Source organism: Flavobacterium sp. FG139, assembly GCF_057809695.1.
The window spans coordinates 57,672-173,014 of sequence record NZ_JBMDKL010000005.1 but is presented as its reverse complement, the minus strand read 5'-3'; the positions used below and the strand labels follow the sequence as shown (position 1 = coordinate 173,014).

Annotated in this window: 116 protein-coding genes (2 of these 116 cut by a window edge); 18 read left to right on the top strand and 98 right to left on the bottom strand. The window is 33.9% G+C overall.

Annotation, left to right across the window (positions count from 1 at the left end; translation table 11 throughout):
* Nucleotides 1-319: the final stretch of a bifunctional methionine sulfoxide reductase B/A protein gene (locus ACODSI_RS06240; RefSeq protein WP_488915976.1), read on the top strand. Its footprint begins 788 nt before the window's first position; the window shows 319 of its 1,107 coding nt (coding positions 789-1,107); its start codon lies beyond the left edge, outside the window; it ends in the stop codon at nt 317-319.
* Between the two features lie 40 nt (nt 320-359).
* Here ACODSI_RS06240 and ACODSI_RS06235 read toward each other — a convergent pair whose 3' ends face one another.
* A complete protein-coding gene (locus ACODSI_RS06235; RefSeq protein WP_488915975.1) occupies nt 360-1,919 on the bottom strand; it encodes an NAD(P)/FAD-dependent oxidoreductase in 1,560 nt (519 codons plus the stop codon).
* Nucleotides 1,920-2,017: 98 nt separating this feature from the next.
* Entirely contained in the window at nt 2,018-3,520 is a 1,503-nt protein-coding gene (locus tag ACODSI_RS06230; protein WP_488915974.1) for a T9SS type A sorting domain-containing protein, read from the bottom strand.
* A gap of 90 nt (nt 3,521-3,610) precedes the next feature.
* On the opposite strand from ACODSI_RS06230, the gene ACODSI_RS06225 reads away from it, so the two are divergent.
* A complete protein-coding gene (locus tag ACODSI_RS06225; RefSeq protein WP_488915973.1) occupies nt 3,611-3,847 on the top strand; it encodes a hypothetical protein in 237 nt (78 codons plus the stop codon).
* A 52-nt stretch (nt 3,848-3,899) separates the two neighbouring features.
* Here the strand turns inward: ACODSI_RS06225 and recQ are convergent, their stop codons facing one another.
* Nucleotides 3,900-6,095, bottom strand: a complete 2,196-nt coding sequence (gene recQ / locus ACODSI_RS06220; protein WP_488915972.1) for a DNA helicase RecQ — start codon at nt 6,093-6,095, stop codon at nt 3,900-3,902.
* A gap of 97 nt (nt 6,096-6,192) precedes the next feature.
* Between recQ and ACODSI_RS06215 the strand changes: the two genes are divergently transcribed.
* The 5 genes from ACODSI_RS06215 to ACODSI_RS06195 all read left to right on the top strand — a co-directional run bounded on the left by ACODSI_RS06215 (nt 6,193) and on the right by ACODSI_RS06195 (nt 9,359).
* Nucleotides 6,193-7,158 (top strand): KpsF/GutQ family sugar-phosphate isomerase, encoded by a 966-nt coding sequence (locus tag ACODSI_RS06215; protein ID WP_488915971.1) that lies wholly within the window; start codon nt 6,193-6,195, stop codon nt 7,156-7,158.
* Nucleotides 7,158-7,982 (top strand): twin-arginine translocase subunit TatC, encoded by an 825-nt coding sequence (gene tatC, locus ACODSI_RS06210; protein ID WP_488915970.1) that lies wholly within the window; start codon nt 7,158-7,160, stop codon nt 7,980-7,982. Before ACODSI_RS06215 ends, tatC begins: the two co-directional genes overlap by 1 nt.
* Nucleotides 7,966-8,316: a carboxymuconolactone decarboxylase family protein gene (locus tag ACODSI_RS06205; RefSeq protein ID WP_488915969.1), complete on the top strand. Its 351-nt coding sequence runs from the start codon at nt 7,966-7,968 to the stop codon at nt 8,314-8,316. The genes tatC and ACODSI_RS06205 overlap by 17 nt, the downstream gene beginning before the upstream one ends.
* An 82-nt stretch (nt 8,317-8,398) precedes the next feature.
* Nucleotides 8,399-9,139, top strand: a complete 741-nt coding sequence (lptB, locus tag ACODSI_RS06200; protein WP_488915968.1) for an LPS export ABC transporter ATP-binding protein — start codon at nt 8,399-8,401, stop codon at nt 9,137-9,139.
* Between the two features lie 4 nt (nt 9,140-9,143).
* Nucleotides 9,144-9,359, top strand: coding sequence for a DUF5808 domain-containing protein (locus ACODSI_RS06195; RefSeq protein WP_488915967.1), 216 nt, complete (start codon nt 9,144-9,146; stop codon nt 9,357-9,359).
* A 5-nt stretch (nt 9,360-9,364) separates the two neighbouring features.
* On the opposite strand, the gene ACODSI_RS06190 is transcribed toward ACODSI_RS06195, so the two are convergent.
* Both ACODSI_RS06190 and ACODSI_RS06185 read right to left on the bottom strand, forming a co-directional pair.
* Entirely contained in the window at nt 9,365-10,210 is an 846-nt protein-coding gene (locus ACODSI_RS06190; RefSeq protein ID WP_488915966.1) for a GH25 family lysozyme, read from the bottom strand.
* Between the two features lie 22 nt (nt 10,211-10,232).
* Complete coding sequence (locus tag ACODSI_RS06185) at nt 10,233-10,943, bottom strand: CDP-alcohol phosphatidyltransferase family protein (RefSeq protein ID WP_488915965.1); 711 nt, start codon at nt 10,941-10,943, stop codon at nt 10,233-10,235.
* 121 nt (nt 10,944-11,064) lie between these two features.
* Here ACODSI_RS06185 and ACODSI_RS06180 point away from each other — a divergent pair, with 121 nt between their 5' ends.
* Nucleotides 11,065-12,132, top strand: coding sequence for a putative type IX sorting system protein PorV2 (locus tag ACODSI_RS06180; RefSeq protein ID WP_488915964.1), 1,068 nt, complete (start codon nt 11,065-11,067; stop codon nt 12,130-12,132).
* Nucleotides 12,133-12,139: 7 nt separating this feature from the next.
* Nucleotides 12,140-13,246, top strand: coding sequence for a lipoprotein N-acyltransferase Lnb domain-containing protein (locus tag ACODSI_RS06175; protein ID WP_488915963.1), 1,107 nt, complete (start codon nt 12,140-12,142; stop codon nt 13,244-13,246).
* Nucleotide 13,247: 1 nt separating this feature from the next.
* On the opposite strand, the gene ACODSI_RS06170 is transcribed toward ACODSI_RS06175, so the two are convergent.
* From ACODSI_RS06170 to ACODSI_RS06065, 22 genes are all read right to left on the bottom strand, one after another.
* Nucleotides 13,248-14,642, bottom strand: coding sequence for a sugar transferase (locus ACODSI_RS06170; protein WP_488915962.1), 1,395 nt, complete (start codon nt 14,640-14,642; stop codon nt 13,248-13,250).
* Nucleotides 14,643-14,699: 57 nt separating this feature from the next.
* The gene (locus ACODSI_RS06165) at nt 14,700-15,716 is read right to left on the bottom strand and encodes a glycosyltransferase family 4 protein (protein ID WP_488915961.1); all 1,017 of its coding nucleotides are present in this window, start codon (nt 15,714-15,716) and stop codon (nt 14,700-14,702) included.
* On the bottom strand, nt 15,673-17,031 hold the full coding sequence (locus tag ACODSI_RS06160; protein ID WP_488915960.1) for an O-antigen ligase family protein: 1,359 nt from the start codon (nt 17,029-17,031) through the stop codon (nt 15,673-15,675). Before ACODSI_RS06160 ends, ACODSI_RS06165 begins: the two co-directional genes overlap by 44 nt.
* Entirely contained in the window at nt 17,021-18,127 is a 1,107-nt protein-coding gene (locus ACODSI_RS06155; RefSeq protein ID WP_488915959.1) for a glycosyltransferase, read from the bottom strand. The genes ACODSI_RS06160 and ACODSI_RS06155 overlap by 11 nt, the downstream gene beginning before the upstream one ends.
* Nucleotides 18,124-19,242 carry a glycosyltransferase gene (locus ACODSI_RS06150; RefSeq protein ID WP_488915958.1) on the bottom strand — a complete coding sequence of 373 codons (1,119 nt, stop codon included), beginning with the start codon at nt 19,240-19,242 and terminating at the stop codon, nt 18,124-18,126. Before ACODSI_RS06150 ends, ACODSI_RS06155 begins: the two co-directional genes overlap by 4 nt.
* Nucleotide 19,243: 1 nt before the next feature.
* Nucleotides 19,244-20,401 (bottom strand): glycosyltransferase family 4 protein, encoded by a 1,158-nt coding sequence (locus ACODSI_RS06145; protein WP_488915957.1) that lies wholly within the window; start codon nt 20,399-20,401, stop codon nt 19,244-19,246.
* Nucleotides 20,386-21,792, bottom strand: a complete 1,407-nt coding sequence (locus ACODSI_RS06140; RefSeq protein ID WP_488915956.1) for a hypothetical protein — start codon at nt 21,790-21,792, stop codon at nt 20,386-20,388. Before ACODSI_RS06140 ends, ACODSI_RS06145 begins: the two co-directional genes overlap by 16 nt.
* A gap of 15 nt (nt 21,793-21,807) precedes the next feature.
* Nucleotides 21,808-22,548 (bottom strand): class I SAM-dependent methyltransferase, encoded by a 741-nt coding sequence (locus ACODSI_RS06135; RefSeq protein WP_488915955.1) that lies wholly within the window; start codon nt 22,546-22,548, stop codon nt 21,808-21,810.
* A 6-nt stretch (nt 22,549-22,554) separates the two neighbouring features.
* Complete coding sequence (locus tag ACODSI_RS06130) at nt 22,555-23,601, bottom strand: lipid II:glycine glycyltransferase FemX (protein WP_488915954.1); 1,047 nt, start codon at nt 23,599-23,601, stop codon at nt 22,555-22,557.
* Nucleotides 23,598-25,196, bottom strand: a complete 1,599-nt coding sequence (locus tag ACODSI_RS06125; protein WP_488915953.1) for a hypothetical protein — start codon at nt 25,194-25,196, stop codon at nt 23,598-23,600. Before ACODSI_RS06125 ends, ACODSI_RS06130 begins: the two co-directional genes overlap by 4 nt.
* A 3-nt stretch (nt 25,197-25,199) precedes the next feature.
* Nucleotides 25,200-26,324 carry a UDP-N-acetylglucosamine 2-epimerase gene (gene neuC / locus ACODSI_RS06120; RefSeq protein WP_488915952.1) on the bottom strand — a complete coding sequence of 375 codons (1,125 nt, stop codon included), beginning with the start codon at nt 26,322-26,324 and terminating at the stop codon, nt 25,200-25,202.
* Nucleotides 26,317-27,357: an N-acetylneuraminate synthase gene (neuB, locus tag ACODSI_RS06115; RefSeq protein WP_488915951.1), complete on the bottom strand. Its 1,041-nt coding sequence runs from the start codon at nt 27,355-27,357 to the stop codon at nt 26,317-26,319. Before neuB ends, neuC begins: the two co-directional genes overlap by 8 nt.
* A gap of 6 nt (nt 27,358-27,363) precedes the next feature.
* Nucleotides 27,364-28,023, bottom strand: a complete 660-nt coding sequence (locus ACODSI_RS06110) for an acylneuraminate cytidylyltransferase family protein (protein ID WP_488915950.1) — start codon at nt 28,021-28,023, stop codon at nt 27,364-27,366.
* A 10-nt stretch (nt 28,024-28,033) separates the two neighbouring features.
* Nucleotides 28,034-29,164: a glycosyltransferase family 4 protein gene (locus tag ACODSI_RS06105; protein WP_488915949.1), complete on the bottom strand. Its 1,131-nt coding sequence runs from the start codon at nt 29,162-29,164 to the stop codon at nt 28,034-28,036.
* A gap of 11 nt (nt 29,165-29,175) precedes the next feature.
* Nucleotides 29,176-30,207 (bottom strand): glycosyltransferase family protein, encoded by a 1,032-nt coding sequence (locus ACODSI_RS06100; RefSeq protein ID WP_488915948.1) that lies wholly within the window; start codon nt 30,205-30,207, stop codon nt 29,176-29,178.
* Nucleotides 30,191-31,129, bottom strand: a complete 939-nt coding sequence (locus ACODSI_RS06095) for an NAD-dependent epimerase/dehydratase family protein (RefSeq protein ID WP_488915947.1) — start codon at nt 31,127-31,129, stop codon at nt 30,191-30,193. The genes ACODSI_RS06100 and ACODSI_RS06095 overlap by 17 nt, the downstream gene beginning before the upstream one ends.
* Before the next feature lie 19 nt (nt 31,130-31,148).
* A complete protein-coding gene (locus ACODSI_RS06090; RefSeq protein WP_488915946.1) occupies nt 31,149-32,024 on the bottom strand; it encodes a glycosyltransferase family 2 protein in 876 nt (291 codons plus the stop codon).
* Nucleotides 32,014-32,934: a glycosyltransferase family 2 protein gene (locus ACODSI_RS06085; RefSeq protein ID WP_488915945.1), complete on the bottom strand. Its 921-nt coding sequence runs from the start codon at nt 32,932-32,934 to the stop codon at nt 32,014-32,016. Before ACODSI_RS06085 ends, ACODSI_RS06090 begins: the two co-directional genes overlap by 11 nt.
* 69 nt (nt 32,935-33,003) lie before the next feature.
* Nucleotides 33,004-33,858, bottom strand: a complete 855-nt coding sequence (locus ACODSI_RS06080; RefSeq protein ID WP_488915944.1) for an FkbM family methyltransferase — start codon at nt 33,856-33,858, stop codon at nt 33,004-33,006.
* Nucleotides 33,851-34,942, bottom strand: a complete 1,092-nt coding sequence (locus tag ACODSI_RS06075) for a glycosyltransferase family 4 protein (protein WP_488915943.1) — start codon at nt 34,940-34,942, stop codon at nt 33,851-33,853. Before ACODSI_RS06075 ends, ACODSI_RS06080 begins: the two co-directional genes overlap by 8 nt.
* Before the next feature lie 11 nt (nt 34,943-34,953).
* Nucleotides 34,954-36,225, bottom strand: coding sequence for an ABC transporter ATP-binding protein (locus ACODSI_RS06070; RefSeq protein ID WP_488915942.1), 1,272 nt, complete (start codon nt 36,223-36,225; stop codon nt 34,954-34,956).
* Nucleotides 36,225-37,094: an ABC transporter permease gene (locus tag ACODSI_RS06065; protein ID WP_488915941.1), complete on the bottom strand. Its 870-nt coding sequence runs from the start codon at nt 37,092-37,094 to the stop codon at nt 36,225-36,227. The genes ACODSI_RS06070 and ACODSI_RS06065 overlap by 1 nt, the downstream gene beginning before the upstream one ends.
* Before the next feature lie 145 nt (nt 37,095-37,239).
* On the opposite strand from ACODSI_RS06065, the gene ACODSI_RS06060 reads away from it, so the two are divergent.
* Complete coding sequence (locus ACODSI_RS06060) at nt 37,240-37,977, top strand: tyrosine-protein phosphatase (protein WP_488915940.1); 738 nt, start codon at nt 37,240-37,242, stop codon at nt 37,975-37,977.
* A 2-nt stretch (nt 37,978-37,979) separates the two neighbouring features.
* On the opposite strand, the gene ACODSI_RS06055 is transcribed toward ACODSI_RS06060, so the two are convergent.
* The 27 genes from ACODSI_RS06055 to recR all read right to left on the bottom strand — a co-directional run bounded on the left by ACODSI_RS06055 (nt 37,980) and on the right by recR (nt 69,730).
* On the bottom strand, nt 37,980-40,370 hold the full coding sequence (locus tag ACODSI_RS06055; RefSeq protein ID WP_488915939.1) for a GumC family protein: 2,391 nt from the start codon (nt 40,368-40,370) through the stop codon (nt 37,980-37,982).
* A 2-nt stretch (nt 40,371-40,372) separates the two neighbouring features.
* Entirely contained in the window at nt 40,373-41,140 is a 768-nt protein-coding gene (locus ACODSI_RS06050) for a polysaccharide biosynthesis/export family protein (protein WP_488915938.1), read from the bottom strand.
* 73 nt (nt 41,141-41,213) lie between these two features.
* Nucleotides 41,214-43,154: a polysaccharide biosynthesis protein gene (locus tag ACODSI_RS06045; RefSeq protein WP_488915937.1), complete on the bottom strand. Its 1,941-nt coding sequence runs from the start codon at nt 43,152-43,154 to the stop codon at nt 41,214-41,216.
* A gap of 86 nt (nt 43,155-43,240) precedes the next feature.
* The gene (locus ACODSI_RS06040) at nt 43,241-44,371 is read right to left on the bottom strand and encodes a DegT/DnrJ/EryC1/StrS family aminotransferase (RefSeq protein ID WP_488915936.1); all 1,131 of its coding nucleotides are present in this window, start codon (nt 44,369-44,371) and stop codon (nt 43,241-43,243) included.
* On the bottom strand, nt 44,371-44,982 hold the full coding sequence (locus ACODSI_RS06035; protein WP_488915935.1) for an acetyltransferase: 612 nt from the start codon (nt 44,980-44,982) through the stop codon (nt 44,371-44,373). The genes ACODSI_RS06040 and ACODSI_RS06035 overlap by 1 nt, the downstream gene beginning before the upstream one ends.
* Entirely contained in the window at nt 44,972-45,574 is a 603-nt protein-coding gene (locus tag ACODSI_RS06030; protein WP_488915934.1) for a sugar transferase, read from the bottom strand. The genes ACODSI_RS06035 and ACODSI_RS06030 overlap by 11 nt, the downstream gene beginning before the upstream one ends.
* Nucleotides 45,575-45,645: 71 nt before the next feature.
* The gene (locus ACODSI_RS06025; RefSeq protein WP_488915933.1) at nt 45,646-46,788 is read right to left on the bottom strand and encodes a glycosyltransferase family 4 protein; all 1,143 of its coding nucleotides are present in this window, start codon (nt 46,786-46,788) and stop codon (nt 45,646-45,648) included.
* 11 nt (nt 46,789-46,799) lie between these two features.
* A complete protein-coding gene (locus ACODSI_RS06020; RefSeq protein ID WP_488915932.1) occupies nt 46,800-47,795 on the bottom strand; it encodes a glycosyltransferase family 2 protein in 996 nt (331 codons plus the stop codon).
* Nucleotides 47,773-48,750, bottom strand: coding sequence for a DUF6625 family protein (locus ACODSI_RS06015; protein ID WP_488915931.1), 978 nt, complete (start codon nt 48,748-48,750; stop codon nt 47,773-47,775). Before ACODSI_RS06015 ends, ACODSI_RS06020 begins: the two co-directional genes overlap by 23 nt.
* Nucleotides 48,751-49,677, bottom strand: coding sequence for a glycosyltransferase family 2 protein (locus ACODSI_RS06010; protein ID WP_488915930.1), 927 nt, complete (start codon nt 49,675-49,677; stop codon nt 48,751-48,753).
* 2 nt (nt 49,678-49,679) lie between these two features.
* Complete coding sequence (locus ACODSI_RS06005) at nt 49,680-50,783, bottom strand: EpsG family protein (RefSeq protein WP_488915929.1); 1,104 nt, start codon at nt 50,781-50,783, stop codon at nt 49,680-49,682.
* A 27-nt stretch (nt 50,784-50,810) separates the two neighbouring features.
* Nucleotides 50,811-52,022 (bottom strand): glycosyltransferase, encoded by a 1,212-nt coding sequence (locus ACODSI_RS06000; protein ID WP_488915928.1) that lies wholly within the window; start codon nt 52,020-52,022, stop codon nt 50,811-50,813.
* On the bottom strand, nt 52,019-53,113 hold the full coding sequence (locus tag ACODSI_RS05995) for a glycosyltransferase family 4 protein (protein ID WP_488915927.1): 1,095 nt from the start codon (nt 53,111-53,113) through the stop codon (nt 52,019-52,021). The genes ACODSI_RS06000 and ACODSI_RS05995 overlap by 4 nt, the downstream gene beginning before the upstream one ends.
* A gap of 2 nt (nt 53,114-53,115) precedes the next feature.
* A complete protein-coding gene (locus ACODSI_RS05990; RefSeq protein WP_488915926.1) occupies nt 53,116-54,654 on the bottom strand; it encodes a lipopolysaccharide biosynthesis protein in 1,539 nt (512 codons plus the stop codon).
* Between the two features lie 53 nt (nt 54,655-54,707).
* On the bottom strand, nt 54,708-55,877 hold the full coding sequence (locus ACODSI_RS05985) for a glycoside hydrolase family 88 protein (protein WP_488915925.1): 1,170 nt from the start codon (nt 55,875-55,877) through the stop codon (nt 54,708-54,710).
* A complete protein-coding gene (locus ACODSI_RS05980) occupies nt 55,867-56,298 on the bottom strand; it encodes an acyltransferase (protein WP_488916007.1) in 432 nt (143 codons plus the stop codon). The genes ACODSI_RS05985 and ACODSI_RS05980 overlap by 11 nt, the downstream gene beginning before the upstream one ends.
* A gap of 122 nt (nt 56,299-56,420) precedes the next feature.
* Nucleotides 56,421-57,620, bottom strand: a complete 1,200-nt coding sequence (locus tag ACODSI_RS05975; RefSeq protein WP_488915924.1) for a glycosyltransferase — start codon at nt 57,618-57,620, stop codon at nt 56,421-56,423.
* The gene (locus ACODSI_RS05970) at nt 57,613-58,800 is read right to left on the bottom strand and encodes a glycosyltransferase (RefSeq protein WP_488915923.1); all 1,188 of its coding nucleotides are present in this window, start codon (nt 58,798-58,800) and stop codon (nt 57,613-57,615) included. Before ACODSI_RS05970 ends, ACODSI_RS05975 begins: the two co-directional genes overlap by 8 nt.
* Nucleotides 58,801-58,802: 2 nt before the next feature.
* On the bottom strand, nt 58,803-59,957 hold the full coding sequence (locus ACODSI_RS05965) for a polysaccharide pyruvyl transferase family protein (RefSeq protein WP_488915922.1): 1,155 nt from the start codon (nt 59,955-59,957) through the stop codon (nt 58,803-58,805).
* 17 nt (nt 59,958-59,974) lie between these two features.
* A complete protein-coding gene (locus ACODSI_RS05960; RefSeq protein ID WP_488915921.1) occupies nt 59,975-61,012 on the bottom strand; it encodes a glycosyltransferase in 1,038 nt (345 codons plus the stop codon).
* Between the two features lie 21 nt (nt 61,013-61,033).
* On the bottom strand, nt 61,034-62,080 hold the full coding sequence (gene rfbB, locus ACODSI_RS05955; protein WP_488915920.1) for a dTDP-glucose 4,6-dehydratase: 1,047 nt from the start codon (nt 62,078-62,080) through the stop codon (nt 61,034-61,036).
* 24 nt (nt 62,081-62,104) lie between these two features.
* Nucleotides 62,105-63,382 (bottom strand): nucleotide sugar dehydrogenase, encoded by a 1,278-nt coding sequence (locus ACODSI_RS05950; protein WP_488915919.1) that lies wholly within the window; start codon nt 63,380-63,382, stop codon nt 62,105-62,107.
* 24 nt (nt 63,383-63,406) lie between these two features.
* On the bottom strand, nt 63,407-64,798 hold the full coding sequence (locus ACODSI_RS05945) for a UDP-glucose 6-dehydrogenase (protein ID WP_488915918.1): 1,392 nt from the start codon (nt 64,796-64,798) through the stop codon (nt 63,407-63,409).
* Between the two features lie 5 nt (nt 64,799-64,803).
* Nucleotides 64,804-65,772, bottom strand: a complete 969-nt coding sequence (locus tag ACODSI_RS05940) for an SDR family oxidoreductase (protein ID WP_488915917.1) — start codon at nt 65,770-65,772, stop codon at nt 64,804-64,806.
* A complete protein-coding gene (locus tag ACODSI_RS05935; RefSeq protein ID WP_488915916.1) occupies nt 65,772-68,243 on the bottom strand; it encodes a GumC family protein in 2,472 nt (823 codons plus the stop codon). The genes ACODSI_RS05940 and ACODSI_RS05935 overlap by 1 nt, the downstream gene beginning before the upstream one ends.
* An 11-nt stretch (nt 68,244-68,254) precedes the next feature.
* Nucleotides 68,255-69,037, bottom strand: a complete 783-nt coding sequence (locus tag ACODSI_RS05930; RefSeq protein WP_488915915.1) for a polysaccharide biosynthesis/export family protein — start codon at nt 69,035-69,037, stop codon at nt 68,255-68,257.
* A 72-nt stretch (nt 69,038-69,109) separates the two neighbouring features.
* Nucleotides 69,110-69,730 (bottom strand): recombination mediator RecR, encoded by a 621-nt coding sequence (gene recR / locus ACODSI_RS05925; protein WP_488915914.1) that lies wholly within the window; start codon nt 69,728-69,730, stop codon nt 69,110-69,112.
* 136 nt (nt 69,731-69,866) lie between these two features.
* On the opposite strand from recR, the gene ACODSI_RS05920 reads away from it, so the two are divergent.
* Nucleotides 69,867-71,363, top strand: a complete 1,497-nt coding sequence (locus ACODSI_RS05920) for a sodium:solute symporter (RefSeq protein WP_488915913.1) — start codon at nt 69,867-69,869, stop codon at nt 71,361-71,363.
* Here the strand turns inward: ACODSI_RS05920 and ACODSI_RS05915 are convergent.
* Complete coding sequence (locus ACODSI_RS05915) at nt 71,360-71,725, bottom strand: CoA-binding protein (protein WP_488915912.1); 366 nt, start codon at nt 71,723-71,725, stop codon at nt 71,360-71,362. The two genes, ACODSI_RS05920 and ACODSI_RS05915, sit on opposite strands and share 4 nt — an antisense overlap.
* A gap of 102 nt (nt 71,726-71,827) precedes the next feature.
* Between ACODSI_RS05915 and ACODSI_RS05910 the strand changes: the two genes are divergently transcribed.
* A complete protein-coding gene (locus ACODSI_RS05910; RefSeq protein WP_488916006.1) occupies nt 71,828-72,460 on the top strand; it encodes a MarC family NAAT transporter in 633 nt (210 codons plus the stop codon).
* Between the two features lie 56 nt (nt 72,461-72,516).
* Here the strand turns inward: ACODSI_RS05910 and ctlX are convergent, their stop codons facing one another.
* The 5 genes from ctlX to ACODSI_RS05885 all read right to left on the bottom strand — a co-directional run bounded on the left by ctlX (nt 72,517) and on the right by ACODSI_RS05885 (nt 80,701).
* Complete coding sequence (gene ctlX / locus ACODSI_RS05905) at nt 72,517-73,455, bottom strand: citrulline utilization hydrolase CtlX (protein ID WP_488915911.1); 939 nt, start codon at nt 73,453-73,455, stop codon at nt 72,517-72,519.
* Between the two features lie 113 nt (nt 73,456-73,568).
* Nucleotides 73,569-74,483: a dimethylarginine dimethylaminohydrolase family protein gene (locus ACODSI_RS05900; RefSeq protein WP_488915910.1), complete on the bottom strand. Its 915-nt coding sequence runs from the start codon at nt 74,481-74,483 to the stop codon at nt 73,569-73,571.
* A 76-nt stretch (nt 74,484-74,559) separates the two neighbouring features.
* Nucleotides 74,560-76,530 carry a T9SS type A sorting domain-containing protein gene (locus ACODSI_RS05895; RefSeq protein WP_488915909.1) on the bottom strand — a complete coding sequence of 657 codons (1,971 nt, stop codon included), beginning with the start codon at nt 76,528-76,530 and terminating at the stop codon, nt 74,560-74,562.
* A gap of 2 nt (nt 76,531-76,532) precedes the next feature.
* A complete protein-coding gene (locus tag ACODSI_RS05890; protein ID WP_488915908.1) occupies nt 76,533-79,067 on the bottom strand; it encodes a hypothetical protein in 2,535 nt (844 codons plus the stop codon).
* A gap of 350 nt (nt 79,068-79,417) precedes the next feature.
* Nucleotides 79,418-80,701 carry a citrate synthase gene (locus tag ACODSI_RS05885; RefSeq protein ID WP_488915907.1) on the bottom strand — a complete coding sequence of 428 codons (1,284 nt, stop codon included), beginning with the start codon at nt 80,699-80,701 and terminating at the stop codon, nt 79,418-79,420.
* Nucleotides 80,702-81,051: 350 nt separating this feature from the next.
* On the opposite strand from ACODSI_RS05885, the gene ACODSI_RS05880 reads away from it, so the two are divergent.
* The gene (locus ACODSI_RS05880) at nt 81,052-83,241 is read left to right on the top strand and encodes an ATP-binding response regulator (RefSeq protein ID WP_488915906.1); all 2,190 of its coding nucleotides are present in this window, start codon (nt 81,052-81,054) and stop codon (nt 83,239-83,241) included.
* A 74-nt stretch (nt 83,242-83,315) separates the two neighbouring features.
* On the opposite strand, the gene ACODSI_RS05875 is transcribed toward ACODSI_RS05880, so the two are convergent.
* The 4 genes from ACODSI_RS05875 to eno form a co-directional block, all read right to left on the bottom strand.
* Complete coding sequence (locus ACODSI_RS05875; protein ID WP_488915905.1) at nt 83,316-85,274, bottom strand: T9SS type A sorting domain-containing protein; 1,959 nt, start codon at nt 85,272-85,274, stop codon at nt 83,316-83,318.
* A 34-nt stretch (nt 85,275-85,308) separates the two neighbouring features.
* On the bottom strand, nt 85,309-86,076 hold the full coding sequence (locus ACODSI_RS05870; protein WP_488915904.1) for a LytR/AlgR family response regulator transcription factor: 768 nt from the start codon (nt 86,074-86,076) through the stop codon (nt 85,309-85,311).
* 21 nt (nt 86,077-86,097) lie between these two features.
* Nucleotides 86,098-88,065 carry a tetratricopeptide repeat-containing sensor histidine kinase gene (locus tag ACODSI_RS05865; RefSeq protein ID WP_488915903.1) on the bottom strand — a complete coding sequence of 656 codons (1,968 nt, stop codon included), beginning with the start codon at nt 88,063-88,065 and terminating at the stop codon, nt 86,098-86,100.
* Between the two features lie 155 nt (nt 88,066-88,220).
* Complete coding sequence (gene eno, locus ACODSI_RS05860; RefSeq protein WP_488915902.1) at nt 88,221-89,513, bottom strand: phosphopyruvate hydratase; 1,293 nt, start codon at nt 89,511-89,513, stop codon at nt 88,221-88,223.
* A 320-nt stretch (nt 89,514-89,833) separates the two neighbouring features.
* Here eno and ACODSI_RS05855 point away from each other — a divergent pair, with 320 nt between their 5' ends.
* Nucleotides 89,834-90,928, top strand: a complete 1,095-nt coding sequence (locus ACODSI_RS05855; RefSeq protein ID WP_488915901.1) for a hypothetical protein — start codon at nt 89,834-89,836, stop codon at nt 90,926-90,928.
* 128 nt (nt 90,929-91,056) lie between these two features.
* The gene (locus ACODSI_RS05850; RefSeq protein WP_488915900.1) at nt 91,057-92,136 is read left to right on the top strand and encodes a hypothetical protein; all 1,080 of its coding nucleotides are present in this window, start codon (nt 91,057-91,059) and stop codon (nt 92,134-92,136) included.
* Between the two features lie 31 nt (nt 92,137-92,167).
* Here the strand turns inward: ACODSI_RS05850 and carA are convergent, their stop codons facing one another.
* From carA to rpsL, 33 genes are all read right to left on the bottom strand, one after another.
* Nucleotides 92,168-93,286, bottom strand: coding sequence for a glutamine-hydrolyzing carbamoyl-phosphate synthase small subunit (carA, locus tag ACODSI_RS05845; protein WP_488915899.1), 1,119 nt, complete (start codon nt 93,284-93,286; stop codon nt 92,168-92,170).
* Between the two features lie 263 nt (nt 93,287-93,549).
* Nucleotides 93,550-94,065, bottom strand: a complete 516-nt coding sequence (rplQ, locus tag ACODSI_RS05840; RefSeq protein ID WP_488915898.1) for a 50S ribosomal protein L17 — start codon at nt 94,063-94,065, stop codon at nt 93,550-93,552.
* Nucleotides 94,066-94,095: 30 nt separating this feature from the next.
* Complete coding sequence (locus ACODSI_RS05835; protein ID WP_298395765.1) at nt 94,096-95,088, bottom strand: DNA-directed RNA polymerase subunit alpha; 993 nt, start codon at nt 95,086-95,088, stop codon at nt 94,096-94,098.
* A gap of 21 nt (nt 95,089-95,109) precedes the next feature.
* Nucleotides 95,110-95,715: a 30S ribosomal protein S4 gene (rpsD, locus tag ACODSI_RS05830; protein ID WP_298395763.1), complete on the bottom strand. Its 606-nt coding sequence runs from the start codon at nt 95,713-95,715 to the stop codon at nt 95,110-95,112.
* Nucleotides 95,716-95,835: 120 nt separating this feature from the next.
* Entirely contained in the window at nt 95,836-96,219 is a 384-nt protein-coding gene (rpsK, locus tag ACODSI_RS05825; protein ID WP_274782172.1) for a 30S ribosomal protein S11, read from the bottom strand.
* Nucleotides 96,220-96,227: 8 nt separating this feature from the next.
* Nucleotides 96,228-96,602 (bottom strand): 30S ribosomal protein S13, encoded by a 375-nt coding sequence (gene rpsM, locus ACODSI_RS05820; RefSeq protein ID WP_488915897.1) that lies wholly within the window; start codon nt 96,600-96,602, stop codon nt 96,228-96,230.
* A gap of 2 nt (nt 96,603-96,604) precedes the next feature.
* The gene (gene ykgO, locus ACODSI_RS05815) at nt 96,605-96,721 is read right to left on the bottom strand and encodes a type B 50S ribosomal protein L36 (RefSeq protein WP_081932050.1); all 117 of its coding nucleotides are present in this window, start codon (nt 96,719-96,721) and stop codon (nt 96,605-96,607) included.
* 11 nt (nt 96,722-96,732) lie between these two features.
* Entirely contained in the window at nt 96,733-96,948 is a 216-nt protein-coding gene (gene infA / locus ACODSI_RS05810; protein WP_007136545.1) for a translation initiation factor IF-1, read from the bottom strand.
* A gap of 5 nt (nt 96,949-96,953) precedes the next feature.
* On the bottom strand, nt 96,954-98,297 hold the full coding sequence (gene secY, locus ACODSI_RS05805; protein WP_488915896.1) for a preprotein translocase subunit SecY: 1,344 nt from the start codon (nt 98,295-98,297) through the stop codon (nt 96,954-96,956).
* Nucleotides 98,298-98,309: 12 nt separating this feature from the next.
* Nucleotides 98,310-98,762, bottom strand: coding sequence for a 50S ribosomal protein L15 (gene rplO / locus ACODSI_RS05800; protein ID WP_488915895.1), 453 nt, complete (start codon nt 98,760-98,762; stop codon nt 98,310-98,312).
* Between the two features lie 11 nt (nt 98,763-98,773).
* Nucleotides 98,774-98,956 carry a 50S ribosomal protein L30 gene (rpmD, locus tag ACODSI_RS05795; protein WP_481791766.1) on the bottom strand — a complete coding sequence of 61 codons (183 nt, stop codon included), beginning with the start codon at nt 98,954-98,956 and terminating at the stop codon, nt 98,774-98,776.
* A 12-nt stretch (nt 98,957-98,968) separates the two neighbouring features.
* The gene (rpsE, locus tag ACODSI_RS05790) at nt 98,969-99,493 is read right to left on the bottom strand and encodes a 30S ribosomal protein S5 (RefSeq protein WP_089046918.1); all 525 of its coding nucleotides are present in this window, start codon (nt 99,491-99,493) and stop codon (nt 98,969-98,971) included.
* 3 nt (nt 99,494-99,496) lie between these two features.
* Nucleotides 99,497-99,850, bottom strand: a complete 354-nt coding sequence (gene rplR / locus ACODSI_RS05785) for a 50S ribosomal protein L18 (RefSeq protein WP_488915894.1) — start codon at nt 99,848-99,850, stop codon at nt 99,497-99,499.
* Nucleotides 99,851-99,861: 11 nt separating this feature from the next.
* Nucleotides 99,862-100,404 (bottom strand): 50S ribosomal protein L6, encoded by a 543-nt coding sequence (gene rplF / locus ACODSI_RS05780; RefSeq protein WP_488915893.1) that lies wholly within the window; start codon nt 100,402-100,404, stop codon nt 99,862-99,864.
* A gap of 17 nt (nt 100,405-100,421) precedes the next feature.
* Complete coding sequence (rpsH, locus tag ACODSI_RS05775; protein WP_488915892.1) at nt 100,422-100,820, bottom strand: 30S ribosomal protein S8; 399 nt, start codon at nt 100,818-100,820, stop codon at nt 100,422-100,424.
* Nucleotides 100,821-100,960: 140 nt separating this feature from the next.
* Nucleotides 100,961-101,230 (bottom strand): 30S ribosomal protein S14, encoded by a 270-nt coding sequence (rpsN, locus tag ACODSI_RS05770; protein WP_014085011.1) that lies wholly within the window; start codon nt 101,228-101,230, stop codon nt 100,961-100,963.
* A gap of 3 nt (nt 101,231-101,233) precedes the next feature.
* Nucleotides 101,234-101,785, bottom strand: a complete 552-nt coding sequence (rplE, locus tag ACODSI_RS05765) for a 50S ribosomal protein L5 (protein WP_488915891.1) — start codon at nt 101,783-101,785, stop codon at nt 101,234-101,236.
* 2 nt (nt 101,786-101,787) lie between these two features.
* Nucleotides 101,788-102,102, bottom strand: coding sequence for a 50S ribosomal protein L24 (rplX, locus tag ACODSI_RS05760; RefSeq protein ID WP_488915890.1), 315 nt, complete (start codon nt 102,100-102,102; stop codon nt 101,788-101,790).
* An 11-nt stretch (nt 102,103-102,113) separates the two neighbouring features.
* Complete coding sequence (gene rplN / locus ACODSI_RS05755) at nt 102,114-102,482, bottom strand: 50S ribosomal protein L14 (RefSeq protein ID WP_007803649.1); 369 nt, start codon at nt 102,480-102,482, stop codon at nt 102,114-102,116.
* 2 nt (nt 102,483-102,484) lie between these two features.
* Complete coding sequence (rpsQ, locus tag ACODSI_RS05750) at nt 102,485-102,745, bottom strand: 30S ribosomal protein S17 (RefSeq protein ID WP_035125656.1); 261 nt, start codon at nt 102,743-102,745, stop codon at nt 102,485-102,487.
* 11 nt (nt 102,746-102,756) lie between these two features.
* The gene (gene rpmC, locus ACODSI_RS05745; RefSeq protein ID WP_488915889.1) at nt 102,757-102,945 is read right to left on the bottom strand and encodes a 50S ribosomal protein L29; all 189 of its coding nucleotides are present in this window, start codon (nt 102,943-102,945) and stop codon (nt 102,757-102,759) included.
* A 12-nt stretch (nt 102,946-102,957) separates the two neighbouring features.
* On the bottom strand, nt 102,958-103,383 hold the full coding sequence (rplP, locus tag ACODSI_RS05740) for a 50S ribosomal protein L16 (RefSeq protein WP_488915888.1): 426 nt from the start codon (nt 103,381-103,383) through the stop codon (nt 102,958-102,960).
* 19 nt (nt 103,384-103,402) lie between these two features.
* Nucleotides 103,403-104,158, bottom strand: coding sequence for a 30S ribosomal protein S3 (gene rpsC, locus ACODSI_RS05735; protein WP_298119771.1), 756 nt, complete (start codon nt 104,156-104,158; stop codon nt 103,403-103,405).
* Nucleotides 104,159-104,163: 5 nt separating this feature from the next.
* On the bottom strand, nt 104,164-104,574 hold the full coding sequence (gene rplV / locus ACODSI_RS05730; protein ID WP_488915887.1) for a 50S ribosomal protein L22: 411 nt from the start codon (nt 104,572-104,574) through the stop codon (nt 104,164-104,166).
* A 6-nt stretch (nt 104,575-104,580) separates the two neighbouring features.
* Nucleotides 104,581-104,859: a 30S ribosomal protein S19 gene (rpsS, locus tag ACODSI_RS05725; protein WP_007136562.1), complete on the bottom strand. Its 279-nt coding sequence runs from the start codon at nt 104,857-104,859 to the stop codon at nt 104,581-104,583.
* Nucleotides 104,860-104,869: 10 nt separating this feature from the next.
* The gene (gene rplB / locus ACODSI_RS05720) at nt 104,870-105,694 is read right to left on the bottom strand and encodes a 50S ribosomal protein L2 (RefSeq protein WP_488915886.1); all 825 of its coding nucleotides are present in this window, start codon (nt 105,692-105,694) and stop codon (nt 104,870-104,872) included.
* A gap of 9 nt (nt 105,695-105,703) precedes the next feature.
* Nucleotides 105,704-105,994 carry a 50S ribosomal protein L23 gene (gene rplW / locus ACODSI_RS05715; protein WP_290835169.1) on the bottom strand — a complete coding sequence of 97 codons (291 nt, stop codon included), beginning with the start codon at nt 105,992-105,994 and terminating at the stop codon, nt 105,704-105,706.
* A gap of 6 nt (nt 105,995-106,000) precedes the next feature.
* Complete coding sequence (gene rplD / locus ACODSI_RS05710; protein ID WP_488916005.1) at nt 106,001-106,630, bottom strand: 50S ribosomal protein L4; 630 nt, start codon at nt 106,628-106,630, stop codon at nt 106,001-106,003.
* Nucleotides 106,630-107,247: a 50S ribosomal protein L3 gene (gene rplC, locus ACODSI_RS05705; RefSeq protein ID WP_488915885.1), complete on the bottom strand. Its 618-nt coding sequence runs from the start codon at nt 107,245-107,247 to the stop codon at nt 106,630-106,632. The genes rplD and rplC overlap by 1 nt, the downstream gene beginning before the upstream one ends.
* 142 nt (nt 107,248-107,389) lie before the next feature.
* Nucleotides 107,390-107,695, bottom strand: coding sequence for a 30S ribosomal protein S10 (gene rpsJ, locus ACODSI_RS05700; RefSeq protein ID WP_274782155.1), 306 nt, complete (start codon nt 107,693-107,695; stop codon nt 107,390-107,392).
* Between the two features lie 11 nt (nt 107,696-107,706).
* Nucleotides 107,707-109,863: an elongation factor G gene (fusA, locus tag ACODSI_RS05695; RefSeq protein ID WP_488915884.1), complete on the bottom strand. Its 2,157-nt coding sequence runs from the start codon at nt 109,861-109,863 to the stop codon at nt 107,707-107,709.
* A gap of 11 nt (nt 109,864-109,874) precedes the next feature.
* The gene (rpsG, locus tag ACODSI_RS05690) at nt 109,875-110,351 is read right to left on the bottom strand and encodes a 30S ribosomal protein S7 (protein ID WP_344816880.1); all 477 of its coding nucleotides are present in this window, start codon (nt 110,349-110,351) and stop codon (nt 109,875-109,877) included.
* A 25-nt stretch (nt 110,352-110,376) separates the two neighbouring features.
* Nucleotides 110,377-110,760: a 30S ribosomal protein S12 gene (rpsL, locus tag ACODSI_RS05685; protein WP_007136570.1), complete on the bottom strand. Its 384-nt coding sequence runs from the start codon at nt 110,758-110,760 to the stop codon at nt 110,377-110,379.
* Nucleotides 110,761-111,061: 301 nt separating this feature from the next.
* Between rpsL and ACODSI_RS05680 the strand changes: the two genes are divergently transcribed.
* On the top strand, nt 111,062-112,726 hold the full coding sequence (locus tag ACODSI_RS05680; protein ID WP_488915883.1) for a BamA/TamA family outer membrane protein: 1,665 nt from the start codon (nt 111,062-111,064) through the stop codon (nt 112,724-112,726).
* Between the two features lie 100 nt (nt 112,727-112,826).
* A complete protein-coding gene (rlmB, locus tag ACODSI_RS05675; RefSeq protein WP_488915882.1) occupies nt 112,827-113,561 on the top strand; it encodes a 23S rRNA (guanosine(2251)-2'-O)-methyltransferase RlmB in 735 nt (244 codons plus the stop codon).
* 143 nt (nt 113,562-113,704) lie between these two features.
* Here rlmB and ACODSI_RS05670 read toward each other — a convergent pair whose 3' ends face one another.
* Nucleotides 113,705-114,499, bottom strand: coding sequence for a rhomboid family intramembrane serine protease (locus ACODSI_RS05670; RefSeq protein ID WP_488915881.1), 795 nt, complete (start codon nt 114,497-114,499; stop codon nt 113,705-113,707).
* Between the two features lie 212 nt (nt 114,500-114,711).
* On the opposite strand from ACODSI_RS05670, the gene ACODSI_RS05665 reads away from it, so the two are divergent.
* Nucleotides 114,712-115,343 carry the start of a replication-associated recombination protein A gene (locus ACODSI_RS05665; RefSeq protein ID WP_488915880.1) on the top strand. Its footprint extends 646 nt past the window's final position, so the window shows 632 of its 1,278 coding nt (coding positions 1-632); its start codon is at nt 114,712-114,714; the stop codon falls past the right edge of the window.

Sequence of the window (115,343 nt, the reverse complement as noted above, 5' to 3'; positions counted from 1 at the left end):
ATTTTTTACCGTTCACGATCCAACTACTTTAAACCGTCAAGGTGCTGACGTAGGAACTCAATACCGTTCGGTAATTTTTTATAAAAATGATGAGCAGAAAAAAGCCGCTGAAAGTATTATAAATGAATTGAATTCTAAAAACGTGTATAGTAACAAAATTGTAACCACTTTGGAACCATTCAAAGCATTTTACCCAGCAGAAGATTACCATCAAAATTACTACAACAACAATAAAGACAAACCGTATTGCCAAATGGTAATTCAGCCGAAAATAGAAAAATTTGAAAAAGTATTTAAAGACAGATTGAAAAAGAACTAATTATCAATTCAAGAACCGCTTATGAAAATGAGCGGTTTTTTTATTTTAAAACTTCGGCTATTTTCAACGCGCATTTTTCGCCATCAATGGCAGCAGAAATAATGCCGCCTGCATAACCTGCACCTTCGCCACACGGATACAAACCTTTAATTTGAACATGTTCTAAGGTGTCATTATCTCTCGGAATTCGAACTGGTGATGACGTCCTACTTTCTGGCGCGTGAAGAATGGCTTCGTTGGTCAAATAACCTCGCATGGTTTTTCCAAATTCATTAAATCCTTCTCTCATAATTTGGGACAAAAATCCAGGAAAAACCTGACTCATTTCAACTGAAGTCGTTCCTGGCACATAAGACGTTTTTGGAATATCTACTGATATTTTATTTTGAGTAAAATCTACCATGCGTTGGGCAGGAACTTTTTGAGTCTGTCCGGCCAATTGCCATGCTTTTTGTTCAATAGATTTTTGAAATTCCATTCCGGCCAGTGCACCAAACTTAGAAAAAGGCTTGAAGTCTTCTAATTTTAATTCAACTACAATTCCCGAATTAGCGGTACCTTGATCGCGTTTAGAAGGCGACCAACCGTTGGTAACTACTTCTCCCGGACTCGTGGCACAAGGCGCTATTACACCACCCGGACACATACAAAACGAATACATACCTCGACCGTTAACTTGTTTAACAATAGAATAAGGTGCAGGCGGCAAATAATCGCCTCTAAAATCGCACGAATATTGAATTGTGTCAATTAATTCTTGAGGATGTTCTGCGCGAACTCCCAAGGCAAAAGGTTTGGCTTCGATAAAAATTTTCTTTCTATCCAACAATTCAAAAATATCGCGAGCCGAATGACCGGTGGCAAGGATGACTTTATTAGCCGAAATGACCGTGCCATTTTGAAGGGTAACACCTTGCATTTCGTTGTTTTTAATACTAAAATCAATGACACGAGTATCAAACAAAACCTGTCCACCACATTCGATAATCTTTTCTCGAATATCTTGAATAATTTGTGGTAATTTATTGGTCCCAATATGTGGATGTGCCTCCACCAAAATTTCTGGTGAAGCGCCAAATCCAACCAACAATTGAAGAATTCTGTCTACATCGCCACGTTTTTTAGAACGCGTATATAATTTTCCATCCGAATAGGTTCCGGCTCCACCTTCTCCAAAACAATAATTAGAATCTTCGTTTACAATATGATCAACATTGATAGCTTTCAAGTCACGACGACGACCACGAACGTCTTTACCTCTTTCGATTACAATAGGTTTTAATCCCAACTCTATGAGTTGTAATGCTGCAAAAAGTCCGGCCGGACCAGCACCAACCACAATTACTTCTTGTGAATTACTAACATTTTGATATTCGGGAAGTTTGATTTCTTGGGCAACAAATGGTTCTCCTTTAAAAAAAACCGTTCCTTTAATATTGAACTTGATGGCCTTTTGACGCGCATCTATCGAACGTTTTACCACCACAACCTTTTGAATTTCTTTTACAGAAACATGAAATAACTTAGCTACGTGTTCGTTTAATAACGATTCGTTGTGAGCTACTTCTGGTGATACTTGTGTTTGAATTTCGCGAGGCATACAAAAATTTTTGGCAAACTTAAAATAATTTTAGCAAAGTCTAATCACAAAAAAAGGTTTAGCACAAACTAAACCTTTTTAAGTGACTTGATAAAATATTATTTTTTAACAAACTTGTAATTTTGAATTTCTTCGTTTACTTGAAGTTTTACAAAATAAATACCCGATTGCAATTCCGAAACAGAAATACTTTCAATAGTATTTGTGGTTTTTACTTCTTTTACTAAAGCACCGCTTATCGAATAAATAGCAGCATTTGTAATAGTACTGTTGGTTGGATTATCAATATGTATCACATCCGAAGTTGGATTTGGGAATAGTGATATCGTCTTTTGAAGTGAATTCACTGAAGTACTCAATGCAACTGTAACGTCTAAATAATCTGGAATCCCATTGGCGTTGGTATCGTCATCGGATGGATTTCCATTATTATTATAATCTTCCTTAAAGGTTAAAACTCCATCGCCATCATCGTCATTATCTAAGTAATTTGGCAATCCATCGTTATCACTGTCTACAATAGAATTGGCATTTTTAGCAAATACATATTCTATATTTGTTAAAATCATATCACCATCATCATCGTTATCTAGATAATTAGGAATACCATCAATATCAGTATCATCATTTGCTAAGTTGGTATCTGCATTTACATCTTCTAAATCAGTGGCAACAGTATCATTATCGTAATCATTAGTACAATCTACTGCAGTTAAAACAATGCTTTTTACAGCACCATTTCCAACGGCATAAATAGTTTGTGGATTTGTATTGTTAAAATAGGTTAATGGTAATGGATTAGATTGCGTTTGAGCATCTGTAAGTGTAGCATAAAATGAGATTCCAGAAGGATTCGTAGCAGATAAATCATTTTGAACTACTTGCAAATTAAAAGATTCGAAACCATCATTATTGGGATCACATTTTACATAAGCATAATTGGTGTAATACCCTGGTCTGGAGAAACGCCAACCTTCGTGAAAAGCAGTCCATGAACCCGTGTTTCTAGAAGGAGCCGCGATACCTTGAGCACCTGAAAGATCAATTAATCCTGTTACTGTTTTACTAGAACCTGAAGGACAATTTTGCTTATCAATCAATTGAACGTCAATAATACTTTGTGATTCATAAAGTACCATTTGGAATGAACTTTTGTAGGTATTACAGGCGAATAATGAATTATTATTAAAATAGACGATAAACTTTCTGTAAGGAGCTGTTCCATAAGTAGCATAAGTGATTGTTCCTTGTGCATTCGAATTGTTAAGATCTTGGAAAGCACCAAAAATTGAATTCTTAACCGGAAATGCCGCATTAGGAATGGCTTGGCTAAAGGCAAAAGGCGAAACACCATTAGCCAAATTCGTTCTAAAATCAATATAACCATTGGTACTAATAAGAATTTGGTTATAGGTTACCCCATAAAAATCGAAATTGAATGGTAGTGTTATAACATCCGAATAGTGGTCATCTAGAGTTCCTTGTACCGCTACAGAACCTGTATACTGTGTAAAAGGAATTGAAGAAACAGTATAGTTTGTTTGAGCAATGCTGTTGGTTAAAACGACAAAAAATAATAAAATTGAGTATTTTTTTAGCATAATTAATTGGTTTTTAGTTTGTTTAGATTCCAAAAATAGAAAAATATTTTTAACAACTTTGAACTTAGATTAATTATTTTTGCAAGAAAAATGTCAAGAAAAATAAAATTGATTTGGGATTTTCGAGGACCAGCCGCAGCAAAAACAGCCGAGCATCATGAAATACACTTGAAAGAATATATTGCTATTGAAAAATTACCCATAAACATTACTGGATTCGAAGTGATAAATGAAATGTATGCTATTGCCTTTATGGTGGTTACCGATGAAAATATGATTTCGGTTCGTGACGCATTAAAACCGCATCGAGGTGAATTATTTGAATAAAAAAAGGCAGATTTCATAGTGAATTCTGCCTTTTTATTAGTATTCTTTATATTTAGTTCGCAACCTCGCTTATGAATTTAATTCGCATTAATCGCAATTCTTCAATGTCATAATCGCCATCAAATTCTTTTAAAGCGTCTTCGATTTTATCGGTTTCAGAATCCATGAAATACTCGTGAATTTCCTCTTGCTGCTCTTCATCGAGCAAATCGTCAATCCAATATTTAATGTTTAATTTGGTTCCCGAATAAACAATTTGTTCCATTTCTTTCAACAGATCATCCATTTTCATCCCTTTGGCAGACGCAATATCATCTAATGAAAGCTTGCGATCAATATTTTGAATGATGTATAATTTATTAGCCGAATTGGCACCGGTGGATTTTACCACCAAATCATCAGGTCGAATGATGTCATTATCATCCACATATCTACTAATTAATTCGATAAAATCTTTACCATATTTTTTAGCTTTTCCTTCTCCTACTCCATGAATATTGATTAATTCATCCATAGAAATTGGATATTTCAATGCCATATCTTCGAGCGATGGATCTTGAAAAACGACAAATGGTGGCACACCCAATTTTTTGGCCACTTTTTTACGTAAATCACGCAACATCGTCATTAAAGCTTCATCGGCAGTACCGGTAGATTTTGAAGCAGTAACAATTGCATCATCTTCTGCTTCGTTGTATTCGTGATCTTCAGACATCATAAATGAAACTGGGTGTTCAATATAGTCATGCCCTTTATCCGAAACTTTTAAAATTCCGTAGGTTTCAATATCTTTTGATAACAATCCGTCAACTAAAACTTGGCGAATTAAAGCCATCCAATAGCGTTCTTCTTGATCTTTCCCACAACCAAAGAAACTTTGAGTATCGGTTCTGTGTGCTTTGATGGTTGCATTTACACGCCCAATAAGCGTAAATACAATTTCTTTTGATTTGTATAAATACTTGGTATCGCGAACAACTTCCAAGAGTTTTTTTACATTTTCTTTGGCTTCTACTTTTACTTTTGGATTACGAACATTATCGTCCATATCGGCACCTTCACCGGTCTCGCTATCAAATTCTTCTCCAAAATAATGTAATAAAAATTTACGCCGCGACATCGAAGTTTCGGCATAAGCCACCACTTCTTGCAGTAATGCAAAACCAATTTCTTGTTCGGCAACGGGTTTACCCGACATGAATTTTTCTAATTTTTCAACATCTTTATACGAATAATAAGCCAAACAATGTCCTTCACCTCCATCACGACCGGCACGACCCGTTTCTTGATAATAACTTTCTAATGATTTTGGAATATCATGGTGAATTACAAAACGAACATCGGGTTTGTCAATTCCCATTCCAAAAGCAATAGTTGCCACCACTACATCTACATCTTCCATCAAAAACATATCTTGATGTTTGGCACGTGTTTTAGCATCCAAACCTGCATGATAAGGCACTGCGCTAATTCCGTTGACTTGTAGCACTTGAGCAATTTCTTCAACTTTTTTACGGCTTAAACAATATATGATACCCGATTTTCCTTTATGTTGTTTGATAAAACGAATGATGTCCGCTTCTATATTTTTGGTTTTGGTACGTACTTCGTAGAACAAATTTGGACGGTTGAACGATGCTTTAAATGTAGTAGCATCCGACATGTCTAGGTTTTTAAGAATATCTTCTTGCACTTTTGGCGTTGCTGTTGCTGTTAAACCAATTACAGGAACATCGCCCAATTGTTTAATAATAGTTCTTAAATTTCTGTATTCTGGTCTAAAATCATGACCCCATTCTGAGATACAATGCGCTTCGTCTATAGCAACGAAAGATATTGGCACACTTTGAAGAAACTCCACATACTCTTCTTTGGTTAACGATTCGGGAGCTACATATAAAAGTTTGGTAATTCCAGATACAATATCTTTTTTTACCTGATTAATTTCTGTTTTGGTTAATGAAGAATTTAATACGTGAGCAATGCCATTTTCAGAAGATAAACTTCTAATGGCATCTACTTGGTTTTTCATTAATGCTATTAAAGGTGAAACTACAATAGCAGTTCCCTCTTGAATTAATGCTGGCAATTGGTAACATAACGACTTTCCTCCACCAGTTGGCATGATAACAAATGTATTATCCTTAGCAACAATGCTTTTAATCACTTGTTCTTGCAAACCTTTAAATTGGTTAAAACCAAAATATTTCTTTAATTCCTTATGGATATCAATTTCGTTTGAATTCATTCTTACTTAATAGTATTTTTACATAAATTTGCAACCATAAATATACAACTTTCTTTTATTCATACAAATTTAATAACAAATCTATAACAAATCTATTTTGACAGCTAAAGAAAACATTATTGAATCGGCCAAAAAGACCCTGCTTTCCGAAAGTCAGTCTATAGCAAAACTAACTGATTATATAGACAATAGCTTTGCAGAGGTTGTTGAATTAATTTATAGTTCTAAAGGACGTTTGGTGGTGACAGGAATAGGAAAAAGCGCTATTATTGCTCAAAAAATTGTAGCGACACTCAATTCAACTGGAACTCCATCAATGTTTTTACATGCTTCAGAAGCCATTCATGGTGATTTAGGTATGGTTCAAGATGGCGATACTGTAATTTGCATTTCCAAAAGCGGCAATAGTCCCGAAATAAAAGTATTGGTTCCGTTATTAAAAAGATTTGGAAACAAATTAATCGCTATTACTGGCAACACCACTTCTTATTTAGGAAAAGAAGCGCATTACACTTTAAACACGTTTGTTGAAAGTGAAGCTTGTCCCAATAATTTAGCACCAACCAATAGCACTACTGCACAATTGGTTATGGGCGATGCGCTAGCAGTTTGTTTGATGGAATTAAGAAATTTTGGTCCCGAAGATTTTGCTAAATACCATCCTGGAGGTGCTTTAGGTAAAAAATTACTGCTTCGTGTAAGTGACATGCTGGATCCTAATCGCAAACCAATTGTTCGACCTGAATCGAGCATCAAAAATGTGATTGTAACCATATCCGAACAGCGCCTTGGTGTAACTGCTGTGGTTGAAGACAATAAAGTTGTCGGAATTATTACTGACGGTGATATTAGAAGAATGCTGAATAAAACAGAAACTATTTCGGGTTTGACCGCACAAGATATTATGACGGTAAATCCAAAAATGATTAAATCCTCTGATATGGTTGTCGACGCTTTGAATATTATGGAAGATTTTTCGATAACCCAATTAGTTGTTGTTGACAATAATGAATATAAAGGAGTAATCCATTTACATGACATTTTAAAAGAAGGAATAGTATAATGGCAAAGAAAGAAATGAAGGAAATGTCCTTTATGGATCATCTTGAAGATTTAAGATGGCTAATGGTTAAAAGTACGGCGGCAATTCTAGTTTTAGCATGCGCTTGTTATTTTATAGACGATTTTATTTTTGATACGGTCATTTTCGGACCAAAAGACCCAACCTTTATTACCTATCGATTTTTTTGCGAGGTAACCCATTTTTTTGGTGTTGATGATACGTATGCTTGTGCTACAAAATTCCAGTTTATCATTCAAAACACTGAAGTTGGCGGACAATTTTCGATGTACATTTGGACCTTGGTCACCGTAGGATTTATTCTTAGTTTCCCTTATATTTTGTGGCAAGTATGGAAGTTTATTAGTCCGGCGCTTTATGAAAACGAACGCAAACACGCTGGTTCGTTCATCATCGTATCTTCCATCTTATTTTTTATTGGAGTTCTTTTTGGATACTATGTAGTACTTCCATTATCTATAAACTTCTTTGGAACATTCAATGTCAGTACTACGGTTATCAATCAATTCACGGTCGATTCGTATATAAGCATGGTTAAAACTTCTTTGGTAGGAAGCGGATTAGTGTTTGAAATGCCAATCATCATTTATTTTTTAGCTAAATTAGGATTGGTAACTCCCGAGTTTTTAAAGAAATATCGAAAAATAGCCATCGTAATAAACTTAACCGTAGCCGCTATTGTAACACCTCCAGACATTCCTAGTCAGGTGATTGTTGCAATTCCGTTATTGGTGTTATATGAAGTAAGTATTTACATTGCTGCAGTGGTAGCCAAAAAAAGAAAAAAAGATGAGCAATCCAGTTAAAGAATTCAATGAATACCGTTCTAAAATGAACGAAAAATTATTAGCCGATAATAATAAAATTGTCAAACGCATTTTCAATCTAGATACCAATGCTTATGCAGAAGGTGCTTTAGATGTAAAAACAAAAGAGCTTCTAGGATTGGTTGCTTCAACGGTTTTACGATGCGACGATTGCATCAAATACCATTTGGAAACATCCCATAAAGAAGGCATCACGAAAGAAGAAATGATGGAAGCTATGGGAATTGCTACATTGGTTGGTGGAACAATCGTGATTCCTCATCTAAGAAGAGCTTACGAGTTTTGGGAAGCCTTAGAAGAAGAAACTAAATAATTGTTAAATGGTGGATTGGGTTATTTGTTTATTCGTTAATTTGTTTAAAAATCTAACTTTCTAAAAATCTGATACTCAAGAGATGAAATTAAGAGCCGAAAATTTAATTAAAACCTACAAAGGAAGAAGTGTTGTAAAAGGGATTTCCGTTGAAGTAAATCAAGGTGAAATTGTGGGACTTTTAGGTCCGAATGGCGCCGGAAAAACCACTTCGTTCTACATGATTGTGGGTTTGGTTAAACCAAATTCAGGAAATATCTATTTAGACGATATGAATATTACTGAATTTCCAATGTACAAACGTGCTCAAAACGGCATTGGCTATTTGGCACAAGAAGCTTCTGTGTTCAGAAAATTGAGTATTGAAGATAATATCTTGAGTGTGTTACAACTTACAAAACATACTAAAGAAGAGCAAATTGCCAAAATGGAAAGCTTAATTGCCGAATTTAGTTTAGAACACATTCGCACTAACAGAGGTGACTTGCTTTCGGGTGGTGAACGTCGTAGAACAGAAATAGCTCGATGCTTGGCCACCGACCCCAAATTTATTCTATTGGACGAACCTTTTGCAGGAGTTGACCCAGTTGCTGTAGAAGACATTCAACGTATTGTAGCACAATTGAAAAACAAAAATATCGGGATTTTAATCACCGACCACAACGTACAAGAAACGTTAGCCATTACTGACAAAACCTACTTAATGTTTGAAGGTGGTATCCTAAAAGCAGGAATTCCTGAAGAATTGGCTGCCGATGAAATGGTACGTAAAGTATACTTAGGACAAAACTTCGAACTTCGTAAAAAGAAATTAGAATTTTAATTATATGGAACCTTCTCAAGAAACGCAAAACCAATGGAGTAACGACCCTAATAATTGGAAATGGGGTGTTTTTTATTTTAATCGAGATGATAACCGAATTTTTCCTCCCAAGAGAATTCCTTGGATGGGCTGGACCATAAATTTTGCCAAACCAAAATCAATTCTAGCTTTTGTATTGATGTTGTCGTTTTTCGGATTTATTCTTTATATGATAGACTGAAAAAACTAATGCGAAAGGGTTAAATAGCGCAACATCTTTGGCGTTCCATTATAAATATTAAGATCAACACGCTCGTCAATTCCTTCTATTCTAGCTTTTTCGGTAAACTGCCAAAACAGCCAATCGTCTTTGATATTTTCTACAAAAAAATTGTAATTGGCCACCCAAAACGTATATTCAGGAAAATCTTCTTTTAAAAAATCGGTATAATATTTTTCGCCAGTGTAGATAATTGGTCGTACTTTATAATGTTCATCGATGCGTTTCAACCATCGCTTCAAGCCTACTTTTAAACTATCTATAGATTGGTTTTCGGGCAATTTTTCAATATCCAAAACTGGTGGTAAATCACCTTTATACAACTTGACCGTTCTGATGAAATTCTCTGCTTGTTCGAGTGAATTTTCATTCGGACGGTAATAATGATAGGCACCACGAATAAAATGTTGCTTTTTAGCTCCATACCAATTTTCATCAAAACGGCTGTCTTGTTTATCATTTCCTGCTGTCGCTCTAATCAAAACAAACTGCAACGGAAATTTGTGCTCCACCGAATCAATAGCATCCCAATTAACTTCACCTTGAAATTGAGACACATCAAATCCAAAAGTCAAGTCTTTGTGGGCCTTTAATATCTGAAATATTCGAGCTTGCGATACTTTATCTTCTTTTAAAATTTTATCCGATTTAAAACTAAAGTAATACAATAGTGCGTTTCGATAATGATAGATGCCAAAAATAAAAGCCACAACTAGAAACGATGTAACAACCCACTTTGTTGAAAAAAAAGAGTTCTTTTTCTTAGTGTTTTTTTTACGAACAGTTGGTTTTCTAGTAGCTCTTTTAGCCATAAAAAGTAGTTTTAGTTACTTCTTATAACTGCTTTTTAGCCGACATATTATTGAAAACCGATAATAAAACATACGTAAGTATGATTAACGGAATGGAAAGGTAGTGCAACGTCACAATCATGACAATTGCTGCTGCTAAAAATCCAATTTGAAGTTTGTATTTTTGGAAACTAAAGTTTTTAATTTTTAAAGAAAATAACGAAATTTCAGCATTCATTACATAAGCACTCAATAAAGTGATGGCTAATAAAACCCAGGTGATGCTCAACAATTCGCTTAAAGTTAAAAAATGACATTCGGTAATTACGAGTGGCAAACTCATAATAAACAAAGTATTTGCCGGAGTTGGCAACCCAATAAACGAATCCGATTGGCGTGTATCAATATTGAAGTTAGCCAAGCGATAACATGCCCCAAGCGTAATGATAAACCCTAAATAAGGCAAGTATTCACAGCCACCAGTATTGTTTTGCAACATCATTTTAAACATCACAAAACCAGGAGCAACACCGCTTGTTACCATATCGGCAAGTGAATCCAATTGCACACCTAACGGCCCAGAAACACCAAACTTTCTAGCAAAAAACCCATCAAAAAAATCAAAGAAGATTCCCAAACACACGAAATAAAAAGCCAAATCAAATTTAGAATCGGCTATAAAAACTATAGCAATACAACCGCAAAATAAATTTAGAAGCGTCAGGAAATTAGGAATGTGTTTTTTGATGTTCATGCTTTTACTTTTTGAAAGTACAAATGTAGTACAATAAGTTTATACATAACTACGTTTGTAAATAGAGATTTTAATTGAATAAGCTCAATAAAAATTTCTATTTTTGAAAAAATAATTTGCTTTGAAGAAACTTCTGTGTCTCACCTTATTGTTAGGTTGTATTTTATCTTATAGTCAAGCGGTTAGAAAATATTCTAATGAGTTCATGAATATAGGTGTAGATGCAGCCGCACTCGGTATGTCTAACGCTGTGGTGGCTCATACCAATGACGTAAACGCAGGATACTGGAATCCAGCCGGATTAATCGGCCTTGAAGACGGTCAGGTGGCCGTGATGCATGCCAGTTACTTTGCCAATATTGCTCAATATGACTATGCTGCTTATGCCAAGCCTATTGACAATGAAAGCGCTTGGGGAATTTCATTAATTCGCTTTGGCGTCGATGATATTTTGAACACAACTCAACTTATTGATGCCAGTGGAACCATTGATTACAATAGAATTAGTAAGTTTTCAACTGCCGACTATGGGTTGACTTTGTCATATGCCCGAAAATTACAATTACCTGGTTTTCAATACGGAATCAATGCCAAAGTGATTCGACGTGTTATTGGAGATTTTGCTAATTCATGGGGATTTGGTTTTGATGTTGGATTTCAATTTGAAAGAGACGATTGGCATTTTGGGTTGATACTTCGTGATATTACCACAACTTACAATGTTTGGAGCATCAACGAAGAGGAATACAACAAAATAAAAGGTGCGGTGGCTGGACAAAATCAAGAATTACCAGAAAGTACAGAGATTACCTTACCGAAAGCACAATTTGGAATGTCAAAAAAATTTGAATTTCATAACGAAACTAGCCTTTTAGCTTCTGGGAATTTAAACATGCAGTTCACGAAAACCAACGATTTAATAGCGACCTCAGCAGTTAGTATTGATCCAGCAATTGGATTTGAATATGGCTACACCGATTTGGTTTTCTTGAGAGCAGGAGTTGGAAATTTTCAAAATGTAACTCAAATTGACAATTCCAAAAAAATAGGCTTTCAACCCAATATTGGTCTAGGTTTTAAATATAAAGGCATTCAAATAGATTATGCTTTAACCGATTTGGGCGATCAAAGTGCTGCTTTGTATTCAAATATTTTCTCGGTAAAAGTCGATTTGAGCATCTTCAGATAACGTTATTATGATAAAAAAAATACTTGTTGTTTTATTTTTGATATTCCACTTTGTAGTTTTTTCACAGAGCGCACCATTATCAGAAAACGCTTCGGTAAGCATCTTCACCTGTGGAAGAGGAAACGAGTTGTATACCACATTTGGTCATACCGCCATTAGAATTAAAGATTCCATCAACAATCTTGATGTGGTTTACAACTATGGCGCCTTCGATTTTAGAACCGGTAATTTTTATTTAAAATTCGTAAAAGGTGATTTGCAGTATTTCATGAATGCGAGTTCCTATGATGATTTCATTTTTGAATACCAAAGTGAAAACAGAGAAGTTATAGAACAAACCTTAAACTTGCCTTTAACTAAAAAACAAGAACTTTTTGATGACCTAAACGCAGCTTTATATTCGGATGCTCGTTATTATACTTACAAATTTATTGATCGAAATTGTACCACTATGGTGGTTGAAAAAATCAATAAGACACTAGGCTCCGAACTTATTAAAAAGATAGACGATCAATCAATTTCTTATCGTGCCTTACTGTATCCTTTCTTTGAAAATCACTTTTACTACAAACTGGGAATCAACATCATTTTTGGAGCAAAAACAGATCATGATGCCGTAAAATTATTTCTTCCTGTTGAATTAATGCACAGTCTAGATAAAGCAAAATGGGACGGAAAGCCATTGGTAACCAAAACGGAAACTATTGTAAAAGGAGCCGAACTAGATTCGAGTTTCTCTTTTGTGAATAGTATTTACTTCATAATTTTAGTGTTGTTATTGATAACTTTAACGAATAAAAGACCAGTATTCTTGACTTATCTATTTGTAACTGGAATATTAGGATTATTTCTTTCGTTAGTGGGATTTTATTCGTTACACAAAGAAGTTTTGTGGAATTACAACGCATTAGTATTCAATCCATTGTTCTTGATTTTACCATTTTTAAAAGGCAATTGGTATAGAAAAACACTACTAATTGGAATGGCTTTCACAGGCATTTATTTGATTGCAATGCTCACAAAACCTCACCTGTTATTGATGTTACCGTTTATAGTAGTGAGCTCTTATATGCAAGTAAAATTACTTTTGAAGGATAAAAAAGCGACTTCCTAAATTATTGTCCTCTGTAGAACAAAACCGTACTGAACGTTTTGATGATGATATTAATATCCAAGAAGATACTACGGTGCTTGATGTAATACAAATCGTACTGCAATTTTACTAAGCTGTCATCAATTGAATCGCCATAAGCATAATTCACTTGCGCCCAGCCAGTAAGTCCGGGTTTAATAACATGACGCGTTTCATAAAACGGCATCACTTCGGCAATTTCATTTACAAAAACAGGACGTTCGGGTCTCGGCCCAATAATGGCCATATCTCCATTTAAAATATTAATAAATTGAGGAAATTCATCCAACCTGGTTTTTCTTAAAAACTTACCAAATGGTGTAATTCTGGCATCATTAGCAGTAGTAAAAACGGCACCATTTGCTTCGGCATTTTTTACCATTGTGCGGTATTTGTATATTTTAAAAACCTTACCGTTTTTACCAACTCGCTCTTGAGTGTAAAATAACGGACCTCGATTTCCTATGAGATTTCCAATAAAAATAAGTGGGAAAAATAGCAATCCAAACGACAATCCTATTAATGAAAATAAAATTTCGGCTATTCGAGTCGCTAAAAGATACAAATGGTTTTGATTGCTTCTACTGAATGGGAAATAGCGATAAAAATCTCTTGAAACATATTGAACAGGAATACGTTGCGTAATAGCTTCATATACCTGAGTATATTCTCTGATGATGAAGCCATTTTCTAAAAGATGAATCAATTGATTGTACAATGCAACGGTAATTCCTTCGGTTTTTTGAGAAGCAATTACAATTTCTGAAATAGAATTTTTTCTAACAAAATTCTCCAAATCAGTAGGTTTTATATTCTTTATGTAACCATATTTTATTTTCGAACTATCTTCTCCATCAGAATTGACAAAGCCTATTATTTTATAATGAGGGTCAGCATACTCTAAATCGGAAACCAACTCTTTTAATTGCTCTTTATCACACACCAAAATAGCATTTTTAACAAATCGATGTGAGGCTAAAAACTTGACATAAAAAATACGCCATAACAGAAGCGACAAAAATATTGCTACGAAGAAAATAATAATTTGAAGCCTATTGGAAGGAAGAACTGGGGTATAAATTGGTGTTAAAAGATAAATCAAAACCGTTGTTGAAGTGGTAAGAATGATGCTTTTAATAATTTGAAACTGATTACTCGCCACCTGTAAATTATACATTTCAAACACGGAACCAAAAATATGGATATAAATAGCTAGAACTATGGTCCAATAATAATTGGTTGTTGAAAAAGTAAAATACTTAAAGTCGAATATAGAACTAATGATGTACAATGAAAGTAGTACAAAGATTACATCAAAAATCTTCAGAAGAACTTTTCGCTCTGAAACTTCAAAATGTATTTTCTTGTTACTGTTCATTAATAATGGTATTATTTTAGCGATGCAAGTTACTAAAATATAGCACAAATTAACAGACTATTTTAATATTTCAAGCCATTTTTGTTTGACATGTTCCCAGTCAAAAGATTCCGCTTTTTTTCTAGCATTTAAGACTAGCGTATCTCTAAGGTCACTATTTTCAAATAATTCTTTTACAGCGCAATACATTCCTTCTGAATTATTATCTGAAATTAACAGTGCCTCTTGTTTGTCTTTAATTAAAAAAGGGATTCCTCCAACATTGGTTGATACAATTGGCAATCCCAAAGCCATAGCCTCTATAACACTTACAGGTGTATTATCAAAGTGTGTCGTGTTGATAAATACATTGTATTCTTTAGATAATTCAATCCAATCTTCTTTAGAAAGTTTGCCCGTAAAAACCACATTAACCTGTAACTTCTGTGCTAATTGTTGGCATTCTTGAAGTAAATTTTCTTTATCAGGTCCGACCATGCAAAGCTGTACATTTGGAAAAGCAGCTTTCAATTTGGAAGCTACTTCTATGGCCATCTTTGGATTGTAGAGCTTAGCCAAAGAGCGTACCCATAACAATTTGGGTTCTGTATATGCTCTTTCTAAAAATTGATAATTATTAATTTCAATTGTATTTGGAATAAAAAGTACATTATCATAGCCTTTCGTTGCAAAAGCAGACTGTAAATATTGGGATGGTGCTACATTTGTAAAGGCATTTTTAAAAACCAATTGAGATAAAAATTTACTATTTTCTAATCTATTGGGTAAATTTCCGCCGTGTAAAATTGGAATGTATTTTTTATGAAACAGCCTGCAAATTTGGCTAATAATCAAAGCATAATTAAAACTAAAAGTACTGTAAGTATCGATAATCACATAATCTACTTTTGGTAAATTAATTAACGTTACTACAATCATATCCAAAAGTCGAATGATTTGATTTTTTTTATCCGAAGCATACGTAACCTGATACCCTTCTGTAGTTAATGAAAGTCCGAGAGTTTCAATAACGGTAGTCGTATTTCCGTGTTTAGACAGCTTGTTTCCTATGTAGAGAACCTTCTTCGTCATCATCAAATCTAACTTTTAACATTGAAAGAGCGTAAACAAATGAGGGTGATGCCGTACGCATAGCGGCATGATTAATGGTCAAAAACCAAAAGGTTACAAAACAAAACAAATAGATATTTTGCTTATTTCCTAAAAAATAAATTATTGGGGTAAAAAACAAGATCATAAGTCCTAAAATTCCCAAGGCCCCATGTTCTGCTAACATTCGTGTTATTTCATCGTGAGAGGCTGTTAAAAACCCGTTTTTTTCAGAACGAATTTCTGTACCTTTACCTACTCCAACCCCAAAAAAAGGATTTTCTAAAAACATCGTTATTTCATCCTCTGCCAATTCACCTCTACCAGAAAATTTATCTTGTTTTTCAACACCTTGAGCATTTTTACCAGCATATCTTTTATTAATAAGACCATCAGTTTGTATAGACGTATATATCCATGTAATTGACATTACTATCGTAAGAATTATAATTAAATAATTCAATTTTACTTTTCCTTTATACATCGAATTGTAATACATAAAGAAGATAAAAATCCCTATCATACCAAAACCGGTCATCATTCCTCCTCTAGAAAAAGTAAGAAATCCTCTATAACTTATATAAAATGCCAACAGCAAATTGGTAAAAAAGATGATTTTAGTCCTAGAATACAATATAGCTCTTGTAAAGAAAATGAACATTCCTAATCCAAAAATTGTAGCAACTTGATTAGGACCAAACCCACCAGACAACATTTCGTTAGAACTGGTACCAGTAAGTACGTCTTTAATATTAGGAGCAAATAAATTCACAAAAGCTGCTGTTGAAATAATGGGCAACCCTAAAAAGAGTAGTATATTTCCAATTTCACCAATAGTAACCCTTTTCCCAAATGTATAAATTGTGGCAATCCCTAAGCAAATCGGTCCAGATAAATTAAAGGCAATTTTTTTTCTAAAATCTACACTATAATCTATGTTTTCATTGGCTATAATAATCCCAGGAATGAGTATTATAAGAAAAATCCAATACGGAATGGCGCTTTTAGAAAATCCAGAATATATGACTCCAATAAATAAGAAAAAAACAACACAATATTTAGCAAATTCATGGCTGGGATTTCCATACGTCATCCTCAGAAAAACTTCACTTCCAACAATGTAGGCACAAATACTAAGCACTTCATTTTTTTTATTTTGTGATTTTATAACCAAAATAACACCTACCAACAACATGGCATATCCATAAATCTGAGAAACAATGGGCACATAAAAAACCAATACTCCTAACAGAATATGAATAATAACAAGAGCTAAATAATTTTTATCTTTATTCTGCATCTATAGAACTAATTTTTATGTTTTTGATTTCTTTAATCCATGAAACATATTTATCTAAAACAACATCTTCCGAATAATTATCCTGAATGACTTTGTGAATTGCCTTGCCAAATTTTTCTCTTAACACGTTGTCAGAAAGTAATTTACTTAAATTTAAGCTAAATTCGTCAACATTTTTAACACCTGATATGAATCCGCATTTGTTATGTTCCACAATAAACGGAATTTGTCCCACATTGGTGGAAACTACAGGTTTTTTATTAATACCATATTCTAACAAAGCAACTGGCAATCCTTCTGAATTGGATGTAAAAACCCCAAACTCACATTGGTTAATTATATTTTTCACATCTTGTTTTGAACCATAAATATACACAACATCCTCTAAATTACTTGATACAATTTCTTTTTTAAGACTCATGGAATAAGTATCATTCGCATCATTCCCAACCAAATGAAAAGTCCAACCCGGAAAATCTTTATGAATTTTTTTTACCACTTCTAGTAATAAAAAGTGATTTTTTTGATGTCTTAAATTAGCCAAATACAACACCCTTTTTCCGCCTTCACCCTTTAAAATAGTATCTTTTTTATATTCGTCTTCTACCACTACATAATTCTGAAGGTAAATCACATTTTTGCAAAATAACTTCCTTTTAGACCATTCTTCTAACTGAGTATTAACCGAAATTACACCTTTAAAAAAAAAGGAAAAAAACTGTAAATAAAGTGCGCCTTCTCTTTTCGGTATGATGCCTATTCCGTTATGATCGTGCCACAGAATTTTAATCTTAGGATACAAAATCTTCACCATACAAGCAATAAAAAAAGAGCTTGAGTGTGCTTGAACTGTTCGGACATCATTTTTTTTACAATACTTTTTCAATCGTAAAATAGCCTGAAAATCAAATCGGTGTTTTCGTTCTAAAAAGAGATAATTCACCTCTTTTTTTATCTCCGATTTTAAATTTCCTTCTTTTCGAGTGACTACCAATCCTGAAAATTCCATACGAGATGAAAGTGAATTTGCAAAACTCACTGCCATTTTCTCGGCTCCGCCAATATCAAGTGAATCAATTATCTGAATTATTCTCATGGATGCACTATTGTTTGTATTTCGCTTTCAAATTTATCGATTGTAAACATTCGAGACCATTGAATTGCCTTATTAATTTTGTCATTATATGCCTCTTGATTTAATATAACAGCTTCTATTAGTTTTAAATCTTCAGTACTTTCTTCTGTTAATAAAATACCACGCGCACCAAAATCAAGCATGTTAGGCACACATGAAACCTTGGTAGCAATAGGTAAACAGCCCCAAAACATGGCTTCAGCAACTACTTTGGGCCAACCTTCGCTTTTGGAAGGCAATATCATAAAATGGGAGTCTTTATAAATTTCCATCATAGCGCCTCTGTCGGCATTTCCTTTTAAAAAGACATAACCATCCAGGTGCTTCTCTGTAATATATTGTTCAAGTTGTTGTTTTTCATTACCAGAACCATATAATGAAAGCATCACATCATACCCTTTATTCTTTAACATCTCGACCAACTGAATTGCATAAAGTGGTTGCTTACCTTTGGATAATGTGCCTACAAAGGTAAATCTTATTTTGTCATTTAAATCTTTAGAATTAACTTCTTTAATTTCGGAGTTAAAATAGGTCGCCGTAAAAAATGATTTGATGTTTTTGGTCTGATTTTTCCAATCACCATATACTAAAACCTTAATATTGTGTGTCAAAAACGTATTGCTTAAAATACGCTTCTGAATTCTGTAACTTAAAGGTTGTTTGGAATTCGCATCCCAATTTCCGGCATACTTGGCGCTTTTCTTTTTCCAAGGAAATAAAATTTGTACAAAGCTTCCCAAAAGTCCCATATTCCCGGGACAACGCAAATGAATATGATTGGTAAAAAGTATCACCCAAAAGAGCTTTACTAAAATATAAGGCATCACAAAAACAGCTTTTAGCATTTCTTTTCCGTTAATAAACGAAAACTCGGGAACACGAACAAAATTGATGTTTGGATGATGGTATTTTTGATAAATGGAATCCATTTCCACTGCTTTCAACGGTGCTATAATAGTTACTTTATCGACATATTTTAGCCAAATGTTCATCTCATTAACATACGGTGAATAGCCATAATAATCTCCATCTTTTTGGGTATGGACAACATGAGTTACAATTAAAAAATTCACTTTATGCATGAGAACTGATTATGTTTTTAAAAAACGCTATATTCTTTTTTAAAATCACTGTGGCCCCATATTTACCTACAACAAAAGCTCTAGCGTTGGAAGCTATTACTTTGGATTTTTCATCATTAGAAAACACCCAAATTATTTTTTCGGCAATATCTTTTGGATGCAAAGGATCACACAGTAAACCCGTTTCATATTCTTGTATGGCTTCTGGTCCGGGACCTCTATTGGTAAAAATAACTACCTTTCGCATGGCCATGGCTTCTGGAGCTACCAATCCTTGCGTTTCCATATGGGATGGAAATACACAAACATGTGCTTTAGAGTATTTCTCTGGAACCTCTTCATAATTGACCTGACCGTGAAAATGAATGTCTTTTATGACGTTGCTATCCATTTCATGCATCACTTCGGTTTTGAGTAAGTCGGTATAAGACCTGCCATCGGGAAAAAACCATTCTCTTCCATACAATTCTAAGGTAGCATTCGGAAATTGTTCTTTTACCAAAGGAAAAGCTTGAACCAATTGCCGAACACCTTTTTTCTCACAAACACTACCCATAAACACGATACTACATGGGTCTATTGGATTGATTCGTGGTGCAAAAAAATCGGTATCTATTAAGTTGCTAATATAGGCAACTGGCTTGTTATGATAACTTAGAAATTTTTCGGTATGTGATTTTACATAATTGGAAATCGCAATAAAACCATCAGCATTTTTAAACGATAGTTTTTCTTGAAATCCTTTCCACCAGTTGATTTTACGATTTTCTGACTCTGCGAAAAAGTGATGACCACCGTGCAGTCGAATTATGTATTTTATTCCTTTAATTTTATCTAAAAAAGCCAAACCAAGTTCGCTGGTTTCTACAATATCAATAGGCGCTTCTTTATGAATTTCGGCTATTTTTTTGCTAATGGCTTTTACCCCATAATACCAACCTAAATGTTTTACATTTTTATAGGCCAATCGATAAATTTTAACACCTTGATCTTCTTGATAATCATACTCATAATCATAACTCAACCCTACAATAGTTACTTTCACACCATGGGCAACCAATTTTGGAGCAAGTGTTTTTAAAAAACTACCAATTCCGCCATGAGCAAAACCTGCTTTGGGGTATTCGTGTGTGATTATACAAATGTGCATCGTTTGATTTCTTTGGCTAGGTTAGCACTATTTTCTTGCAAAGGATAATTCACTATGCGTTGCATCCATTGCAATCGGTCACTTCCAATACTATCGGGATTGCTTAATGCCGCTTGAATTTTAGGAACAAAATCCAATGTTGAATCAATCCATCCTACAGCATTCAAATCACTCATACTTCTAAAATGCTGGAATTGATAGACTTCATTTACCTTAAAAACAGAATTGGAAACGGGATCATAATTCAAATACAAACACGGTTTATTGTATACGGCAAAATCATGTGCCATAGTACTACCTAAATTAATAACGACATCACTGTGCAAAACGGTATTGGCTAATAATTCATAATCATCGTAACTCGGATAAATATACACAAACGAAGTATCGCCACTTTGAATGCGCCAATCGGGTTCTATTGAAATAATTAAGTCTTGATATTTTTGCAATACGGCATCAAATCGGTTGGTTTTGTCTACTGGACATTTTCTAAAAAGAATTTGAGGACGTTCGGTTTTCTCTATTTTCATCAATGCTTCACACAAATCTTCAAAATAATTTTGCTCATAAGGTGAAGACGTATCATTAGACGAAAAACAAATCGTTTTTTTGTTCAAATCCAAACCGAATTTTTCAAAAAAATCAGCCTTAGTTTTTAAAAATGGTGCTTTAAAATAAAACTCAAATTGCGGTGTTCCGGTAACAAAAACTTGATTAGAATTGATTTCGGTATACAGTAAATTTAATTCGGCTTTCATTAAATCAGACCAAACGAAATAATGGTCATATTTAGAAACCAATCGTGCTTTCGGAATGTTGTCCCATGAGAAAATTACGGTTCCTGTTTTAATGGAAAGTTTCTTTGCAACACTAATAATAGGAGCACAAATCACTGCTCTTTGATGCAAATTTAAAATATAATCGGGTTTGATTTTGAGTAAATCCTTTTCTATTACTTTTGAAACTGAATTGTTCAAAGCGGTGTTGTCATACACTTTTTCGAACTTTAAAATCAATGCGTACGATTTGGACAAAAAGTAACCGAAAAACTCCGATATTCTTAATAACGTTAATCGTTTAAATCCTTTTTGATTTCTATTCCAAAAAAGCATAATCGTATCGTTGTTAAGCTTCGTCTTATTTTGTAACAATCGGGCATACACGATACTTTCTTTGAGTATACGTCCGAAAAAATTTTCTTTAAATTCTGGGATTTTTACAATATCTGATACAATCGTGCCTTTAACTTTCTTAATTTCATCTATGGCTGCCTCTGGAATTTGGTGGTACAACACCACTTCAAATCCGTTTTTTATCAGCTCTTCCACAAAGTCAGAATAAATATAATTTCTAACGGCTACGCCATCTGGTACCAGTAAGACTATTTTCATATCTCGTAAAATGTATTATTTCTGAGCAATAAAAATTAAATTATTATACCCTTTTGATCGATCGTATTTGATGTTTTGCAAAGCGTAGTATTCTTCTAAAGAATAAATTTCAATATTCTTGAAACCAGCCGTTTCAATATCGTGTTGCAACTCTTTTTTCTTGTAATAATAAGCCTTTAACTTAAATCCGTGAAACCCTGTACTTCTAATTCCTGCCGAATCGCCATAATAAAATGATAACAAATTTCTTAGTTTAAAAAAAGTGCTCTTTAAAAACGTACCTTCTTGGTTGTGAACGGTTCCAATAACAACACCGTTTGGTTTTAGTATTTGTTTGGTATTTTTGAAAATCGTAATTCGATCGTTTCGGTCAATTACGTAGGTCAGCATACTGTTGAGAATAGTAACCAACTCAAATGCATCTGAAACTTTATTGTATTCTTTGGCGTCGATTGTTAGCGTTTCTGTGATGGAATCAAGATTCCAAATTTTTAAATTCTCATTACACTTCGCAATCATGTTTTCGGCAATGTCGCTCGCAACCATTTGGGTCGGATTAAAATATTCGGCAATCGATTCAATCTCTCTTCCAGTGCCACAACCAAAAATTTTAATGTTTTGAATTGTGCCAAACTTTTGACACATCGCTTTTGCTTTTTGAAACATAAAAAACTCAAAATCAGATGATTTCTTCTTTTTATCTTGCGAAACGACTACCGTATTTTTTTCCCAAAAATCTTTATTATTGAGTTCCATTTGGATTTATTTTTTAAAAAACGACAATACTTTAGCTATCGTTTTTTTGTAAGGCTTAATATATTTTTCAAAGTAAAGAAAAAAAGAAAACAAAAAGGAATTAATTACTTTATAATGTTTAGAATTTTCAAATAAAACCTGTCTAGTGTTGAAACTATTTTTAAATTCTTGAACACCTTGTGATCCTCCCAACGAAATATTATAACCTACACATTGTTCGTCAATCGACAACTTTATGGCTTCCCATTGCAAAAAATGCCCAACCAACAAATCGGGTTTTTCTTTTTTAGTGCCTCCAAAAAGATAATTGTAATATTTCCCAGATTTAACCATAAAAATAGCACCTTTCATTTCGCCATCTTTGTAAGCAGCAATGAACTTTGCATAGTTTTTTTCGGTTAACTTCAGAATTGATTCTTGAACATCTTTCCAATCTCGAATGGCATAATTTCGATCAGCAGCATTGGCAACACACAAATCGTAAGCTGTTTTAATCTCATTTTTATCCGATAAATAAGTAACTGTAAGTCCTTTCCTGACGGAACTTCTAATATCCCTGCGCACCGACGATTTAAAATCTAAAAGCAGTACTTCGGCATCGGTATATTGTTTCAAGTCAATCCAATTCAGTCCGTTTAGAGAAAAAACATATTTGAATAATTGTCCTGATTTGTAATCTTGCAACGCAGAAAAATCAGCTCCTTTATTTAAAAAAGGAAGGTTAATTTGGCAATAACAAGCTTTAATTTCTGCCGCTCTTTGGACTACTTTAGCAATTAATACCTCTAAAATAGAAACGTCATCATGAGTAGCAATGGGGCCGTATGGAATGATGTAAAACCTAAAAAAAGCCATTCGAGCCACCACCGCATTGAAGCCACCTACAATGACATCGTCTTTTACAAAAAGGCATAATTCGTAGTCAAATCCGTAAGACGCATACGATTTCACCCAATCGGACAATAAAATGTAAGAACCTTGCTCTGATTGTTGCAGGTACTCATCCCATTTATCCAACCAAATTGGCTCTTTAGTAAAAAAAGGTTGTATCATGATACGTTCCTTGACGGAATATTGAAATTATTTTTTATAAAAATAGTACCTTTTTCATCAATATCAAAAATGGTGTTTTGGTAATTTTTATAAACCTCCAATAATTGGGATAACGTTGGATTCCAAATGGTTTTTTGTTGAATTTTCTCAGCCAAATAATTGAAGTTTTGAACTACTTTTTCATTTAAAGAACCATCGCCATTTATCAATTTTCCGGCATAATGTTTCATGTTGACCGAGAAATAGGTATGGGCAATAAACAAACCTGATTCGTCGATTAAACTATCAACATTTTGTTTCGATAATGCGGTGATGAAATCTACCATTTCCACTGTTTGAAATACATAAAATTCTTTTTCATGTATCTTGTGTTTGAAGAAAATCGGACTGTATTTTGCTACTTTATAGGTCGTTTTTTTAGCTTTTCCCCAAGTAAACAACACTTTTAATGAAACCAACACAATTGGAGTAAGATTCTTTATTAATTTAAAAATAGCGGTTACTTTTTTCTTCTGAAGTAATGCCTTCGTGTAGGTCAACGTGTCGATGTAATTCCGAACTCGATACTCATCGTTATCATAATGAAAAATGATATTTTTAACCAATAAAACCATTCGCTTTAAAAAGGATTTTCCCTTAATAGACAAAGCATATTGAGATAAGTTGAATTGTTCTGGATTCAACTGATTGATGATACCTGTTGTGGCATTTCCAGCATCAATATAATTCCAAAGCACGACTATATTTTTATCAGAAAGCGTCTTTTCGTAGTGTTCTTTCGAAATATTATTTTTCTCAAATAAGCTAAAATTATACGGCTGAAATCCGTGATCAATCCAAACTGGAATGTCATCATAAGGCGGCGTAAAATTTTTAAATTCTTGAAACGCTTCTTGGTCGGTTCTTATAGACTGCGTTAGGGAATGATAACACAATTCATGCCCATCATTACGCCATTGGTCTAGTACTGCTTTTTCGTTTTGATACGAAGCATTATCGTCTCGTTTGGAAAAATGATTTAGAAAAAAACCTTTGGTCGTTTTAATACCATTACCTTTAAAAAAGTCTCTTTGAATTTTTAAATTTTCTGCCGTATCATAATCGCAGTGATCGGTAAAACAAGCTACTGCCGAAAACGGAATAGGCGAACGACTCAATTCAACGGCGTTGTTTTTAGAAATCAGCAATGCTAAATCTTCTTGAAAACGCAACTCACTTTCTGCAGAAAGAATTCGTTTGGTATTGATTTCCGTGCGGTATTCTGTAATGGGTGCCGCAAATTCGGGATTAAAGCGCCACCACAAAACCGATGGATTTTCTGGATGCACTTCCCAAATTCCGACATGGGTATTTGCCTGAATGAAAAGTCCGTTTTGCAACTGCACTATTTTGGGAGAAAAATCATTCGCCATTCGATCTTTAGAAACATCCACCCATTGATAATCGTGATTTCTAAAGAAAATGATAGGTTGCGAGAATTCGATTTTTAGGTCAAAAGAATGACTATCTTGAATGACTACATCATTGAAAGTAAATTTGTTTCCAATTGATTCAACATCAATAAAACAAAGAGAATTAGCAGTGACTTTCGACATAAATTACAAATCTCTAAATTGTTTCTGATGGTTTATCGTCCAAAATAAATCCTGGCTGATATTCTCTAAAAATAAAGCCGCGCTATTTCCATTTCCAAAATCGGAGTCTACTTTCTGAATTTGATGGGAATCGATCATTTTTAAAGCGTCCATAATGGCTTCAAAGCTATAATCGACATTCAGAATATCTGCATGAATTGCACGGTTTTGTTGGCGTGTGCCGATATTGATGATCGGAATTCCGTAATACGGTGCTTCGCGAATTCCGGCACTACTGTTTCCAATGATAAATTGCGAGTTTTTAAGAAGCGTCAAAAAGTACTCAAATCGCAGCGACGGAAATACTCTAAAACGCGGATTGTCTTTTAATTTTGCATAGTGATCAATGATGTATTGGCTTCCCAAATCGTTATTTGGATAAATCACTACATAATTATGTGTGTCGTTTAAAAGGGCTTTCACAAAATCATCGGCATAGCGTTCCATTTCATTCACTTCGGTCGTTACCGGATGAAACATCACTACAGCATAATTTTCAAAAGGAATTTGGTAATAGTCTTTTACGATTTCCAAATTAGGTAAATCATCCGAAAACATAATATCAATATCAGGTGAACCAATCGTGTAAATAGACGTGTTCATTTCACCCATTTGAATGAGGCGTTTGGCTGCATCGTCATTGGAAACAAAATGTATGTGACTCAACTTACTCACACTATGACGAATCAGTTCGTCTACGGTTCCCGACAATTCGCCACCTTCAATATGGGCTACTAACGTATTATTTAATGAACCAACAATAGCACCAGCCAAGGTTTCTACTCGATCGCCGTGTACCACAATTAAATCGGGTTGCACGTCTTTGCAATAGCTTGACAATCCTTCAATGGTTTTGGCAAGCGTTAAATCCATCGTAGTTTCGTGCGTGTGATTTTCAAAAGTATATACATTTTTAAAATTACACCGTTGAATTTCAATCAACGTATATCCGTATTCTTTTTGCAAATGCATACCCGTAACAAAAACATAGACTTCAAATTCTGGGTTTTCTTCCAAAATAGAAATCAGTGATTTTATTTTACCAAAATCGGCACGCGTACCGGTAAGAAATAGGATTTTTTTATTCAAAATCTGTAAAATCTAATTGTTCATCATTTTCGATATCACGAGTGGCTACTTTTCCTAGCAAGTCGTTGAAATGTTCGGCTAAAATCTTTCCTGTTCCTGGGCGTTTTACCCAAATATTTTCTTTAGTTAACGCTTCGCCTTTTTTAATAGCAGCAATTGAACAAACCGTAGCAAAAGCAAAGTCGATAGTAACTTGCTCTTCTTTGGCAGGCTCTTTTTGTCCGCCACGCATTTGCCAAATTTCATTGCTGGAAGTAATCAATTCGGCGCAAGCATTTTCGTCCATACTGCACACAATATCTGGACCGGTGCGTTGCATGTGGTCGGTAAAATGACGCTCTAAAATACTCGCACCCAAAGCCACAGCGCCCAAACAAGCATTGTTGTTTAGTGTATGATCGGACAATCCAAAAACCTTATCAGGAAACGCTTCATGCAATTGTGTCATCGCACCAAAACGCACCAAATGAATCGGCGTTGGATATAAATTAGTGGTATGTAATAATGCCACTGGAATGTTGTGTTTATCAAATATCGCTACGGCTTTTTGAACACTTTCAATAGTATTCATACCCGTACTTAAAATGACTGGTTTTCCAAACGAACAAATGTGTTCTAATAATGGATAATTGTTGCATTCTCCTGAGCCAATTTTGTAAGCAGGAATATCAAACTTACGTAAACGTTCAGCAGCGGCACGAGAAAATGGTGTAGAAATAAAAATCATGCCTTTACTTTCGACATAATTTTTCAGTTCCAATTCTTCATTTTCATCTAAAGCGCAACGCTCCATAATTTCATAAATTGAAACCTCGGCATTGCCTGGAATTACTTTTTTGGCGGCACCACTCATTTCATCGGCTACAATGTGGGTTTGATGTTTGACCACTTCAACTCCGGCACGATGCGCAGCATCGACCATTTCTTTGGCCACTTGAAGCGAGCCTTCGTGATTGATACCGATTTCGGCAATAACTAGTGGCGGAAAATCAGGTCCAATTTTTCTTCCTGCGATTTCTATATAGGGATTCATTTGAATTTATTTTTGGTTTAACAAATACGTGGCGTAATCAAAATCTTCTTGGGTGTCGATATCGACCTGAGCAAAAATATGATTTACTATAAAAGGAATGGCATTAGTGGACACAATGGTTCCTTCCAAAATAGTGTGCGCTTTACTGATATACAACAATCCGTTTTCAAAATAAAGTGGTTCCAAATCCTGACTGCGTTGTCCGATTTCATAATTGAATGGAACGAAAGTATTGTGTACAATTTTACCCAATTTTTGATGGTTTCTGGTCACTGTGAACAAACTATCAGCATTTGTGTTTTGAAACGTATCAAAGCATTCTTTCAAAAGAGATGATGGTCGCAACGGATTGGTGGGTTGCAATAAAACTACATTCTCAACTTCAGCACCAAGGCTTTTTACAGCATGTTGTAAGGTGGTAAGGGTTGGTTCTAAATCGCCCGAAATAGAAGCTGGTCGGTCAATTACTTGAGCGCCATTCGCTAAAGCTACTTCTTTTATTGCTTCATCATCAGTTGAAACATAAATTTCATCAATAATGTTGGCATTAGCTTGTGCAAATCGAATGCTGTGCACCAAAAGAGGAATGCCTCCGAGATTCAGAATATTTTTGCCTGGCAATCGTTTAGAACCGCCTCTTGCTGGTATAATCGCTATTGTAGACATACATTATACTTTAGTTATCGAACGATTCTTTGGCTTCTGTTAGTACAACATTCATTTTTTTAGACCAATGATCTAAGTCGTAAAGTTGGTCAAAATTGGTATTGTAATACGGATTTTGATAGCCATTTGCCTTATATTCCGAAATTGAAGTTTCAATAGCATCAATCCATTCGGAAACAAAATTAGGATTTTCAACTAATTTTCCGAGTTTTCCAAATTCCAACACTTCAGGAACACCACCTTGATGGGAAGCAATGCAGTAACATCCACATTTTAGAGCTTCGGCTAATACGATTCCGAAACCTTCTTTCCATAATGTTGGAAACAAATAAAAATCGGAAATTTGGTAATATTTAGACAACTCGTGATTAGGCACTCTACCTATTACGGTAACGCCATCTTGCTGTATTTGTTTATTAATTCCAACAATCAATAATTGAGCTTCATCGGCATGATTTTCATAGATTTTTTTCCAAACTTGGAGTATCAAATCCAAGCCTTTCTTGGGTCGATCTTGCGAACACCATATAAAAATGAGCTTTTTAGTCACACCCATTTCTTTTTTTTGTTGTTCTTTGGTGGATGCATCCAATTTCAAAAACTGTTTCGAGTTGGTGGCATTATTTAATACCGAAGCCTTACACACAAAATCATCGTAGTGATTCAAATAGGCTTTATAAGACAATTTGGTTAGAAATAGCATTTCATTGATGGAACCAAAAAATTTCTTTTCATAAGGATTGGCAATAATCGGTGCAAATCCTTGGTAATAATATTGAATATAGAAATTTTTAATGTGATGTTTTGTAGATAAATGATGGTTAAGAGGCAATACAATTCCGCTATTATCAACAATTTGAATAATGTATTTTTGATTGGGTTGGATAATTTTATCCAAAGCTGAAAAATAATTTTGCAACCGATGTTCCCACTTTAATTTTGATTTTACTTTGGTAAGAAAAGTGGTTGGTTTTACAAACGAATAGGAAACATCTTCAAACAAAGGTACATCGGGCTTCGGACACACCAAATAATCGATTTGATGATTACCCGTTTGCAGGTAATAATTATACATGGTTGTCCAACTACCAATTTTAGAGTACGGCATTGGCGTTGTTAGAAGTAATATTGTTTTAACCATTCTTTATTTGTTTAATAATCGGCTGTCGAATTCAACCCTAAATGTAAAAAATATCTTTTTTTAATGGCTTTTTTAGAAAGTAATTGCAGTATTATTTTACCAAAAAACTGATACCTTTTGCCTAATGGTTTTGCCGTACTGATGCGTTTTGCATCGAGAGCGCCATCGGTTTGAGGCAACTTCAATCTTTTAAATTCTTCATACATCCAATCTTCTTTGGTATTTCCCATGTGGTAAGCATAATTATCTTTAGTAGCCAATCTCAGGAATCCCATTGCTTCATTAGGGATATCGATAAACTTCCCTTCTACCCCATTTTGGATTTTAATAAAAGCAGGTTCATTGGTGCCTTTATCAAAAACTTCGCGACGCAGGGTAGCCACAAAATGACCACATCCCATTACGGCTTGCGTTTTTGTCTGTTTATTTTCAATAATCAAATGCTTTTCAAGGTGAATCGGATCGTATAGATTTTTATCGTTGCCTAAACTTCGATCAAAATTGATAAGTGCCTCTCTATCCAAAACCTCTTGAAAAGAAAGTTTGGCTTTAAAAACAGCATACGCCCAATTGTTGGAGGTATAGCTTTTATACGCTTTACTTCCTGGCACTGGGCTCACCATTCCGGCTTCTGGAAATCCTAACATTACTTTCTCTACGGCTTCTTGCCAGCCATTTTTAAAAAAAACATCGGCATCGGTAATGGTAATTAAAGGCTCTAAATTTCCTTTGGAGGCGGCTAAAATAGCGTTGATTTTTCCGAGATTTTCTTTAGAATGGAATACCTGATCAATGACATTCGATTCGTTGTATTTTTGATCAATATAATTTTTAACGTCGGAATGACAATTGTTGTTGTAAATCGTAATTCTTGTTTTCGAATGAACCGTTAGCAATAAGGATTCCAGGCACAATTTAAAAACATCGAAAGCGTCTTTGAAATAACCTTCAAAATTGGGAATGTAGACCGGAATCACAATTCTGTGATAATTTTCTACGATAATGGCCTTACTGGTTTTCTCAGGATTACTTCCTATTCTCATAAAAATCGACTAATTTATTGATCCCATCTTCAAGAGAAATCAATTCTCTTTTTAGTATTTTTTTCATTTTAGAAGTGTCGGGACATCTTCTAGTCATGTCGCCTTCTTCTAATGCTGGAAGGTGGATAATTGGCGATTTAGAATTGGTAATTTCTATAATTTTATTTGCCAAATCTAAAATGGTCATTTCTTTATCGCTACCTACATTGAGCACGTCGTTCACACATTCATCGCTTTCCATCGCTTTAATGCACGTTTCAATATTGTCTTCAACATAGCAGAACGAGCGTGTTTGCAATCCGTCACCATACAAGGTAATTGGCTCATTGTGCAAGGCCGCTTTTAAAAATCGAGGGACTACAAAATCTTCACTTTGATTGGGCCCGTAGGTATTGAAGAATCGGAAAATGGTATATTCCAATCCGTATTCTTGGTAATAGGATTTGAAGAACGCTTCCCCAACATTTTTCACAATAGCATAAGGCAATCGTGAATTTAATGGCGTTGTATTTTCGTTTTGTGGTATTTCAAAAGGTTCTCCATACACTTCGGAAGAACTGGAATAGAATACACGTTTTACTCCAGAATTTTTAGATAACGAAAGGATATTTTTAATACCTTCTATATCATTAAGTACCATAATTGGGTTCTCAAGCGTGCGTTTTACACCTACAACAGCAGCATAGTGGAACACATAATCAAAATTATACCTTCCAAAAATAGGCACAATATCATTGTATTCGTTAGCATCAGCCTTAATGAATTTAACATTCTCTTTTTGGGGCACTTTAGACAAACTTCCCGTAGAAAGATTATCCACAATAACAATAAAATTATCGTTGTTTTCAGACAGTTTGCTCGCTAAAGCACTGGCAACATTTCCTGCGCCACCGGTTATAAGTATGTTGGTTTTGTTATTCATTATTATATTTTGAGATGTATTAATTCTTTAAGTTGTTTAAATTTTTGACATAATAAAATGGATTCAATAACAATTTCCATTTGCTAACCCTAATAATGTTATTTGCATTATTTGAATTCAGCCTGCCAATTCCGACTTGAGCCAGTTTTAATGCAATTTTATACAAAGTAAATGGATTTTTTATTCCCATCTTTAAAAAATTGGAATATATTTTAGATTCTATGCCATTATACTTCTCCAATTTTTTGGACAACCTATTAGGATCATCATCTTCTCGATATAAGGCTAGTGGTTCTGAAACGTAAAAGAGTTTATGTTTAAAAAACATACGTTGATAAAAATCAACATCTTCGCCTACTAAAATAGACTCGTCAAATAGAATAGCGTCAAAAACTTTTCTTCTAAATAAAGGTGTTGGTGATTTTATCACCCAAATACCCAAGGCATTCCAAAAAACATTCCCTGATCGATGATGTGCTTTTGATTCGTTAGCTCCTATTATTTCTCCAGTTGGCACATCCTTTCCATCTATAATCAAAGCCGAAGAATGCACACAATCGACATCAACTTTATCTTCTAATATCGCTATTTGCATTGCTATTTTATGAGGTAAGAATAAATCGTCGTCGTCTAAAAATGCTATAAAATCGCCTTTAGCAACCGAAACCCCAAAATTTCTTGACGACGAAAGTCCGCCATTAGGTTTAAAATGATACTTACATTGCGGGTATTTTGAACAAATCTTTTCAGCATAATTACTCTTAGAGCCGTCATCAACCACAATAATTTCGATGTTTTTATAGGTTTGATTTACTACCGATTGTATAGCCGAATCCAGATAAGTTTCTCTATTATAAGTAGTAATAACAACACTAACTAAGGTATTATTTTCCATTGAAAAGCTTTTTGATTACCAAAGGAATTAATTTTTGAAAATACAGCTTTTTTAATTCTTTATTATTTTCAAACACCTTTACATTGAATACTTCTTCTTTATTTTTCCAAAGATAATTATTAAAATAATAGGTTATAAAATTGGAGTATTTATCGGGGAAATTATAGTATTTTAAGTAAAAAACCAATTCTTTATAGGTCCCAATTAATTGTTTTCCAGATGAGATTTTAGTGGTAGTAGAATCTTCATGTCGTCTAAAATAATTTCGTTTTTTATTTAAAAAGGCAAATGATGCATTTTGGAGTAAAAAAGTCCAAAGAAATAAATCAGAACATTGCCTGTGAATAAATACTTCGTGTGGAATTTCACCCTTAGGTTTTCTAAAAACAACCGAACTTCCATTGGTTATGTAGGTATTAAAAGGCATTTTATCTACAAAGACCGATCCTTCAAATACTTTATATTCACCCTCTTTTACGGCTAAATCTTTGGTTCGCCTGTCGGAATTTAAGAGGAATTGTTTATTAACATCTACATAATTACTAGCACAAAACACCAAAGCACAATTTTTATGTTGTTCTAGAACTGCAATTTGTTCTTCAAGAAAATTTACATCTGAGTAATCATCGGTTTCAGCAATCCAAACATACTCCGAATCGGCTAAAGCAATTCCTTTTTCCCATGAAAAATAACCACTTTTAGAATTTACTTCATTAACAATAAAATATTTAATCTTAGTTTTATTTTGATTTACAAAATCGGTTAAAATTTCCAAACTACCATCTGTAGACCTATCATCAATAATGATTAATTCCCAATCTTTAAAGGTTTGATTAACAATAGAATTCAATCGGTCCGATAAAAAGGCTCCATGGTTGTAGGAAGGAAGTATGATGGAAACTTTTGGCATTATTTTTTATTTTAACGACTTTGAAATTTAAGTGTACTATTATAACAAAAGTAACTGCTTATTTATGATTTAAATAACAGAATTATGTTTCGCATGCGTGTCATACCAACCTGGTATAGGCTGTTTAGTGAAGATTTTCAATACTTTAAAAGCAATCTTACGCAGAAATTTATTGGTTATTTTACCATTGTCACCAAACAGTTTATAGCCCATAAAAATCCATTTATAGTGCTGGATTGCGGTAGTATAATTGACCCAATTTTTAGGTAAATCTTTACCAAACAATCCGGTTGCTCCTGCTTTGAATTCGTAATTTATATATCGACCTTCTTCCGTGTTAATCGGTTCTTTTTGATTTCCAATATTTTGTTGATTGACAATTTTAAAAGTATCAAATCCATTTTTAGTGAATAATCCAAACTCTTCTTCTAATTCTTTAAAGGAAACTTTTTCAGATTCTATGGAAATGTAGCTTGGTTTTTGTTGAAAATGAAGTAAAGATTTTAAACAAACCCGGTCCATTCCTTCAATATCAATTTTTAAATAGTATGGAATTCCGTATTTCTCCAAACATTCCTTAAAATTAACTTTTCGAACTTCAACAATTTCATTTTCGGTGCCTTTTTTCTCATTTCGTTTTGCCCAATTACTGTCGATGGTACCCCAAACACTCATGTTTATATTTCTGTAGAAAAGAATATTGGGATTGGTACTATCCGAATCAAATTCAGGATCAATTATGGCACCTTCGACAATAATTAGTTTTTCCTCTTTAATTTCATTGGCAAATTTGTTTTCACAAAACTTTACTAATTCGGGATTGGCTTCAAAGGCAACTACATGAAATCCTTTTTTTAAATAGAAATCCGTATCTTCACCTTTATGCATCCCGACATCAAACACCACTTTTATATCTTTATTCATGCTTATTTAGTATTTTGTTCCAACAATCGACTATTGTTTTTTCTTCCATTTCCATGCTGTATTCTTTAAGAATAAATTGTGAAGCTTTCCTTCCTTTTTCAATAAAAGGCTTGTTATCACTTTCATATTCTTTAATTACTTTTTCAAGTGTTTTTGCAAAGGCTAATACATCTCTATCTTCAACAGGATAACAAAAATCTTCTTTGAAAAATTCTTTTCCGCCTTTACCAGAATACCCAACTACAATACAACCGCATGCCATAGCTTCTGCAGGAGGCATTCCGAAACCTTCATTGATACTAAAGCTTAAAAACAAAGCACATTCTCTAAGATTATGAGCCACTTGTTGTTCGTTCATATTGTGAATTTCAACCAATTCCCAATGTTCTAATACGCCTCTAAATTTTAAGATATTAATTACTTGAACTAAGTCAACTCTTAACCTTCTGGGCATGAAAGCTATTTTCTTTTTTTTACTTTCTGTTGGGTAAAAATTCTTAGAATCTATACCATATCGTACTCGTTCCACCTTCATTTGTGGAAACACATAACTGATATACTGCTTAGCATCTTCAGAATTTACAATTGTGGCAATTAACTCTTTATTTAAATAAGGAGTAGTACTATTTTCTAGATTTAAATCGTGATGAAAAAAGGTTTGATAAGCACCTTGGTTGTAAATTATTTTTTTATTTCCTTTTAAAAGTTCTGCAATATTTGGCCCGTATACTTCTGGGAAAACAAAAATATCAGAGTTTTGTATTTGAATATCTGCACTTGTATCAATTCTAAAAGATTTAATTTTTTTTGCAATTTTTTTTAAACTGAATTTTAAAAACTGTACTAAATTATGCGGTTTCTGATCTACTTTAATTAATTTTTCCAAATCATTCAAAATAGTATAATGGTATGCAACCTTAGTATTATTAGAAAACCAAGTGCATTTAAAACCACACATTTTATGTAAAATATAAGCATTAAACCCGTTATTATTTAACACATCAACTTGCCTGTAGAGTTGTTTAATTCCGCCTGTTGGAGTGTTAATATCGGGAGTAATAAAGAAAATTCTATCTTGCTTCATAGAGACACATCTTATTTATTGTAAAAATTCACATCAAAATCGATGTATAATTTACTTTCTTCTACTGGTACATTTCTACCAGTATTATAATAATCGCCATCCATAACTTCAAAATATATAGCATTTTGAAGCCAATCGGCTCTTCTGCGATCTACATAAATATCGGTACTGATGTAATAACCTCCTTGATTCAGTATTAATTTATCAATTTTAAAAATTACTTTATTAAAATTTTGAATTACTGGTTTCTCATAAATTGAGTCACTCAACCATATCAATCGCTGCCCAAGGTTATCATCGATTTTTAAATCAAATCTAAATTTTGATGTATCAATTTGATCCGGATTATCAATATCAAATTCGATGTGAAAAGGTTGCCCAAGTTGCGGTTCTAAAGATTTATTTTCTCCGTAAATAGTAGCATTTACAATTTTAACTTTACCCGTTCCGCTTCGTTGTTGGTAGTCTTTCAAAGACTTAATGTTAGCACTATTTTTGAGGTATTCTTGAATGGATTTATCAGAAGCGCCTTGAAAAGCAATTTGTCCATTGTCTAATACAATACCTTTATTGCACAAATTTTGAACAGCCGCCATGTTGTGACTTACAAACAACACTGTTCTACCTTCACCTTTAGAAATATCACCCATTTTACCCAAACATTTCTTTTGGAATTCGGCATCTCCAACCGCTAAAACCTCGTCAACAATAAGAATCTCACTTTCTAAATGAGCCGCAACTGCAAAAGCCAAGCGCACATACATGCCCGAAGAATATCTCTTTACTGGAGTATCAATATAACGTTCAACTCCTGAAAAATCGATTATTTCATCGAGTTTTCTTGTAATTTCTTTTTTGCGCATTCCAAGAATAGCTCCATTGAGGTAAATATTTTCCCTCCCTGAAAGTTCGGGATGAAAGCCAGTACCTACTTCTAGTAAACTAGCAATTCTTCCTTTCACTTTAATTTCTCCGGTTGTAGGACTTGTAACTCGAGAAAGTAATTTTAACAATGTACTTTTTCCGGCACCATTTTTTCCAATTACACCCACAGCATCACCTTGATTGATTTCAAAATTGATGTCTTTTAAAGACCAAACTATATTGCTAGCGCCTTTTTTACTTCGATCATTAGTTTCACCTATTTTTAAAAAAGGATCTTCTTTTCTTAAAATTTTTGTTTGCCAAAAACGATCAATATCTTTAGATAAAGTTCCAGAACCAATTTGTCCAATTTGGTAGGCTTTTGATAGATTTTCAACTTTTATAATTGGCTTACTCATTAGATGGTATCTACGAAGTTTTTCTCCGTTTTATTAAAAATTAACACTCCTAAAAACAAAAACACAAAAGTCATAAGTATTGAATAACTAATACTTTCTAATGAGAATTCGCCTTTACCCAAAAAAGCATATCTAAAGGCCTCAATAATTCCGGTCATTGGATTGAGATTTACCCATTTACTATATCCCTTCTCTTCGGCATAACTTAATGGATAGATAACGGTTGTAGCATACATTAGTAGTTGTACGCCAAAAGAAACTAAAAAAGTCAAATCTTTATATTTGGTAGTAATCGCAGTAATAATTAGTCCTAATCCTAACCCTAACAAAGCCATAAGAATCACTAAAATTGGAAAAAATAGAATGGCAGGTGTGATATGAAAACTCGCCCCATCTTTTGGAAACAAATAAAAATATAACATCATAAAAAAGAACAAAATCAATTGAACTCCAAACCTAACCAAGTTACTCACCACTATACTTAGGGGCATAATTAATCTTGGAAAATAGACTTTACCAAAAATACTTGCATTATCTTTAAAAACGGTACTGGTTTTAACCAAGCAATCAGAGAAGTAATTCCAAGAAGTAATTCCGGCCAAATAAAACAAGGGTTTGGGTAATCCATCAGCACTTATTCCAGCTAAATTTCCAAAAACAAACGTAAAAACAATGGTGGTAAATATGGGTTGTATAAAAAACCAAAGAGGCCCAAGTATGGTTTGTTTATAAAAACTCACGAAGTCTCTTTTTACAAACATGTATAACAAGTCTCTATAACGCCAAAGGTCTTTAAAATTAACATCAAAAAGAGACGAATGCCCTTTTATGACTAAATCCCAATCGTTTGATTCTTCGGTAGATTTCATTTAATTGTATCGAAAAGTTTATGTTAAATAGGCTTTGAAGTAAGCCGATTTTAAAAAAAACAAATATAGTAATTTAACATAATTCTATTTCGTTAAACTTTGTTTTAATTTATATTTGTTACCTTGTGTAAAAAATAAACCTATTTTGCTTTTCTTTACTAAAAATAAGACCTCTTTAAGAGATATTATACCTTCGGGATATGTTGACATACATTCGCATTTACTTCCAAAAATTGATGATGGAAGCAAGTCGATTGAAGACACTTTAGAACTAATTACTGTGTTAAAAGAATTTGGATTTCACGAATTCATTACCACTCCGCATGTAATGCATCACGTTTGGGAAAATTCAAGAACAATTATAGAAGAAAACCATCAAAACACTACTGCTCAATTACTATCAAACGGTATTAATAATTCATTCCAAGTCGCTGCAGAATATATGTTGGATGATAATTTTAATAAACTATTTCAAAACGAAAAACTTTTAACTTTAAAAGAAAATTATGTTTTAATTGAAATGTCTTATTTAAATCCGCCTTTACAACTTTTTGACATATTATTTGATTTACAGGTAGCAGGATATCAGCCTATTTTAGCCCATCCTGAACGTTATAATTTTTACCATCATTCCCTTGAAGATTATAAAAAATTGAAACGTGCTGGTTGTTTATTTCAGTTAAATTTATTGTCCTGTGCGGGATATTATGGCGTCAATGTTTCTAAAACAGCCGATTATTTATTGAAAAATAATTTTATCGATTATGTAGGATCCGATGTGCATCACACTAAACATGTAGAGTTCTTTAATAAAAAAATTGTCTTGAAAAACCTCGATGCTTTAAAAGAGGTAATTCAAAACAATTTGTTTTTTAAATTGTAGTATTATTTATTTTTCAGAAAAATAGCTTTTAGTTTATCTATTAGCGATTGTTTCTTTTCTTCCACTCCATAACCATAACCGTAGCCATAACCGTAACCATATCCGTAACCATATCCGTAAGAAGACTGTTTTATTTCAGTATCGTTTAACAAAATGGACATATTAGGCAGTTTATTATCTTTGTATAATGTTTCTGCAAATTTCAACATTCTTTTATCTAAGTAATTAGCTCTCATGACATATACAAATGAATCGGCATTTTTAGCAATTAAGAACGTATCAGTCACAACACTAACTGGAGCTGTATCGACAACTATGTAATCAAATTGTGATTTCAACTCTTCAAACATCAGAGTCAGTTTGTGATTCATAAGTAACTCAACTGGATTTGGTGGAATTACTCCCGATGGCAAGGCATAGAAATTAGTAAAATCTTTAACTTTAACAATGTAATCTAAGATACTATCGTTAGGTTTAGCTAAGTAATTTGTAAGACCTTTAGAAGGCAAGTCGATGTATTGATCTAATTTTGGATTTCTAATATCCAGCCCAATAACTAAGACTTTCTTACCCGACAATGCTATTGTTGTAGCCAGATTGATCGCACAAAACGTTTTTCCTTCTTTAGGAATAGACGATGTTATAAATATTGTTTTACATTTATTTTCTGGCACATTCGCCAACATAAATTCTAGATTAGTTCGGATCATTCTAATCGCTTCCGCAGAACTCGATCGACTATTCGATTTAATAATTTCTTCATTTGAGGTCGATTTTGGCAAATCACCTAAGAAAGGAATAGATACATTTCCTTCAATATCTTGTCTGTATTTTATTTTGGTATCAAACAACTGAATTAAATAAATACACAAAATTGGAATTAACATTCCTAATACAAAAGCACCTAAATAAAATACATTTCTATTGGGAGAAATAGGCCCTGTTACATAAGCATAATCAATAATCTTTGCTTTTGGTGATGTCACTGCTAGCGAGATTGCCGTTTCTTCTCTTTTTTGCAATAGATATAAAAACAAGGATTGCTTAATTCCTTTTTGCCTATCAATACCATTATAAATTCTTTCGTGGGTAGGAACACGTCCTACTTTACCATCAAAAATTCGTTTTTGGTTTAATAGTTCTTGTTTGTTAATATTCAAATCGGCCGCTCTACTTTTCAAACTTTCAATAATATTAGTTTTCAAAGCCGTGAGCCTCACATCTATATTTTCAACTCTAGGATTTTTGTCTTTAGCACTGTTGGTGATTTTTTTTCTTTCCAGAATTAATGCATTATACATTTGTATGTACTCACCAGACGTCTCCGTAGAATTAATAATGTCAGTTGGAATCAATTCAAATTGTTTAACACGCTCAACTTCATTAAGCATGAATTGACCCACCTTTAACTGGGTTTCAATTGCAATTAACGATTTATCATAATCTTCAGCTTTGCTCAAATTAATTTCAGCATCACCTTGTAAATCTGTTAATCGATTTTGTTTTTTATAATTTTCAGCTTCCGATTCAACGTCATCCAACTCTTTAGAAATAATTTCTAACCTTTGATCGATAAAATCTTTGGTGTTATTGGCGACCAAATTTCTATCGGTTATCGCATCTTCGTTGTATTGTTTCACTAATACATTAAGAAAGTCAACACCTCTTTCTGAAATTTCATCATTTATAGACAAACTGATAACATTTGTTTTTTCTTGCGATGTGGCTACCAGTTTAGAAGAAAAACTTAAAGCTCTACTTTCTAATTTATATTTTATAAAATGAATATCGATTTCATCCAATTTCTTCACTTCCTTGTTAAGAAAAACAGAAAAAAGGCCTAGCGAAGATTTTATTTTTTGACCAAATCGATATTTCAACTTGCTGCTTTTAGCATCATTTGAAAGGTAAAAATAGTTTCTATCAATTACACTTATTACAAATGAAGTATCTTTTTGATAATAATTCTCATCCTTATTGAAGAAGAGCACTTTAACTGGCGATGTCTTGTACATTTCTCTAAATACAACTCTTCCTTCGCTAAAATAAGCAGTTTCCAAATCCAATTCTTTAACTACATTTTGAGCTAAAGTTCTCGATTTTAAAACAGCTATTTCATTTTCAACGTTACTTTTCCCTGAAAATATATTTAGGTCGCTAAAGGCTGAAAGTTCACTTGTTCCTCCTTTTTTCTCATCTTTAATTAATATAGAAGAAGCAACTCCATATTGAGGAATGTAATACCTTAAATAAAGATGTACTAATGAAAGGGAAGCAATTACAAGAATCAAAAATAATTTCCAATATCTTAGATAATTAAAGACTTGCTCTTTAATATTAAACTCGTTATGAGCATGATTTGACTCTCCAACTGGTAGTGGCGTATTCTGCATATTTATTTTAATATTAATACAATAGTCAATCCAAGACCAAGTAATGAAACAATTGAAGCGAAATTAGTACCAAACGTTGCCGACCCTACTTTTGCGTTACTAGGTTCTACATATACAACATCATTTTGATCTAAATAATAGAACGGAGAATTGACAAAATCTGCTTTGGTAATATCAATTCGGTTGTAGGTTTTTATTCCTTGATAATCTCTAACTATCAAAATATTCTCTCTTTTTCCAAATATCGTCAAATCTCCTGCTTTCGCCAAAGCATCAACCAGAGTAATTCTTTGACTGTCAGATGTGATTGTTCCTGGCTTTACAACTTCTCCTAAAACCGAAACTTTAAAATTAACAATGCGAATGTTAATTACTGGATCTTTAATGTAAAGTGCCAACTTTTTCTTTAAAACTTCTTTAAGATTGATTATTGAATATCCGGCAACAGTTATTGTTCCTATTACTGGAAACTCAATATTTCCGTTATTATCTACAAGATACGTTTGTTTTTGAATCAAAAAATTACTGGCAGTAGTGTTGTTGTCTTTTTTTTCGTCTACACCAAGAGTTTCTAGATTAAATGGTGCTGATGCTTCTGGTTCAAAAGAAGAAACATTGATATACAGCATATCATCATTCTGAATTATTGGCTCATAGTTATTGGAAGTATTATTAAAATTTTGATTGCCTTGAAAATATACAATTTTCTTTTTTGAAACACAAGACGTAACCAAGATTAGTAATAATAAGTAGACAAAATACTTTTTCATTTATTTTTTAATTTTTACAAATATATTAAAGACTTTTAAATAAAGCTTTATTTCGAGGCAGTATTAGTTTAGGTTAGTTAACATCTAGCGTTTGAAAAATTGAATTTAAGCTTTTAAATTCTGGCACTATGGCTTTCATTTTTGATACTAATTTTTCTAAATCACCCGAAGAAGCTATTACAATAAGCTCTTCTACACTTTGATTTACTACAATAAATTCATCACAAACTTCAACTGCAATCATAATTTTTTCATGATGAGTTGCCAAATTTTTAGCTGAATCATTTAAAAGTTCTTCGTATAATTTTTCACCAGGACGTAGTCCTACAATTTTTATTTTTATTTCCTTTTCAGGAATGAAACCTGCCAATCGAATCATCTTTTTGGCCAAATCAATAATTTTGACTGGTTTTCCCATATCAAAAATAAAAATTTCTCCTCCATCTCCCATCGAACAAGCTTCTAAAACCAGCTGACAAGCTTCAGGTATGGTCATAAAATACCGAATAATTTCTGGATGAGTTATCGTTATGGGTCCGCCTTCCAATATCTGTTTGGTAAACAAGGGCACAACCGAACCATTAGAACCTAATACATTTCCGAAACGAGTAGTTATGAATTTGGTGTACCGCTCAGAGTTGTTTTTTTTATGTTTAAAATGTTTTGACTGAACATACATTTCAGCAATTCGTTTACTGGCACCCATAATACTACTAGGGTTGACAGCCTTATCGGTAGACACCATAACAAATCGCTCCACATGGTATTTATTTGATAAATCAGCAACATTTTTTGTCCCCAAAACATTGGTAAAAATGGCTTGAGCTGGATTTTCTTCCATCATCGGAACGTGCTTATATGCAGCGGCATGATAGACTACGTCGGGCCTATAAGTATTAAAAATTGTATCTAAATTCTCATAATTTCGAACATCGGCAATAACATTGATTACTGCGACAGAGAGATTCATCCCATTGATTTCAAGGGATAATGAATTAAGAGGTGTCTCTGCTTGATCTAAAATAATAATCTTACTTGGATTAAAATGCAATACTTGTCTGACAATTTCACTTCCTATAGAACCTGCTGCTCCAGTAACTAAAATAGATTTTCCATTTAGTTTTGCAGAAATAGACTCGGTATTCAATACGATAGGTTTACGTTCCAACAAGTCTAAAATATCAAAACTCTTGATGTTTTTAGTGATTTCTTTTTGGTCATCCCAATCGGAAACAACAGGCAGTGTATACACTTTAAAACCATACTCTATACACTCATCTACCAATACTGATCGCTCTTCTTTGGTCAAACTTTTATCGGCAATGATTAATGCTTCAACTTTTTTGGAACGCATTAAAACGGGTATGCTTTTTTTGATTTGGAAAATAGGTAGATTCAAAATCCTTTTGGTCGAATTCTGATTGAATTTATCAATAAAACCAACCAATTTAAACCTGCCCAATTCCTCTGCATTTAAAGCGTTAGCTACTGCCGAAGCATTGGCATCTGTTCCATAGATTATAGCTGTAGTCTTTTTCGTAGTATTGGCATTTTTAAACAACAGTTCAAATATTTGTTTTACTATTATTCTATAAAAAAACAAAAAACTAAACGATAAAACAGCACTAATAAAGGCTCCAGTAGTTAAATAAACTTTGGGTTTGTCTAATAATATTACAAAAAAGTTTAAAATTAACAATACAGCAAACGTAGAGAATTGTGAAAAGAACAATTTCAGCGCGTCTATGTAAGAAGAATGTCTAATAATACCTGAATACGTTCGATAAATCCAGAAAAAAAAGACATTTACAAAGACTTCAAATGTGATAGCAAAAGGAATATGTTCTTTTGGAATGTAATTCAATCGAAGTCCTTGAAATAAAAAATACGTCAAAATACCCGAGAATAAAACAACTGACAAATCAATTAGTAGTATAATCCATCGGGGCAAATAACTTAAATTTCTAAAACTAAATTCAGTATTTACATCTGAAAAAGTTTTAATTAAATCCAAAAACAAATTATTTCGAGTAGGTTGATTCAAAGCGTATTTATTTTCAATGGAGTAAAAATAACTAAAAAAAAGTTCTTAAAAAAAACTTAAAATTCTTTTAAGCTAATTTTTATTCTTTCTTTGTCTTCATGTGACAAGTTAGATCCTGAAGGCAAACACAAACCAACATCAAATAAATGTGCTGCTATGCTTCCTCCATAATAAGGAGCCGATTGAAATATGGGTTGTAAATGCATTGGTTTCCACAACGGACGACTTTCTATGGTATTTTTTTCGAGCAACAACCTCATGTCTTCTCGAGATTTACCTTGTTTGTCACTATCAATAGTAATAGCCGTCAACCAATGATTGGAATAAAAATTAGTATCAGGTTCTGAAAAAACAGAAATCGCATCATTAGAAGAAAAAAGGGCTACATAAAATTCGTGCATAGCTCTTCTTTTTTCAATATGATCGTCTAAAACCTCCATTTGTCCTCTACCTATTCCGGCACAGATATTACTCATTCTATAATTATATCCTATTTCACTGTGCTGGTAATGTGGTGCAGCATCACGAGCTTGAGTGGCTAAAAAAACAGCTTTTTCTTGAAGCTCTTTGGTTTTCGTAACAATAGCTCCACCTCCAGAAGTCGTGATAATTTTATTTCCATTGAACGACAATATCCCAATATCGCCAAAGGTGCCGCATTTTTGGTTTTTGTAAGAACTTCCCAAGGCTTCGGCACTATCTTCTAAAATGGGAATCTCATATCGATCAGCTATACTTCGAATTTCATCTACTTTAAAAGGCATACCATATAAGTGTACCGCGATTATCGCTTTTGGCCTTTTACCTTTAGAAATTCTGTCTTTTATTGCTTCTTCAAGGGCATTCGGACAAATATTCCAAGTTTGGGATTCGCTATCAACAAAAACCGGAGTTGCTCCTAAATATACAATGGGATTCGCAGAAGCAGAAAAAGTCATGCTCTGACAAATCACCTCATCACCAGCTTGAACGCCTAATAAAATTAGACCTAAATGAATCGCTGCCGTTCCCGAACTCAAAGCTCCAACAAAAACATTCTGGTTGAGATATTGTTCCAAATCGTTTTCAAAACCAGTAACATTGGGTCCTAACGGCGCTACCCAATTGGCATCAAAAGCTCCTTTAATATAATGTTGTTCGTTTCCTCCCATATGTGGAGAAGAAAGCCAAATTTTAGACATGTTCATTATTGTTTGTATTTTATTATTTTACCTGGATTACCAACTACTACTGCAAAATCTGGAACATCTTTAATAATAACTGCTCCAGCACCAATAGTAGCCCATTTTCCAATAGTTATTCCTTGAATTACAGTAGCTCCAATACCGATATGAGTTCCTTCACCTACCTTCACATTACCGGCTAACGAAGCTCCTGGAGATATATGTGCAAAATCATCAATAACACAATCGTGATCAATGATGGCTCCTGTATTAACAATAGCATGCTTTCCTATGCTAACTTCTGGATTTAAAACAGCACCTGCCATGATTACGGTGCCTTCACCAACAACAACACTTTTAGAAAGTATCGCTGTGGGATGAATTGCTGTAGGGTAATTCACTTTTATTTGACTCGATATAGTTTGTCGAACCCGATTGTTACCTATTGAAATGATCATGTTCTGAATCGTACTGAGATCAAATTCGGAAGAGAAAACAACTGGTATTCCAAGAACATGCTCAAATTTAGGATGATCATCAATAATTGCGGTGATATTTACCGAACTGGCAAGCAAAATATCAACAATCACTTTTCCATGACCGCTAGCCCCATAAAGTAATATGTTATTTTCCATCAAACGGTTCTATAGTTGCTGCATTTTCTGCATTAATTCCATCACTTTTTAAGACCTTGAATATTGTTTTAATTAGAATTTTTACATCCAATAAAAACGAAACATGATCGACATACCAAACATCATATTCAAATTTTTTATCCCATGAAATGGCATTTCTTCCATTAACCTGTGCCCATCCTGTAATACCCGGTTTCACATCGTGTCTTCGCATCTGAAATGCATTATACAAATGTAAATAATGGGTTAATAAAGGCCTCGGCCCTATCAAACTCATGTCGCCTTTTAAAACATTAAACAACTGTGGAATCTCATCTAATGAAGTTTTACGAACAAAACTTCCAACTCGTGTGAGTCGTTCGGCATCAGACAACAAGATTCCAGAAGCATCTTTTTTGTCGTTCATGGTTTTAAATTTGACAATCTTAAAAACCTTACCTTTTTTGCCTGGACGAGGTTGAACAAAAAAAGGCTTTCCTTCATTTGCAATACCTAAAAACAAGGTTACTAACAAGAAAATCGGAGATAAAATTATCAAACCGAGTAGCGCAAAAAGGAAGTCAAAAGTTGGTTTCAGTACAGAAGTATACATTAAAAACATTTTTGTAAAAATAGTTATTTTTTTGAATACGAACTACAAATACTTAGAATTACATTATGATTTTACAAGGCTTTTTCATACTCATCCACCAGTGCTTCCCAAACAATCTTTTGCTCGTATAATGCTACTATCTGTGGTCTTGAATTGACTTTTAGAGCGTGGTAAAAATTGGCATCATTATATACTAATTGCATCGCATTGAGTATGGCAACACTATCTTTTACTGGAATAATGATTCCGTTTTTAGCGTCCTGAATTATTTCGTTACAACCATTAATGTCCGAAACTATGCTAGGTAAATTCATCGCTCCAGCTTGCAAAACTACATTGGGAAATCCTTCGCGATAACTCGGAAAAACGAGACAATTAGAAACTGCCAAATAAGGTCGAATGTCGTTTTGAAAACCAACTGAAACTATAGACCCATTGGATTCTATAGCTTGTACTGTTGACTCTTTCAATGGATCTAAATCAGATTCAAACGGGCCTACCAACAGCAACTTAACGGCTTTATTATTGTGAGACAACACCTCAAAAGCTTCAATCAATTCGTTGATGCCTTTATCTTTTACCAATCTTCCCACAAATACAAACACAAAATCGGTTTCCAAAAAGTCGAGCTCTTTCCTTAAAGTTTCTTTTTCAATTTCTGAAACGGAGTTGGGATGAAAATAATCCACATCTATTCCGTTAACATTTCCGTTAGCAATGATGTGCAAAGGTTTTTTTGTAATTTTATAATGGATCAAATCATTCTTCACCCCATTTCCCTCAGGATAAATCGTTGTGGCAAAGAAGCACACTAATTTATCCATGGCTATTAAAACACGCTGTAACATTCCTGTTTTACTCGGAAAAATCAAACCTGTAAAAGTATGTATACGCACGGGAACCCCAGCAAAATAGGCTGCCGTCATCGATAGCAATCCTGCTTTTGGTGTTATAGAATGTACGATATAAGGTTTTTCTCTTCGGAATAAAAAATACAATTTTAATAAGGAAACCATATCTTTTATTGGCGAAATACTTCGACTCATTGACACAGCTACGGTTTTGACACCTTCGCGCTTGGCCACCGTTTCTAAATGTGCATCTTGACCCGATACCGCAATTACCTCAAATTTTTGATTCAAATAAGCCAGTTGCCCTTTGAGTAAAATATCTAAGGACATAGCAACAGTAGCGGTACGTATAAGCTTTTTCAAATCTAATATTTTTAAACCAATCGTTCTTTGATATAGTATAACTCCGATATTATTTTGGAAACTAAATGTACTCCAAAAACCTGACAAAAGATGCGTAACACTCTCAATTTTTTGGTTCGAACAAATTGTGTTACTTCAAAATTTGCCTTCATTCGTGAAGCCAAATGAGCTCTTTCGTTTTTCGAAATTTTGGCAAATAACACTAGCGATGTAAAATAATAATAGCCTAAATTGTGTAATAAAAAACGATCTAATGCATTTGTTTTTGACAATTTTGGATACCAATCCTCGATAATTGACATAATGCTGGTAACTCCTTTCACACCAGCGGTTCCGGTAACAGAGTTAGTTTGATTTTTTCTGTAGACATAGAATACCTCATTAACGGCATCGATTGTCGTACAATTTTTAAACACCTTAGTCACCCAGTCGATGTCTTCTGCAATAATTTGAGTCCTAAAAGAAAGATTATTTTGTTTGACAACAGAAGTTTTTACTGTAAAAATCCATGCCGAACCAGGAAATAAAGTCGCATTGATCAAATAATCAATCGTAGCTAAATAATCAAATTTAGAGATTAATTCTAAATTGTAATTCCCTCTAGAAATGGTATACGAATTGGTGGTAACATTATAATTTTTTCCACTGTACAAAACAACATCAGCGGCATTTTGTACTATTTTAGAATGTAATTCCGATAATAAATTTTGGCTTTCAATAAAATCATCGCTGTCTACAAAAATGAGGTATTCGCCAGTTGCGTTTTGGATTCCTTCATTTCTAGCACTCGAAGCACCGCCATTTTCTTTGTCAATAACAATGATGCGTGAGTCATTTTTTTTAAAATCAGTACAAATTTTCAAAGAAGTATCGGTCGAACCATCGTTAATCAACAACAATTCAAAATCTGAAAAAGACTGATTCAAAATTGATTGTACGCACTGACTCAAATACCCTTCAACATTATAAACTGGTATTATGATGCTAAATATTTTTTTTGGAACCATAAAAATAGTCTTTGAATTGGAGTTTGTATTTAAAGCTATTCCACTTGACTTTAAAGTATTGCTTATTGAAGCCACTGCTTTTGTAATGACGGTTAAAGTTAGCTATTGTTATAGGTTCGTTTAGTTCGGTAAAACTATCGTACGAAATCAAAATTCGATTCGGAAACGTGAGATTAAAATGTTCATTCATTTTTCTTTTTTGAAGATGGATGTACAAAAACTCTTTTTTCACAAGCATCCCATTATCAATATGATATCGGTACAAACTACCTTCTTCCCATACAAAAAGTTGCTTTTTTATAGGTTCTAAAGAATAACTGTTGGTTAAAGGGTTATAGGTTGTGAGCCGCATATTGGTGTGATACGAATCAACATCAGCCACTAGATTATCCAGAAAAATTGGAATGTTATTCTCTTGATATAATGAATTAATACTTTTAGTAAACTTTTCATCAAAGGCAAAACCAATGGGATGAGAAAACACTTTTTTATACCGCTCTTCACCAGCAATAGGCAACAGAAATCGTTGATTATTTTGAGTGGTGTTTTTATAAAACGTTAGATGTCCAAAACAAAAAATCTTGTCGAACGTACTTAAGGCATTGAAATCTATCAACGCATTAAAATTTCCCCATAAAATATCAGGATCACAATGTCCCCAATAGTCATAATCTTTCAAATATTCTTGTAAAACATAGCCAAAAGCAGGTCTAAAATCACACAGTTTAAAAGGCGAATCTAAGGCTATTTTAAAATCAAATTTGGATTGAAACAGTTGTTGTATTTCTTCAAAAGATATGGATACAACAGTAACATTACTCGGAAAATTGTAATTGGTTTTATCGTCGGTAAACAAAAGCCACTGCATTGTTGGATTGGCCTTTATGGTATGCAAGTGCAAGTTAAAATAATTGGGAAACTTTCCAAAATAAGGCAAAATAAGAACTGTTTTCATCTATTTTTTCGATTTCAAAAGTTGTTTATTTTTATACTGTGTCAAAAAATACAAACAAATACCAAAGGGCATGGCAACAGTCACCAGCAGTTTGTTTGGATTATTTTTCCAAAAATTAAATTGCTTCAAAATCAAACAAGAATTCACATAATGAATGGCCTGCGTAAATCTAATTTTAAAACTAGGCGCCATGTTCATCATCAACAAGCGTAAATGTTGAAATCCTTTTGGATTTTTAACATATTGTGAGAACATTGTTGCACTGGAGCCATCGGCTAAATATTCTACAATACAAACCGGTTCGTTCAAGATTAAAATAAAATAATCGCGTTCTATGAAATGCTGTTTGTAATACAAGGAGTAATATTTTTCGCCTTCAAAAACAGGTATTTTGGGGTATTGATTTAAAACTTTAGTAACGGCTATAAACTTTTTATCGCCTTTAATTTGCACCGACTTCTCATTGTTTTCACCATAAAAAATCACCTTACTGCCCCATCCTTTAAAAGATTTTAAATCGTCTGGAAATTTTTCACCAATAATGCTTCCTTGTTTATCAATATCTAAAGCATAAATTCCACCACAATTTTCTGTTTTGTTTTTAGACCAAAAATCAAGAATTTTCTCTATTCCGTCATCGGTCATCATATCATCCGAATCAATACACACGCTCAATTCTGTTTTTAGATGATCGTAGGCGGTATTGTGTGCCGTATGCATGCCGCCATTTTCCTTATAAACATAGGTGATTTCAACTTTATTTTCGGCAATCCAACTTTGAACTAAAACGTCGGTTTGGTCGGAGGAACCATCATCAATGATCAACCAACAAAAATCGGTATTGGTTTGACGCACCAAACTTTGATACAAATCACCCAAGCAAAAAGCTCTATTAAAAGTTGGCGTAAAAACGGTAATGGTTTTCATATTTATTTGGCTAACAGTACATTCATGAAAAAAGTAAACGCAAAATACACAAACAAAATTTTACCTATTACTTTGTGTTGCTCTGCAAATAGTTTGTTCCTTAACAAAGGATATATTATAATCACTCCTAACATAAACCAAGAAAGATAGGCTATTCTGTTAGAGAAATTGGATCGAATTACCAAAACCCAAATAGCATTGGCAGCCGTATACATACAAAACAATTGCGTGTAAAAAACATCTTCAAATTTCTTTTTTACAATATAATACCATCCAGCTATTATTCCGGAAGCACTGTACAACAGAAAATCCCATCTAAAACCTACTCTAACACCTTCCAATTGATCCAAATATTTTTGATCTCCAGATAAATATCCGATGGCTCTTTGTTGGTCAATTAATCCGATAGAAAGAAAGAAATTTTGAAAATAATTTCCTAAAACTAAAGACAGCGGAATACAAATAATCCAAACAAAAAGGTATTTTTTATAGTCTTTATAAAAAAATGTGAGTCCATAAGCAATACTTGGTATGAGTAAGGATTTATGAATGGAAATTGCCAGTAAAAACCAAAGTAAAACGCTTATTTTTCTCTTTTTAGAAACTCCTAATAAAAAAATAGAACTTGCAATTCCGTTACGAATTCCATTAACGCCATACGTGTAAAAAGAAAATGAAATGACTAAAATGAAAAAGCTATAAAACCAATAATCTTTAAAAACAGAGCGAGAAAAATAATATAACGGCAGCACATAAAGTAACACACAAATAAAGAAAAACAATGACGCTGAGTAATAGTGAGACGATATTTGCATGAATTTCTCAAACAAAAAGTCTTTGTTTTGAATTAAAGGTGACCCATCTCTGTAATGATTGTAATCAATGGCATAATTAGCCATATCGCCAAATGCAAAACTTATTGGTCGTAATCCAAGGAAAAAAATCAAAAAAATTAAGATAATAAAACCTAGATTTTTTTTAGCCGCTAAATTACCCGAATCTTCTAATGCTACACTGTATGATTTACTCAATACAACAAGCATAAAACAAAGTAATACTATGTTAAAAAAGAGGCTGTAGTATAAAGTAGGTACTAGTGTATTCAAGGGGTTTTTCTATTTTATTAATCAAAACTAATGAATTTCAATCAAATATTTGGATGAAATTCTTTTTAAATCAAATTTATCTAGAAGTATATTTTTGGCAGAAATTAATCGGTTTTGGTATTGGGCATCCTTCATTACAGCATGCAATGCAGAAGCAAATATAGACTCTTCATCGGTAAAATCATCATTTTCAGGAAATAACAAACTTCCTTTAAAAAAATTAGGCGTAATGATACCGCTTTCTGTTTCGATATAATTTTGTACTTCTTTTTTTTCATTGACGCTCATCAATTCAACTATGCCGCCAGTACAATTAGAGGAAACTATTGGCGTTTCGGTAGCAATGGCTTCTACAATTACGTTGGGAGTGCCCTCATAGTAAGATGATAATGCTAAAACAGAAGCTTTTTTTAAATACTTATACGGATTTGATTTTCTTCCTAAAAAAGTAACATTTTTTGTAATCTGCAATTTTGCTATCAATGCATCCAAATAATCAGTCATGTGCTGATCGCCATCTCCAATACATACTAACTGGATGGAATTTTCTTCATTTTGTAACAAACTAAACGCTTTTATCAAATGCCAAGGTGCTTTTTGAAGCGATAAACGTCCGAGAAACAAGACTACTTTTTTAGAGAACAATGCCTCTTCAAAAGGAGAATCTAAGGGTTCTTGGGCCAGTAATTCTATTTGTTTGATGTTGTGCGGATTGTAAATCACTTGTAGATTTTTCGGGAACTTATAATTACACTTTTCTAACAAATCTTTTTGAATCGCTTCACTGATACAAACTACTTTATCAAAATAGCGGTACGACGTTTGAAAGGCTTTTTTAAAAACCGAATTCAAGAATGACTTTGAAGTAAACTCAACACTTTTAAGTGCATGAATACTCGCTATTTTAAATTCTTTGGTAAACGTTAAGGAACTGAAAACATTAGCCATATCACCAAAAGCTATAGAATGTGTAATCTGATTTTGCTTGATAATTTTTCGAAGAATAAATGGAATTTTGATATAAAACCAAAATCGTTTCAAGAAAGACATTTCATTAAAATCGATGGTTGAAAGTGCTATTTCGTCAGCTCCGAAATGAATAATATCCGATTGCAGTTGGATTATTTTAACGGCTTTAACTTCATAACCATCTTCTCTATATTGATTATAAAAATTAAGAGCCAAACGCTCCATTCCGCCCACACTTCCGTAAGGCATAATTAAAAGAATCTTTCTCATTGCTGCAGCTCTTTAAAAAGTTTATCCCACTGTGGCATTACATATTCTGGTAAAAATCGCTTGACATTTTCTTTGGCTTTCGCTCCCATTTCCATTCGCAACTTTTGATTTTCTATGAGTTGCAGTACTTTTTCTGCAAATAATTGAGCATTTCCATTTTCAACTAAAAAACCATCTTCATTGTTTTTAATTATTTCACTAGGACCGCAAGGACAATCAAACGAAACACAAGGGACACCGCAGGCCATCGCCTCAATTAGAACCATTCCAAAACCTTCAAATCTTGAAGAAAAAGCAAAAATATCCGAGGCTAAAAATTGTTCTTTTATATTCTTTACCGGTTTATAAAAATGAACCGATTTTTCAATATTCAATTGTTTGGCTTGCTCCATCAAGTTTCCAGAAACTTCAAATTCACCATAAATAATCAATTCCCAATCGGAGTGTTTATCATGCACTATTTTCCAGGAATTGAGCAAGCGATCGTATCCTTTCTGAACGCCTTGCTTGCCTACTGCTATTACCTTTTTATTTTGTAAATTGGATGATTCCTCTGGATAAAACGATAGCGGATTTGGAATGATGGTTATATTCTTTAGATTCCATTCGGCAATATTATCTTGCGTAAGCACTACAAAACGATCAAAACTTTTGGCCAAATAATTCATGCATAAAAATTTAACCGCAGTGCTAGTTTTTTTAACAAAAGAAGGATTAATTCCCAATTCTATTATTTTAGAAACATGACGCTCATAAATAATGGGTGTTTTTCCAGAAAGTAATTTGGGTACAAAAAAGCCTTTTAATCCATCATCACAAACAGAAATCACATCCGGTTTGACTTGTTTGACTACTGTTTTTATTCCAGAAACATACTGCTTAATATAGTTCAATGGATTTCCAAACACGGCAATAGAATGCAATGTAATTTTAGAACTAAATTCATAAAATAATGGTACATTTTTATGATTGAGTACTACAATATGAACCTCATACCCCAATACCTCAGCAAGATAACTGGCTTTAATAGCCAAGACCCGTTCTAGTCCGCCGGCACCGTTAATGGCATTAGTGATGTAGAGTAATTTCATAATTATTTGGTACGTTTAGAAATAACAGAAAAAACAACCGATTGCAGATAGCGCAATTCATCTGTAGATTTAAAAAACAAAAATATACACAGGTTTGGAACGATAAGGCACAAGATAATTTTAATTCCGAAATTTATAGACAATTCAAAAGATAAATAGCTCGTTAAAAAGCTAATAATTAAAAAAGCGACAGCCAATACAACTATATAGAGTAGGTATTTTTTCAAATATTCAATTGGATTTTTCTTTAATCCTAATTTAAAAACAATATAAGGATCATACCAGGCATTAGTGACTAAACGAGCCATTGCCGTTGCAATAAGAATTCCTAACAGCCCGAGTTCTTTTCCTAAAACAAAAGAAAAAACAAGATTGATGATTGCCGTGAGGATCACTAGATACTGACCTTGTTTAAAAAATCCAAAAGTAGATTTATACGTCCAAACTGCGCTTTGCATTCCGTACATGTAAAAATTAAATGTTAAAGCCAGAACAATTGGAAAGGACAAAATAAATTTAGTCCCAATCCAAATGGTAATAAAGTCATTCATAAGCACCATAATGCCAACTGAAAAGAATCCGTAAACCCAAAAATTTGCAAAATTAATGGCGTTAAATACCGAAGTTCTTTTTTCAATATCTTCGGTTACATTAACATTGGCAATACTTCCCGTAAGCCCAGCAAAAACCTGAACGATAAGTCCAGAAGCTAATCCGATGAGCAAATTATAATTAGACAATAACCCTACCATAGCAAGACCCGAAAAATAATTCAAAATTAAGTTATCCGTACTATTTACCAATAAACCTCCTACTTTAACCAAAGCCGTAGATTTTACATTAGAATAAATACTTTTCTTAATGGTCTCGTCTACTTTCTCATTCTTATATTTCTTTAAAAAAGGATAATGTTTATTAATAAGCATAGAAACAACCAAGTTTCCAGAAAGTTGAAAGAAAGACTGTACGATTAGGTATAAAATAAAATTTTTGAAAACAATTAACAATACGATTTGAACTATATTCTGAATTATAAAAACCAAGGTATTGTATTTGGAAACAATATAACTTCTTTGATCGGCATGAAACAAAGAAAGCTTGTAATAGAAAAAATAACTCGAAACCGTATTGAAAAGAAATAATAGATAAATCACATTCAAGTCTCTGGCAACGGCAACGGATGGATTTTGAACAATATCGTGTAAAAAAAACAAAAGTAACAAACCAATACCAGCAACTATTGCTGCAATGGTATGGTAGATTTTACTAAAAAAGTTAAGCAACCCAGCAATTTTTTTTTCATCTTTATCTGCCAATGGCTTGTATAAAGCGTAAAGTATGGCACTTGTAATTCCTAATTCCGTTAGTGACAGTAAGGTGAGAATATTGGTAAAAAGTCCGTTGACCCCAAGATATTCTACCGATAAATATTTAATAAAAACCGTTCTTGTAACAAAACCTAAAACCATTTGAATCACTTGTGCCAAAAGCCCAAATGAAATGTTTTTAATAGAATTTGTCAAACGAGAATCAATATTCATTTTTAATATTTACTGATGATAAACTGGAAAAAAATTATTGTGTGTATAATAGTTTACTGATGGTAAAGCGTTCTCAACACAAAACCTTGAGTGAAAGGCAAACGATCAAAATCACGTGCATAAATTCCGATGGCCTTGGTATCTCCTTGAGAAAAATCGACTACACCATCTCTTCTTGTGACACTTTGCAAATAATCTAATGCTTTTTCAGACGCTTTTTCAGAAATAATTTGAATTTCATTAATTGACGTAGCCTTTGAAAAAAACCAAGCCAAAGTAGCTGTTGCGGAAGAATCTTGCCTGGCTAATTTGTCTAAAATTAACCAGTTATAGCTGCCATTTTCGTTTTGAAAGGAAGCCGCCATTTTTGCAAATTGAACCACACTTTCTGAAAGTTCTTTTTTAAGTTGATGTGTTTCTGGAAGTGCCGACCACGAATCAATCAACCCGATAGCATACCATCCTAAACCTCTTCCCCAACCAAACAAACCTACTGGAATTTTATTTTTTACGTTGTACGTGTGACAAGGTATACTATTTTGAGAAAGCATTCCATAATCATCGTAGGTTTTAATTTGTTTAACGGCCAATTCGACTGCCTCTGGTTGATTAAAATGCAATCCGTAATGGACTAGAAATGGGCAAATAAATCCGATAGTATCTACAAAACGGTAATCGGTATTGTATTTTTTATAAGCAACAGTTCCGTCTTCGCCTTTTAAATTTAAAACCAAGTTATATATTGCTTCAAACGCAGGTTTATACTTATTGTGATCTAGCCAAGGTATGGAAAAAATAGCATATGCTAATATGACACCGTCAATTTCGGTAGGTGCATTTTTCCAGTTTCCGTCGGCTTTTATTTTAGCGTCGAGAAAAGCAGAAATTATAACTTTAGTTGACTCCTTCTTTTCTGTTTTATACTGCTCTATTAAGCCTAATAAAAGTGAAGCTTGTTGCCAATGCTGTATGGCATTTCGACTGTAATTGCCTCGAAGAATATCAATGATTATTAATCGTGAATTATCGGTAAGTTTTATGGTAGGTGTTTTTAACAACCAATGCGAAGTAATGGCACTTATCTTCTTTTTCCAATCTTCTCTATTAGAATACCTTCCTATATGAATACGACTTTGCCAAGTATAAAATTGCGGAAAGAAATCTATTAAAACAACGATCAAAACAATCAGTACAACAAGTATTAAAGTAATTTTACACCACATATCCCATATGATTTTCAAGTTCTTCAGACATTTGCTGTTTCATTTCAGCTGATATTCCGTTTTGAATTAGCCATGTTTTATCATACAACTTAGCCGATTTCATTTGTTCTCTATGTTTGTCCATCAATTGATCTGTGTTCATAATAAATTTGGCAGGATTTCCACCTACAACTGTATTTTCGGCAACCGATTTGGTAACCACACTTCCAGCTGCAACAATAGCGTTTTTACCTACGGTAACTCCTGGCATTATTATAGCTCGGGCTCCAATAAAACAATTATCTTCTAGTTTAACTTTACCAATTTTGGTGTAATCTATGTATCGTTTAGTACTGGCGTCATGCGCTAAAAGATACACTTGAGGCGCTAAAGTAACATTATTTCCTATTTCTATAAGCCAACAATGGGAATGATCCACCATTAATCCGGGATTAATATCACATCCTTTTCCAATTTTCATTCCTACTTTTATGTAATCTTCTAACCAGTATTCTTCCAGTAAATACTTTCGAAATCGTGCCCTTAAAAAGTTTAGTATTTTCATCAGTAACAATTATTCAGGAGTTTGTAAAAACTTTCTATTTCTTTTTCTGTACCAAAATCATGAGCCGCTAAATTTTGAGAAAATCGATTTCTAAGATTTTCATCTGAAATTAATTTCTCTAAACTCTCGGCAATGGCCTCGGGATTCATCTGGCTTATGAGTCCGTTTTCAGTATCTGTAATGTGTGTTTTAGCAATATTAAAATCAGTGAGAACCATTGGTTTGTTCAATATTTTAGCTTCATGAACTACAATTCCGAACCCTTCAAATCGTGCTGTATGTAGAAAAATATCGGCTTTCTTTAGATACGGATAATGGTTGGCTTTTATGCCTAGAAAAAACACCTTATCCGTTAGGTTATATTCGGCAATTTTAGCTACCAACTGCTGTTTATCTTCACCATCACCTAATATAACCCAATTAAAATTGATTTTTTTATCGGCTAAAATTTTAATCGCATCCAATGCCAAATCATAACCTTTTTGATAGGTTAATCTTCCAATAGAGATAATGGAAAATCCATTTGGAAAATCTGAAATAGTTTCCTCGGCCATTTTAGCAATAGTATCCGATGCTATGATGCTTTTTACCACAACAAATTTAGATTCAAATTGCGGAAAATTTCTAACCATTACTTCTCTACTTTCATTAGAATCTTGAGCAATAAAATTCAATTTTGAAAAATAATAATTATCAATAGATTTGTTCATGCCCAGTTTATTGTAATCGTTCATTACAAACCCTATTTTGACTTTTGCGGTTACTTTATCGACACAAAAATAATTTGGCGTTTTTTCTAGAAAACCAATGGCAGCATCATATTTTTTGTCTAAAGGCTTCAAAGATGAACCTAAATACTTCCACATTTTTTGCTCTGCTACCGATTTATTTTTTTCTGTTTTTAAAACCAATCCAGCACAAAGTCTATTGAATATTAGTTTAAACCGACCTTTACGCAAATTTTGAATAATGGCTTTTTTCAACGACATGTCAAAATAGTGATAGCCTTCAGGTTCTGGTAGAATAGTAACTTCTTTAGGAACCTGATTTAAAAAAAGTCCTTCCTGTTTAAACAACAATAAATCAACATTATACTTAGTATAATCGAAGGAAGAAAGCAATGATGTTAGCGCTTTTTCAGCACCTCCACAATGAAGATTATTCATTACAAATAATAACTCTTTCTTTGGATTATTCATTAATCAGTTGATATAATTGTTGTATTTCGGCTTCTGTTCCGAAATTTTGTGAGGATAAATTTAACACTAATTTTTCCTGAATAGCATGGTCTGAAAGTAATTTTTTTATTTCTTCCGCTAAAGATGCAGCATCTGTTTTGGAAATGATTCCGGTTTCTAAATGCGAAATTTGATCTTTAGCACTTGAAAAGTTGGTAATAACAATAGGTTTTCTTAAAATCTTAGCTTCTTCTATTGCCATTGATTTTCCTTCATAGCGTGAAGGTTGAACATACATTTTAGCCGCTAAAAGGTAGGGATATGGATTTTTCTTAACGCCCAAAAGCTGAAAATAACGTTCCATTTTTTGCTCTTTAATCTTCTTTTCTAATGATGCTCTTTCTGGTCCATCACCAATTACCATCCAAGTGAAATCTATTCCCATATCGCGCAATAAACAACTGGCATCTAACGCAATATCACACCCTTTTTCGGGACTCAATCGTGCTATAGTTACAATACTGTTTGGACCAACTTCAGTATGATCAAAATCTTCTAAAGCCAATTTATGAATGAGTTGAGACGATACAATATTGTATATTAATTTAAATTTTGATTCCAGTTTTGGGAAACTTTTTTTCAAATCATCGACACATTCTGGAGATACGGCAATGACTGCTTGCAAACTATTGAAATAGTTTTCGTCAAAATTTGGATCCATTCCCGATTTGGAATAAGTAGTATGAATCCAACCTATTTTATGTTTGGCTTGTATTTTATCTACTGTAAAATAAATAGAAGATTTTTCTAAAAACCCAATAGCAGCATCGTATTTTTTGGGTATAACCGCTATTGCATCACTAAGATATTGCCATGCTTTTTGTTCGGCAACAGCCACATTTTTAATTCTTTTGTTGGTTACAAAAAACATAATTCTATTGTAAAGCAAACCCAACTTCAATTGCATCAAAAAAGTAAAACAAGAGGACAGTAATCCTTGTGCAAATATTTTGTAATTAGCATTAAGATCAACGAGTACAACTTCTTTCGGAATTAAGGATAAAAAAACACCTGCTTTTTTAAACAAAACCAAATCAACATTGTATTCTTTATAATCTATAGTATTCAGCAAGTTGACCAAACTTTTTTCGGCACCACCAGCCCCAAGAGAAGGAATTACAAATACTATATTTTTTTTCATCATTATAATTGGAACAAATATTCAACGGCTTTATGAGACATTTTTCTAATTTCAGGAATTTTAGCGGTCAATAATTCTTTAATTTCTTTTTCTTCCGATTTCATTTCCTCAAATTTTGCAATAAGCTTACTGCTATCTGAAATTTCGCTTAAATTTAATACTAATTTTTCCTCTCCAAAGATGTCTTTAGCAATTCCTTTTGACTTCACACTATATCCCAAAACCATAGTAGGCACTAGTGTAGAATAGGCCGCAATTGTAGCATGAGTTCGAGCTCCTATAAAAAATCGCATTCGAGCAATATAGCCTTTATATTGAATGGCATTAAGGTTGTTTGGTAACAATAAAACACGTCCAGTAGCTTCAAATTCGTTGTAAAACTCTTGTAAACATTCGTAATCATCATTTCCAGGCTCGATAACATGAGGCGTAAAAGCCACTGTCATGTTGGTTGTATTTAAAATGTGTCGCACCAAATCTAAAGCTGCTTTTTGAGAATCTGGATTTTTCTTCCAAACTAACGGGCTAAAATTAAACCCGATGGTATTGCCTTCTTGCCACCCTGCTGGCAGTGCAAGTTCTTCTTTATCCATTGTAAAAGCGCCGTCAGCACAAAGTTTTACGTTTACAACTCCATTTTTCTTTAAGAGTTCATAAGTTAAACTTTCTCTAGCTAAAATTAAATCAAAAAGTTTTAGATCTTCAATTTTGGCTGGCGACAAATCTTCTTGACCAATTGAGGCGCCCCAAAGCACTAATTTTTTTCCTGCTTTTTTAACACATCGATCTATTTCATAAATCCCGGGTTGTTCACCATAACAATAATTATCGCCACCTATAGAAAGAATGACATCGTAATTTGGAATTTTATCAATGACGTCTCTGTGAATTTTTCTAAAAGCAAAATTTTCGTCTTTAAACAATTTTACTTTCAAAACAGAAATAAACCAATCTATAGAAAATCTTTTAATAGAATGATACTTATCCAAATGAATAGCATCCAAAAGCGGGATTATTGAATCTGAATTGGGATTCCATGAGGCCAACTCAACAAGAGTCGCTGGGTTTTCTTTTTTTATTAGAGCAACGCCTGAACGAACAATGGCTTCGCATCCTCTATTTAAACTTCCTCCATGAAAAAACATTAATATTTTCATATTTGATTTCTTGTTTATTATTTATTGTTTTTATTTCTGTAATTGCTGTATGAGGTAGCCAATACAATTCTTATCATTGACTTACTTTTTATAGATTTTAAAATAAATCGTTCGTATACAGTTGCACCATTATTTAAATCTGCCCAATAATACGAAATTGCTTTTTGAACTTCGGTATTGTGAATCATTTTCTTTACATAAGCATACCTTTTTCCAAAACTAATAGTTGAATTGGATTTAAAATAAATATGAAGCAATGCTATTATGGCATCCATGAATCGAACCGCTTTTAGTTTATTGATAACTTCAGTATCTAGCATCAAATTAAAGCTTTTTTTGTAATCTAAAGAATACAATGCTAGAGCATTCTTAAAATAATCTTTTGATACAATATCACGAGAAGCACTTCCCTGAACTTCCCGATAATAATAACCCGAATAATCTATAAAGATGACTTTTTCAGCTTTTGTAAATGCATTTAAAACAAACATAGCGTCTTCGGCATGCGTGACTCCATCAGGAAAACCTATTGAGTTTGACACGATAAGGTTTCTTTTAAATATTTTGGTACAACAAGAATTTAAATCGTCTTTTTGAATAATAAAAGAGCAAATTTCATTCTGAATGTATTCTTTATCAAATACATTTTCGGCAGGAAAACAGGATTTTGATTGACTCCAAACACCCTCTTGTTCCACATTAAAATTTGAAGATACAATATCGGCATTTGAGGTAATGGCAGTCTCATATAATTTTTGAAACATATCCTTAGCCACATAATCATCGGCATCAACAAATCCTATGTAATTTCCAGTTGCACTATTCAATCCTGCATTGCGAGCGGCGCTTACTCCTTGATTGAGCTGATTTACAACTTTTATTCGACTGTCCTTTTTTTGATAAAGCTCCAAGACTTTCAATGACTCATCTGTTGAGCCATCATTAACAAAAATATATTCGGTAGAAATTAAGGTTTGCTGTACTAAGGATTCTATACACTTTTCAACATATTTTTCTGCATTATAGACTGGAATAACTACTGATACAGCTAACATACCTTACTTTTTTATAAAAATTTAATTGTATTGCTTATCATAATATTTTTGATAGGCTCCAGAAGTAACATTTTTGAGCCACTCTTCATTGGACAAATACCAATCGATAGTGCGTTCTAAACCTTGTTCAAAAGTTACCGATGGCTTCCATCCTAGTTCTTTATTGATTTTAGAAGCATCTATAGCATAACGTAAATCGTGTCCAGGGCGGTCTTTTACATAGGTAATTAATTTTTCTGATTCTCCTGGAGCTCTACCCAATTTACTATCCATTTGTTGGCATAATAACTTCACTAAATCAATGTTTTGCCATTCATTAAATCCGCCAATATTATAGGTTTCATGATTGTTACCTTCATGAAAAACCAAATCTATAGCTACAGCATGATCTTCAACAAACAACCAATCACGGGTATATTTGCCGTCTCCATAAACCGGTAAGGGTTTGTTATTGATGATATTATTGATAAAAAGTGGAATTAATTTTTCAGGAAAATGATTTGGCCCATAATTGTTAGAACAATTGGTAATCACATAAGGCAAACCATACGTTTCACCATAAGAACGCACAAAGTGATCGGAACTTGCTTTAGATGCAGAATAAGGAGAATTAGGATCGTAGGCTGTAGTTTCTGTAAACAAACCTGTGGCGCCTAAACTGCCATAAACCTCATCAGTAGAAATGTGATAAAAACGTTTGCCTTCAAAATTACCAGCCCAAATGGTTTTAGCGGCATTCAACAAGTTCATGGTACCAATAACATTGGTCTTTACAAAACTTAAGGGATCCGTAATTGAACGATCAACATGCGACTCGGCTGCCAAATGCAACACGCCATCAAATTGGTGTTTTTGAAACAAATCATTGATAAAATCGGCATCAACAATATCACCTTTTACAAAAGTATAATTAGATGCATTTTCAATATCGGCAATATTTTCTAAATTTCCGGCATAGGTTAAGGCATCCAAATTATAAATATGATAGTCTGGATAGTTTTTTACAAAACGTCGAACCACGTGTGAACCAATAAAACCTGCACCTCCTGTAATTACTATTTTTTTCATATGTCTGCTGAATTAATTTCAGTATTATAATTTACCGTCAATAGCTCCTTTTAAAACTCCTTTAACATCATATATTATGGATGCTGGATTTCTAAATTGTTCTAAATCCAAACTCAAAAATTCGCGGTGTGCCACACCCAAAACAATAGCATCAAAAGTATCTGTTGGAGCGACATTTGTAGTTGTCAATCCATATTCATGAGCCACTTCATCTGGATTTGCCCATGGATCATAAATAGAAACGGTAATACCATAATCGTTCAATGCTGCAATAACATCAACAATTTTGGTATTTCTAACATCAGGACAATTCTCTTTAAACGTTATTCCTAACATTAATAATTTAGAATGATTTACAGGAATACGTTTTTTAATCATCAACTTCACAATTCTTGAAGCCACATATTCTCCCATGCTGTCATTCAATCGACGACCTGCTAAAATAATTTCGGGATGATAGCCCGATTCTTGTGCTTTTTGAGCCAAATAATACGGATCAACGCCAATGCAGTGACCGCCTACTAAACCCGGTTTAAAATTTAAAAAGTTCCATTTAGTTCCAGCAGCTTCCAAAACAGCATGCGTATCAATTTCTAAAATATTAAAAATTTTAGCCAGCTCATTAACAAAGGCAATATTGATATCACGTTGAGAATTTTCAATCACTTTGGCTGCTTCTGCTACTTTTATACAAGGTGCTAAATGCGTTCCTGCAGTGATAACCGACTTATAAAGTTCATTTACTTTTATTCCAATTTCGGGTGTTGAACCCGCTGTAATTTTAAGAATTTTATCTACCGTATGCTCTTTATCGCCGGGATTAATTCGTTCTGGAGAATAACCCGCAAAAAAATCCACGTTAAAAGTCAAACCACTAACTCGTTCTAGAACAGGTACGCATTCTTCTTCTGTCAATCCCGGATATACCGTAGATTCATAAATAACGATATCTCCTTTTTTTAGAACTTTACCCACCGTTTCACTCGATTTATAAAGTGGTGTTAAATCGGGTCTATTATTTTTATCAACTGGTGTTGGAACGGTTACAATATAGTAATTACATCCTTCTATAGATGAAAGATCGTTGGAGCAAAAAAGTCCAACGCTTTTCAAAGGTTCGTTTACCAACACTTTCTGGAGTGTTTCTTGATCTACTTCTAGGGTATCATCAATACCTTTATTGAGTGCATCAACTCTTTTTTGATTGATATCAAAACCTACGACTGGGTATTTAGTAGCAAAAAGTCTTGCTAACGGCAATCCAACGTATCCTAATCCTATTATTCCTATCTTTATATTCATTACTGGCATTTGTAGTATAAAAAATTATGACCCAATAGTTTGATAATGGAATCCAATCGCTTTCATTTTTTCTCCATCTAGTAAATTACGACCGTCAAAAACAAAAGCAGGTTTTAACATGGCATCGTATATTTTTTTCCAATCATACTCTTTAAATTCATCCCATTCGGTAAGAACTGCTATTGCATGAGCATTATGGCACGCTTCATAAGGATCGCTATACGATGTGATATGGTTTTTATTTTCGTGATCCAATCGGGTTTCTAAATAATTCAAATCTGTAATAACCTGATTATAGTGTACTTTTGGATCGTACACCGCAATATTTGCTTGCTCGTTTAACAAATCGTCTGCTACATAAATTGCTGCAGATTCTCTAGTATCGTTGGTGTCTTTCTTAAAAGCCCATCCTAAAAATGCAATTTTCTTGTCGGCAATAGTGTTGTACAACGTGCTTACAATTTTTCTAGAAAACCTTCTTTTTTGATGGTCATTCATAATAATCACCTGTTCCCAATAATCGGCTACCTCATGCAATCCAAATGATTTGGAAATGTAAACCAAATTTAAAATATCCTTTTGAAAACAAGAACCTCCAAATCCAACAGAAGCCTTCAAAAACTTAGAACCAATTCGGCTATCCATTCCGATTGCTTTTGCAACTTCATTCACATTAGCACCCGTTTTTTCACACAATTCGGAAACGGCATTGATGGAAGATACACGTTGTGCTAAAAAAGCATTTGCAATAAGTTTAGACAATTCTGAAGACCACACATTAGTGGTAAGAATGCGGTCGTTAGGCACCCAATTGGCATAAATATCAACAAGAGCTTGAATGGCTTTTTGACCTTCTGGAGTGGTATCACCTCCTATTAAAACTCTATCTGGGCTTAATAAATCTTCAACGGCAGTACCTTCGGCTAGAAATTCGGGATTGGATAAAATTTGAAATTGAACACCATTTCCTGTATTTTCAAGAATGTTTTTGATAGCTTGTGCTGTTCTCACAGGCAGTGTCGATTTTTCAACCACAATTTTATCTGTAGTTGAAACTCTAGCAATTTGTCGGGCACAAAGTTCTATGTATTTTAAATCGGCTGCCATACCCTTACCAGATCCGTATGTTTTGGTTGGCGTATTCACCGAAATAAAAATAAGTTGTGCTTCATCAATAGCTTTATCGACTTCGGTAGAAAAAAATAAATTTCTACCTCTTGCTTCGGCAACAATCGCGCCTAAACCGGGTTCATATACCGGAATATTATCAACATTAGCATCGTTCCATTTTGCAATACGGTCTTCATTTAAGTCAACTACCGTTACTTTTATATGGGGGCATTTTTGAGCGATAACCGTCATGGTTGGGCCACCCACATATCCTGCTCCGATACAGCAAATATTTGTAATCTTCATTTGTTCTATTTTAAATTGCTCCAATACCAATTAACAGCTTCTTTTAAGCCTTCTTTAAATGGAAAATTTGGATTATAATTCAGTAATCGTTTTGCTTTTTCTATACTGGCCAATGATTGTGGAATATCTCCTGATCGGGTTGGACCGTGAATTACTTCAACATCAGCTATAGAGGCATCGTATTCTGACAAGTATTTTTTAAGGAGTGTAACCATTTCATTCAGGGTTACCCTGTCACTAAATGCTGTATTATAGACGGTATTGACTGCCTCGTTATTATTTGTTGTCATTGCCAATTCGTTCATTTGAATGACATCATCAATATAGGTAAAATCTCTTGAATAAAGACCATCTCCATTTATTACTGGACTTTCCTTCTTCATTAACTGCAACACAAATTTTGGAATAACAGCCGCATAAGCGCCGTTAGGGTCTTGCTTTCTTCCATATACGTTGAAATACCGCAACCCAATAGTTTCTATACCATACGTTTTACTGAAAATATCGGCATACAATTCGTTAACATACTTCGTTACTGCATAAGGAGAAAGTGGTTTACCAATTACCTCTTCGACTTTGGGAAGCACTTCTGAATCACCATAAGTTGATGAACTTGCTGCAAAAATGAATCTTTTAACACCATTATCGCGCGATGCAACTAACATATTCAAAAATCCAGAAACATTAACCTCATTGGTCGCAACAGGATCTACTATCGATCGAGGAACAGAACCCAAAGCTGCTTGATGCAATACATAATTGGCGTTTTGAACAGCATCTCGACAGGTTTCTAAATTTCTAATATCACCTTCAATTAAAGTAAAATTAGGATTAGAAAGCATCTGTTCAATATTGTGTCGATGACCCGTAGAAAAATTATCTAGGCAAACCACCTGATTTCCTTTGGATAAAAAGTACTCACATAAGTTTGATCCAATAAATCCAGCTCCACCTGTGATTACTATTTTTGCCATCAATTTATTCTTTTAGATTTTTTCTTGGTCCACGATTTAAACGTTTTGATGAAAAAGTTTTTCGATTCGTCTTCTTCATGATACCCATTTGAATAGGCTCCGTAACCATACCCATAACCGTAGCCATAACCTGCTCCATATTTTGCTTTATTCTCAAAACCATTTAATATGATACTCACATTAACGAGTTCTTCTCTTTTTACACGATTGTTCAACAAATTGACCATTTCTTTTTTGGTAAAATTTTGACGCATAACATAAAGTGTAACATCTGCAAAAGTGGATAATTCTACCGCATCTGTAACCAATCCAACTGGAGGTGTATCTAGAATTATGTATTCATATTTTGCTTTCAATTCATCCATAAATTCTCTCATGGTTTCGCCCATAATTAATTCTGATGGATTAGGTGGAATTGGTCCAGAACTGATAACATCTAGATATGGAATGCTTGTTTTCTGAGTAACTCCATCAAGATTTTTATCTCCAATTAAGTAGTTCACCACACCCACCTCGTTTTTGAGATTGAAATCATCAAAAATCTTAGGTTTTCTTAAATCCAATCCTACTACTACCGTCTTTTTTTCGCTCAAGGCAAAAACTGTAGCAATATTAATACAACAAAATGTTTTACCTTCACCACTGACAGATGAAGTGAGCATCAAGGTTTTTGATCCTGATAACTTTTGCTTTTTATATAAAAACTGCAACGACGATCGAATAGCTCTGAACGATTCTGCAAGTGCTGACTTTGGTTTTTCAAAAACAGACAAATTAGAATCTGTTTGCTTAACCCCAACTACTCCAATTAGCGGAAGTGATGTTAGAGATGAAATATCGTCTGTGTTTTGAATAGAAGTATTGATAAAGAAGATTAAAAATACAATAAACAACGGCACTAATAACCCCACAAAGATGGCAATTACATAGTTAACGCCAGTTCGTGGTCCTATTAAACCACCTCCAATATCTTTGGCCGGATCAATAAATTGTATGTCTGATAGATTAGCTGCTTTTACAATTTGAGCTTCGCTTCTTTTTTGCAAATAGGTTTGATAAATATCGTTACTCAAATCATACTTTCGCATAATTTTCACGTACTCTTGTTTATCTTGAGGCAACTCTCTTAGTTTTGTTTCAGCCTGATTAATTTTGTTTGTTATCTGAGTGTAATCAAATTGAATAGAAGATTTGGCAGCTCTGATATTTTCAAGAAGTACATTTTTTACGGATGATATTTCATTATCAATATTATCGAGCATTAACTTACTTTTAACCGCATAAACCATTTCTGATCTTCTTACCGAAAGCTCAATAAGTTTAGACACATTGTTCATGATGTTTGGATCCTCAATTCCGGCAACTGATGGCGCTGGAAGTTTAGAATAATCGGTACTATTTCTTAAATAATTATTTAGGGTGTTGTAATAGTTTATCTTTCTTTTAACCTCTTCATTGGTTCGATCTAACTCTAATAATTGGGTTTGAAAATCTTGTCCTCCAAGCTCTATCTCCGTAATATTTTTACCTTGACTGAATTTTTTCAAATCAGAATTAGCAATTTTTAAATCACCCTCCATTATTTGAAGTGTTGTATCGATAAACTTAATAGTGTTCTCTGCAAATAAATTCTTATTATCTAACTGTCTTTTTATTAATGTTTTAACCGTTTCATTCAAATAATCTACAATTCGGGCTTTGTTGGTTCCTTCAAGCGCCAATTTTATAATAGATGGTGATTTTTCGTCGATATTAACTTTAAGATTTTTATATTTAGAAACAACGTCGTCAAACGAATTGAAAACAATCATATATTCTTCTCCAACATATTTCGTCGGGAAATCTTGTAATTGCAAAGTCCAGTTTAGGTAGGGTAAAGAAACTTGTTGTCCAATTTTAAATCTCTTCACCACTTCATTACTTGAAAGTGTAGCCGAATTTTTAGAATTTTCGGCATAATTGATTACTGGAACTGAAGTTGATTTTGAACTAATATGAATTTCATAATCCGTTGGAGAAACGAATTTGATAGTGATAGGCGTACTGTAAATTTGATTTTTATTTTTTTGAATATTCACCACAAAAGGTGTACTTCCGTATACATCTTGAATGAAATATTTTTGCTGTTTTAAATAATCAATATAAAATTGCAACTTGTCAACAACAATCTCATTGTGTGATCTAGATTTAATTGTTGTAGCAATATTTTGTACTTGGTCTGAAGTTCCGCCCCAGTTAAAAACCAAGCTGGTATTGGATGTAAAAAGAGGATTGTCTTGCTCTTTAATTGCTAAAACAGTATCTAACGAGTATATTTTTTGTTTTCGAATATTAACTTGATGTGCTACTGTCAAACACACAATTAGGCCTAATAAAAACCACTTCCAATAACTTCCTGTTTTGATTAAAAATCCTTTGAAATCAAAGTTATTCTGGTTTTCAAAAAAAGAAAAATCTTTTATATCTAACATCTATTTATTTGTTATTTTAGTAATAAAAAAGTGGTGGTGGCAAGCGACAATATGGTAATTATAGTACCTAATGATTCTATACCGGTTTTACCCGTTCCCCAAGTTTTCTGTTTCAAAGGCTTAATGTATACATAATCGTTGGGTTGAAGATAATAACAAGGCGATTGCATTGCCTTTTCATCGGTTAAATCAATGCTGAAGGTTTCTGAACCTTGCGGATATTGTCGAATTACTTTTACGTCTTTTCGATCACCTGTTACGGTAATATCACCCGAATTGGCAACCGCCTCAAGTATGGTCAGGTTATCTTTATAAATTATTTTGGATCCTGGACTTTGCACTTCGCCATTAACCGTATATCTAAAACCCGATAATCGCACACTTACAAAAATACCTGCTTCCTTTTTAAAATGATTCTCCAACAAATTGTTTTCAATTTTTTCTCGAACCTCATCTACTGTAAGCCCTTGAACATTGATATTTCCAACAATTGGCAATCGTATATCACCATGGTCATCAATATTATACCCTTTAAGGTAAAGTCCTTGTTCTGTTGTATTTAAAATTCCAGGAGTATCCGTATTGAATATTTCTACTAATTTAGAGTCAATGGCTTTAATACTAATACTCAAAACATCATTGACTTGAAGTTTGTAAGGTTTGTTCTGAACTCTTTTAACCATTTGGTCTGTGGAACCGTCTTTTTTCTGAAGATAAATCAAATCTTGTGTGGGTACACATGACGTAAATAGCATTCCAATTAAAAATAATATATAGTAAATTCGATTGTTCATTCTTAAAGTTAATTTAGCAAACAAAGATAGTTTTTCAAATCTAAATACAAAAAAGTTGCTACAGAATATTATCTAATTATTTTTCAATGAATTCTCAAATGGAACTCTGTGCAAGATACTTCTGCCTAATGTAACTTCATCAGCATATTCCAATTCGTCTCCAACCGCTATACCACGTGCGATGGTAGAAGTTTTTATAGGGTATTCTTTTAGTTGTTTGTAAATGTAAAAATTAGTAGTATCTCCTTCCATTGTTGAGCTTAACGCAAAAATTATCTCTTCTACGTTGCCCAATTTCACTTTATCAACCAAGGTATTGATGTTTAATTGACTGGGGCCAACACCATCAATTGGCGAAATTTTCCCACCTAAAACTTGGTAAATTCCTTTGAATTGGTTGGTATTTTCAATAGCCATCACATCTCTGACGTCTTCAACCACACAAATAATACTGTGATTTCTTGACGGATTATTGCAAATTTCACATACCTCAACATCTGAAATATTGTGGCAATTTTTACAAAATTTGATATCGTCGCGCATTGTAGTTAAGGCTTGTGACAAATAATGTGTTTGCTCAGAGGGTTGTTTTAACAAATGCAAAACCAATCGCAAGGCTGTTCGTTTGCCAATTCCTGGCAATTGCGCCATTTCATTGACTGCTTTTTCTAATAATTTTGATGAAAATTCCATTTGACAAAAATAGTAATTTAGATGGTTCTATTTTTAGATTTTTGGATAGTTAGAAATGGTATTACTCGTCTTTTTTCTGTTTTCTATTATCTTCTTCTTAAAATATTTCTATTTTAGCACAACCAAAAACTAAACTATGTCGCCAATTGCTATTTTAACTTTAATCATTATTTACTTCGGATTATTGATTCTAATTTCCAATATTGTTAGCAAGAAAAGCGCTGATAATGATACCTTTTTTAAAGCCAATAAAAATTCTAAATGGTATTTGGTTGCGTTTGGAATGATTGGAACAGCCATTTCTGGCATCACCTTTATTTCGGTGCCTGGCGAAGTTGGAAACCCCGATTTACAGTTTAAATATTTTCAATTCGTTATTGGCTGTGCCATTGGTTTTATTATCGTTGCTAAAGTATTATTGCCGTTGTACTATCGCATGAATTTGACCTCGATTTATGGCTATATCGAACAACGTTTGGGCGTGGTAAGTTATAAAACATCCGCTACCATTTTCTTAATTGGAAGAACCATTGGGTCGGCATTTAGATTGTATTTGGTCATTTTTGTATTACAACGTTATGTGTTCGATTATTACCATATTCCGTTTGCCGTAACCGTATTAATTTCGTTGGCGTTGATCTTTGCATACACCTATCGTGGCGGATTGAAAACCATCATTATTACTGATACTTTACAAACATTTTTCCTAATTTCTTCGGTATTTTTAACGATTTTCTTCATTTGCAGAAGCTTGAACTTTAGCGTCATTGATGCTTTTGAATCGGTAAAAAACAGTAATTATTCGAAAGTATTTTTCTTTGAAAACTATTTGCAAGGCACTTATTTCTGGAAACAAGTATTGGGCGGAATCTTTGTAACCATAGCCACCGTTGGTTTAGATCAAGATTTGATGCAAAAGAATTTGAGTTGTGCTAACATTGGTGACGCTCAAAAAAACATGTACACTTTTACCGGAATTTTTCTTGTAATCAATATCTTTTTTCTAAGTGTTGGCGCCTTATTATATGTTTATGCGACTAAAAACGGCATTGAAGTGCCGATGGTTGATGGCGTCGCTAGAACCGACTTATTGTTTCCCGAAATCGCCATTCATCATTTGAGTTTTATTCCAACTGTGGTCTTTTTACTCGGATTGACGGCTGCAACCTTTGCCACCACCGACTCCGCTTTAACAGCATTAACAACCTCTTTCTGTGTCGATTTTTTAGGCATGGACAAAACCGAAAACCAAAACAAACCCAACATTGTGAGAACACGACATTTGGTTCATGTTGGTTTTTCGCTTTTGATGTTTGTGGTAATTGTCATTTTTAATTCCATCAACGACGATTCGGTAGTGAAAATGGTATTCAAAATTGCGTCCTACACCTATGGGCCGCTTTTAGGACTGTATGCTTTTGGGTTGTTTGTAAAATCGAAAACGGTTCATGACAAACTCGTACCTTTTATTTGTTTGATTTCACCTGCCGTATGTTTCTTCATCAGCAAATACTCGTCGGTAGTATTTAAAGATTACGTTTTTGACAACGAACTAATCATTGTAAACGGATTGATTACCTTTATAGGATTGCTTGCTATTAGCAAACCTGCGACCAGTCAAACAAAATTTTAGTATTGATTGGTAGTCAACAAAACCAAAGTACACGCCTCTTCTACTTTGATGTTATTGGATTTTAAAAGTTGGTAAAACTCTGGGTTTTCGGTACCAGGATTAAAAATAACACGTTTGGGTTTGGTTTCCAAAATGTAATTGTAATAATCGCGTTGACGCAGCGGATTTAGATACAAAGTAACCGTATCAATGTTTTTTAAAGGAATGTTTTTAGTTCTGATGGAAACTCCAGCAACTTCACCTTGATTTTGACCAATAGCCAATACCGAATGGCCTTTTTCTACCAACATAGTAATGGCTTTATAGGCATAGCGTTCTGGTTTTGTTGAAGCTCCGAGTACAACCGTTTTCTTATTTTTCATTTGACAAAATTAGTGAATATTGTTTTTATTTTAACCTTACCCTTTTATTCTTTATTTATCTTTGCATCGTAATCCCTTTATTTCAGAAAAATGGACGTTTTTATAAATATATTTTTCGTTTTAGTTGGTGCTTTGTTTTCGGTATTAAATCCCATTGGGGCTATTCCCTTTTTTGTGGGATTAACGCAAGATTATAACAAAGCGGAACGTTCTCGAGTTTCTTTTTGGACCGCTATAAACGTCTGCATCATACTATTGATTGCATTTTTTGCAGGTGAATATGTGTTGCGCTTTTTTGGAATTTCAATTCCGGCACTTCGAATAGCTGGCGGACTCTTAATAGCAAGTTCGGGTTTTGGATTACTTAATGCCAATCCGAAAAAAAGAAAAGGTATCAGCAAAGAAGTAGAAGAAGACTTACAACATCGCAATTCGATTGCCTTAACACCGCTTGCTATGCCAATGTTGGCTGGACCAGGTTCCATCTCGTTATTAATCGCCTTCAATCAAGACCATCATAAAACTATTGAAATACTGGCCTCTTCATTTTCAATAATTATAGTATCCTTATTGATATTTTTAGTATTGAGAAGCGCTCATTATCTAGCTAAATACTTGGGTGCCTCGGGAATTGTAGCCATCTCTAGAATCGTGGGTTTTTTGACGGTAGCCATCGGAATTCAGTATATTATTAGTGCCATACTTACCATTATAAGTGGTATCAAATTTCATTAAAAAAATCCCAAACTCCATTACTAGGAATTTGGGATTTTCATTTTTATCTAATGAATTTATTCTTTCGGAAGAAAAACCTCCGCCATCATGCAGCGAGCACTTCCACCACCACAAGCTTCAATGGTATCTAAACTTGAATGTAAAATGGTAATATGTTCTTCCAATTGAGCAATTTGTTTTTTGGTTAAGGCATGATACGCCGACGAACTCATCACTAAATAACGACGTTCGTCTGCACCTTGTAATTCTAACATATTTCCTGCAAAATTGTTCATTTGCTCTTCGGTAATCAAGATGATTTCTTTTTCATCCGAACGAAGGCTGTCTAAAACCATTTTGCGTTCTTTTTTATCGTCGATACAATCGGCACAAATCACTGCAAATGTATCGCCAATGCACATCATAACGTTGGTATGATAGATTAATTTTCGTTCGCCATTCACGGTTTGAAATGCTTCAAAAATAATCGGATTCAAATCAAAATCTTCGCAAAATTCGATGAACAATTCTTCATCAGCACGCGGTGAAAGGGCGCAATAGGCCTTTCCATTTTCACGATCTAGAACGATGCTTCCAGTGCCTTCTAGAAAATAACCATCGTCTTCGGCAGAAGTATAATCCATAATACCGTCGTTAATCTGGAATCCTTTATCTTCAAGAATATCTAGAATATCTTCTCTTCGTTCGGCGCGACGATTTTCGGCAAACATTGGATACAACACCACGTCACCATTTTCATGAAACGAAATCCAATTGTTCGGAAAAATACTGTCGGGTGTATCCGGATTTACGGTGTCATCAACCACAGTCACATCTACTCCTACCATTCGAAGTTTGTTTACAAAAGCATCAAATTCTTCTTGCGCTTTGGTATTAACCGTTTGCGGCGTTAAACCGTCTAATACTTTTTGATAGTAATTGTTTACCGCTGTTTGTTCGTTCATGCGGAAAGCCACAGGACGAATCATCAATATGGAATTGGTAGTTTGTTTCATTTTTTGTTTTTTATGGCGTTAGCCGGGCTATTCGTTTCAATCTTTTTGTTTGTTCCCTCGACTGCGCTAGGGATAACAAACAAAAAGGATTTTCACTGCTATCCCTAACGCGATTAGTCTCTAATTAGTGGTAATGTTGAACATCGCAACAGTCCTTCTTGTTTGGCAATTTCGGCATACGGAATTTCTTCTACCGTAAATCCTTGATCTCTTAACCAGGTATTCAATCTCGTAAAATTTCGTTCCGAAACCACTACATCGGGTGCAATAGAAAATACATTCGAATTCATGTTATACATTTCGTCACGCGTGATGTGGAATAAGTTTTCTTTCCCAAACAAATTCACCAAATACATATAATCGGCTTCTTCGCGGAAACCACTTTTGTAAATGATTCCTTTATTAATTCCGACTGGCTGAAAGCAACAATCCAAATGTAAGGCATTATCGCGTGCTTCAATTTTAGATTTCACCAAATCAAACTCTTTGACAATTTTGTGAGGAAACAAGTGACGAATATACTCCACTCCAGCCATATTGGTTCGAGCGGTGATGTAATCTTTATAATCAGAACCTTTATACGTTCCGATGAAAATATAATCATTCCACAACATTACGTCTCCGCCTTCTATGTGTACTTCTTCAGGCGGACGCACTACTTTATCTGGATTTATCTGATCAATCACGTATTGAATCGCATCCAATTCGCGTTCTCTATCAGGTAAAATATTCGCTTTAACAAACGTATTATCGATTACAAATCCGATATCACGAGTAAAAATTTGATTGTAGTTTTCGATCATTTCTGGTCGGTATACTGTGACATCATATTTTTGAAACACTTTGTTAAACGCTTCCATTTCAGCCACCATATCGGCTTCTACCGGATAGGTTCCGGCAAGAATGTGTTCTAATGATTTTGGATCGTAAGCTTCATCTGCGGTTGGTGTTGGTCCGTTGTGTACTGCAGAACCTAACACTACTGCCCTCAATCGTGAGGTTTCGTTTTTTACATTTAAGTGTAGCATAAAATAGCTTTTGGCTTGAGGCAAATATAAAAAAGCTCCGTTGATTAACGAAGCTTTTGTTTATAACTATTTGTATTTAGTTTTTAATTAATTTTTCGGTTAAGACATTTCCATCATCCGAAAGAATATTAATGATGTAAATACCGTTGGAATACCTACTTACATCGACTTGGGTGTTAACCGCACTTTCAACATTTCGTTCATACACCACTTTACCATCGATGGTTGTAATTGAAACTTTATGGAAAGCTCCGTTAGTCATTACAATATCAATTATACTGCTAGATGGATTCGGAATAATAGAAAAACCTCTAGAAATTTTAGTTAAATTAATGGTTTCATCTACTGGAATTTGGGCAAATGGACGCGTGTTTTCTTCCTCATTTTTGTAGGTATAATTACCCGAGCATCCTTCTGGATAGGCAGCGAATTGAGCACCCAATAGTGCTTCAAACCCAGGGTTTAACTCTACATAGTTAGCCGCATGATATACTACTCCATTTCCAACTACATTATTTCCAACAGAGACAATATTAGAAGCCTTAATCCAATCGGAACGTTCTCTTAATATGACCGATGGTGCCGCTAAATTATTATGGTCATCGGCTGGCGATTGCAAGGTTAATATTGGCAAACAACAATTGTTAAACGTCACATCGGGCCCTACATTGGCCGAATTATCGGAAATATCATAATGAAAAGTACCCGCAGGACAATTGACATTAAAAGTTGCATTAACTTGAAATTCGAAATTACCCGATGGTGTGGCGCCAAAAATACTTGGAGACACAGTGAAACAAAACGTATTGGTACCTAGCTGGGTTGGCGAATGTATTGATCCAATAAGAACACCGCCTTGCATGATGTCTAACGATAATGTATTTAAAGTTGCATTTAAAGGCGTTTGATATGTGCCACAAACTTGGAATGGCGTATTGTTTACTGTATCAGGACAATTGATGTTGGTGGGATCCAAACTCAAAGCTCCCAATTGAGGTGCCGAACAAATGGTTCCACAAATGTTATCTACATATACCGTTCCGAAATGCGCCGAAGGTTGACAGTCGCTTACGGTAAACTCAATGGTTCCTGGTTGATTCATAATATCAGCCACATTCAATCGAGCACAAATCCATCCTGTGTACAAAACACGTCTTCCGCTATTCACATAAATTACATTAAACAAACAATTGTCTGGATCAGCAATAATACAAATCTCATCCACAATATTATGATTTTGATCTAAGACTCTCACTCTAAAAAAAGGTTGAATAGGTTGACCATGAGCTGGTTTATTATCCATTATTAAAGAGAAATTAAAATCTATTGTGGGTTGATTAATGCTCGGAAAATAACGAGAAACCGTGGTTTGATCTGACGAACCCAATCCAAAAGCATTATTCAATTTCACACATTTAGAACCACCACTGGGTGCTAATGTTGGTACGTTAACTCCCAATCCGGCAAGTGTTGGATCAAATTGTTGGTACCCAGCACTTGTGTTATTAATCATTGTGATGGTTGAATTGAAGTTGTTGGTAGATGGCGTTACCACATTGGTAGCTGTTAAAGCTGTTGGTGTGGCACACGACAAGAAAAAAGCACTTCCAGAGGCTGGTTGAGGATGTGGATCTGACCAAAAAGAATAGCCTGCTGTTCCGTCTTCAAAGTCGCCATTCACACATTGCTGTTTTAATGTTGCGGGAAGTGGAGCAGCTACATAATTAGCTCTTTTATCTGGATTTTGGCTGAAAAATAATTTTCGCAATTCATAAATCTTAGTACTCTGAATTGCTTTGTTTAGTTCAGCATCGGTAAATTCTTCTTCATCTTTAAGATGTTGAATAACTTCGTTGCTAACTTCAGTCGATAAATTGTAATTATTAAGATTATCATTGATGAATTTTTCAATTTCTATTTCTGTTTGTTCGGCTTTGGTTATTCTGTTTTTCTCGGATTGAATGTATTCGTTTACTTGAGCAAAAACAGCACTGGAGCTAAAGCAGATAAAACAGAACAATACTATTTTATAGATCTTGTTGCTCATGACTATTTGGTTTTTTCGATTAAAGCCTTAACCTGAAGTTTCAACTCTTCAATTTCTTGATTGTGTTTTTCGATTACTTTATTTTGCGCTTCAATTTTTTTATCTTTTTCGATTAAATAAAGTGTCAATTCTTCGATTTTCTCCATGTGTTTTGCTTGCATTTCGGCAATATCTAAACCGTTTTTAGACAATTCGGTTGCAGAAGCCACACCTGGTAAATGCTTGTTTTCTTTAATAAATTGTTCCACTTCAGACAATGGCATTAATTTGTAATCTTCTGCGAAAACATAATCTGCCCAATTAGCCGAACTTCTCAAAGCTACTTTTACTTTTTCTGTTAAAATTCCGCCTTCTACAAACAATTTATAATTTCCGGTAGCATTTGGATACACTGCTGTAGACCCGATATACATTTTACCATTGACAGTACTTGTTGCTGTATTGAACCAAATATTTCTATCATTCATATCCACTACTCGGTTTCCATTTACTGTTGTAGCTTGATTAATAACGCCATTATTGGCATACAAACTGGTGTCTTGCGAGCTAACAACATAAGGTGTTGCAGTAGAACCATTCCCAGTAACTGACACATTTGTACCAGCCGTAACGGTTGTAGAAGGAAGTACAATTGAATTTCCATTTGCAATTGAAAGTGTATTTCCTGTTAAGGTTAACGATTGATTGTCGGTATCGGTGTAGGTTGGAAGCACTACTGTATTTCCGTTAGAAATAGTAAGATTATTTCCAACTAAACTTAACGATTGAGCATCTGTATCTGTAAATGTTGGTAGGGTAAACGACCCACCATTATTAGATAACGTTATTACATTTCCACTTTGCGATAACGTTTGTAATTCATTAGTAACGCTTCCATCAACTTCAACAAATGGAGGAAGTTGAACAGAATTTCCATTAGAAATAGAAAGCGTATTTCCTTGTAATGCTAACGTTTGTGCATCGGTGTCAGTATCGATAAAAGTTGGTAATACAAAAGAGCCACCACCATTTGACAACGTAATGGTATTTTCACTTTGAGATAATGTTTGAATTGGACTTATTGGTAACGTTACCGGTGTAGCAGCAACGCCATTAACGGTTGTAACCAACTGATTGTTGTTGATGGTGTTTGAAATCGTGTTTACAATTGGAGCTGTAGACGCAATTCCACTCACAGTACTGGTCATTGTGTTGGCACTAGAAGTCAATTCGTTGGTTACCGTTGTTCGAGGCAAATTCTCCAAAACAACATCTCCATCTGTAGTAACACTTAAAAATTTAGTATTAGATGTTCCAACTGGAGGATTGTAAGCACTAGTTAAATTGGTAAAACGTAGCCCTGAAGTATTGTTAGCATCACTTCTTATTTCAAGAGTGTTTTTTGGAGTTGTAGTATTGATACCTATTAATCCTTGTTTAACAGATGAATTATCGGCACTACTCACTCTATTCATATTGTATCCAAAAATAACATTACCAATATTCAAAATATTGTCATTTAAAGGATTGGGTTGAAAAGCAGTATTAATACTTGTGTTATTTCCTAAAAGAATATTGCCATCACCTCTATCTCCTCCTGCACTTTCTCCGATTGTTATATTTTTGGTACCTGATTTTACGCCCGAACTATTTCCTATGAAAAGGTTGTTTGAACCAAAACTTGTTGAATATCCAGCACGTGCACCAATGAAAATATTATTTGAACCTGACTTTAAGAAATGACCTGTATAATATCCAAAATACAAGTTTTTGTCACCTGATGATAAATTGGTTCCTGCAGCTTCACCAACAAAAACATTACTTTCTCCAGTAGAGGCACTTCCAGCTGAATTTCCTATTCCTATATTATAGCTTCCTGAAATATTGCCACGCATGGCCCATTTTCCCAATGCTATATTACTGTTACCTGTATCATTCAACTCTAAAGAGGCATTACTTAAAGCAATATTATCACTACCTAAAGTATTTTTAAAAAGTGCACGGTAACCTAGAGCAGTATTTGAATTACCGGTTGTATTTCTGATTCCAGCTTCTGCACCAATAAAAGTATTTCCAAACCCTGTGGTATTGTAAGTTCCTGTATTAGTCCCAACAAATGTATTCACAGAACCAGAAACATTATTCATCCCAGAATTTTCTCCAATAGAAACATTATAAAAATTCAAATTATGATTGGAATTACTTCCGGCTCTAATTCCGATGTTAACATTTGAAAAACCACCTTGTCCGGATGTCAGTCCGTAAGAAGTATTTACAAAACCTATTTTTCCGCTAAAAAAATTATTTCTTTTAAAAACCAAATCCACATTATCTGTAGTTCCAATAAAGTTAATCCCTGGTGTAGTTCCTGCATTTCCATTTACCTTCCAAAAGAAACTAGTTGGTACAAGATTGTTTACTGATGCATTTCTTTGTAGATGCCCTCTATTAGTTATTTCATTCTTATCTACTGAAGTAGAATCAACTTGAGCGTTACTGACAGTAACCATTCCAAAAAAAACAAAAGTTGAAAGCAAAAAGTAGTTTTTCTTTTTCATAGTAGTAGGGTTTAAATTATTAAAAAAGCAATTCATTTTAATTCTTCAACGATTCGAATTTGGGGTTTAAACCGTTGAGTCTTTTTTAAAAGAAAAATTCAAGCATTTTTGAATCTGTTATTTTCTTTCTCAAATATATAATAAACGTTTTAAATAAAATCGTTTATAAACACATAAAATCGATAAAAAGCACATTTTATAATTTCAATAATATAATTTTCCTACAATATAAAATATCTCTTATTTTTTCACCATTTTGGTTTTATTTTAAAAGATTATTTTACTAAAAAATGGGCAAAAAAAAACTTCTTGTTTTCACAAGAAGTTTTAAAAAAGTATTTTTAAATAAATTATCGTTTATCCATTGGTACAAAATCTCTCAAAGGATATCCTGTATACACCTGTCTTGGTCTTCCAATAGGCTCCTTATTTACACGCATTTCTTTCCATTGAGCAATCCATCCTGGAAGGCGTCCAATAGCAAACATAACGGTAAACATTTCAGTAGGAATTCCTAAAGCACGGTAAATAATACCTGAATAGAAATCAACATTTGGATATAATTTTCTAGATACAAAATAATCATCTACAAGCGCTGCTTCTTCTAATTTTTTAGCGATTTGTAGAATTGGATCATCAACACCCAAAGTTCTCAAAACTTCATCAGCTGCTTTTTTAATGATTTTTGCTCTTGGATCAAAGTTTTTATACACACGATGTCCAAATCCCATCAAACGGAAAGGATCGTCTTTATCTTTAGCTTTAGCCATGTATTTATCAGCATCTCCACCATCTTTTTGGATGGCTTCCAACATTTCTAATACTGCTTGATTAGCCCCTCCATGCAATGGTCCCCAAAGTGCAGAAACCCCTGCAGAGATAGAAGCAAACAATCCAGCATGTGATGAACCAACAATTCTAACCGTAGAAGTAGAGCAGTTTTGTTCGTGGTCGGCATGAAGAATGAACAATTTGTCTAAAGCAGCAACCACGGAAGGATTTGCAGCGTAAGGCCCTGTAGGAAGTTTAAACATCAATTGCATGAAATTCTCTACATATCCTTGAGTGTTATCATAATAATTTAGTGGATAACCCATCATTTTTCTGTACGTCCAAGTAGCAATAACAAGGAATTTACCCATTGTTTTACACACTGCTTCATACATTTCTTTTTCATTTTCAACATTCACAACTTTAGGATTAAAAGCAGTCAATGCTGATGTTAACGAAGACAAAACACCCATTGGATGCGCTGTTTTTGGGAAACCATCGATGATGTTTTTCATTTCTTCGTTTACTAAAGTGTATTTACGAATGTCGTTTTCAAACTGAACTAATTGCTCTTTAGTAGGTAATTCTCCGAAAATAACGAGATAAGACACTTCTAAAAAGTCACCTTTTTCTGCTAAGTCTTCAATAGCATAACCTCTATAACGAAGAATTCCTTCTTCCCCATCAAGAAATGTTATTTTACTTTCGCATGAACCAGAATTTTTATACCCTGGATCTAAAGTGATAGCACCTGTTAAATCGCGTAGTTTGTTGATGTCGATAGCTGGCTCATTTTCGCTTCCTATGATAACAGGAAACTCAAATTTTTTACCATCGTACTCTAATATGGCTGTTTTTGACATGATATAAATTGAATTTTAAGTCTGAAAAATTATAATTTAACAAATTTATGGAATTTCAAATGAATTAAAAAAGAAATACAGCAACGTTTTCGTTAATTTTTCTATAAAAAATGCAAAGTTAATATACAAACCGACTACATTCAACTAGCAAGTTACTCGTGAAGTTTTTTATTTTCAAAGACATACTGTATGACAGCATTGACAAACAACTTATTTGCAACAAACCATTAACTGATGCATCTATTTGATAAAATATTATTATTTTTGGTTAGTGAGGCTTTAAGAGAACTAAATCCTTTCGTCTGTATAAAGTGTATTTCACAATACAGAAGTTATTTTGAAACAAACCTATGGAGGAAATTAGACAAAAAATTAACGCTCTTTTAGAAGAATCTTACACTATTAGAATTAACAATCTTGACCAAAGCATCAAGACGACTGAAGCTGCCTTGCATTTGTGCAACCAAAATGAATTAGACGACCTCAAAGCTAAAGCTTATTCACAACTATCGTTGTACCATATGATTACTGGTAAATACGACGAGTCTTTTAATTTATCGCAAAAATGCATCCAACTCTATGAAAAATTGAATGATGAAAAAGGGTTGGCAGATGCCAAATACAATTTGGCTGGTTTTTATTATAAAACCACTAATTTCCAAATGGGTGTGGTCTATTTAATCGATGCCTTGATTGTTTATAAAAAACACAATGATTACCATAACATTTCTAAATGTGAAAAGTCGTTGGGCACTGTTTATGATTTCATGGGAGATGAACAAAAAGCCATTCAGTGTTACAAAAACGCCATTAAAGCAGCCAAGGAAATTCGCGACCTGAATCTTGAATCCAATGCTTACAACAATTTATCTGGTATCTACATTAAAAACAATCAAGTTGAATTAGCTAAAACCCTCATCAAAAAATCTATCGATATCAAGCTAAAAGGAAACGACTTCAGAGGTTTAGGATTTGCTATATATGGTAGAGGAAAAGTATTCTGGGCCGAAAAAAAATATCCTGAAGCTATTGCTGATTTTAATGAAGCAATTACTATTCACACACAAACTGGGGAAAAACTAGGACTGGTGATGGCCTATGCCAAATTAGCAAAGTTATACTTTGAAAGTAATGAAATTAAATCCTCACTTAAATATGCGTCTCTCGGATTAGAAATATGCAACACCTATACCATTTCTATAATCAAGTTCAAACTATTATATTTATTTTATACTCTTTACAAGGCTGAAAATAATTTAGAAAAATCGTTGGAATTTTTAGAACTATATTTGATTGAGAAAGAAGGCATTCACAACGCACAAAACTTTAAAGTAATTGAAAATTATGACTTATTGGTGCGGATGCAAGCGCTACAAAAAGAAACTGAATTTCAAAAAGAGAAAGCCATAATTATTGCCAAAAGTAATAAGGCCGTTCAAGAAGCTAAAATCAAACAAGATTTTCTCTCAACTATGAGTCATGAAATAAGAACGCCTTTGAATGCCGTAATTTCTATTTCTAATATGTTGAACGAAAATTCTAACTTAGAAGACAAATCGTTAATTGAATCGCTACAGTTTTCTTCCAATCATTTAATGCAAATTGTTAACAATATTTTAGATTATACTAAAATTGACTTGGGCAAAATGAAACTGGACGTGCAATCTTGTAAAGTAAAATCATATTTAGAAAATATTTGGAAAACCTACAGTATTCAAGCCAATGAAAAAAATATTGATTTTAAACTAAAAATTGACGAAGCTCTTTTTGACTATTATTTATTGGACGAAACAAAAATTACTCAAATTCTCGGAAATCTAATCAGTAATTCGATAAAATTCACCGATATTGGTTCTATAAAGCTAGAGGTAAAAGTTGTAAAAAAAGGACCCGTTTTTGACCGAGTATTGTTTAAAGTTTCGGATACTGGAATTGGTATTGAAAAAGAAAACTTGGATAAAGTATTCGAAAGTTTCTCGCAATTAAAATCGGGAATTACTCGTAAAAAAGACGGAGCAGGTTTAGGCCTGTCCATCACCAAAAAACTAATCGAACTTCACGACAGCGAAATTAACATTCAAAGTATTTACGGAAAAGGTTCTTCTTTTTCCTTCGAATTAAAACTCAAAAAATCACAAAATTTAGAGCAAAACAATCATGTAAATTTTAAAAATGACATTGACGGAATAAAAGTATTGCTGGTTGAAGACAATGCAATCAATGCCATGATTGCTCTTAAACTGCTCACCAAATGGAACATTATAACCGATCATGCCAGAAACGGATTGGAGGCAACTGAAAAAGCTCAAGTTACACAATACGACTACATCTTAATGGACATTCACATGCCTGTTTTGGATGGATACCAAGCGGCTAAGAACATTCGAACACTAGAAAATCCTAACAAAAAAACGCCTATATTTGGTTTAACTGCAGATATTGCTGCCAAAGACAATACCGACTACAATTTTTATTTTAATGACTTCTTGTTAAAACCTTTTGAAATTGAAAAACTAAAATCTGTACTTAGCGGCCTTTAATTTTCTTCCAAAAAAAAACCACCCATTCCTGATTATATTCCAGAAATCGGTGGCCACTCAATTATCAAACAAAACTATTCTTTTAGTATTTTTATTACTTTAGACCCATAGTCAGTGGTTATTTTAAGAAAGTAAACCCCATTCAATCGTTCACTAATATCCAACGAAGCTGTAATTGCATCGGTAACATTCATTTGCAACAACCGTCCGAATACATCAAAAAGTTGAACGGATTTAATAGTATTTGTAGCACTGATAGACACTAAAGATTGGGCTGGATTTGGATAAATCGATACCGATGCATCAATACGATTTTGTGTTAAACTCAAGTTTTGAAAAGTGGTGGTTTCAATAGCGGTAGTTGCAGTACTATTTGGCAGTAAACCAATGTTAAAATTAGTGCCATAATCAAAAAATATTTCGGCATTTGTTGATACTGATTGCCCAGCTGTTAAGTTAGAATTGGATGCAATTTTCAACAAAATCCCACCGTCACCACCTGGACCACCAATGGCTACATTACTCAAATAAAAAAGTGCTTCTGTATCTTTTACTCTTACCTCCAAAGGATGTGATGAATTTAAAACTTGAAGTGAATTCAAATCATATTTTGTAGGATCAAACACCGTTTTAACTACCACATTTGTAGCAACGGCATTGCCATTATTTACAAAATGCAAATCGTAATGAAGGTAATCCCCTATATGTGATGCTTCTTCTACATTACCTTCCAAACAAGTTAGAGTATTGGCAATTGTTGCCCCAACAGTTTGTTTATAATTAAAAGTGTTATCGCCCACAGTTGTGGTTTCTGTAGCTCCCAAAATATCCGTGATGGTTGCATTAAAATTGAGTAAATTCCCATTAGGATAACTCGAACTAATACCCAAAGTCACTTGATAACTTCTGGTTTCAAAAGGCAATAAATCCGAAAAATCTAATGATACTTGTCCTAAAGTTGCTAAAGAAGCATTAGGATTGGTACAACTTACTACTGTCATATTAGCCGCATCATAGGTAAAGACAACCGTTCCGGTTACTTTTTTAGACCCTTTGTTTTTGTATGTTACTTGATAATCGGCAGCGGTTCCTGAAATGGCATCCGATACCGGATTGACAACTACTTCTAAATCGGGTGATGGAGACGCAATTGGTGTTAAAACAAAATCGTGAATGACATTGGTTCCTAATGCACCCACATAGGCAGTAGGCACATTAAAAATGCTGTTATCTTCAATTACTGGAACTATCGAAAAACTACCTGAAGTTTGTGTGGTGTAAAATACATACTGACCGTTAGCATCCGTAGTAGTTTGCAACACATTGGATCCAATAACACATTGCACTTTTATAAATGGAAATCTAGGATCACCAGCATCAATACCGTCGCTCAATACATCAAACACAACAACGCCCGATAACGTAGTATAATTTCCTCCAGGTGGAGCAGTACAAAAAGAATTTACAATTGGAGTAAAACTGCCTAAAATAGAATTGATATAACTCACTTGTGATTCGTCTATACAGATATACGACAACCCATTATTACTACTGCCGTTAAAATTGATGGTATCGGCATTGTTTCCATTTTTAGCATAAATTGTTATCAATTGGTTGTCAGAAACATCTGTACTTAAAAGATATGTTAAAGCAGATATATCTATAGTCGTTAAATAATTATGATTGGCCGTTAGATGTCTTAAGTTGGTTAAGCTTGAGAGGTCTACACTACTCACGATATTTTGATGAAAATCCAAATCAGTCAAATTGGTAAAATAGGCTAACCCTTCTAAATTATTAATAGAAGCACTTTCCAATTCTAATTCGTATACTACTGCTGCTTCGGCATAACTGATTTCATTATCTAAGTTCGTATCTATTTTAATATTGATTCCGTTTTGGTCTTTAGCAATATTATTAGATGCTGATGCCAATAGTAATTTATTCTTGAAAGCTGTTCCGTTGAATACAATATTTTGAGCCGACATTATTCCGGTCAACAAGAGTAGAAATAAGTAAAATATTTTTTTCATTGTTCTTGTGTTTAAGTTAAACTGGAGCATTGTATTAATTAATTTTTTTTGATAATATGTCTTGTAACATTTCTCTTTTTCTTTGAGAAACTGGCAATTGTTCGTCATTGTGCATCAATACAAATCCGTTTTCCTTTTTTATATACGACTTGACGTAGGCTAAATTAATTAAATGCGATTGGTGTATTCTAACAAAATCATATTCCGACAACAATTCTTCGTACTCTTTTAGCGTTTTAGAAATCAATATTGGTTTTCCTTTTTTAATAAAAAACTTAGTGTAATTATCGTCACTTTCACACCGAATAATATCATTGATGTCCAACAAATGAATGCCGTCTGAGTTGGATAATGCAATTCTTTTAAAGTTGTCGGCTTTTTTACGAATGTTTTCTAACAATAAATCGATGTGTGAATAATCGTTGTCTTTTTCTAATACATTTCTAATTTTACTGATTACCTTTTCTAATTCATCTGGTCCGACGGGTTTCAACAAAAAATCTAAGGCACTAAATCGAAAGGCTTTTATCGCATAATGTTCATAAGCGGTGACAAAAACAATGTGTGTATTTACTTTTCCATTAATTTCCGCCAACTTTTCCAGCAAGTCAAAACCGGTTCCATCATTCATTTGAATGTCCAAAAAAACAATTTGTGGGTGGAGTTCGTTCAATATCTCAACGCCAGTTTCAACACTGTCTGCCTCTCCGATAATGGTAATATCAGGCGCATATAATGAAAGAAGACCTTTCATTCCTTCTCTTAAATTTACATCATCATCAATGAGTACCGCTGTTATCATGTTTTGTGTTTTCTAAATTAATTATTTTGCAAACAAATATTGCAATGGCAGAACGAGCATCGCTTTGGTTCCAAGAATTTTACCGTCTTCTTCTAACTGTTCTATGACTACTTTGGCTTTTTGTGCGGTAGTTTCTTCCATCATTTCCAATCTTTTTTTGGTGATATCTAGTGCCATCGACTTGTGCATAGAAACAAAACTTTCTTTCATCGATTTGGATTTATCAATACCGATTCCATTGTCAGTTACTACACACACTAAACTTTCTTTTTCTATGTAAAAATCTAAGGTAATAAATCCCTCATTAGATTTCGGTTTCATACCGTGAATAATTGCATTTTCAACAAACGGCTGCATCAACAAGGGCGGTAGCGCAACATCATCTTCTATTTCTTTACTCTTGTTGATTTGAAATTGAAATGAGTTGTTGAAGCGCAATTGCTCCAATTCCAAATAATTCTGTAGACTTTCTATTTCTTTGTCAATTGGAATCAACGTTTCTTTAGAATACTCAAGGGTCAATCGCATCAATTTTGAAAATTTAGCCAAATACTTGATGGCGGCTTCGGTACTATTTTGCACAATAAAACTAGAAATAGAACCCAAACAATTGAACACAAAGTGTGGATTCATTTGCAAATGCAACGCTTTTTGTTCGTATACAGCCAATTCTTTTTCGAGAGTTAGTCTTCGTTTTAATTGCACTCTATTATACATTAAAAAGGCCATACCTGAAATCAATAAAGAAAGTAAAATAGCCAATATTAATTTGATTTGATTGGTCTTTTTTTGCTCCTTATAAACCAAGTCTTTTTTGATTTGTTCTTCTTTTTGGAGCATTTGTTTGCGATCAAAATCGAAATTCATTTCGGCCCGAATCGAATTTTTAATGGTTTGTGCATTGGTAACGCTATCTTTAGCAATACTGTATAATTTGTAATGCTTTAGTGCCTCAACAACATTATTCTGTTTTTCATAAATTTCACTCAAGGTTTTTTCAAACACTTGAATTTTATCCAATGTTTTTAATTCTTTGGACAAAACCAATGCTTTTTCAGTAAACTGTAGCGCCTTTTGATACTCTTTTTGTTGCAAATAAATTTCTCCCAAAATGGCATATGAATTGGCAATCCAGAATTTATTCTCGATGCTTTCAAAAATTTCTAGCGCCATATTGGTGTACACTATAGCTTTATTATTTTGATACAAATCTTTATAATACAAAGCATAATTATAGTACAACTGCGCTAATCCGTTTGGATTTGGAAAGGTGTCAAAACAATATTTGGCTTCTTTAAAGCGCTCGAGTGCTTTTACATAATCTTTCTTTAGTAAGTAAATCAATCCGATATTGCTGGTGGTAGTTCCTATATTTTCATCATCCAATTGTTCTTGAATATCCAGACATTTTTCATAGTACACCAAAGCCTTAAAGAAATCATTTTGCGATTTATAAATGACTCCTATATTGTTGTAAACTCGGGCAAGTTTTTGTAGGTTTTGTGTTTCCTGAAAAATCTTCAACGATTTGAAATTGAACAAAAGTGCTTTATCATAATTACTTTGTTCCATAAACACATAACCGATACTGCCGTATGCACGGGCCAATCCATTTTTAATTTCTTTGGTATTTTCGCTAGTACCTGATACTAGTTCATTTTCAAAAATAGTTTGTGATTTAGAAAAACAATCCAAAGCTTTGGTATAATTTCCCAAAATAATGTTGGCGTTTCCCATATGATGGTAAGCATTTCCTTCCTCTACTTTATATCCGATTGATCGAGAAACTTGTAGGGCTTTAGCAGCATATCGAAGCATCAATTTAGGATTGGTGGTGACATATTGATTGGCCAAATTATTGAGCGTTTGGGCTTTAACAATGTCGCTTTTAGTAGTTTTGAGTTGAAGCATTAAACTATCAATCGCTTTATTTTGTGCCGAAGCAAACAAAGAAATGAACAGAAATAAAAAAAGTAGTTTTGACTTCATAATGCAAATTATAGAAACAAAAATAAACTTTACATTTAAATAAAAAGATTTAATTTAGAATTCGATAGATTTCATCGAGAATTCGATAAAAGTTGCATTTAAATCAATAAAAAAACCCGACTGGATGCAGTCGGGTTTCAATGTCTAAGTTTTATCTATTTTTGCTTAAAAGCTTTCAAACCAGGGAAATACGCTGTATCGCCCAATTCTTCTTCTATTCTCAATAACTGATTATATTTTGCCATACGATCCGAACGAGAAGCCGAACCTGTTTTAATTTGTCCACAGTTTAAAGCTACAGCTAAATCGGCAATGGTATTGTCTTCTGTTTCTCCTGAACGGTGTGACATTACCGAAGTATATCCTGCATTTTTTGCCATGTTAACTGCAGCAATGGTTTCCGTTAAGGTTCCAATTTGATTTACTTTCACTAGAATTGAATTGGCAATTCCTTTTTCAATTCCAGTTGACAAACGCTCAACATTGGTTACAAACAAATCGTCTCCAACTAATTGAACTTTATCACCAATCAATTCGGTTAAATATTTCCAACCGTCCCAGTCGTTCTCTTGCATTCCGTCTTCAATAGAAATGATAGGATATTTTGAAGCCAATTCTGCCATGTATTCAGCTTGTTCTTTAGACGTTCTGATTTTACCATTAGGCCCTTCAAATTTGGTATAATCGTATTTTCCGTCTACATAAAATTCAGAAGCCGCGCAATCTAGTGCTATCATTACTTCGTCTCCAAATGTATATCCTGCATTTTCAACCGCTTTCTTAATCGTTTCAATAGCATCTTCTGTTCCACCAGCTAAATTTGGAGCAAATCCACCTTCATCACCAACAGCAGTTGACAAATCTCTATCGTGTAATACTTTTTTCAAATTATGGAAAATTTCTGTTCCCATTTGCATGGCGTGCGTAAACGAAGTCGCTTTCACTGGCATAATCATGAATTCTTGGAATGCAATTGGTGCATCCGAATGCGAACCACCATTGATGATATTCATCATTGGAACTGGTAATGTATTGGCAGAAACACCTCCGACATAGCGGTATAAAGGCAAGTTTAGTTCATTTGCTGCCGCTTTTGCCGCCGCCATCGAAACACCTAATATAGCATTCGCACCTAAATTCCCTTTGTTAGCAGTTCCATCTAAATCAATCATTAATTGATCGATTAGATTTTGTTCAAAAACAGATACTCCTAATAATTCAGGAGCAATTTTAGTATTTACATTTTCAACGGCTTTCAACACACCTTTTCCCATGTAGGCTTTTCCGCCATCACGAAGTTCTACAGCTTCATGCTCTCCGGTTGAAGCTCCACTGGGTACAGCAGCGCGTCCTAAAACACCATTTTCGGTTACTACATCAACTTCAATAGTAGGATTTCCTCTAGAATCCAAAATTTGTCTAGCGTGTACTTTAATAATAATACTCATTATTTATGTTTATTTATTAGTTAGATAATTGCATATTAGCTAAAAAAAGCCTCACAAATTTAAGCATATCTCAAAACTAAATCATTGCTTTTTGTAAAAACTTATAAACTCAATCGATTTAGTTGTTTAAAAAGCGCTTCAAATAGTAAGATGTTATGAGATCATTTTTGATTTAAAATTTTTATAAACTTTATCTTACTTTTGTATGTAAATATTGCATTTTATCGATTTTTATTGCATTTTATAGATACTTTATATCTGTCAAAATACTAAATTTATTTATTTTTAAACTTTGATAACCCCAATTATTACATTTGAATATGGAAAATGAAATTCATACAGAACGAAAACCAGACCTAAAAAGCATCAGTAAATTAATTGCTTTTTGGTTTGTATTCATTTTAATTTTATTGTGTGAAACCACCTTTGCTCAAGATTACAGAAACGCTAAAGCCTATATCAATGACTTTGGTAAAAATGAATTATTTGTTAAAGAATCGTTGATGGAATATTCTACTTCAATTATTGATGCAAGTCCAGACTCACGAGTTCAAAGCACTTTGGAACGAATTTATACCAAACTTGAAGATATTAATATTAATTTACTAAAAAATGATTTAGGGATTTCTGACAACAAAGGTTCAAGAGATGTTGGTTTGCGGGATGCTTTTATCAAGCTTAACAACAAAACCATAACTTTATTAAAAAACAAGTCGCTTAAATTAAACGATTACAGAGTGCAAAGTGGGTTAGATTATTCAGAAATTTTTAAAAATTTCTCTTACAAGGAATCGGAAATCTCAAAATACTATGCTGAGATATTGAATTATGAGAGCGCTAAAAGAGATTTCGGATTAAAATACAACATCTTAATTCGTAACTATAACAAGAGAAATGTCTTCGAATATAATGCCTATCAAAACCTAATCTTTTACAAACTAAATGTATTAGACGACAAGTTGGTACAACTTTTTAAATATCGAAATACCGATGACGTTGTTGAATGCACTAATTTCATAACCAGCATAGCCGAAGAATCATTAGTAAAAACCGATATTTATAAAGACGATTTTATAGACAAATCGTTAAATGACATCAACATTGAATTCATAAATTTCATATTGAAGCAAAACGAAACTTTATTGCCATTATACCAACAATACATTGCGGTTTACGATGATTTTCAAAAAATTAAAAGTAAGTTTTTGGAAAGCAATGACGTCATAAAAGTAGAAGATTACAACAATGAAGTTAGAAGATACAACGATACTAAAAATAAATTCTTTGATACTTTATATGAAAATCAAATCAAAAAAAGTGATTTATTAAAGCGATGGTATTTAACCAACAGTGACTTTTTGAAACGAAACATCGAATTTGAGAACTTGTATGATAAATTCACAAATAACGACTAACCTCTCACAGATTTCTATACAGTAGAAATCTTTTTTTTGTATAATTATGTAATCTTTAATAAATAATATGTAAAAAGAACTGCTCACAACGAGAGTACCTTTACATCAAACAATTAAAGATTGCAATTATGAAAAACACTTACTTAAAATCAGGAAAAAATAAAACAAAAAGACAAGTAAATTGTTTTATGTTCTTTTTATTGCTGTTGTCTTGTGTTGCCTTTGCACAAGAATCAAAATCAGTCGGGTACCGCACCATTGAGGCTTACTTAAATGATTTTTCTAAGAACGAACTTTTTGTAAAGAAATCTCTTCAAGAATACTCTGCTTCTATTATGGACAATCAAATGGAAACAAGATCTCGAGCTACTGCAAACAAAATCATTGACAAACTTAAATCGATCAACACTATCCTAAAAATTAACGATAAGGGTTTTGAAAAAAACACTTTTTTACGCGATAGTTTTATTCGAATGAACGAAAAAACAATTGAGTGCATGGCCAATGGTACCCTGATTATGAATGATTATATTAATCAGTCTTCGTATCCTGTGAGTCAAATTATTGAAAATTTAAACCGAAGAGAAGATAACTTAAATAGCTATTTTTATGAACTGAGAAGATACGAAAAAAGCAAAAGAGATTTTGGAATGCAATACCATGTAATAATCAAAACTTTTTCGGGAAATAATATTTTTGAGTATAATGCCTACGAAAATATTTTATTTTACAAAATCAATGTTATAAATGCGAAAATAAATGCTTCCATAAACCAAATAAGTTGCAACGATTTTACAGAGGCAATGTCGGCTTTAGATGCTATTTATGAAGAAACCAATACCAAAACTAGCACTTACAAAGACAATTATGCCGATGTTTCGTTAAACAATGCTACCCTATCCTATTGCAATTTCATTTATAATCAAAAAAACAAAATTACTTCTTTGTTCGATAGTTTTATGGACGAATACACTAAACTTCAAAAATTGAAAAGTGAACCCAATCAGAATACAGAAGCCTTTTTATCTCAATACAATTCTGTTGTAAAATCTTATAATCAAAAGAAAAAAGAGCTTTTTGATGTAGTCGAAATAATTCAAAAAGATAAAGAAACTTTCTACACCAATTGGCAAGCTGTTAATAGAGCCTTCCTAAAAAACAATGCAAAGTTTGAAAATTTGTATGATAGTTATACTTATGTAGATTAAAACAAAAAGGATGCAAATGCATCCTTTTTGTTTATACAACTTGAAGTTGATTTTTCTTAATATTTTCTACAAACTCATCAAACAAATAAGACGAATCATGCGGTCCTGGACTTGCTTCTGGATGGTATTGCACTGAAAAACAAGATTTCGATTTCATGCGCATTCCGGCAACGGTATTGTCATTGATATGGTAATGCGTAATTTCTAAATCAGAATGAGAATCAAGTTCTTCTCTATTGACTGCAAAACCATGATTTTGAGAAGTGATTTCACCTTTACCTGTTAATACATTCATCACAGGATGATTGATTCCTCTGTGTCCATTGAACATTTTATAGGTTGAAATTCCGTTTGCTAAACCCAAAATTTGATGACCTAGACATATTCCAAAAACAGGTTTGTCAGAAGCAATCATTTCTTTTGCTGTTTCTTGCACTTGAGTTAAAGGTTCTGGATCACCCGGACCATTGGATAAAAAATAACCATCCGGATTAAACGCTTTCAACTCATTAAAGGACGTATTGTAGGGAAATACTTTGATGTAACAATCTCTTTTGGCAAGATTTCTAAGGATATTTCTTTTGATACCTAAATCTAAAGCGGCAATTTTATAGGTGGCCTTTTCATCTCCGAATAAATAGGGTTCTGATACTGAAACTTTGGAAGCTAATTCCAATCCTTTCATATTGGGAACATTTGACAATTGATTTTTTAATTCTTCAATAGATGTCCCATCAGTTGAGATTACGGCATTTTGGGCACCGTTATCACGAATATAGCTAACTAAGGCTCGTGTATCTACATCAGAAATGCATACTAAATTTTGTTTTTCAAAATAATCATACAGATTACTCTCAGAATCTGGTCGAGAATGATTGAAGCTAAAGTTTTTACAAACTAAGCCTGAAATCATGATTTTTTCAGATTCAACTTCGTTGGCATTGACACCATAATTCCCGATATGCGGATTGGTAGCTACCATTATTTGTCCGAAATAAGAAGGATCAGTAAAAATTTCTTGATAACCCGTCATTCCAGTATTGAAACATACTTCCCCAAAAGTGGTACCTGAAATTCCGATTGATTTACCATAAAAAATGGTTCCATCCGCTAGTAGTAAGATGGCTTGTGGTCGTGTTGTGTATTTCATTGTAGTAGTTAGTTGTGTTTTGCAAATTTAGGATAATCTTTTATAATTCTAAAGTCGATTTAGTAAAGTTTATAAACATTCCTTTGGATGGCTCTCTAGCCCTGATTGGATGGATGCCAATTTTTATTGGCAGGAAGAAAAGCAGGAAAATGGATTGCTGACAAACCTAAACCATTCGCTCCAGAAAGAAATAAGTTAGTTTTAAGCATAAAAAAAAGGATAAACTCGAAAGCTTATCCTTTATATTTATGAAATTGAATTCATTATTCTGCACTATCAGTAGTTTCTTCTGAAGAAGTTTCAGGAGCTTCTGGAGCAGGAGTTGCATCAGCAACTGGAGCAGCAGTAGTTTCTTTTTTAGCTTTTCCACCACGACGGCTTTTAGCTTTTTTCTCTTCTTTTTTACCACCATTGTATAGTTCGTTGAAATCTACTAATTCGATCATTGCCATATCAGCATTATCTCCTAAACGATTTCCAACTTTGATGATACGAGTGTAACCACCTGGGCGATCACCTACTTTAGCAGCTACTTCTCTAAAAAGTTCAGTAACACCGTATTTGTTACGTAAGTAAGCAAAAACCACACGACGATTGTGCGTAGTATCTTCTTTTGATTTTGTTATAAGCGGCTCAACGAATTGTTTAAGCGCTTTTGCTTTAGCAACAGTTGTGTTAATACGTTTGTGTTCAATTAATGAACAAGCCATATTAGCTAACATAGATTTTCTATGTCCAGTCTGTCTGCTTAAGTGATTGTTCTTTTTTCCGTGTCTCATTTTAAATGCTATTTAATTTGAATAAAGAAACTAGTCTTTATCTAATTTATATTTTGACAAATCCATTCCGAAAGTTAAATTTTTAACAGCCACTAGTTCATCTAGTTCAGTTAACGATTTTTTACCGAAGTTACGGAACTTCATTAAGTCGTGTTTGTTAAAAGAGACAAGGTCTCCTAATGTATCAACTTCAGCTGCTTTTAAGCAATTTAATGCTCTTACAGATAAATCCATATCAACAAGCTTCGTTTTAAGCAATTGTCTCATGTGTAATGATTCCTCATCGTATGAATCTGTTTGAGCGATTTCGTCTGCCTCAAGAGTGATTCTCTCATCTGAGAATAACATGAAGTGGTGAATTAATACTTTTGCTGCTTCAGTAAGAGCATCTTTTGGATTGATTGATCCATCAGTTTTAATTTCAAAAACTAATTTTTCATAATCTGTTTTTTGCTCTACACGGAAATTTTCAATAGCATATTTCACGTTTTTAACTGGAGTAAAGATAGAATCTGTAAAGATTGTACCGATAGCTGCATTTTGCTTTTTATTTTCTTCTGCAGGAACATATCCTCTACCTTTTTCGATAGTTAATTCCATGTTGAAATTAACTTTAGAATCAAGGTTACAGATTACTAATTCTGGGTTTAAAACTTGAAAACCAGAAATAAATTTTTGAAAATCGCCAGCAGTAATTTGTTCTTTACCAGTTATAGATATAGTTACTGATTCGTTATCGATATCTTCAATTTGACGTTTAAAACGTACTTGTTTAAGACTAAGGATAATTTCGGTAACATCTTCAACAACTCCTGAAATAGTAGAAAACTCATGCTCTACACCTTCAATTCTTGTAGATGTAATAGCATAACCTTCTAAAGCAGAAAGTAAAACTCTTCTAAGTGCATTACCAACAGTCAATCCGTAACCAGGTTCTAAAGGTCTGAATTCAAACTTACCTTCAAAATCGGTTGAATCGATCATGATAACTTTATCGGGCTTTTGAAAATTAAATATTGCCATAATTTAGACTACTGTCAATTATTATTTGTTGTACAACTCTACGATTAACTGCTCTTTAATGTTTTCTGGAATTTGAAGTCTAGCCGGTACAGTAACAAAAGTACCTGATTTAGTATCGTTGTTCCAAGTAATCCATTCATAAACATGATTAGAGTTTGATAAAGAACGCTCAATTGACTCTAAAGATTTTGATTTTTCACGAACTGCAACTACATCACCTGGTTTCAAGTGGTAAGAAGGAATGTTTACTAATTCACCATTAACAGTAATGTGACGGTGAGAAACGATTTGTCTTGCAGCTCTTCTTGAAGAAGCAATACCCATTCTAAAAACAACATTATCTAAACGAGCTTCACATAATTGTAAAAGGATTTCACCTGTTACACCTTTAGAAGCAGCTGCTTTTTCAAATAAGTTTCTGAATTGTTTTTCTAAGATACCGTAAGAGTATTTAGCTTTTTGCTTTTCCATCAACTGAACAGCATATTCAGATTTTTTACCTCTTTTTTTTGCCATCCCGTGTTGTCCAGGAGGGTAATTTCTTTTTTCGAATGCTTTATCAGCTCCGAAGATTGCTTCGCCAAATTTACGAGCAATTTTTGTACTTGGACCAGTATATCTTGCCATTTTAAAATTGTTTTGAGAGAGAGATTATGAATTCAGGTCAATAAATCCTTCGATAATCTTGATTCTTTCTCTTGTTATACTTAATTATATATTAGATACTGAAACTATTTCAGTATAAAATTATACTCTACGTCTTTTAGGAGGACGACATCCATTGTGAGGCATTGGAGTAACATCAATAATTTCTGTTACTTCTACACCACTGTTGTGTATTGATCTGATAGCAGATTCTCTTCCGTTACCTGGACCTTTAACATACACTTTTACTTTTTTAAGTCCTGCTTCTAATGCTACTTTACTGCAGTCTTCAGCTGCCATTTGAGCAGCATATGGAGTGTTCTTTTTAGAACCTCTAAAGCCCATTTTACCAGCAGAAGACCAAGAAATAACTTCACCTTTTTTGTTAGTTAACGAAATGATGATGTTGTTAAAAGTCGCATTAATATGAGCTTCACCTGAAGATTCAATAATAACTTTACGTTTTTTTGTACTTGCTTTAGCCATATTACTTACTATTTAGTTGCTTTTTTCTTATTAGCAACAGTTTTTCTCTTACCTTTTCTTGTTCTAGAATTGTTTTTAGTTCTTTGACCTCTTAATGGAAGACCAGATCTGTGACGAATTCCTCTGTAACATCCGATATCCATTAAACGTTTGATGTTTAATGAAGTTTCCGAACGAAGTTCACCTTCAATTTTGTAGTATGATACTGCATCACGAATTGCTCCGATTTGATCATCATTCCAATCTTGAACTTTAATGTCTTGGCTAACTTGAGCTTTATCTAAAATCTCAATTGCTCTACTTTTTCCTATTCCGAAGATATAGGTAAGTGCTATAACACCTCTTTTATTTTTAGGTATATCTACCCCTGCTATTCTTGCCATAATTATCCTTGTCTTTGTTTAAATCTAGGATTCTTTTTGTTAATAACGTATAATCTTCCTTTTCTACGCACAATCTTACATTCTGCGCTTCTTTTCTTAACTGATGTTCTTACTTTCATTTTTAATAACTTTAGTATCTGTAAGTGATTCTTGCTTTTGACAAATCGTAAGGACTCATTTCTAACTTAACTTTGTCACCAGGTAACAATTTAATGTAATGCATACGCATTTTACCAGAAATGTGTGCGATAACGATATGTCCATTTTCTAATTCCACACGGAACATTGCATTTGATAATGCTTCGATTATTGATCCGTCTTGTTCTATTGCTGATTGTTTTGCCATAAAAATTAAGCTACTGCTTTTCTATTTTTACCACTTTTCATTAAACCATCATAATGCTTATTCAATAAATAAGAATTTATTTGTTGAATAGTATCAATTGCAACTCCAACCATAATGATCAAAGAAGTTCCACCATAGAACATAGCCCATGACTGTTGAACGTCTAAACTAACTACAATCGCTGGGAACACAGCTATTAAAGCTAAGAATAACGCACCTGGAAAGGTTACTAATGACATAATTTTATCTAAAAAATCGCCTGTTTCAACACCTGGTTTAATACCTGGAATGAAACCACCGCTTCTTTTTAAATCGTCAGCCATTTTATTTGTTGGAACTGTAATTGCCGTGTAAAAAAATGTAAAGATAATGATTAATGAAGCAAAAACTAAATTATACCATAATCCGAACATGTTACTAAATGCACCTGCAATAGATTGAGAAGTTTCCGACTGTGATAATCTTGCTAAAGCAGCTGGGATGAACATAATTGCTTGAGCAAAGATGATCGGCATTACACCAGCAGCATTTAGTTTAAGAGGAATCCATTGTCTGTTACCACCCATCATATCTTGCTCAAAATCTCCAGAAGTAGTTCTGCGAGCATATTGAACAGGTATCTTTCTAATTGCCATTACCAAAAGTACACATGCAATAATTACCAATAACCATACGATAATTTCAAAAACTAGTATCATTGGGCCACCATTATTATTGGTAACTCTAGAAGTAAATTCTTGAATTAATGCTTGTGGTAATCTAGCTAAAATTCCAACCATAATTAATAGGGAAATTCCGTTACCAATACCTTTATCAGTTATTTTTTCTCCCAACCACATAGCAAAGATTGTTCCTGTGGTTAAAATTAAAACTGATGAAAATAAGAATTCGAAAGAATCAAATCCTAACAAAAATGCTCCTTGAGGAATAGTTTGTCTTAAGTTATAAATATAACCAGGACCTTGAAGTAAGGTAATACCAATAGTTAACCAACGTGTAATTTGGTTCAACTTTTTTCTACCACTTTCACCATCTTTTTGAAGCTTTTGTAAATATGGAATTGCAATTCCCATTAATTGAACAACAATTGAAGCAGAAATGTAAGGCATGATACCTAACGCAAATACTGAAGCTTTAGAGAACGCACCACCAGTAAACATATCTAGAATTGATCCAATTCCTTTATCTGTTTGACCAGCAAGCCCTGAAAGCTGTGTAGCATCGATACCTGGAAGAGTAACATGAGCACCAAATCTGTAAACCAAAAGCAAACCTAAGGTAAACAATATTCTGTTTTTCAACTCTTCAATTTTCCAAACATTCTTAAACGATTCAATAAAATTCTTCATAAAGTCAGAATATTATAATGTTACTACTTCACCACCAGCAGCTTCAATAGCAGCTTTTGCAGTGGCAGTAAATTTGTGAGCAGATACTTTTAATTTTGCTTTTAATTCACCTCTACCTAAAATTTTAACTAATTCATTTTTGGTAGCCAAACGATTTTCTACTAATACTGCAAAATCTACAGTATCTGTAACAATTCCGTTGTCAACTAAAGCTTGAAGCGTGTCAAGATTTACACCTTGGTGCTCAATTCTGTTAATGTTCTTGAAACCAAACTTAGGAACACGTCTTTGAAGTGGCATTTGCCCTCCTTCAAAACCAATTTTCTTAGAATATCCAGAACGAGATTTTGCTCCTTTGTGTCCTCTTGCAGAAGTACCACCTTTACCAGAACCTTCACCTCTACCAACTCTTTTATTTTGGTTGTGCGTTGAACCTTCAGCAGGTTGTAAGTTACTTAAATTCATAACTATAATTGTTATTTAACTTCCTCAACGGAAACTAAGTGTTTAACTTTATTTATCATTCCAAGGATAGTTGGATTAGAATCATGTTCCACAACTTGATTCATTTTGCGAAGACCTAAAGCTTCCAATCCTCTTTTTTGAGTTAGAGGACAGTTGATTTTACTTCTTACTTGTTTTACTAATAATTTAGCCATAATTTCCTTGAATTAACCTTTAAAAACTTTCTCTAAAGAAACACCTCTCTGTTTTGCAACAGTATAAGCACTTCTCATTTGTAGTAATGCATCAAAAGTTGCTTTAACCACATTGTGTGGATTAGAAGAACCTTGAGATTTTGATAATACATCGTGAATACCTACTGATTCCAATACTGAACGAACAGCACCACCAGCAATAACTCCTGTACCATGAGATGCAGGCATTAAAAATACTCGAGCACCACCAAATTTACCTTTTTGTTCGTGAGGAACAGATTGCCCACTCAAAGGAATTCTAACCAAATTTTTCTTAGCATCTTCTACTGCTTTCGCAATTGCTTCAGAAACATCTTTAGATTTTCCCAATCCGTGACCTACTACTCCATTTTCATCACCTACAACAACAATAGCAGAAAAGCCAAAAGCTCTACCTCCTTTTGTTACTTTAGTAACACGATTTACACTTACCAGACGATCTTTTAACTCAAGACCACTTGGTTTTACTAATTCTACATTTTTGTATTTAGACATAATATATTAGAATTTAAGTCCAGCGGCTCTTGCGCCCTCTGCTAATGATTTAATACGACCGTGATATAAATAACCTCCTCTATCGAAAGTTACTGATTCTATACCGGCTTTTAACGCTTTTTCTGCAACAAGTTTTCCAACTGTAGCCGCAACTTCAACGCTTGTACCTTTAATATCTGCTCCTTTATCTCTTGATGAAGCAGCTAATAAAGTAACTCCATTTACATCATCAATTAGCTGTGCATAGATTTCTTTATTACTTCTGAATACAGAAAGTCTTGGTCTAGCAGCAGTACCGCTAACAATCTTTCTTATTCTATACTGGATTCTCTGTCTTCTTTCAGATTTTGTTAATGACATAATCTCTATTTTTAAGCTGATTTACCTGCTTTTCTTCTTAATACTTCACCTACAAACTTGATACCTTTTCCTTTGTAAGGTTCTGGTCTACGGAAATTTCTAATTTTCGCAGTAATAGCTCCTAAAAGTTGTTTATCATGTGATGTAAGTTTAACAATTGGGTTCTTACCTTTTTCAGAAATAGTTTCCAAAGATACCTCTGGCGCTACTTCTAAAATGATATTGTGTGAAAATCCTAAAGCTAAATCAAGTTTTTGTCCTTGATTTGAAGCTCTATAACCCACACCCACAAGTTCTAATTCATTAGTAAAACCAGTAGATACTCCAACAATCATATTATTGATTAAGGCTCTGTATAAACCATGTTTAGCTCTTTGATCTTTGTGGTCTGATGATCTTTCCACAATAACTTGACCTTCTTCTAACTTCACAGTAACGTCCGAAAACTCCTGTGTAAGTTGTCCTAATTTCCCTTTAACTGTAACCAATCCTTCAGCAACTTCTACAGTTACTCCAGCTGGAACTACAATTGGATTTTTACCTATTCTTGACATCGTCGTTTAGCTTTAAATTAGTATACGTAACAAATTACTTCTCCTCCAACATTCAGTTGTTTAGCTTGTTTTCCAGTCATCAAACCTTTTGATGTAGAAACGATAGCTATACCCAATCCGTTAAGGATTCTAGGCAATTTAGAAGCACCTGCGTACTTACGTAAACCTGGTTTACTAATTCTTTGGATATCTCTAATAACCGACTCTTTAGTATCTTTATCATACTTTAGAGCAATTTTAATAGTACCTTGAACTGTACTATCTTCAAATTTGTAGCTTAAGATATATCCTTGATCGAATAAAATCTTAGTGATTTCTTTTTTAAGGTTAGAAGCAGGAATCTCAACCACTTTGTGGCTAGCTCTAGCTGCATTTCTAACTCTCGTAAGATAATCTGCAATTGGATCTGTATACATATTTATAAAATTTTGGCAACGGTTTTCAAAAGAACTATTCCCTTGAACCTGAAACCATTAAACTCATTTTTTAAAGCAGATAATTGTACGTTACCTGCAAAAAGCTGGCAAATGTACAATTATCTGCTCAAATAAACTAACTACCAGCTAGCTTTTTTTACTCCTGGAATTAATCCTTGGTTAGCCATCTCACGAAATGTAACACGTGAAATACCGAATTGTCTCATGTACCCTCTTGGTCTACCAGTTAATTTACAACGATTGTGTAAACGAACAGGTGAAGCATTTTTAGGTAATTTTTGTAACCCTTCATAATCTCCAGCTTCTAATAAAGCCTTTCTTTTTTCAGCGTACTTAGCTACCGTTTTTTCTCTCTTAACCTCACGGGCTTTCATTGATTCTTTAGCCATATCTTAATTCTTTTTAAAAGGTAAACCTAATTCTGCTAATAATGATTTCGCTTCTTTGTCAGTTTGTGCTGTAGTTACGAAAGTAATATCCATACCTGAAATTTTGTTTACTTTATCAATATCAATTTCTGGGAAAATGATTTGCTCCAAAACTCCAAGGTTGTAATTACCTCTTCCATCAAAACCTGTAGCTTTAATCCCACCAAAATCTCTTACACGAGGTAAAGCAGAAGTAATAAGTCTATCTAAAAACTCATACATTCTTTCTCCACGTAAAGTTACTTTAGCACCAATCGGCATTCCTTTTCTTAATTTGAATGACGCTACGTCTTTTTTGGAAATTGTAGCTAACGCTTTTTGTCCAGTAATTTTTGTTAATTCGTCTACAGCGTAGTCAACTAACTTTTTATCTGATACAGCTGCACCAACTCCACGGCTAATAACGATTTTTTCAAGTTTTGGAACTTGCATTACGTTTTTATAACCGAACTCTTCTTTAAGAGCAGAGATTACTCTACTCTTATATTCTTCTTTTAGTCTAGGGATATATGCCATAACTATAATACTTGATTTGATTTTTTAGAAAATCTCACTTTCTTATCTCCTTCTACTCTAGTTCCAGTTTTTGTAGTTTCTTTAGATTTTGGATCTATCAAAGACAAATTAGAAATATGAATAGGAGCTTCTTTCTTTACGATTCCACCTTGAGGGTTTTTTGCACTTGGTTTAGTATGTTTCGAAACCATGTTAGCACCTTCAACAATCGCTTTATTTTTCTCACGGTCAACTCTAAGAACTTTACCTTCTGTACCTTTATGGTCTCCAGCAATAACTCTTACTACGTCGCCTGATTTAATTTTTAACTTTGTCATCATTAAACGAATTAAAGCACTTCAGGTGCTAATGATACAATTTTCATGAATTGTTTTTCACGAAGTTCTCTGGCAACCGGACCAAAAACACGAGTCCCTCTCATTTCACCAGCAGCATTTAACAATACACATGCGTTATCGTCAAATCTGATATAAGATCCATCAGCTCTTCTCACTTCTTTTTTGGTACGCACAACAACTGCAGTAGAAACAGCACCTTTTTTAACGTTACCGTTAGGCGTTGCGTCTTTAATTGACACTACAATTTTATCACCAACAGAGGCATAACGACGTTTCGTTCCTCCTAAAACACGGATAGTCAAAACTTCTTTTGCTCCTGTGTTATCTGCTACTTTTAATCTAGATTCCTGTTGTACCATAACTATTTCGCTCTTTCAATGATTTCAACTAATCTCCAACATTTCAACTTAGATAAAGGTCGTGTTTCCATGATCTTTACTGTATCACCAATGTTACAGTCATTTGTTTCGTCGTGTGCAACATATTTTTTAGTTTTCAACACGAACTTACCATACATTGGATGCTTTACTCTTCTTGTTTCAGAAACAACAATAGATTTCTCCATTTTGTTGCTAGTAACTACACCAATTCTTTCTTTTCTTAAATTTCTTTTATCTTCCATCTTTCAGCAGATTACAATTCTCTTTTGCTTAATTCAGTTGCCAATCTAGCTACCGTTCTTCTCATCGTTCTGATTTGAAGTGGGTTTTGAATTGGTGAAATAGCGTGAGCGGTTTTTAATTCAGCATATGTTTTTTTTACTTCACTAAGTTTAACTTGCAACTCAGCTGTAGACAGACTAATAACTTCTGATTGTTTCATAATTTATATATATTATGCTTCGAAATCTCTAGCAACAACAAACTTAGTTTTAACTGGAAGCTTTTGAGCTGCAAGGCGTAATGCCTCTTTTGCAACTGCTAAAGGAACTCCTCCAACTTCAAACATAATTTTTCCGGGTTTAACAACGGCAGCCCAATATTCTACGGCACCTTTACCTTTACCCATACGTACCTCAAGAGGTTTCTTTGTTATAGGTTTGTCTGGAAATACGTTAATCCAAAGTTGTCCTTCTCTTTTCATGTAACGAGTTGCAGCAATACGCGCAGCTTCGATTTGACGTGAAGTTAAAAACATACCTTTTTCATGTACAGATTTAATTCCAAACATTCCACTTGAAAGTACATGTCCTCTTTGAGAAACACCTTTCATTCTACCTTTTTGTACCTTACGGTATTTTGTTCTTTTAGGCTGTAACATTTTTCTTTAATTTAAAAAATTACTTTCTTTTACGTGCATCTGGTTTACCACCTTTGTTGAATGGTTTTCTATCTCCTCTTGGAGAGTCACCACCTTTTCCACCAGAAGCTTGTTTTTTATCCATTCCAACTAGTGGAGATAAATCACGTTTTCCGTAAACCTCACCTTTCATGATCCATACTTTGATCCCCATTCTACCATAAGTAGTGTGAGCTTCACCAAGTGCGTAATCAATATCAGCTCTGAAAGTTGACAAAGGAATTCTTCCTTCTTTAAAACCTTCTGAACGTGCCATTTCAGCACCATTCAAACGACCAGAAATCAAAACTTTAATACCTTCAGCATTCATACGCATTGCTGCTGCGATAGCCATTTTAATAGCTCTTCTGTATGAAATACGGCTTTCGATTTGACGAGCGATACTTGTTGCAACTAAATAAGCATCTAACTCTGGTCTTTTAATTTCAAAGATGTTAATTTGAACCTCTTTGTCAGTAATTTTCTTAAGTTCTTCTTTCAACTTGTCTACCTCTTGTCCACCTTTTCCGATAATAATACCAGGCCTAGCTGTAGTGATAGTAACGGTTACAAGTTTTAAAGTTCTCTCGATGATTACTTTTGATACACTAGCTTTTGATAAACGAGCATGGATATACTTTCTGATTTTATAATCTTCAGCGATTTTATCACCGTAATCATTTCCACCATACCAGTTTGAATCCCATCCTCTGATGATACCAAGTCTGTTTCCTATTGGATTTGTCTTTTGTCCCATCTTAATTAATTGCTTTGTGTGTTATCTAATTGTCCTAATACGATTGTAACGTGATTAGAACGTTTTCTAATTCTGTGTGCTCTTCCTTGTGGAGCTGGACGAAGTCTTTTTAACATCATTCCACCATCAACACGGATCTCTTTTACAATTAAGCCTGCTTCAGCTACATTACCTTCACTATTTTTTTGCTCCCAGTTATTGATTGCAGATAATAATAGTTTTTCTAATTTTCTTGAAGCTTCTTTTGAGCTAAATCTTAATATATTTAAAGCTCTTTCCACTTTCTGACCTCTTACCAAGTCTGCTACTAAGCGCATTTTTCTAGGTGAAGTAGGGCAGTTATTTAATTTAGCAAAAGCTATAGACTTATTAGCCTCTTTTCTTGCGTCTGCAGTTTCTCTTTTACGAACTCCCATTGCTTCTTATTTTTTACCTTTATTTTTTGCTCCAGCATGACCTCTAAATGATCTTGTTGGTGAAAACTCTCCTAATTTGTGTCCTACCATGTTCTCAGTTACATAAACCGGAACAAATTGACGACCATTGTGTACTGCGATAGTTTGTCCTACGAAATCTGGTGTAATCATAGAAGCTCTAGACCAAGTCTTAACAACTCCTTTATTTCCTCCAGCAATATTTTCTTGAACTTTTTTATCTAATTTGTAGTGTACAAAAGGTCCTTTTTTTAATGAACGTGCCATGTCTATCTAATTATTTCTTTCTGCGTTCAACAATATACTTATTACTCGGGTTAACTTTAGAACGAGTTCTATAACCTTTAGCAGGAAGACCTTTTCTAGAACGTGGGTGACCTCCAGATGAACGTCCTTCACCACCTCCCATAGGGTGATCAACAGGGTTCATTGCTACCGGTCTTGTTCTTGGTCTTCTTCCTAACCATCTTGTTCTACCTGCTTTACCAGATACAATTAATTGATGATCAGAATTAGATACTGCTCCAATTGTAGCCGAACAAGTCAACAAGATCAATCTTGTCTCTCCTGAAGGCATTTTTATTGTAGCATATTTACCATCTCTTGCCATTAATTGAGCAAAAGTACCTGCACTTCTAGCGATTGTAGCACCTTGACCAGGACGTAATTCAATACATGAAATTACGGTTCCTAAAGGAATTTTACTTAATGGTAAAGTATTCCCAATTTCTGGAGCTGCACCTTCACCAGATACAACAGTTTGTCCTACTTGTAAACCGTTTTGAGCAACGATATACGTTTTCTCTCCATCAGCATACCATAATAATGCGATAAACGCCGTTCTGTTTGGATCATACTCAATTGATTTCACTGTAGCAGGAATACCCGCTTTAGCTCTTTTGAAATCAATGATACGATATCTTTGTTTGTGACCACCGCCTGTATAACGCATGGTCATTTTTCCTTGACTATTTCTACCTCCTGAGTTTTTTATCGGTGCGATCAATGATCTTTCCGGCTTATCAGTTGTAATGGCGTCAAAACCATTCACAACTCTAAAACGCTGACCCGGGGTAATAGGTTTTAATTTTCTTACTGACATCTTGTTTTATTAGATATTGTTGTAAAAATCTATTGTTTCTCCTTCTTGTACTTGTACAATTGCTTTTTTGTAAGCATTTGACTTTCCACTTATCAAACCACTTTTAGTGTATTTAGTAGTTCTATCTGGTCTAACATTCATTGTATTTACACTAACAACTGATACTCCATAAGTAGCTTCTACAGCTTTCTTAATTTGTACTTTATTAGCTTTTTTATCTACAACGAAACCAAAACGATTGAAAACCTCACCATCTTTGGTGATTTTTTCTGTAATAATAGGCTTAACTATGATACTCATGGCTTGTTATTTACTTAAATTTTCTTCAATTCCCTCTAAAGAACCTTCTAAAAGCACTAAATTATTTGCGTTTAATATCGCATAAGTACTTAATTCTGAATTAGTTACTACACTAGAGGCTTTCAAATTGCGTGACGACAAATATACATTTTTATTTGAATCACCCAACACAAATAAAGATTTTTTATTCTCTAACCCTAACGCTTTCAAAACACTAATGAATTGTTTGGTGTTTGGAGTTTCAAAATTAAAATCTTCTACTACGATTAAATTTGATTCTTTAGCTTTCAAAGAGAAGGCAGATTTTCTTGCCAATCTTTTTAACCCTTTGTTCAATTTAAAAGAGTAACTTCTTGGTCTTGGTCCGAAGATAGTACCTCCTCCTTTAAAAACAGGAGATTTTTTACTACCTGCACGAGCAGTACCAGTTCCTTTTTGCTTTTTAATCTTACGAGTAGAACCTGCAACTTCAGCTCTTTCTTTAGCTTTGTGCGTTCCTTGTCTTTGATTAGCAAGATATTGCTTTACATCAAGATATACTGCGTGATTATTTGGCTCAATTGCGAAAACTGAATCAGAAAGTTGAACTTTTCTTCCAGTTTCTTTTCCGTTGATGTTTAATACTTTTACTTCCATTACTTCTGAATGATTACATAAGAGTTTTTGCATCCAGGAATCGCTCCTTTAACAACAAGTAGGTTCTTTTCAGCCACTACTTTCAAAACTCTAAGATTTTGTACTTTTACATTTTCACCACCCATTCTTCCAGCCATACGCATCCCTTTGAATACACGTGATGGATACGAAGATGCTCCTACAGAACCTGGCGCTCTTAAACGGTTATGTTGACCATGTGTAGCTTGTCCAACACCACCAAAACCGTGACGTTTTACAACACCTTGAAAACCTTTACCTTTAGAAACTCCTTGTACATCAACAAATTCTCCTTCGTTGAAAACATCCACAGTGATACTATCACCTAACTTAAACTCACCTTCAAACCCTTGGAATTCAACGACTTTCTTTTTAGCAGAAGTACCCGCTTTTTTAAAGTGACCTAAGTCCGCTTTAGTAGCATGTTTTTCTGTTTTGTCATCGAAACCAAGTTGAAGAGCTTCATACCCGTCAACCGCATTGGTTCTGACTTGGGTAACGACACAAGGCCCAGCTTCGATTACAGTACAAGGAATGTTTTTCCCGTTCTCGTCGAAAATGCTAGTCATGCCGATTTTTTTTCCAATTAACCCAGACATAAATATTAATTATTAATTATTAAATACAAATACATAGCACATTATTTAAGCGCTATTTTTTTAGAGCCGCAAAAGTAGAACTTTAAAACGGATAAACCTAAAAAATATTAAACCTAAATAATGTGCTTATTTTTTTAAGAAATTAAACTTTAATCTCTACTTCAACTCCACTTGGCAACTCTAATTTCATAAGAGCATCAATGGTTTTTGAAGACGAAGAGTAAATATCTAACAATCTTTTGTATGACATTACTTCAAATTGCTCTCTCGACTTTTTGTTAACGTGTGGAGAACGCAATACCGTAAATATTTTTTTGTGTGTTGGTAACGGAATCGGACCTGTTACAACAGCACCTGTGCTTTTCACAGTTTTTACGATTTTCTCAGCTGATTTATCAACCAACATGTGATCGTAAGATTTTAATTTTATTCTAATTTTTTGACTCATCTTGATAAAAATTAAGCGTTACCTTTTGCTTTTTTGATAACTTCTTCTGAAATATTAGAAGGAGTTTGTTCGTAGTGTGAAAATTCCATTGTAGATGTCGCTCTACCAGAAGACAAAGTTCTTAATGTAGTAACATATCCAAACATTTCAGATAAAGGCACATTAGCTTTGATCGTTTTAGCACCATTTCTGTCACCCATATCATTTACTTGACCTCTACGACGGTTAATATCACCTACGATATCTCCCATGTTTTCTTCTGGAGTGATAACTTCCATTTTCATGATTGGCTCAAGGATAACAGCTCCAGCAGCTTTTGCTACTTCTTTGTATCCCATTTTAGCTGCCAATTCAAACGAAAGCGCATCAGAATCCACTGGGTGGAAAGACCCATCCAATAAGGTTACTTTCAAACTATCTACTTGGTAACCTGCTAAAGGTCCTGTTTTCATAGCTTCTCTGAAACCTTTTTCTACAGAAGGGATATATTCTTTAGGAACGTTACCACCTTTAACTTCGTTAACGAATTGCAACCCAACAGGCACTTTTCCATCAACTTCATCAGCAGGCTCCAATCTAAATACGATGTCACCGAATTTACCACGACCTCCAGATTGTTTTTTATACGTTTCTCTGTGTTGAGCAGATTTTGTGAACGCTTCTTTGTACTCTACTTGAGGCTCACCTTGGTTTACTTCAACTTTGAATTCACGTTTCATACGATCTACAAGGATGTCTAAGTGTAACTCACCCATACCTGAGATAATCGTTTGACCTGAAGCTTCGTCTGTTCTTACAGTAAACGTTGGGTCTTCTTCAGCTAATTTTGCCAAAGCCATACCCATTTTATCAACGTCAGCTTTAGTTTTTGGTTCGATAGCGATACCAATTACTGGTGCTGGGAACTTCATTGACTCAAGAATAATTGGGTGTTTTTCATCACACATGGTATCTCCAGTCTTGATATCTTTAAATCCTACTGCAGCTCCAATATCACCTGCTTCGATGTACTCGATTGGGTTTTGTTTGTTAGCGTGCATTTGGTAGATACGCGAAATTCTTTCTTTGTTTCCTGAACGTGTGTTCAAGATATATGAACCAGCATCTAAACGACCTGAATACGCACGGAAGAAAGCTAAACGACCAACATAAGGGTCAGTAGCAATTTTAAATGCTAAAGCTGCGAACGGCTCTTTTACATCAGGACGACGTAAGATTTTAGTTTGATCTTCTTCTAATAAATCAGCATCATCAGGGTGAATACCTTGAATACCTTCTTTATCTAAAGGAGATGGTAAATATTTACATACAGCATCCAACATAAATTGAACACCTTTGTTTTTAAATGACGAACCTGCAATCATTGGAATGATAGCCATGTCCATAGTAGCTGCTCTTAAAGCATTGTTGATTTCTTCTTCAGTGATAGATTCTGGATCTTCCATGTATTTATCAAGCAAGTTCTCATCATAATCAGCTACTGCTTCGATAAGAATATCTCTATATTCTTTCACTTCAGCAACCATATCAGCAGGAATATCAATAATATCAAAAGTCGCTCCTTGTGTTGCATCATGCCAAACGATAGCTTGATTTTTTACTAAATCAACCACACCTTTGAAATCATTTTCTTCACCGATTGGTAAAGTGATTGCAACTGCATTAGACTTTAACATGTCTCTTACTTGTTGACAAACTGCCAAAAAGTTAGATCCTTGACGGTCCATTTTGTTTACGAATCCCATACGTGGCACTCTATATTGATCCGCTAATCTCCAGTTTGTTTCTGATTGTGGTTCTACACCATCAACAGCAGAAAACAAGAAAACTAAACCGTCCAATACACGTAATGAACGATTTACCTCTACGGTAAAGTCAACGTGTCCTGGGGTATCAATAATGTTGAAGTGGTACGGTTGTGACTCTGGCAACAACTTTCCTTGTTCAGTTGGAAAATTCCACTCACAAGTTGTAGCAGCAGAAGTAATAGTAATACCTCTTTCTTGCTCTTGTGCCATCCAGTCCATTGTTGCAGCACCATCATGTACTTCACCAATTTTATGTGATTTTCCTGTGTAGAATAATATACGTTCTGTAGTGGTCGTTTTTCCAGCATCAATGTGAGCTGCAATACCAATATTTCTTGTGAATTTTAAATCTCTAGCCATTTCTCTGTGTATTAAAATCTAAAGTGTGAGAATGCTTTATTTGCTTCAGCCATTTTGTGAGTATCCATTCTCTTTTTAACAGCAGCACCTTCTTCTTTAGCCGCAGCTAAAATTTCAGAAGCTAGTTTTTGAGCCATAGATTTCTCATTTCTTCTACGAGCATAAAGAAGCATCCACTTCATTGCCATAGAGATTTTACGGTCTGGTCTGATTTGCATAGGAATTTGGAAGGTAGCTCCACCTACTCTACGACTACGTACTTCTACGTGAGGCATAACGTTAGTTAAAGCATCTTTCCACACTTCTAATGCCGATTTTTCGTCATTGTTCTTTTTTGCTTCTACGATGTCAATAGCATCATAAAATACTTTGAAAGCTGTAGATTTTTTACCGTCCCACATTAAGTTGTTTACAAAACGTGTTACCAACTGGTCATTAAACCTTGGATCTGGTAAAAGAGGTCTTTTCTTTGCTGCTCTTTTTCTCATGTCTTTTCTTTTTGAGTTTTAAAAATTACTTTTTCGCCTCTTTTGGACGTTTTGCACCATACTTAGATCTACGTTGCGTTCTTCCTGCTACACCTGAGGTATCAAGCGCACCACGAACGATGTGGTATCTAACTCCTGGTAAATCTTTTACTCTTCCGCCTCTCACTAATACTATCGAGTGCTCTTGTAGATTGTGTCCTTCTCCTGGGATGTAAGCATTCACTTCATTTCCATTAGTCAAACGTACACGCGCTACTTTACGCATTGCAGAGTTTGGTTTTTTTGGAGTAGTAGTGTAAACACGCGTACAAACACCTCTTCTTTGAGGACAAGAATCTAAAGCAACCGATTTACTCTTCTTAGTGATCTGAGTTCTTCCTGTTCTTACTAATTGTTGAATTGTTGGCATAATTAAATACTAATTTTTCTTTTATTTATTAATTCCCCACTTTTTAGGGGTTGCAAATGTAGTAATTATTTTTAATAAAAAAAATCATAATTCATTAATTTTCAACAAGATTTCTCAACAGCTGAAAAAATATAGTAATCTCTCAATTTTTACGTTATTTTTACAACGGTAACTTGAATTCAAATGGCCGGCCCTTTAGCCCCGATTGCAGGAAATGCCGTGCATGACGAAAAGCGGGAAAAAGCATAACCGATAAAGCCCGAACGATTCGCTACTAAAAACTGAACTGAATTCAGCTTAAATGAAACCATTAATAACCCTTTTTATCTGCTTCTTTTGTCTGAATAGTTTCGGACAAAAATTGCATTTGAAAATTGTAGGACAAGAGAAAAACCAAACCCAAACTATTGATTCGATTGGTTACAATACTACGTTTAGCGATGCCAAAGGCATTAGTGACGAAAACAAATTATTCTCTGAAAAACTATTGAAAGCTGGCTTTTTAGAACAGCAACTGTTGGAAACTACAAAGCAAAACGACAGCACGTTTACCTACTTATATAATATAGGTGTTCCAACAAAATTTATACATATCTATATAGGTAAAAATTGGAACGACGAAAATTGGAATTTGTATGACGTAAAAAACGACACGTTGACACTACCTTTTTCGGAAAGCGAATCGTTTTTGAATGCTACTTTAAAAAAATTGGAATCCAAAGGTTTTTCAATGGCGAAAGTAAAATTAGTTAATATTAAAAAACACCGCAATTTTGTTACAGCCGAATTGAATGTAACGTCGGACAAGAAGCGGCAACTGAACGACATTGTAATAAATGGGTATGAAAAGTTTCCTGTTGGGCATCAGAAGAATTTGAAACGACTGTACAAAAAACGCGTTTTCAACCAAGATAACTTAGACAAACTCTACCGCGATATTGCGCAATACCGATTTGTAAAGCAAACGAAATATCCTGAAATATTATTTACCAAAGATTCGACTAAAGTATTTGTGTATTTGGAAAAAGCGAAAGCCAACAACTTTGATGGATTTATTGGTTTTTCAAACGATGAAAACAAAAAAGTAATTTTTAATGGGTATTTGGATTTAACCTTGAACAACGCTTTGAACTCGGGCGAAAAAGTAGCTTTGTATTGGAAAAGCAATGGCAAAGATCAAAAAACCTTCAATTTGGGTGTTGAAATTCCGTATATTTTTAAAAGTCCGATTGGCTTGAAAACGCAACTGAATATTTTCAAACAAGACAGTACGTTTCAGAATACGCAAACCGCCATTGACTTTGGGTATTACTTCAATTACAACACGCGTTTGTATTTGGGATACCAATCGGCCGAATCGAGCGATATCAAAAACATAAATACCGCAACCTTGAGCGATTATAAAAACAAGTTTTACACCAGCAATTTCGAATTTATAAATTACAAAAATGACGATTTTCTATTTCCTGAGAAAAGCAATTTCAACATCAAAATCGGAACTGGAAAACGCGACTCGAAATTCCAAAACAACGCCCAATTCTTTGGAAGTGTCAACCTAAAACACAATTTTTATTTGAACAACAAAAACGTCATCAACATTAAAAGTCAGAATTTCTATTTACAAAGCGACGAATACATTATAAATGAGTTGTACCGATTTGGTGGCATCAATTCCATTCGTGGCTTTAATGAAAACACGCTGCAAGGCAATGTGTTTTCATCGGTATTGACCGAATACCGCTATGTGTTATCGCCCAGTATTTATGTGCATTCTATTATGGATTATGCCTACTTTCAAGACAAAACAACCAACTTGAAAGGCAACTTACTTGGACTCGGTTTCGGTTTCGGAATTCTAACCAAAAACGGACTTCTAAACCTTGTCTACGCCAACGGAAGCACCAAAGACCAAGCCATCAAACTCTCCAACTCGATTGTACACATTAGTTTGAAAGCCAACTTTTAACCCATTACGAATTCTAAATTACAAATTACAAATCAGAAAAATCGTTGGTAAACCATTCCTAATTCGTAATTCCTAATTCCTAATTAACTATCTTTGCCCTATGGAAAAAGAAAACCAAATCTTCGGAATTAGAGCCATTATAGAAGCGATTAACGCAGGCAAGGAAATTGATAAAGTATTCGTTCAAAGCGATGCCCAAAGCGAATTGATGCAGGAATTGATGAAAGCAATGAAAAAAAGCAGCATCAATTTCTCGTACGTTCCAGTAGAAAAATTAAACCGATTAACCCCCAATAATCACCAAGGTGCTGTAGCAACTATTGCGCCTATTACATTTGTAAAACTCGAAACATTAGTGGATTCTGTTGTGGAAAGCGGCAAAATGCCCTTGTTTTTAATCTTAGACCAGTTGAGCGATGCTCGCAATTTTGGTGCCATCATTAGAACCGCAGAATGTACAGGTGTTGATGGAATCATCGTGCAAAAAACAGGTTCCGCGCCAGTAAACGGAGACACGGTAAAAACGTCTGCCGGAGCCGTTTTCAATGTGCCAATTTGTAAAGTGGATCATATTAAAGATGCGATTTTCTACCTTCAAGGAAGTGGAATCAAAACCGTTGCCGCTACCGAAAAAACAGAAGACAGCATTTACGACATCGCACTAAACGAACCAGTTGCCATCATCATGGGTAGCGAAGACAGAGGAATCAATCCTTCGGTTTTGAAAATTGTCGATGCTAAAGGAAAACTTCCAATGTTTGGAACCATCGGTTCGTTGAATGTTTCTGTGGCTTGTGGAGCTTTTCTTTATGAAACAGTTCGTCAAAGACAATAACTAAAATCAAAATAAATTGAAGCGAAAGGCTTGGGCTTTACCAGCAAACAGCATTCCTGCTTTCCGTTATATTTTTAACCTGTCAGGTTTTAAAAAACCTGACAGGTTAAAAGATACCACTTCAATCAGGGCTAGAAAGTAAACTATTCGCTTACTGGTTCATCGTCTTTATGCTCTTTAAAAACATAAACATATTGTATCGGTTGAGAAACAACTTCTTGTTCGATTACTTCCAGTTCTTCTGGTTTTGGTGGATTGACAAAATTGCCGTTTTCGTCAAAGCGTTTCATGAAAGGATCATCTTGCGGATTGAAATCGGGTTTTTCCCAATCGTACTGAATGTCTTTTACATAATCGGGGGTTTTAAATTGCATGGCAAAAACAAATCCTGTTAGTAACCCAGCCAAATGTCCTTCCCACGAAATGGAACTTTCTCCTACAATTTCAGGTTGCGGAAATACATACCAAATCATGCCACCATACAATAGAACTACTGCAAACGATAACGCCATCAATCGGTAATATTGGGTTCGCAATCCTTTGAAAAAAATAAACGATACCAAGACATAAATCAAGCTACTAGCACCAATGTGGTACGAATCGCGTCCAATTACCCAAGTTAAAAATCCCGAAAGCAAAATACCATAAACCAACACTTTCAACGAAACTTCTCTATAAAAATAGATTAAAGCCGTGGTTAGTATAAAAAGCGGTAAGGTATTGCTTGCAATATGATTCAAATCGCCGTGCAAAAATGGACTAAAAATGACACCTTGCAATCCCGAAAAAGTCCTTGGATAAATTCCGTGAACGTCTAAATTCAGATGAAATGAACAATCAACATAAAACACAAACCAATTCAACAACAGCATCAACGTTGGAACAATCCAAGTTGCTGGTGAAAATTTGAAATGACTGAGTTCGTTATTGTGTATCATCGTGACAAATCATTTATCAAAAATACAACCAATAATGATTTAATGCTATTTTGTCATATCAATTTGGAAATTTGAAAATGAGATAATTTGAAAATTACTTTAAAAATGATTTATAATAATTAAATTTGTAAAGTGCGTGTTTGAATTGAAATAGGGCATCCAAATTCAAAGTGCATTTTCAAATCTCCAAATTATCACATTTTCAAATTAAAATGGAAGCACCTTTAGCCGAACGCATTCGTCCGCAGAAATTAGAAGATTACATCAGTCAGTTGCACTTGGTTGGACCAAGCGGTTCGCTAACACAGCAAATTGCGCGTGGTGTGATTCCGTCTATGATTTTTTGGGGTTCACCAGGCACTGGAAAAACTACGTTGGCACAAATTATTGCCAAACAAAGTCAACGTCCGTTTTACGAATTGAGTGCCATAAATTCGGGTGTAAAAGACATTCGCGACGTGATTGAAAAAGCGAAACAAAGTGGCGGATTGTTCACGGCTAAAAATCCCATTTTATTTATTGACGAGATCCATCGTTTTAGCAAATCGCAACAAGATTCATTGTTGGCAGCTGTTGAAAAAGGCTGGGTAACTTTAATTGGCGCTACGACTGAAAATCCGAGTTTTGAAGTAATTCCGGCGTTATTGTCACGTTGTCAGGTGTATGTTTTAAATCCGTTTACCAAAGACGATTTATTATCGCTTCTGGATAGAGCCATGAAACAAGATGTTTTCATTTCGTCTAAACAAATAAAAATCAAAGAATCGGAAGCGTTGTTACGCCTTTCGGGTGGCGACGGACGCAAACTATTAAACATTTTCGAATTGGTTGTGAATGCCAGTCC

Coding starts and splice junctions, on each gene's coding strand:
- lptB (WP_488915968.1), top strand. CDS start 8,399: ATGAAATTAAGAGCCGAAAATTTAATTAAAACCTACAAAGGAAGAAGT.
- rplX (WP_488915890.1), bottom strand. CDS start 102,102: ATGACAAAGTTAAAAATTAAATCAGGCGACGTAGTAAGAGTTATTGCT.
- ACODSI_RS05995 (WP_488915927.1), bottom strand. CDS start 53,113: ATGAAATTACTCTACATCACTAATGCCATTAACGGTGCCGGCGGACTA.
- ACODSI_RS05940 (WP_488915917.1), bottom strand. CDS start 65,772: ATGGCAAAAATAGTAATCACAGGTGGAGCTGGATTTATTGGATCAAAC.
- ACODSI_RS06075 (WP_488915943.1), bottom strand. CDS start 34,942: ATGAAGCAAGATAGAATTTTCTTTATTACTCCCGATATTAACACTCCA.
- rplB (WP_488915886.1), bottom strand. CDS start 105,694: ATGTCAGTAAGAAAATTAAAACCTATTACCCCGGGTCAGCGTTTTAGA.
- ACODSI_RS06020 (WP_488915932.1), bottom strand. CDS start 47,795: ATGGTTCCAAAAAAAATATTTAGCATCATAATACCAGTTTATAATGTT.
- ACODSI_RS06195 (WP_488915967.1), top strand. CDS start 9,144: ATGGAACCTTCTCAAGAAACGCAAAACCAATGGAGTAACGACCCTAAT.
- ACODSI_RS06125 (WP_488915953.1), bottom strand. CDS start 25,196: ATGTCGAAAGTCACTGCTAATTCTCTTTGTTTTATTGATGTTGAATCA.
- ACODSI_RS06230 (WP_488915974.1), bottom strand. CDS start 3,520: ATGCTAAAAAAATACTCAATTTTATTATTTTTTGTCGTTTTAACCAAC.
- ACODSI_RS05945 (WP_488915918.1), bottom strand. CDS start 64,798: ATGAAGATTACAAATATTTGCTGTATCGGAGCAGGATATGTGGGTGGC.
- ACODSI_RS06095 (WP_488915947.1), bottom strand. CDS start 31,129: ATGAATAACAAAACCAACATACTTATAACCGGTGGCGCAGGAAATGTT.
- ACODSI_RS05850 (WP_488915900.1), top strand. CDS start 91,057: ATGAAAAACACTTACTTAAAATCAGGAAAAAATAAAACAAAAAGACAA.
- ACODSI_RS06000 (WP_488915928.1), bottom strand. CDS start 52,022: ATGAGAAAGATTCTTTTAATTATGCCTTACGGAAGTGTGGGCGGAATG.
- ACODSI_RS05935 (WP_488915916.1), bottom strand. CDS start 68,243: ATGTTAGATATAAAAGATTTTTCTTTTTTTGAAAACCAGAATAACTTT.
- fusA (WP_488915884.1), bottom strand. CDS start 109,863: ATGGCTAGAGATTTAAAATTCACAAGAAATATTGGTATTGCAGCTCAC.
- ACODSI_RS06160 (WP_488915960.1), bottom strand. CDS start 17,031: ATGCAGAATAAAGATAAAAATTATTTAGCTCTTGTTATTATTCATATT.
- rplR (WP_488915894.1), bottom strand. CDS start 99,850: ATGTCATTAACAAAATCTGAAAGAAGACAGAGAATCCAGTATAGAATA.
- recR (WP_488915914.1), bottom strand. CDS start 69,730: ATGGAATTTTCATCAAAATTATTAGAAAAAGCAGTCAATGAAATGGCG.
- rplW (WP_290835169.1), bottom strand. CDS start 105,994: ATGAGTATCATAGTTAAGCCTATTATTACAGAAAAAATCACCAAAGAT.
- rplQ (WP_488915898.1), bottom strand. CDS start 94,065: ATGAGACACGGAAAAAAGAACAATCACTTAAGCAGACAGACTGGACAT.
- rpsN (WP_014085011.1), bottom strand. CDS start 101,230: ATGGCTAAAGAATCAATGAAAGCCCGTGAGGTTAAGAGAGAAAAAACG.
- ACODSI_RS06225 (WP_488915973.1), top strand. CDS start 3,611: ATGTCAAGAAAAATAAAATTGATTTGGGATTTTCGAGGACCAGCCGCA.
- rplP (WP_488915888.1), bottom strand. CDS start 103,383: ATGTTACAGCCTAAAAGAACAAAATACCGTAAGGTACAAAAAGGTAGA.
- infA (WP_007136545.1), bottom strand. CDS start 96,948: ATGGCAAAACAATCAGCAATAGAACAAGACGGATCAATAATCGAAGCA.
- ACODSI_RS06085 (WP_488915945.1), bottom strand. CDS start 32,934: ATGCCAAAAGTTTCCATCATACTTCCTTCCTACAACCATGGAGCCTTT.
- ACODSI_RS05880 (WP_488915906.1), top strand. CDS start 81,052: ATGGAGGAAATTAGACAAAAAATTAACGCTCTTTTAGAAGAATCTTAC.
- ACODSI_RS06070 (WP_488915942.1), bottom strand. CDS start 36,225: ATGAGTAAGCCAATTATAAAAGTTGAAAATCTATCAAAAGCCTACCAA.
- ACODSI_RS06105 (WP_488915949.1), bottom strand. CDS start 29,164: ATGGTTAAAACAATATTACTTCTAACAACGCCAATGCCGTACTCTAAA.
- rplV (WP_488915887.1), bottom strand. CDS start 104,574: ATGGGAGTTCGTAAAAGAGAAACTGCAGACGCAAGAAAAGAGGCTAAT.
- ACODSI_RS05975 (WP_488915924.1), bottom strand. CDS start 57,620: ATGAATAATCCAAAGAAAGAGTTATTATTTGTAATGAATAATCTTCAT.
- rlmB (WP_488915882.1), top strand. CDS start 112,827: ATGGAAAAAGAAAACCAAATCTTCGGAATTAGAGCCATTATAGAAGCG.
- ACODSI_RS05835 (WP_298395765.1), bottom strand. CDS start 95,088: ATGGCAATATTTAATTTTCAAAAGCCCGATAAAGTTATCATGATCGAT.
- ACODSI_RS05895 (WP_488915909.1), bottom strand. CDS start 76,530: ATGAGCAACAAGATCTATAAAATAGTATTGTTCTGTTTTATCTGCTTT.
- ACODSI_RS06185 (WP_488915965.1), bottom strand. CDS start 10,943: ATGAACATCAAAAAACACATTCCTAATTTCCTGACGCTTCTAAATTTA.
- rpsS (WP_007136562.1), bottom strand. CDS start 104,859: ATGGCACGTTCATTAAAAAAAGGACCTTTTGTACACTACAAATTAGAT.
- ctlX (WP_488915911.1), bottom strand. CDS start 73,455: ATGAAACAAACTACCAATTCCATATTGATGATTCGTCCTGTGGCTTTC.
- ACODSI_RS05680 (WP_488915883.1), top strand. CDS start 111,062: ATGAAACCATTAATAACCCTTTTTATCTGCTTCTTTTGTCTGAATAGT.
- ACODSI_RS05950 (WP_488915919.1), bottom strand. CDS start 63,382: ATGAATATAAAGATAGGAATAATAGGATTAGGATACGTTGGATTGCCG.
- rpsK (WP_274782172.1), bottom strand. CDS start 96,219: ATGGCTAAAGCAAGTACAAAAAAACGTAAAGTTATTATTGAATCTTCA.
- ACODSI_RS05885 (WP_488915907.1), bottom strand. CDS start 80,701: ATGTCAAAAACAGCCATATTAGAGTACGATGGTAAAAAATTTGAGTTT.
- rpsD (WP_298395763.1), bottom strand. CDS start 95,715: ATGGCAAGATATACTGGTCCAAGTACAAAAATTGCTCGTAAATTTGGC.
- rplE (WP_488915891.1), bottom strand. CDS start 101,785: ATGGCATATATCCCTAGACTAAAAGAAGAATATAAGAGTAGAGTAATC.
- ykgO (WP_081932050.1), bottom strand. CDS start 96,721: ATGAAAGTAAGAACATCAGTTAAGAAAAGAAGCGCAGAATGTAAGATT.
- rpsH (WP_488915892.1), bottom strand. CDS start 100,820: ATGTATACAGATCCAATTGCAGATTATCTTACGAGAGTTAGAAATGCA.
- rpmD (WP_481791766.1), bottom strand. CDS start 98,956: ATGGCTAAATTATTAGTAAAACAAGTAAGAAGTAAAATCAACTGTCCT.
- ACODSI_RS06080 (WP_488915944.1), bottom strand. CDS start 33,858: ATGAATAAAGATATAAAAGTGGTGTTTGATGTCGGGATGCATAAAGGT.
- ACODSI_RS06140 (WP_488915956.1), bottom strand. CDS start 21,792: ATGAAAATAGTCTTACTGGTACCAGATGGCGTAGCCGTTAGAAATTAT.
- ACODSI_RS06090 (WP_488915946.1), bottom strand. CDS start 32,024: ATGGAAAATAATACCTTAGTTAGTGTTGTTATTACTACTTATAATAGA.
- ACODSI_RS05985 (WP_488915925.1), bottom strand. CDS start 55,877: ATGTGGTGTAAAATTACTTTAATACTTGTTGTACTGATTGTTTTGATC.
- ACODSI_RS06050 (WP_488915938.1), bottom strand. CDS start 41,140: ATGAAAAAGTATTTTGTCTACTTATTATTACTAATCTTGGTTACGTCT.
- ACODSI_RS06165 (WP_488915961.1), bottom strand. CDS start 15,716: ATGATGACGAAGAAGGTTCTCTACATAGGAAACAAGCTGTCTAAACAC.
- ACODSI_RS05865 (WP_488915903.1), bottom strand. CDS start 88,065: ATGAAGTCAAAACTACTTTTTTTATTTCTGTTCATTTCTTTGTTTGCT.
- ACODSI_RS06030 (WP_488915934.1), bottom strand. CDS start 45,574: ATGTATACTTCTGTACTGAAACCAACTTTTGACTTCCTTTTTGCGCTA.
- ACODSI_RS06010 (WP_488915930.1), bottom strand. CDS start 49,677: ATGAAAACCATTACCGTTTTTACGCCAACTTTTAATAGAGCTTTTTGC.
- rplF (WP_488915893.1), bottom strand. CDS start 100,404: ATGTCAAGAATAGGTAAAAATCCAATTGTAGTTCCAGCTGGAGTAACT.
- recQ (WP_488915972.1), bottom strand. CDS start 6,095: ATGAATTCAAACGAAATTGATATCCATAAGGAATTAAAGAAATATTTT.
- ACODSI_RS05870 (WP_488915904.1), bottom strand. CDS start 86,076: ATGATAACAGCGGTACTCATTGATGATGATGTAAATTTAAGAGAAGGA.
- ACODSI_RS05670 (WP_488915881.1), bottom strand. CDS start 114,499: ATGATACACAATAACGAACTCAGTCATTTCAAATTTTCACCAGCAACT.
- ACODSI_RS05965 (WP_488915922.1), bottom strand. CDS start 59,957: ATGAAAATATTAATGTTTTTTCATGGAGGAAGTTTAAATAGAGGATGC.
- ACODSI_RS05990 (WP_488915926.1), bottom strand. CDS start 54,654: ATGAATATTGATTCTCGTTTGACAAATTCTATTAAAAACATTTCATTT.
- carA (WP_488915899.1), bottom strand. CDS start 93,286: ATGAAATACACAACACGACCACAAGCCATCTTACTACTAGCGGATGGA.
- ACODSI_RS06100 (WP_488915948.1), bottom strand. CDS start 30,207: ATGAGAATAGGAAGTAATCCTGAGAAAACCAGTAAGGCCATTATCGTA.
- ACODSI_RS05970 (WP_488915923.1), bottom strand. CDS start 58,800: ATGAAAAAAAATATAGTATTTGTAATTCCTTCTCTTGGGGCTGGTGGT.
- ACODSI_RS06135 (WP_488915955.1), bottom strand. CDS start 22,548: ATGGAACTCAATAATAAAGATTTTTGGGAAAAAAATACGGTAGTCGTT.
- ACODSI_RS05890 (WP_488915908.1), bottom strand. CDS start 79,067: ATGAAAAAGAAAAACTACTTTTTGCTTTCAACTTTTGTTTTTTTTGGA.
- rpsJ (WP_274782155.1), bottom strand. CDS start 107,695: ATGAGTCAAAAAATTAGAATAAAATTAAAATCTTACGATCACATGTTG.
- rfbB (WP_488915920.1), bottom strand. CDS start 62,080: ATGAAAAAAATAGTAATTACAGGAGGTGCAGGTTTTATTGGTTCACAC.
- ACODSI_RS06190 (WP_488915966.1), bottom strand. CDS start 10,210: ATGGCTAAAAGAGCTACTAGAAAACCAACTGTTCGTAAAAAAAACACT.
- ACODSI_RS06065 (WP_488915941.1), bottom strand. CDS start 37,094: ATGAAATCTACCGAAGAATCAAACGATTGGGATTTAGTCATAAAAGGG.
- ACODSI_RS06040 (WP_488915936.1), bottom strand. CDS start 44,371: ATGAACATGTCTAAAATTTGGCTTTCTTCTCCACATATGGGAGGAAAC.
- rpsG (WP_344816880.1), bottom strand. CDS start 110,351: ATGAGAAAAAGAGCAGCAAAGAAAAGACCTCTTTTACCAGATCCAAGG.
- ACODSI_RS05900 (WP_488915910.1), bottom strand. CDS start 74,483: ATGCTACACTTAAATGTAAAAAACGAAACCTCACGATTGAGGGCAGTA.
- ACODSI_RS05855 (WP_488915901.1), top strand. CDS start 89,834: ATGGAAAATGAAATTCATACAGAACGAAAACCAGACCTAAAAAGCATC.
- rpsM (WP_488915897.1), bottom strand. CDS start 96,602: ATGGCAAGAATAGCAGGGGTAGATATACCTAAAAATAAAAGAGGTGTT.
- ACODSI_RS06035 (WP_488915935.1), bottom strand. CDS start 44,982: ATGGAAAATAACATATTACTTTATGGGGCTAGCGGTCATGGAAAAGTG.
- rpsL (WP_007136570.1), bottom strand. CDS start 110,760: ATGCCAACAATTCAACAATTAGTAAGAACAGGAAGAACTCAGATCACT.
- ACODSI_RS06155 (WP_488915959.1), bottom strand. CDS start 18,127: ATGAGAATAATTCAGATAATTGATTCACTTGATATTGGCGGAGCCGAG.
- secY (WP_488915896.1), bottom strand. CDS start 98,297: ATGAAGAATTTTATTGAATCGTTTAAGAATGTTTGGAAAATTGAAGAG.
- ACODSI_RS06170 (WP_488915962.1), bottom strand. CDS start 14,642: ATGAACAGTAACAAGAAAATACATTTTGAAGTTTCAGAGCGAAAAGTT.
- rplD (WP_488916005.1), bottom strand. CDS start 106,630: ATGGAAGTAAAAGTATTAAACATCAACGGAAAAGAAACTGGAAGAAAA.
- ACODSI_RS06015 (WP_488915931.1), bottom strand. CDS start 48,750: ATGAAAACAGTTCTTATTTTGCCTTATTTTGGAAAGTTTCCCAATTAT.
- ACODSI_RS06145 (WP_488915957.1), bottom strand. CDS start 20,401: ATGCACATTTGTATAATCACACACGAATACCCCAAAGCAGGTTTTGCT.
- ACODSI_RS06110 (WP_488915950.1), bottom strand. CDS start 28,023: ATGTCTACAATAGCGATTATACCAGCAAGAGGCGGTTCTAAACGATTG.
- eno (WP_488915902.1), bottom strand. CDS start 89,513: ATGAGTATTATTATTAAAGTACACGCTAGACAAATTTTGGATTCTAGA.
- ACODSI_RS05915 (WP_488915912.1), bottom strand. CDS start 71,725: ATGAAAAATAAGAAAACGGTTGTACTCGGAGCTTCAACAAAACCAGAA.
- rplO (WP_488915895.1), bottom strand. CDS start 98,762: ATGAATTTAAGTAACTTACAACCTGCTGAAGGTTCAACGCACAACCAA.
- ACODSI_RS06130 (WP_488915954.1), bottom strand. CDS start 23,601: ATGATACAACCTTTTTTTACTAAAGAGCCAATTTGGTTGGATAAATGG.
- ACODSI_RS05875 (WP_488915905.1), bottom strand. CDS start 85,274: ATGAAAAAAATATTTTACTTATTTCTACTCTTGTTGACCGGAATAATG.
- tatC (WP_488915970.1), top strand. CDS start 7,158: ATGGCAAAGAAAGAAATGAAGGAAATGTCCTTTATGGATCATCTTGAA.
- ACODSI_RS05960 (WP_488915921.1), bottom strand. CDS start 61,012: ATGTTAGCTGTATCAGTAGTTATTCCAGTCTATAATGCAGAAAAATAT.
- rplC (WP_488915885.1), bottom strand. CDS start 107,247: ATGTCTGGGTTAATTGGAAAAAAAATCGGCATGACTAGCATTTTCGAC.
- rpsC (WP_298119771.1), bottom strand. CDS start 104,158: ATGGGACAAAAGACAAATCCAATAGGAAACAGACTTGGTATCATCAGA.
- ACODSI_RS06235 (WP_488915975.1), bottom strand. CDS start 1,919: ATGCCTCGCGAAATTCAAACACAAGTATCACCAGAAGTAGCTCACAAC.
- ACODSI_RS05930 (WP_488915915.1), bottom strand. CDS start 69,037: ATGAACAATCGAATTTACTATATATTATTTTTAATTGGAATGCTATTT.
- neuB (WP_488915951.1), bottom strand. CDS start 27,357: ATGAATCCCTATATAGAAATCGCAGGAAGAAAAATTGGACCTGATTTT.
- rpsQ (WP_035125656.1), bottom strand. CDS start 102,745: ATGGAAGATAAAAGAAATTTAAGAAAAGAAAGAATTGGTGTAGTTACT.
- rpmC (WP_488915889.1), bottom strand. CDS start 102,945: ATGAAACAATCAGAAGTTATTAGTCTGTCTACAGCTGAGTTGCAAGTT.
- ACODSI_RS05980 (WP_488916007.1), bottom strand. CDS start 56,298: ATGGTGGATCATTCCCATTGTTGGCTTATAGAAATAGGAAATAATGTT.
- ACODSI_RS06175 (WP_488915963.1), top strand. CDS start 12,140: ATGATAAAAAAAATACTTGTTGTTTTATTTTTGATATTCCACTTTGTA.
- ACODSI_RS06205 (WP_488915969.1), top strand. CDS start 7,966: ATGAGCAATCCAGTTAAAGAATTCAATGAATACCGTTCTAAAATGAAC.
- ACODSI_RS06055 (WP_488915939.1), bottom strand. CDS start 40,370: ATGCAGAATACGCCACTACCAGTTGGAGAGTCAAATCATGCTCATAAC.
- rplN (WP_007803649.1), bottom strand. CDS start 102,482: ATGGTACAACAGGAATCTAGATTAAAAGTAGCAGATAACACAGGAGCA.
- ACODSI_RS05920 (WP_488915913.1), top strand. CDS start 69,867: ATGTCGCCAATTGCTATTTTAACTTTAATCATTATTTACTTCGGATTA.